The sequence below is a fragment of the Mucilaginibacter aureus genome (assembly GCF_053514885.1).
Window position 1 is genome coordinate 575,057 of sequence record NZ_CP170601.1, and the last position, 115,343, is coordinate 690,399.

The window sequence follows — 115,343 nt, forward strand, 5'->3', positions numbered from 1 at the left end:
CATTTTAAGAGCATCCCATACTGTTACCGCAATTTAAACACTTGTAGCAGGTACCCGATCGCAGCGTAGTATGGCCGCAGGTATTACAAGCCGGGGCATCGCTTTGTACACCCATGCTTAAATCAACCGAAAACTTTTTTTGGCTGCTGCTGCCACTATCAACTACTTGTTTTACCGCAACAGGCTCGTAAACGTTACTTACATCGGGGTTCATATCTTCATCGCCCATTTGCGGGTTGCCGGCAAAACCGTTTTGCTCGGTGATGATGTGCACCAGGTCGGTACGATTTTGATATTCGTAGCCCAGCATCCTGAAAATGTAATCGATGATCGATGTTGAGCTTTTAATATTAGGATGCCCTATCACCATACCTGCAGGCTCAAAACGGGTAAAGGTAAATTTATCCACGTATTCTTCCAGCGGAACGCCGTATTGTAAACCTACCGAAACGGCAATGGCAAAGCAGTTCATCAGCGAGCGGAAGGTAGCGCCCTCTTTATGGATATCTACGAAGATCTCACCCAGCGTTCCGTCCTCATATTCACCTGTACGCACAAAGATGGTTTGCCCATCGATGCTGGCCTTTTGGGTAAAACCACGACGTTTGTACGGCAAGCTCTTCTTTTGCACCACACGGCTAAGCTGGCGCATAAAACGGGTGTCTTTCGATTGCTCGATGATGGCCTTTGCTGCTTCGAGCACCTGGTCGGGCGTCAGGTCGCTTAGTTTTACATTGGCGGCCTCGCCTAAAACCTCGTCAACGGTTTCGAGAGTCTCATCAGCAACATCTTCTTTTTTGTCGGATTTGGTTGACAGCGGTTGCGACAGTTTACAGCCATCGCGGTAAAGCGCATTAGCCTTTAAGCCTAATGCCCACGACAGCTCGTAACAATCTTTGATCTCTTCAACCGTGGCCTCGTTTGGCAGGTTAATGGTTTTAGATATCGCTCCCGAAAGGAAGGGCTGTGCGGCGGCCATCATTTTGATGTGGCCATGCGCGTGGATATAACGCTCACCTTTAGCACCGCATTTATTGGCGCAATCAAATATCGGGTAATGCTCTTCTTTCAGATAAGGCGCGCCCTCAATGGTCATGGTACCACAGATGTATTCGTTGGCTTCTGCAATTTCCTGGCGGGTATAACCCAGGGCACGCAGCAGGTTAAAATCGGGCGCATTGTATTGTTCGGGCTTTAAGCCGATACGTTTCAGGCAATCTTCGCCCAGGGTCCAGATGTTAAATGCAAAGCCGATCTCGAAAGCAGAGATAACAGCTTTATCCAGTTTCTCCAGTTCAAGGTCGGTTAGCCCTTTTGCCTTAAGCGATTTGAGGTTGATATGCGGGGCGCCATCTAAAGTAGCGGTACCTTTGGCATAATCAATAATGGCTTTAACCTCGTGCTCCTGGTAACCTAAGTTTTGCAGCGCTTCGGGTACAGCCTGGTTGATAATTTTGAAATAGCCACCGCCGCTTAGTTTTTTGAATTTCACTAATGCAAAGTCGGGTTCAATACCTGTGGTATCGCAATCCATCACCAAACCAATAGTCCCGGTTGGGGCAATAACGGTGGTTTGCGCATTGCGGTAGCCGTATTTTTCGCCCATTTCAACAGCCTTATCCCAGGCGTTGCAAGCGGCAGAGAGTAAGTAATCAGGGCATTCTTTTTGGTCGATACCCGGAGGGTGAATTTCCAGTCCCTCAAAGTTTTCAACCGAATTGTAAGCCGCGTAGCGGTGGTTACGCATTACACGCAGCATGTGGTGCTTGTTTAGGCCATACATACGGAACGGCCCTAACTCGCGGGCCATCTCGGCCGAGGTGGCATAAGCAGTGCCGGTCATGATCGCAGTGATGGCACCGCCAATGGCGCGGGCTTTATCGCTGTCATAAGGGATGCCGTTCACCATCAGCGCCGAGCCTAAGTTGGCATAGCCTAAGCCCAGGGTGCGGTAATCGTATGATAATTGCGCTACATCTTTTGACGGGAATTGTGCCATCAGTACCGATATCTCCAATACGATGGTCCAAACGCGGCAGGTGTGTTCAAAGCCTTTTACATCAAAGGCACGGGTTTCTTTATCAAAAAAATGCGCCAGATTGATGGATGCCAGGTTACAGGCGGTATTATCCAAAAACATATACTCCGAACACGGGTTCGATGCATTGATGCGGCCGCCTTCGGGGCAGGTATGCCATTCGTTAATAGTGGTGTCATATTGTACTCCCGGATCAGCACAGGCCCAGGCAGCAAAAGTGATATCGTTCCACAGTTTTTCTGATGGGATAGATTTGATGGTACGGCCATTCATCCGGCTGGTCAAATTCCACTCGCGACCGGTTTTTAACGCGCTAAAAAAGCTGTTAGGTATGCGTACCGAATTGTTAGAGTTTTGGCCGGATACCGTACGGTATGCTTCGCCTTCATAATCCGAAGAATAACCGGCGGCTATTAGGGCGGCTACCTTTTTTTCTTCTTCCACCTTCCAGTTTACAAACCCTTCAATTTCGGGGTGGTCAAGGTCGAGGCAAACCATTTTAGCTGCACGGCGCGTTGTTCCACCCGATTTGATAGCTCCCGCTGCACGGTCGCCAATTTTGAGGAAGGACATCAGGCCCGAAGAATAACCACCACCGCTTAGCTTTTCACTTTCGCCGCGAATTTTGCTAAAGTTGGTACCCACGCCCGATCCGTATTTGAAGATCCGGGCCTCGCGCACCCAAAGGTCCATAATACCGCCTTCGTTCACCAGGTCGTCATCTACCGAAAGGATGAAACAGGCATGCGGCTGCGGGCGCTCATAAGCCGAGGTTGATTTTTCTAACTTCTCCGTTAAGGGGTTTACAAAATAATGCCCTTGTGGCTTACCGGTAATACCGTAGCTGTTATGTAAACCTGTATTGAACCATTGCGGCGAGTTTGGTGCCGCCAGTTGCCCAACCAGGGTGTAAACTAATTCATCATAAAATATGGAGGCATCTTTACCCGATGCAAAGTAGCCGTATTCGCGTCCCCAGTCTTTCCAGCAGTTGGCCATGCGGTGGGCAACCTGTTTAATACTGTTTTCTGACCCCGTTGATCCGTCGGCCAAAGGCACGCCCGCTTTACGGAAATACTTTTGCGCCAGGATATCGGTAGCCACCTGCGACCAGCTTGCCGGCACTTCCACATCGTTCATTTCAAACACCGCGTCGCCCGATGGGTTACGGATAACCGATGATCGTTTTTCGTACACAAACTGGTCGTACACATTAACACCTTCTTGGCTAAAGTACCTTTCGATCTTTAGTCCCTTGCCGGTTTTAACGGCAGCCTTCTTCGTCGGATTTTTGCTCATATCAGCTCAGTATTTAATTTGTGTGAAAGGGGAAGTAAAAAATACCAGGGGGTTTTTACTCAAATTTATTAGCGCGGGCCTTTCAATTCAATCCATAGTTTTCCACATGCTGTTAACTACGCCCTTTGAGCGAAGTAATTACAGTTAAACATTTAGTTTATAATAACTTAATGTGTTGATAATTGAAAGATATTATATTGAAAGAGACAGTAGGAACTTTTTTGGGGAGCGCGTTGCCTACGGCCGGGCTATCCGCTCATACTGCGCGAGGCCTTAGCCACAGGCCGGTATCCGCTGCTATCCCTAACGCGGACATCGGGATATCAATAGGATTTTCAATAATTGTTGAAATGACATTTAAATATTATATTTGTTTGCCAGTTAATAACCAAGCATGCTAAAACCTATAAGGTCACTCCTGATAGTGATTATGTTTTCAACCGTCTGTATCACCGGCATAAAAGCTCAGGGAACCAGCCAGCGTAAGCAACTATTCGATTATGACTGGAAGTTCTTTTTGGGCGACGCATCTGGTGCAGATAACCAAAATTTTGATGATGAAAGCTGGCGCACACTCGATCTGCCGCATGACTGGAGTATTGAAGGTACGATAGATAAAGGCAATTCCTCGGGTGGTGATGGCGGCTTTTTTCAGATGGGTATTGGCTGGTACCGTAAAACATTTACCGCTCCTGCGAAATGGAAAGGCAAGCGGGTGTCAATTTATTTTGAGGGCGTTTACATGAACTCTGAAGTTTTTATTAACGGCCGGTCACTTGGCGTACACCCGTATGGTTATACCACGTTTACGTATGATGTTACCCCGTATCTCAATCTTAACAGGCAAAATATAGTAGCAGTTAAGGTAGATAACTCCAAACAGAAGAACAGCCGCTGGTATAGCGGATCGGGCATTTACCGGCATGTATGGATCGTCGTTACCAATCCTGTGCACATAGCCAATTGGGGTACGGCGATAACTACGCCCGAGGTATCTGCCACAAAAGCAACCGTCCGGGTTAAAACGCTGATCAAAAACGAAACCGGTCTTGTTCAAAACATCGTACTTAAAACTGTGCTTGAGAAAGGTGAAAAAAAAGCAGGTGACGATCAGACTAAAATAACCCTGGCACCCAATAGCGAAAAAGAGTTAACCCAGATTATCACGGTATCAAATCCTACGCTCTGGGCACCCGAAACCCCGGGGCTTTATAAAGCACGGGTGCAAATACTGAAAGACAACCAAAGTGTTGATGAAACAAAAACGAACTTCGGTATACGCTCGCTTAAGTTTACTACCGAAAACGGTTTTCAGCTCAATGGGAAAACGGTAAAAATAAACGGTGGCTGCGTACATCATGATAATGGCTGTTTAGGTGCTGCCGCTTTTGACCGCGCCGAAGAGCGCCGCGTAGAAATATTGAAAGCAGCCGGGTTTAATGCCATCCGTACATCACACAACCCGCCTTCAGAAGCATTTTTAGCTGCATGCGATAGGCTGGGAATGCTGGTGATCGACGAAGCTTTTGATGGCTGGAGAACCTCCAAAAACAAGTACGATTACGCCCTATATTTTAACGACTGGTGGCAGCGCGACCTGGAAACTATGGTATTGCGCGACAGGAACCACCCATCGGTCATGATGTGGAGCATCGGTAACGAGATCATCGAGCGGAAGAGTCCGGAAGCGGTAGAAACCGCTAAGATGCTGGCCAACTGCGTACGAAAAATTGACCCTACCCGCCCGGTTACATCGGCTATGACCACCTGGGATAAAGATTGGGAAATATTCGACCCATTAATGGCGGCCCATGATGTAGCCGGATACAACTACGAGCTGCACCGCGCAGCTGCCGATCACGAAAGGGTGCCATCGCGGATCATCGTACAAACAGAATCGTACCCTAAAGATGCTTTCGCCAACTGGAAACTCGTTCAAAACAACAGCTATATCCTTGGTGATTTTGTGTGGACGGCGCTGGATTACCTTGGCGAATCGGGTATAGGGCGCTGGTATTATACCGGCGAATCTTCCGCGTTTCATGCCCGAACCGAATTGTTCCCTTATCATGGTGCCTATTGCGGCGATATCGATCTTACCGGCTGGCGCAAACCCATATCCCATTACCGCAGCATGTTATACAACAATAATGAGAAACTCTATATGGCCGTGCGCGAACCGGAGAAAACACCGGGGGATATCCACGTAACCGGCTGGGCCGTTTGGCCAACATGGGAAAGCTGGACCTGGCCGGGCTTTGAAGGTAAGGACATGCGGGTTGAAGTGTACGCAAAATACCCTAAAGTGCGCCTTTATCTGAATAATAAACTGATCGGCAAAAAAGAAACAACCGAAGCGGAGGAGTTTAAAGCTACATTTAGTGTTCCTTATGCTGCTGGTGAATTACGCGCTGTTGGGATAGTGAATGACAAGGAGGTTGAAAGCACTGTTTTAAAAACAGCCGGAAACGCAACGAAGATAAAACTGATGGCAGATCGCGGTACGATCATCGCTAACGGCGAGGATCTATCCTATATCACTGTCGAGATAACGGATAACAATGGCATTATGCAGCCCAATTCTGCAAACAACTTACAATTCAGTATTGAGGGGCCAGGCGTGATCGCTGGCGTAGATAATGCTGATCCAAAAGACCCCGATCCTTATTTTGCCACCGTCCGTAAAGTCTGGCATGGTCGCGCATTACTGGTGATCAGGAGCGACAAGAACGCAGGCAAGATCAAATTGACCACCAGCTCTCAAGGCCTGGCCACTGCAACCATAACAATCAACGCAAAACAACAATAGAATTATAAACAGATGAAACTTTCACTTCGTTTTTTATCACTCCTGCTGCTCACATCGGTATGTGTTTTTGCTCAGCCTAAGGTTAATGTCCCAAAAGAAAAGGACATGGGCGCTTACCTTATGGTTTATTTTAAAGATGCCGACCACAGCCTGCACTATGCGTTAAGCAAAGATGGTTACAGCTTTTCCGACCCTAACAACGGCAACCCCGTTATCAAAGGCGATACTATTGCCGAGCAAAAAGGTATCCGCGATCCGTATATCTATCGCGCACCCGATGGTACATTTTATATGGCTTTAACCGATCTGCACATTTATGCCCAGAAAGAAGGTTTTCGTAACACCTTATGGGAGCGCGAGGCCGACGCATACGGTTGGGGTAATAACAGAGGGTTGGTATTGATGAAATCGAAAGACCTGGTGCATTGGTCGCACACAGTACTGCGCGTTGACAAGGCTTTTCCCCAATTGGCCAACATTGGCTGCGCCTGGGCGCCCGAGCTGATCTATGACGACGCGAAGAAAAAGACGATGATGTACTTCACTATGCGTTTCGGCAAAGAAAAATGCAAAGTTTACTATACGTATATGAATAAGGACTTTACAGCGATGGAAACCTTGCCAAAGCCTATTTTTGAGCATCCAAACAACACCGAGTTTATTGATGCCGACATCACCAAAGTTGGCAACAAATACCACATGATGTATGCCCTGCACGATGGCAGCTCGCATATCGAACAAGCCGTATCCGATTCGCTCAATACCGGTTATGTTTCTGAGCCGAAACGGGTTGACGGCGAAAAGGTTGGTGATGAAGCGCCTACGGTTTATAAACTAATCGGGCAGGATAAATGGATACTGGTGTATGATATTTACCGCATCAACCCGCACAACTTCGGTTTTAGCGAAACTACCGATTTTGTGAATTTTACCAACCTGGGCCATTTTAACGAAGGTGTAATGAAAGCCACCAATTTTTCGATCCCAAAACATCCGGGTATCATCCAGATCACCAAAAAAGAAGCGCAACGCATTGCTGATAACTGGAAATTGGATATGAAGTTTTAAAGCGACGGTCATTTCACGTTGTTAGCACATGATCATACAACTGTTAAACTATGTTAAACGTATACGTAACATTAAACTGTGGCCGTTATCTAAACGTCAAAACGATACTAACAGCAAACAACTATGATAAACATGATCATCATTTTTTGGAACTATTACTTTGGCAGCCTCGACAGGTTGTTCCCAAAGCTTTGCATGGCACGTGTATATTAATACGGTCATCAATACCTTCTTCCTTTAATTAAAAAATTAAATCTGCTTTAAACTGCAAAAACAAAAGCCCGGTAGTATTAACTATCGGGCTTTGTTTATATTATTACTAAATGCTGCTTATTCCACTACGGTAACTTTCAGCATATTGGTTTTACCTTGTTTAGCGATAGGTATAGCGGCGGTGTTAATTACCACGTCGCCGGCCTCTATCAGGTTTTCAGTTTTTAATATACCATTTACATCGCTGATGGTTTTATCTGTACTTTCAAGCTTATCGTAATAAAAAGCTTTAACGCCCCAAACCAGGCTTAACGCGTTTAACAGGTTGCGGTTTGATGTAAAGATATAAGTTGATGCTTTAGGCCTGTGACTCGATATTTCAAAAGCGGTATACCCCGAAACGGTCATCGATACAATACCAACAGCGTTTGTTTGCTCAGATAAATATACGGCCGAGCTGCAAACCGCATCGCCTATAATATTAGCCGGGTGTGCCGATACATCTTTTGGCGAGTTGAACGGATAGCCCAGCTCTTCAACATTGTGTACAATTTTAGCCATTGTTTCAATAACGATCAGCGGAAACTCGCCTACCGAAGTCTCGCCACTCAGCATCACTGCATCGGCGCCATCTAATACCGAGTTAGCAACGTCGTTCACCTCGGCGCGGGTTGGGCGCGGCGTGGTGATCATCGACTCAAGCATCTGCGTAGCAATAATAACCGGTTTTGATGCATTACGGCATTTTTTAGCGATCATTTTTTGCAGCAAAGGCACTTCTTCCAATGGCATTTCAACACCCAAATCGCCACGGGCAACCATTACACCATCCGTAGCGGCAATAATGGCATCTATATTAGCAATGGCTTCGGGTTTTTCAATTTTTGCGATAACACGCGATGATTTACCGCTGCGGCTGATGATGCGTTTCAGTTCAACAATATCTTCTGCAGTACGTACAAATGATAAGCCTATCCATTCCACATCATTTTTTAAGGCAAAATCAAGGTTGATCAGGTCCTCTTCGGTTAAACTTGGTATAGATACTTTGGTATTAGGCAGGTTAACACCTTTACGGGATGTTAATATACCACCATGCACTACTTCGCAAACTACGGTGTCCTTACGGTTAGTTTCCACAACCTTCATTTGGATCTTTCCGTCATCCAGCAAAATAATTTCGTTGGCATGTACATCTTGCGGAAAGGTATCATAAGTAATATAGATCTGGTTATCGTCGCCAATACACTCCTGGGTGGTCATATTAATACGTGTACCATTAACCAAATGGATACCGCCATCCTTAACCAAACCAATACGGATCTTGGGGCCCTGTAAATCGGCCAGTATACCTACGTTAATTTTATATTTATCGTTGATCTCGCGGATAATGTCGATGGTTTTTTGGTGATCCTGGGGCCTTCCGTGCGAAAAATTAAGACGGCAAACATTAACGCCGGCTTTGATCATGGAGAGCAAAACATCTTTTTTTGCAGATGCAGGGCCCATTGTGGCAACTATTTTGGTGCGGTTATTTGATACTTTCATTTCAATGTTTTAGGTTATATGGTTTCATTTGGGCTATAGTGTACAAATTACACCATGTAAATCATGCCGCTAAAATAGCAGATTTTCTCGTGATTTTATTTTTTTTGGATCAACTTTTACTGCGGCAACAATTTCGGGTATACGGTTTAATCCCGTTATTAGTTTTTCAAGCTCATCGTTATCGTAATAGTTTTTGATCATTAGTAAATAATCAGTTTTATTCATCTCGGGTATCAGGTATCCTTCGCTGCCCTTGTTGGCTATAAAAAAGAAATCGGTATCCTCATCCACAACACTATGCCGGTAAATAGAAAAATAGGCAGGGTTATTACCATGCAGCGGATCGAGGTGCAGATCATCGCCCTTGGTAAAGTTAAATTTAAGTTCGCGGTTTACCAGGTAACATAACCGGTAATCCTTTAACGATGATGTAATGGCTATCAGCACAAAATCAAGGTCAATTTCAAACTTCAGTACTTTTTTATTCAAAACGTTGATAAATAATCCGGCCGTAAAAATACAAATCAAACCACGGCTTACAACTAAATATTTATGCTAAAAATGTTTAAATTGAGGACATTGCGGGTGTATATCCATTAAAAACAAATTCGGTGTAATTACTGTTATATGGGCACAAATTGCGTTATCAATTATCTAATGGATTTTAGATTTGATATTTGATATAATTTATTTTTCTTTGCACTGAATTATTAATCATTTAAACTATAAAGAGTATGTCTGATATCGCTTCAAGAGTAAAAGCTATTATCGTAGAAAAATTAGGTGTTGACGAAAGTGAAGTAACACCTGAAGCAAGTTTCACTAACGACCTTGGTGCAGACTCATTAGACACCGTGGAATTAATCATGGAGTTTGAAAAAGAGTTTAACGTGGCTATTCCTGACGATCAGGCTGAAACTATAGGTACAGTAGGTCAAGCAATTGCTTACCTTGAAAAAAACGTTAAATAATAAACTTCCACACTAAAAAATTAGATGGAGTTTAAAAGAGTTGTGGTAACTGGGCTTGGAGCGCTTACTCCAATTGGTAATACCGTCGCCGAATATTGGAACGGGTTGATCAATGGAGTTAGCGGCGCTGCCTTTATTAAAAGTTTTGATACTACCCATTTCAAAACCAAGTTTGCCTGCGAAGTAAAGAACTTTGATGCCGATGGGTTTTTAGGACGTAAAGACGCCCGTAAACTGGATCCGTTTGTACAATATGCTTTATTTTCGACAGAGGAAGCTGTTCGGGACGCTGGTCTGGATTTCTCAAAATTAGATACCAGCCGCATCGGTGTTATCTGGGGTTCGGGTATCGGCGGTTTAAAAACGTTTTTAGACGAGGTTGTCAATTTCGCCAAAGGCGATGGCACACCCAAATTTAATCCGTTCTTTATCCCTAAAATGATAGCCGATATTGCCCCTGGCCATATTTCTATCAAATACGGCTTACGCGGTCCGAATTTTACTACCGTTTCTGCATGTGCATCGTCCAACAACTCGTTGATCGATGCTTTTACCTACCTGCGTTTAGGCAAAGCCAACATGTTTATCACCGGTGGTTCTGAGGCTATTATTAACGAAGCCGGTATTGGTGGTTTTAACGCCATGCACGCCCTTTCAACCCGTAACGATGATCCGCAAACAGCTTCGCGCCCGTTTGATCTGGACCGTGATGGTTTTGTAGCAGGCGAAGGTGCAGGCACCATTATACTGGAAGAGTTAGAACATGCCAGGGCCCGTGGCGCTAAAATCTATGCCGAAATGATAGGCGGCGGCATGAGTGCCGATGCTTACCACATGACAGCCCCTCACCCCGAAGGATTAGGCGCTGCCCTGGTAATGAAAGCCGCTTTGGAAGATGCGGGATTACAGCCAACCGATATCGATTACGTAAACGTACACGGAACATCAACACCAATTGGCGACCCGCAGGAAATTAAAGCCATTATGGAAGCTTTTGGTGAGCATGCTTATAACATCAATATCAGTTCAACAAAATCAATGACGGGCCACCTGCTTGGTGCTGCCGGAGCTGTTGAGGCTATTGCTGCTATCCTGGCTTTGCAAAATGATATTGTACCACCAACCATCAATCACTTTACCGACGACCCGGTTTTTGATCCGCGTATAAATTTCACATTTAACAAGGCTCAAAAACGTGTGGTAAATATTGCGCAAAGCAACGGTTTTGGTTTTGGCGGTCACAATGCTTCGGTTATTTTCAAAAAATATCAGGATTAATCCTTCTTAATGCCAATCCTTCGGTTATATAAGCTACATTTTTCGCCCAACCGTCAATACGTAAAATCATTAAAAAATTTGCTCGGCTTCGTACCGGGCAATTTGTCGTTATACAGGCTGGCTTTCAGGCACAAGTCGGCTGCGCAAAGCATCAAAAAAGGTGTAAAAAACAGTAACGAACGCCTTGAGTTTTTAGGCGATGCCGTTTTGGGCAGTGTTGTAGCCGAAGTATTGTTTAAAATGTACCCTTATGAGGATGAAGGCTTTTTAACTGAACTACGCTCCAAAATTGTGAGCCGGGTAAATCTTAACATGCTGGCCCGCAAGCTGGGTTTTGAAAAACTGATCGAGTATGATAGCCGCATGGTGAATTCAACCCGCCAGGGATCGTTATTAGGTGACGCCTTTGAGGCTTTAGTTGGAGCCGTTTACCTGGATAAGGGTTACGATTTCACCAAAAACTTTTTGGTGAACCATATCATCAAATCGCATATCGATATCCATAAACTCGAGCAAACCGAAACCAACTTTAAAAGCAAGCTTATCGAGTGGTGCCAGCGCCACAGCAAAGATGTATCCTTCGAGGTTACCGAAAACCAGGAAGGCGAAAGCAATAAACTATTTACCGTACTGGCCAGTGTTGATGGCGAAGTTTTAGGTATGGGTAAAGAGTTTAACAAAAAGAACGCCGAAAAGCTTGCTGCTGAAAAAGCTTGTGAGGCGTTGGGTATTTAATTAAAAAGTCCTGTTTGATCTTATATTTAGCAAATGAAAAAATATAAGATCAAACTAATTATTGTATCAGCTTCCATTCTTGTTTACATTTTATATTTAAATGTATCCGGCGAGGTAAAAGAATTACCCATACCGGTTAAAAATGCAACAGCAGCAAATTGGGATAGAAATAGTTATTGGTATTATCCAATAAACCACTCAACACTACATTTGGGAATAGATATTTTTAGTCCTCAAAAAACTCCTGTGTTTAGTCCGGTAAATGGAATAGTATTATCTACCGGTTTTAGTAACAATGGAGGCAAATATATTTACATAATTGGCCCCAAGTCAAGAATTTATTACTTTGCTCATTTAAATAGCATTGATATTGAAAGGTTTAATTTAATTAAGAAACTCCAACAAATCGGCACAGTCGGTAACACAGGCAACGCAATCGATAAGCCTTATCACTTACATTTTTCAATATTTTCCATTTTTCCACTAATTAATAATTTCGATAGAAAAGCTCCTCAGGGATGGAAAAAAATGTTTTATTTGAACCCTGAAAAATCAATCATATTCTGATTCCATCCAATACTAAGCTATTTTGACAATGAAAGGTAAATATTCAGGGCTATTTTCTATATCCCTGATAGTTTTGGGAATATTAGTATCCGTTTACCTAGCAAGCAGGGCATTTGTATTCGGATATACTATTGGATTGCTTTTCTTACTCTTTATATACTATAAAGAGAAACTAAACCTCAAAAACATACTCGCTGTCTGCATTTCAGCCACTCTAACCTTATTCATTCTCGTTTATTTTATAAAGTATGATTCTTCACTTGGTAGAATTTTAATCTACAAAATATCCTGGAAAATATTCAAAGAGAATTGCTTTACAGGTATCGGCTTGGGTAACTTTAAAATTCAATATGGATTATACCAGGCTGAATACTTTAAGGCCGGCGCGTACACAATTAAAGAATTTCTGTTAGCCGATAATACTTACTATGCTTTTAATGATTATTGGGAATTCATAATTGAAGTAGGCATACCTGGGTTAATTTGCTTATTAGCGGGCTTTTACATAACCGTCAATCTGGCTACTGAAGCATTGAAGAAACAGGGTTCTTCGAACACTCTTCTAAATTTAGCATTGGCTCAATTAATTGCAATTTTAGTGGCAGCGCTATTTACGCATGTTTTTGAAAAAACCATAGTTCAAATCGCAACTATTGTTGCCATTTTTTTCCTTGTTATATACTCAAAACCTTTTAACTTAAATATAAACATCTACATGCTTGGCGGTGGAATGTTTATCCTGTTTTATTTTACAATTAAGTATTGCAATTATGTTAGGCACTACCAGGATTATGCAGAATTTAATAAGGGTAAAGAACTGTACAAATTTGGCTATATTACTGAGTCAATTAACATTTGTAAAAAAATATATCCCATCTTAAATAATGATGTTGAGTTTTTAGTATTCTATTGTGATGTACTTGAACTAAGTGAAAATAAAGAACAAACATCCAAACTGCTTTCCTACACTATAACTAAACGTACAAACAATATACTTTATTTAAAGCTTGCTGATAATTATTTTTTGAACGGAAATACTCAAAGGGCTGAACAAATTTATTTGCAAGCCATTGATATGGTACCCAACAGATTTGCCAGCCGATTTAAATTATATAATTTTTATTTAAAAACTCAACAAATTAAAAAAGCAAAAGCTGTAGCGCGGTATATGTTAAAAATGCCTGTAAAAATTCCTTCGAATAGTGTTGATCTGATAAGAAAAAATATCATAGATATAAAATAGTGTTATATTATAATATTTTATATCTTTACTTACATCAACCTAAACTATATGCGAAGAAAATTTAGTGTCAAAATTCTGTTATGCTGTATTACGTTAGTACTAATTATAGTTAGCGCCTGCAGAAAACAATATCAAGATGCAACATATACCGATGCATTATCAAACGATGTACAATGGGCCAAAGATTATTATACTAACACCTTACAACCAACACAAGGGAACGCGGTTGGCATTGATTCGAGTAAATTAGTTGCAAACAGCAAAGACCCATTGTCAGCTAAGATGAATATGAAATCGCTTTTTTGGCAAAAAGCAACTGCCGGCAATAGAGGCAATTATACTTTTGTAGAGATACCTATAAATATAGCCGAAAAATCGTTTCGGCCATTGATGCTAAAGTAAATGGCGTAAGCGTTATCGAACAGCCAACACCTGACGTAGTAAAAGCAAGTTTTGACAGGTTGATCATATACAAAGGTGCCAATGGTACAATATATCAAAAAATTATTAGTTATGTGCCTGACAAAGAGTACCTAAAAAAGCATAACGGTGATATAAGCAACAACATGCTCAATAAGCTGGATACAGATTTTAGCGGATACCTATTTCATAAACAGTGGAACGGAAAAATCATGTTTGTGCTGCGGATACAAAAAGGTAAAGTGGCAAAAATGTATAATTTTATAAAAAACAATAAGCCAAGGCAACTTAAAACGCAAACAATGGTTTGTGATGATTATGAGATTGACCAATGGTTTATAGATTGTGATTATTACGGTGATGATCCTACACCGCATAACTGTGGAGAACCATATTCGGAATTTGATCATATAGAAACTATATGTTACGATGATGGAAATATAGATTGCGGCGATCCTACCTATTTTGGGAACCCCTTATGCCAGACGCCACCTCCGCCTGATCCACCAGCCCCTCCTGCTCCTGACGTAAAAAATGATTTAACGGGATGTAATAAAGCTGTGGTTGATAAGCTTTTGGCACAAGGTTTCACAGGGGCCATTGCGGATATACTTCACCTCTTTAATTCATCGGATAAAATTAATATGCATTTTATTGAAAGTTCAAATACCAACGGAGGCCCTGCCTTAGCTTATATGACATCTCCTCCCGGAAGTAACGTAGTTAATATTGAGGTTAGAGTAAATACGTCAATATTACCAAATGGCGCATCACAAGAATACAAAGCCGCAGTACTCAGTCATGAAATTATACATGCTTATTTGGACTACAAAGGCATTGATCTGAGTAGCCAGCTAAAGCAACATACAGATATCGCCAATGATTATGTTGACGACATAGCTTCGATGCTTGAACAAGCATTTGGATTGGACACGAGAAATGCCGATGCTTTGTCGCTTGGTGGCTTAAATGATTTTGCTACTCAATATCCAACTGATTTTGCTCAACTATTAACTGATAGAAACCTTACAAAACATGATCAAGGACTTATTGTAGCAGCTAATAAGGACGGGGGGGTACCTGGGTACGGAACTCCTTGTCCACAATAAATAATCATTTATGAAAAAATCAATTTTTCTTGTTTCATTATTATTGCTAACGGCATCCTTGTTTGCACAATCATATACGAAAAGCGGCAATGGAAAGCCATATCTAAAGGAAATAGGCTTTTTAATAGCGCGTTATTACCATCCCAACGAAGATTCAGTAAAAAACACCTGTTGGGAAGGGTGTGTATTTATACGTTTTAACATCAATAGTAAAAATCAATTTACTAATATTGCTTACACGATTAGTACACCGCCATTTATAAAAAACGGGCTTGCCGATGCTTTTAATATGCTTAATCAACGACATTGGATTGGGGGTAAACTAAATAATTTGGAAGGTAAAACCTACATCCAGCCAATAATAATTGCTAATAACGATGGCTGTGGATTCATGACTGGTTGGGAAGATAGTGCTGAAAAAAGAGACGCTAAAAAGGAAGAAATGTATAAAAAGAAACAGGATAGATTTGACCAATCATTCACCTCGATCCAGAATATCACCAATTTTACCGATGGTAAAATTGGTGCGGTTGATTGTATTTTGCTACCAGTAGTGATAACAGGAATAAAGCAGAATTAAAATATTTTTTTATGCCTGATATCTTTATTGCTATAATCAAGCAGATTATTTAATTCTCATCCAGCTTAGGCAAAAATACCGGCGGCTTCTCCCCCAGATCAACAAATTCCTTATATGATTTCCGGATGTAATCTATCAGGTCGTAATCCGTCCATTTACGTATCTGCTCAATAGCGGGGCGATAGGTGGTCATAAACCATTGCAGTTTTACGCTGTCCTGTATGCCGCTCATCTTTTTTACAAAGGGCTTGTTAAAGCGGCGGTCAATTTCGGTCTGTTCATTCTCATTGGCTGCATATTTTTGAAAACGGCGCGCGTTCTTTGGTCCCGAACCAAACAGGTTGTATAAACCATTAACCGGGTTAAATATAGCACCCAGTGTACTGGATTTACCATTATTGTATATCCCCTGTTTGTTGTAGCCTTTCATTACGTCGGCCAGGTCCTGCTTTTTGGTTACGTCCTTAATGTCAACCTGCATTAGGGTGATGATCGGTACCATAAAAACAAACACCGCTACATCGGCAGTAACCACTATCTTTTGGTCGCTAAAATTACGGCAGTTAAATATCAGGGTATCGCCAATTGCTGCTTTGATCTCAAAGGCCCCTAAGTTATCGTTAATCACACTTGCGTGGGTAAAATCATTGGTGATCAATACGTTCGGCAATCTTACATTAATATTTTTACTGTATACAATACCCCTGATATTCAACTCTTTGCGCTGTGCAAACGCGGCTGAAACAAGGCATCCTAAAAATAACACCAGGAAGGTGAGGACAGACTTAAACGGAATTTGAGCAGTATATTTCAATACGCAAATTTATCCTTTTTGGCTGTAAAATTTGTTAAAAAGTTGTTAAATGTCAATCAAATAGCGCTTTTAAGGTGCTGAATAAATTTCTATCTTTGCGCATGATTAAATCCATGACAGGGTATGGACTTGCCACTCACGATTCGGGCAACACAAAGTATACCGTTGAGATCAAATCCCTGAACAGTAAATTTCTTGAATTATCCCTCAGGCTACCTAAGTCATTCTCCGACAAGGAGTTTCAACTGCGCACCGAATGTAGCAAGCAGATCGACCGCGGTAAGGTAAACCTGTCTATCACGGTTGAGCAAACCAGTAAAGCGGTTAAGGCCGCTGGTATTGATACCGACCTGCTAAAGCACTATTTTGCGCAGTTAAAGTCGGTAAGTGCCGATCTGAACGAACCTGCATCCAATCTTTTTCAGCTGGCTTTGGGTTTACCCGAAGTAGTGAAATACGATGAGGACACAGTATCAGACGATGAATGGAAAATAGTTGAGCAAACTTTTCAAAAAGCGTTAAAGGCTTTCCAAAAATTTCGCGATGACGAAGGTGCTGTTTTAGAACAGGATATGCGTGCGCGGATTGATATTATTACCGGCAATTTAACCAAAGTTGAAATTGAGGAGCCTAACCGTATCCCTGTTATCCGCGAACGGTTGAACCAGTTTTTAGCCGATAGCGTTGGCCGCGAAAACATCGACCAAAACCGCTTTGAGCAGGAACTGATCTATTATATCGACAAACTGGATATCACCGAAGAAAAGATCCGCCTGAAAACACACTGCGATTACTTTATCGAAACCCTGAAAAATGCCGATGCTAACGGTAAAAAATTAGGCTTTATATCGCAGGAAATTGGTCGCGAAATAAATACGCTGGGCTCAAAAGCTAACGATGCCAACATACAAAAACTGGTTGTTGGTATGAAAGAAGAGCTGGAAAAAATAAAAGAACAACTGTTAAACGTACTGTAAACTAAGGATGATGGGAAAGGTAAGATGGAAAATGTAAAAAACGCTTTCACTACATCTTCCATTTTACATCATCCATCTTCCATTTAAGTAACTATGTCCCGTCAAGGTAAACTCGTTATATTTTCTGCACCATCCGGAGCCGGTAAAACCACTATTGTGCGCCATTTACTAAGCAAACGGCCCGACCTTGAGTTTTCCATATCGGCAACTACACGTCCCCCGCGCGGCGATGAGCGCCATGGTATCGATTATTACTTTATCAGCAAAGAGGAATTTTTGCACCGTATTGCCAAAAAGCAGTTTGTAGAGTTTGAAGAGGTTTACTCGGGCACGTTTTACGGCACCTTACGCTCTGAGATCCAACGGATTTGGGACAAAGGCAAAAACGTGATATTTGACATCGATGTGGAAGGCGGGTTACACCTTAAACGCAAGTACGAAGAACATGCCCTGGCTATTTTTGTGCAGCCGCCATCGTTACTGGTTTTAATTGAACGTTTAACCGGCCGCGGTACAGATAGCCCGGAAAAACTGGAAGAACGTTTCGCGAAAGCAAAAAAAGAGTTGAATTACGCCCCGCAGTTTGATATTATCCTAAAAAATCACGATCTTGAAACGGCATGCAAAGAAGCAGAACTGCTTGTTGATAATTTTTTAATTTAATTGACCTCATTTTTTAACGCGGCATGAAGATCGGCTTACTATTCGGTTCGTTTAACCCTGTACATACCGGCCACCTCATCATAGCTAATTACATGGCTAACCACACCGACCTGGATAAAGTTTGGCTGGTGGTATCGCCGCAGAACCCGCTAAAAAAATACGGCGACCTGATCAACACTTACGACCGTTTAGAGATGGCCCGCCTGGCTACAGATCATGCTGATAACCTTGAGGTAAGCGATGTGGAATTGAAACTGCCGCAACCATCTTACACCATTGATACGCTCACCGTATTAAAAGAAAAATACCCGCAGCACGATTTTGCCATTATTATGGGATCGGACAACCTGGTTACCCTGCACAAATGGAAAAACTATAAGCTGATACTGCGCGATTACCAGATCTATGTTTACCCGCGCCCCGGCTACGAGAACACTGATCTGGCTACACATCCATCGGTACACATCACCATGACTCCGCTGATGGAGCTTTCGGCTACCTTCATCCGCAAAGCTATATCCGAAAAAAAGAATGTGCAATTTTTTGTTCCCGAACCGGTATTGAAATTTATTGAGAGCAAAGGGCTATATAGATAGTCCGAAGTCGAGAGTCATTAGTCTTAAGTCACTCAAAAATTTATTGACTATGGGGTCAAGACTACTTCTGATCCACTTTCTTTTCCCTTACGATCACAAAAACATCCTCGTTATCTTTTTTCATGAGGTACTTTTCACGGGCAAATTTTTCGAGCTTTTCGGGGTTGGTGGTTAACTCATCCAGGTCTTTGGTAACCTGCTGGGTTTGCTTTAAGCAATAGTCGCGTTCCTGCTGCAGTGCCTTTACATCCTTGTACGATTGATATTGCGAATACAGGTCGTTGGCATCAAAAAACACCATCCACACCACAAAAGCTAAAGTGATGAGGAAGTATTTGTTTTTAACTAAAGCGATGAGCCTTTTCATAACACTAAGTTAGTTTATTTTCGTTTAAAGTTATCGAGCCAATTTTAATTTCACAAGCCAGGTTTATTAACTTGTTAACATTCACTGTAAAACAAAATTGCCACCCGAAATGGAATGGCAATTTACAATAGTATTATTGGTAATTCTTAGTCTCTTCTTGCACGGCTTCTAAATTCGCCGTGCTTTTTAGGCGCACCGCCTTTGGTGCCACCGCCAAATCCGCGGCCACGTTTTGGCTTACTTGCGGCATCTTTACGCGAAGCAGCTGCAAGCGCGTTTTGCGATAAGGTAGGCGCCTTCATCGGGTAGGGCTGATCTTCAATAACCGGTATAGTTTTGCCTATCAATTTATGGATATCGCGTAAAAACTCACCTTCTTCTGCATCACAAAAGCTTAAAGCTACACCGCTTAAACCTGCGCGGCCGGTACGGCCAATACGGTGTACATAGGTTTCGGGAATATTAGGCAATTCAAAATTGATCACATGCGTCAACTCGTCCACATCAATACCGCGGGCGGCAATATCGGTAGCCACCAAAATGCGGGTTGTACGGGCTTTAAAGTTACTTAACGCACGCTGCCTTGCGTTTTGCGATTTATTACCGTGTATCGCTTCGGCGGTAATGCCGGCACGTGTCAAATCCCTCACTACCTTATCGGCACCGTGTTTGGTACGGGTAAATACTAAAGCAGTTTCAATGCTTTTATCTTTCAGGATATGGTTGAGCAACGATTTTTTATCGTTCTTTTCTACAAAGTAAACACTTTGCTGTATGGTATCGGCAGTTGATGATACCGGTGTAACTTCTACCTTTTCGGGATTAGTTAAAATGGTATTGGCCAAAGCTTGTATTTCTTTTGGCATGGTAGCCGAGAAGAACAGGGTTTGACGTTTTTGCGGCAATTTAGCGATCACCTTTTTAACATCGTGCACAAAGCCCATATCCAGCATACGGTCGGCTTCATCAAGAACCAGTATTTTGATATGCTCCAAATGCACAAACTTTTGATTTACCAGATCGAGTAAACGACCGGGTGTGGCAACTAAAATATCGACCCCTCTTTTTAAGGCCTCAACCTGGTGGTGTTGTGATACGCCGCCAAAAATAACCAGGTGCTTTAAGCCGGTATGTTTGCCATAAGCGGCAAAGCTCTCGTCGATCTGGATAGCCAGCTCGCGTGTCGGCGTTAATATCAGTGCCTTTATCGTTTTTTGCTCTTTGTGCTGCAGCCTGTCCTGGTGCAATATTTGCAAAATAGGGATAGCAAAAGCAGCTGTTTTACCGGTGCCTGTTTGGGCGCAGCCCAAAAGGTCCTGCCGATTTAGTACTATAGGGATGGCTTGCGCCTGTATAGGTGTAGGTGTAGTATAGCCCTCAGTTTTTAAGGCCTTGAGGATAGGCTCAATTAATTTTAAATTTTCGAATGACATGTAATAGTTAATGAATATATGTTAACCCGCGGGTATAAGCGGTATTGAAGAGTTTAAATGATCAGCGACCGGAAGACCCTACGGGTATTATGCCGCAAAGATACGCTTTTATTATGACTTCGACTTAACAAGGTAATTTTGACTTATAACACCTTTTTCACATCTGATTTGAAAGGGATAGCCGACACCTGATGTTCGTCTTCATACACTATATATCCTGGATTTTTGATTGTGACCACCTCAATCGTTAAATCGTATTTGGCAAGTATATCCTTAACCTCATACATCTTACCAATATCAATTTCTGCTGAGTGTTTGAACCAGGATAATGAGACAGACGCCGGATTTTTATTTTTGGCATTTGAAAAACGGTCGGGCTTTTTTAGATAAGTACTAAACCACTTGCGAATCTCTTTTAGCTTTATTACATCCTCATCCTGCGTTAAGCTATGATCTATTGCATAGTCTATCGCGTTGAAGATGCCATACTCGGTTTCGTTGTTCTCGTTGATGAACTGTGTTATAAAGCGAATATACATTGCCTACAAAATATTTGACCACACTTCAACAAAAAAGCTCGGCCGTTAGCCGAGCTTTCCTATTTTTCTAACCAAGGTTAATCCTTCTGCTCTTCCTCTTTCTTTTCTTCTTTTGGCTCGCCCTTGGTTTTTTTCAATTCGATGTTCGACGAGTGCTTACCTACAACCTTGATCTCTTCGGTCTCTTTGTCGTAGTCAACTTCCATCACATCGCCTTCAACCAGTTCGCCTTTCAATATCTCTTCTGCGATCGGGTCTTCCAGGTATTTCTGGATAGCGCGTTTTAACGGACGGGCGCCAAATTGCGAGTCGTAACCTTTGTCAGCTATTACCTCTTTGGCAGCTTCGGTCAGTTCAATTTTATAACCTAAACTGTGTACACGGCCGAATAATGAGGCCAGTTCGATATCGATAATTTTGAAGATCTCTTCTTTACCCAACGAGTTAAACACGATCACATCGTCTATACGGTTCAAAAACTCCGGTGCAAAGGCACGTTTTAAGGCGCTCTCTATCACACCACGCGAGTGAGCATCAGCCTGGTTAGTTTTGGCTGTGGTGGTAAAACCAACACCTTGTCCAAAATCTTTCAGCTGGCGTGCACCGATGTTTGATGTCATGATAATGATGGTATTTCTAAAATCCACCTTGCGGCCCAGCGAGTCTGTCAGTTGGCCTTCGTCCAACACCTGCAACAGGATATTGAATACATCCGGGTGAGCTTTTTCGATCTCATCAAGCAATACAACGCTGTATGGTTTGCGGCGTACTTTCTCGGTCAGCTGGCCACCTTCTTCGTAACCAACGTAGCCCGGAGGCGCACCCACCAAACGCGATACCGCGAATTTTTCCATGTACTCGCTCATGTCGATCTGTATCAGCGCATCCTGGGTATCGAACATAAAACGGGCAAGCTCTTTGGCCAGCTCTGTTTTACCAACACCTGTAGGGCCTAAGAAGATAAACGAACCTATCGGCTTTTTCGGATCTTTCAATCCGGCGCGGGTACGTTGTATGGCCTTGGTTAGTTTTTTGATGGCAACATCCTGACCGATGATCTTGGTGCCCACGGTTTCGCTCATGCTCAACAGCTTGGCGCTGTCGGCCTGGCCAACGCGTTGTACAGGTATGCCGGTCATCATTGATACCACTTCAGCAACGTTATCTTCGGTAACGGTATAACGTTTTGATTTGGTTTCGGCTTCCCATATTGCTTTAGCCTGTTCCAGCTCTTCCAGCAAGTGTTTTTCAGTATCGCGAAGTTTAGCGGCCTCTTCGTATTTCTGGCTGCGTACTACCTTGTTCTTTTCAATTTTGATCTGTTCGATCTTAGCTTCAACATCCAAGATGTTTTGAGGTACATGGATATTGGTTAAGTGAACACGTGAGCCCGACTCGTCTAAAGCGTCGATAGCTTTGTCCGGTAAAAACCTGTCGGTAATGTAACGTGCAGTTAAACTAACGCAAGCCAAAATAGCTTCGGGAGTATAGGTTACACCATGGTGCTCTTCGTATTTGTCTTTAATGCGGCTCAATATCTCAACCGTTTCATCAGGCGTGGCCGGTTCAACCATTACCTTTTGGAAACGGCGATCCAACGCGCCATCTTTTTCAATATACTGGCGGTACTCATCTAAAGTGGTTGCGCCAATGCATTGTATCTCGCCACGGGCCAAAGCAGGTTTAAACATGTTCGAGGCATCCAGCGAACCCGATGCGCCGCCCGCACCTACGATGGTATGTATCTCATCGATAAACAAAATCACATCCGGCGATTTTTCCAGTTCGTTCATTACGGCTTTCATCCGCTCTTCAAACTGGCCGCGATATTTGGTACCGGCCACTAATGATGCCAGATCTAGCGTAACCACGCGTTTGTTAAACAATACACGCGATACTTTACGCTGTACAATGCGTAATGCCAAACCTTCGGCTATAGCCGATTTGCCTACGCCCGGCTCACCTATTAAAATAGGGTTGTTCTTTTTACGACGGGATAAGATCTGCGATACACGTTCAATTTCTTTTTCACGGCCCACTATCGGGTCAAGCCTGCCATCTTCGGCAGCCTTGGTCAGGTCGCGGCCAAAATTATCCAGTACCGGTGTTTTTGATTTAATGTCCGAAACCTTTTTAGGCTGGCTGAACGATTCTTCCTCGCGGAAATCATCATCCCCACCGGTTGACGAACCCGGCATCTCATCTGTCACATCATTTTTATGCGATTCAACCTCGGCTTTAAACAGTTCGTAATTCACGTTAAACTGCATTAAGATCTGCGATGCGATGTTGTCTTCATCCCGTAAGATAGACAACAGCAGGTGCTCAGTACCTATCACATCGCTTTTAAATATCTTGGCTTCAAGGTAAGTTATCTTCAATACCTTTTCGGCTTGCTTGGTTAACGGGATGCTGCCTATGTTTACATTGGTGCCCGAGGTGCCTTTCACAGCATCTTCAATAGCACGGCGTAAACGCGCAGTATCAACGTTTAAGCTTCTTAACAATTTTATGGCTACTCCGTCCCCATCGCGGATAAGCCCTAACAAAAGATGTTCTGTCCCGATATAGTCATGCCCAAGGCGCAGGGCCTCTTCTCTGCTGTATGAGATCACATCTTTAACGCGGGGCGAAAATTTAGCTTCCATATATATACCTTTCAATAATTTTGAAACGCTCTAATCTAATAATTTGTTACTATCAAACGAACGTCTTTTACCTAACATATCAACAATATTGCCAACCTTTATCAAGTCCTAAAAACAGACATTATCATGATATAACATCAATTTGCCCTTAAATTAGTCAATTATTTACACAAAACCGTAAGCGCTTTGTAAATAATAACGGGGCTTGTTGCCATAGTTAATGTCCTGTTACAACAATAATTAACGTAAAAAGTGCTTCAACAGTTTAATTATTTATCAGGCGGCTGTAAATAAGTCACCACCCTGCCATAAAGACATACGTACCTGCGCGGTTAAAGGTTGCACCTGTTTACTGCAATACTAATTTATTTACATTGTAAATTATAGTAACAGGTAAAATTTTGGCGATTTTTTTATAAACAAATTTTCCACCAGATTGCCGATGCGCAAATGCTGTTTGCTGGAATGTTGTAAGGTTTTAAAAGTATCAGCGGTCATTCATTTTAGCAAGTGGCTGGGTGCTTGCGTATTTACTTGAATTTTGTCTTACTTCTTGGATCTTGACTCTTGCTTCTCCGAAGACATAGGTATTTATCGGTATTTTTAACAACTTTCCTCGCAAAAGCCTTATTTAAGTGGCTTAAAGCCACTTTTCAAATTTTTATACCCATCAAACACATAGGTATCTCATGGGTATTACATCGGTATACCCATGTTTGGTTCAGGGTTATACCTGCTTGTTAAAAGCCTTGCGCTTTCGGCTCCAAAACATATAAATATACGAATTATTTTCCACAAAAGCCGCTTAATATTACGGATACGGCATCAAAACAGCAATACAGGTACCTTCTCCCGCTTTCGATTCAATATTGACCTCGCCTCCAACTATTGCCGCTCTTTTTTGGATATTACGCAAACCCATCCCGGCACTACTTACAGATAAATCCGCTGTGTCAAATCCAATACCGTTATCAGCTATCTGCAATAGCAGCTTTCCTTCCGGATAGTCCAATTTAACTTCGATGCGTGTAGCTTTTGCATGTTTGATGATGTTGTTCAGTATCTCCTGCAATATCCGGAACAGGATCAGGTCGGTATCCGGATTGTTTTTGGCCGGCGTTTCATTTTCCTGATAATAAACGATCTCGTATTGCTCCGAACGCTCCAGCCAGTTCATCTGGTAACGGATAGCCTCGGGCAAACCCGATCCAACCAGTTGATCGCCTTGCAGCAACTTCCCAAGCAGGCGCATCTCCTTAATTGACTTTGCCATCAGGTCAATTGCTGCTTCGATTTTGGGTTTTGCTTTATGCGATCCTTCCAGTTCAACCGAATTCAACGTTAACGAGGTCAAACTGAGCAATTGACCTATATTATCATGCAGGTCGGCGCCAATGGTTTGCATGGTTTGTTCCCGGATTTCAAGCTGGGTTTTAATTAGCTCAGCTTCGAAAGTTAATTGCATCTGGGCTTTTTCTTCTATATGACGTTTTTTGCGCTGGTTGTAGATCAACACATAAACTAATAAAAAAGCAGGTGCCAATAAAAAAATAATCGTTGAGATTATTATCAGGGTTTTCAGGTCTTCGTTAGCCATTTTCTACAGATAAAAGAATAGCTCCAAAAAGCATACAATATTACATTTAAAGCCATATTGATGTAATAGGTTAACCTGTGGTGCTCTGTGATAATAATTGCTGATAACTTTCCGCGGAATATATTTACCATTGTGCTTCCAAAATAGAAGAATAGCGAGCCAATAATCCACCAAAAATCAAATGAATAAAGTAAATTAATATAGTTCTCATTACTAACTAATAAGTATAGATAAAAAAAGCATGCTATAATGATAAATACACATAGTATGTTGTAAGTAATTTCGTTAAAAAAAAGAATATTATGCCTTAGACTTTCGATTACAAATAGCACAACAAGTATAGTCAGCACTACATTTTTGTAGTGCTGACTATTAACATACGGGGTTATTATATTGGTTAATGCGGAGGTAAAATAAACAATTTGGGCCACTAATAATATGTTATATGGCCATTGGTTATTTTGGTGGTGAATTTTAAGGTGTACTCCAAATAGTTCGATGACACAAACTGCAACCAGATAACTTAACGTCCCTAATTGTTTTTTTTTATCCAGGCAAATTAGGGCTAATAAGAAACATAGTATTTCCGAAACAGTGACTCCGGTAAAGTATTGTGTTATCATGCAATAATTAATTGAATTAAGGGATTAACTCGCCATAGCAATTATCGGGGCAAAGCTCGCCGTTATCGAAACCGCCTGTAAGAGCAAACAAGAATAAATTTAATTCATCCAGTTCGGCCTTGTCTGCGCGTTTACTTGATCTGCTCAATTTCTGTTTTATTTCTTTCAGATTTTTCAAATATTCCTGACTAATAAAAGCATTTTTTTCCAATTTCAGGCCCTCCTTAAAATCAGGATATTTTTCTAAAAAATCATTCAGGATAGCAGAATTACAGACCGGGAAATCGCAATCAAAAGGCTCGTTATGATATTTTTTATTACTGTCTATTACAGTAGGTTCCACAACAAATGCATGTCTTAGTTTGTATATCGGATCGGTATTAGGCCGTTGCGCATAATAAATTCGAATACCGTCATATTTTGCGGCCGCTACTGCGTTTTGAAATAAACAAAGCGGAAACCATTCGCTATCTGTCGGTTTCGGGTCGGTTGCGCCAACACCCATTGGCGGTTTTTGTAAAAAACCAACCATAGCTTGGCCACGCCTGCGGGTTATATAATTACCTGTGGGAGTAACCGGGCAATCACAAGTGGTGCATGGTTGATGTAATAAAGCACCATAGGCATTTGTGGCAGTTGGCACATAGGATTCCCCTTGGATGTTAATCCCTAAAGCGGTAAGCGGATTAAAATATTGAGCATATTTTGGATGGTAAAAATAGTCGCGGTGGAGCATTGGCTGCGCGGCGCTGCTACTGTCTGTTGTTGACACGAGCATAACAGTATATTGACTTGGCGTTTTGCCGAAATAAATCCTTATGCCATCGACTTTGTGACCACCCGGAGAAACCACCGGTTCGGCAGCAATCATGTCCAACATAGCTTTAATTTCTCTAATATCAAACCAAACATTAGCGGCGGGCGGAAATACGTGGGCAAAATCACTTTTCATCGTCTGGGCCTCGCTAAACTTGTAGTTGTTTAAGCACAAGCCGTTTGGATCGGGGGATTGACCGAAACTAAAAATCGTAAGACAAATAAAACAAAGCGCTAATACTAACTTTTTCATAACATTTAGGGGTTTAAGTGTGAAAATAATAAATTAATTTGATACCACAATATTCCGCAATAACTCTCAAGTAATCAACGTATTTACACCCTTAATATACCGTAAAAATACCTTATTAAAAAAGGTAATAGTATGGTAATATATTTTTGCTTTCGTCCGGAAGTTTGATCCCAAAAACCGGGAAAGCCGAAAACGGATTTAGAGTAGGCATCAATTCTCAGATCATGAAAAAACTACTATTATTATCTGCCTTGCTATTTATAGTGAGATCCTCTTATGCGCAAGCAACAGATCTTGTTGGCGTAACATTCGGGTTTAGCGCAGGCTATAGTTACTCGTTTAATCAAATCTACGATTACAGTTTAACACCCGATGCCAATCACGCCTTAAAACTCCAACCGCTCAGTCAAAACTCATTTGTAATATCTTCTGCTGTTATGGTAAAACTGGGCAAAGTTGCTTATGATCAAACAAGCCATACCTTTATCAAACAAGCTGGTGTTACTAAATATAATAAGTCTTTTCTGGAAAAAAATTCCCCGCCCGCGTTAACAAAAAGCGATAGCGTTTCGTTTCTCGATCATCTATCTCTTAATTTATCCTTGGATCTCATCAATGTTAGCCAGGATGTTTCATTTAACAAACGGATTAGCGGCGGTATCGGCATTGGTTATTTCCTAACACATGACCTGCAAATTGCAGCTTTTTACGATATAACTCAAGTAAGACAAATGCGCGATTATATTGTAAAATCTTACGAAAATAACCCTATCCCAAACAGTGCTACAACTAACTATAATGCGCTCGACACAAAAGACAATACCTTGTTTTACGACAAAACAATAAGCGGCTTTTCCATAAAACTTATTCTCTCGCTGGCTAACAAAAAGCCAACTTCTTAAATTAAACTCTTTTTTCTTCGCCCCCCTTCATCTCGTCGGGGGGCTTTTTCATATATTTGCCATCCTCACATTATAACTTATGGCAGACGAAAAGATCATTTTTTCGATGGCCGGCGTAAATAAAATTTACCCGCCGCAAAAACAGGTTTTAAAAAATATTTACCTCAGCTTTTTTTACGGGGCAAAAATCGGCGTTATCGGTCTCAACGGATCGGGTAAATCGTCGGTGTTGAAGATCATAGCCGGCCTGGATAAATCATACCAGGGCGAGGTGGTTTTTTCGCCGGGTTATACTGTTGGTTACCTGGCCCAGGAGCCCGAGCTCGATCCCAACAAAACCGTACGCGAGGTGGTTGAAGAAGGTGTATCCGAAATTACCGCTATATTAAAAGAGTACGAAGACATCAACGAAAAATTTGGCCTGCCCGAAGTTTATGAGGATGCTGATGCCATGGATAAACTGATGGTTCGCCAGGGCGAACTGCAGGACCAGATTGACGCCGTTAACGCCTGGGAACTGGATACCAAATTGGAACGTGCTATGGATGCCCTGCGCTGCCCCGACCCGGATACCAAAATTTCTGTACTGTCGGGTGGTGAGCGCCGCCGGGTGGCTTTGTGCCGTTTATTATTAAAAGAACCCGATGTGCTGTTGCTCGATGAGCCTACCAACCACCTGGATGCCGAATCGATCGACTGGCTGGAGCAGCATCTCAAACAATATAAAGGTACCGTTATCGCCGTTACGCACGACAGGTACTTCCTCGATAACGTTGCCGGCTGGATCCTGGAGCTCGATCGCGGCGAGGGCATCCCATGGAAAGGCAATTACTCCTCATGGCTCGATCAGAAAGCCAAACGTTTGGCCCAGGAAGAAAAAACCGAGAGCAAACGTCAGAAAACCCTGGAGCGTGAGCTGGAATGGGTGCGCATGGCGCCCAAGGCCCGCCATGCCAAAGGCAAGGCCCGTTTATCAAACTACGAAAAACTGGCTGCCGAGGACGGCCGCGAACGCGAAGACAAACTGGAGCTCTTTATTCCACCAGGCCCGCGTTTAGGTAATGTGGTTATCGAGGCTACCAACGTTAGCAAAGCTTATGGTGATAAGGTCTTGTTCGATAACCTGAGCTTTTCATTGCCCCCGGCTGGCATCGTGGGTATTATCGGGCCGAACGGCGCGGGTAAAACCACCCTGTTCCGTTTAATTACCGGCCAGGAGCAGCCCGATGCCGGTACCTTCCGCGTCGGCGAAACCGTGGCTCTGGGCTATGTCGACCAGATGCATGACGACCTCGAAGCCGAAAAATCAGTTTGGGAAAACATTACCGGCGGCAACGAAAACATCTTATTAGGCAACCGCCCGTTAAACTCGCGAGCCTATGTATCCAAGTTTAACTTTAACGGTGCCGATCAGCAAAAAAAGATCAGCGTGCTTTCGGGCGGCGAGCGTAACCGGGTTCACTTAGCTATCACACTCAAAAAAGGTTCGAACGTGCTGCTGCTCGATGAGCCTACCAACGATATCGACGTAAACACCTTACGTGCTTTAGAGGAAGCTTTAGAAAACTTTGCAGGCTGCGCCGTGGTCATCAGTCACGATCGTTGGTTTTTAGATCGAATCTGTACCCACATCCTCGCTTTCGAAGGTGATTCGCAGGTTTACTTTTTTGAAGGTAACTACAGCGATTACGAAGAGAACCGCAAAAAACGCCTCGGCGATATCGCGCCTAAACGTATTAAATACAAAAAGCTGGCAGGATAATTCATGAAAATCAAAGAGATTATTAAGAAACTTGAATCTGAGGGCTGGGTTTTGGTCAGACAAAAAGGTAGTCATAAGCAATACAAAAACACTAATAAGCCTGACTTAATTACCGTTCCCGATCATGGGAGCAATAAAGAACCCTCAATCGGAGTTTTAAATGATATTAAAAAGAAAGCTGGTTGGAAATAATTACTTAAATTTACAGTATGGATTATTTAGTAGTTTTTGAAAAAGCCGACGATGGCAGCATATGGGCAAGGGTTCCTGACCTGCCTGGGTGTTATTCTTTTGGCGACACAATGGATGAAGCCAAATTCAATATTAAAGATGCAATCGAATTTCACATTGAAGGACTTAAAGAAGAAGGCTTAGAAGTGCCGGAACCAAGTTCATTTAGTGCAGAATTGATTCATGTTTAGTTATTATCGATAACTGCACAGAATATTAAAAAACAAAGGCTTATCAAAATGATGGGCCTTTGTTTTTTGTATCTGTAGTAAGTAATAAACTTACCCATGAGTTTCCGCAGCAACAGTTGGCACTATCGGCGCAACCGGCGTTGGTTCTACAGTTGTAACTGCGCTTTTAGGCATATTATCTACACCCGGCGAAATAACACCTGATGAAGCATCTTTAAACTCCTTAATCCCGCTTCCTAATCCCCTTGCCAATTCAGGTAATTTCTTCCCTCCGAACAGCAGCAGAGCTACTCCGAGTATCATGGCGATATCCATACCGCTCATAAATAATAATGTCATGTTCTTTAAATTTAGTATCAGATAAAACCGCAGGAAGCATGGATATCACACTTCCTTTGGTTAAAATTTATTACTTAACTCCTCTCCTCCGTTGTTGGTGTCATCACCAGCAACAAATATTACTTAACCCCAAAAGGCTGCACCAAAGGCAATACCTGTGTGTAAGTTAAAGGTTCATCAAAAGCTTCTGTGCAAACGCTGGCACTAAATTTGGCGCCGGTTACCGGGTTAATCAATGTTGATACATCTACCCCGCCCTGCATCGTATTATCTTCTGCAGCGTAGTTGGCGGCAATACCTGCAAAGCCGGTATCGTTAGCGCCAGTGATCCACGATTTTGGCGAAGTGCCATTACCCGCTTTACGACGAATGGTACGGATATGCGCTGCATGCCTTGCTTCAACTGAGTGGATGTTTAAAGCCGCTGTTAATACAGTTTGGTTACCGATAATATTCGGCGCCTGGCCCTTGTAAGCTCGTACACCGGTATCTTCAAAAGCATTGGCTACTATTAAAAAGGTAGCATAATCCTTAGTCGCAAAATAATTTGGTAAAGTGCCGCCAGCTGTCCAGTCGTACACACCCGCAGTGCCCTGCGATGTTTGCAATACCGCATCACCAGCCAAAACCGATTTCAAAAAAGCCACGTGTGCATTTTCATGCGAGGCGATGGTTTGAAAAGCAGCCAGATCGGCGGCTGGTATCAATCCCGGAGTATTGAGGGCCGTATTGTAAAATGCAGCCTCCAGGAACTCCAGTTTTAATGCAAAATTAAGTGATCCGGTAACATCGCCCACTTTGGTTTGCCCGTAAGCCTTTGTCAGTAAAGTACCCAAAGCAAATGGCAAGGCAGCAACGGCCACTTTCGAGCCAAAACTGGTTATATTTTTAATGACCGCGCGGCGCGGACTTATCCTGTCCTGAAACTCAGGATCAATTTTTCCTATTTCTTCTATAATGCCGAAAACATTCATGATCGTAATTTTTAAGGTAATTGGTTAGCGGTTATTGATGTAGTTAAATACACTGCTACAATGGGCAGTACTTCTGATGGCTTGCGCGACAGATCAAGCGCTGTAGTTGAGTTAACCACCGTCGAATCGGCAAAACTGCCATAACTGATCGTATCGCGGATAAAAGCCGCATGCCTTGCTTCAACCGAAACAATTTTACCTGCAAGCCCTAAATACGTTGGGTTGGTCATGATGTATCCCGCCCCGTTATAGGCCGATACACCGGTGTCTTCAAAAGCTTTAGCGGCACCCAGTACACTGGCACGGTCGTTAAAGTTGATCGAGCTAAAGTTTACGCCCAGCGCACCGATAGCGTTGGTACCCAACGCCGCTTTTAAAAATTCGCGGTGCAGTATCTCATGGTCGCGTATTTCGGTAAACGATGTCAGTTCGGCACTCGTCATCCCGCTAAATGGTGTTGCCACTACCTGGGTATAAAAAGCAGCTTCCAACTGTTCAAGTGCGTAAGCATAATTTAATACGCCAATATCGCCGCTGCCTACGTCAATGCCGGTAGGGCCATCATCGTGATGTTTTGAGCAGGCCGCCGCAGCAAGCACGCCCACAGCCGCAGCACCGGCCCCGGCGTATTTAAAAAACGACCGTCTCTGCATTTTCGAAGGCACAGAGGTTTCCTCTACGACGATTTCGTCGTTCTGTGTTAAGTTTTCCATAAGTTAGAATGATTTAAAAAATTTGGATGTTAGTAGTTGCTATTTAGGGTAACTACGTTTAGGATTGCCATCCGGTTTTCATAATATTTTCGTTTTGGTTAATTTACTTGCGTATTTTAGAGAAAATAATATCGAAATTTAATTTTAGTTAACACAATAGCTTACCTGATTAGCAATTGATTTAGGTTTATATACTTTTAACCGAAACGGTAATTGCCAGAGAAAAAAAAATCAAAAAAAATTTCAAAACTCGATTAGCCACAGGTAATTATTGTTTAAAACACAATAACTTGGGTGTATCGGGTACACTATATTTCATTTTTCAAAAAACTCTTTCCACTTGTATTATTTTTCCTAAATTTGCGGGCTAATTAACGCTCATTGAAATCGCTCAAAACATATTCAATACCGTTTACGGGGCTAAAACTGGGGAAACATCAGTTTGATTTCGAGATAACTGACGAGTTTTTTAACCAGTTTGAATACTCGCTGGTTAAAAAAGGCAAATTAAATTGCCGTATTGAACTGGAGAAGCAGGAGACCATGCTGATATTAAATTTTGATATCAGCGGCACTATCGACCTCTCTTGCGACCGTTGTTTAGCCGACTATCCGCAGCAGGTAAACATTACCGAGCAGCAGATAGCCAAGTTTAGCGACGAGGAGTTGAATGATAATGAAGAGATTGTCATCCTCACTAAAAATGATCACGAGATCAACGTAGCGGGGCTGATATATGAATATATTAACGTAGCGGTACCGTTTATTACGGTATGCAGCGAAGAAGGAAGAACAGAATATTGTGATAACGATATGCTTGAAAGGATTGACAAGCTATCCGGCAACGAAGAACAACAAAACAATGAGGAAGCAGACCCACGATGGGATGCACTCAAAAAATTAAACAAGTAATACCCACAAAGTTATGGCACATCCAAAACGGAAAATATCCAAATCAAGAAGAGACAAGCGTAGAACACACTACAAAGCTGAAGCTCCAACTTTAACCACCTGCAAAACCACTGGCGCAGTGCACTTACCGCACAGAGCTTACACTGTTGATGGTAACCTGTACTACAACGGTAAAATTTTGATCGAGCATACTGCTGTAGCCTAAGTTAATTTTCTGTAATGAAGATTGGCTTGGATATTATGGGCGGCGATTACGCACCAAAAGCAACTGTTTTAGGTGCTATTGACGCTTACAAAGAATTATCACCTACCGAACAATTGGTTTTGATAGGTGATAAAGACATTGCTGCCGGTATTCTGAAAGAAAACGATTTCAATCCCGATCACTTTGAGTTTGTACACACAACCGAAGTGATTGGCATGGGCGAACATCCCACAAAAGCGATAGTTCAAAAACCCGACTCGAGTATCAGTGTTGGGTTTAAGCTGCTTAAAGATAATGCTATCCAGGCATTCTCGTCGGCTGGCAATACCGGTGCTATGCTGGTTGGCTCCATGTTTAGCGTAAAAGCTATACCCGGCGTTATCCGCCCCGCCATGACGGCTATGGCCCCCAAACTAAAGGGAGGCTTTAACATTTTGCTCGATGTTGGCGCCAATGCTGATTGTAAACCCGATATACTGGTACAATTTGGTGTATTGGGCAGCCTGTTTGCCAATTCGGTATACAATATCGATAACCCACGCGTAGCCTTGATGAATATTGGCGAAGAGGAAGAAAAAGGTAATTTACTTTGCCAGGCTACCTACCCGCTGATGAAAGAGACCACCCTGTTTAATTTTGCAGGCAATGTAGAGGGCCGCGACCTGTTTAGTGATCTGAGCGATGTAATTGTTTGCGATGGCTTTACCGGGAACGTGGTACTTAAAATGGCCGAATCTTTTTATGTTGTTACCCTTAAAAAGGGCTTTAAAGACGAATTTTTCGACAGGTTTAATTATGAGCAATACGGTGGCAGCCCTATTTTAGGTGTCAATGCCCCGGTTGTTGTTGGCCACGGCATCTCGAGCCCAACGGCCATCAAAAATATGGTTCTTCTTTCGCGCAACATGGTCAACAGCGGCCTTGTTGATAAAATCAGACAGGCCTTTCAATAAAAAATAAATAGATGAGTAAAATTCATGCTGCTATAACGGCTGTTAACGGTTACGTACCAGACTATGTTTTAACGAACCAAGAGCTGGAAACTATGGTTGATACCAACGACGAATGGATAACCACCCGAACAGGCATTAAAGAGCGACGAATACAAAAAGGCGAAGGTCAGGCTACATCCGATCTGGCTGTACCTGCCGTACAGGGCCTTCTTAAAAAACGCGGCATCTCTGCCGAAGAAATTGAACTGATCATCTTCTGTACCTCAACACCCGATATGCCCTTCCCGGCAACGGCCAATATTTTAGCCGATAAAGTTGGTGCCATCAACGCATGGGGGTATGATTTGAACGCGGCCTGCTCGGGCTTTATATTTGGCCTGGCAACAGGTGCAAGCTTTATCGAGAGCGGCCGTCATAAAAAAGTACTGGTTGTTGGTGGCGATAAAATGTCGTCCATCATTAACTATCAAGACCGTGCTACCTGCATCATTTTTGGCGATGGCTGTGGCGTTGCCCTGCTTGAGCCGAATGAAGAAGGCAATGGCATTATCGATTCTATTTGTAAAAGCGATGGCTCCGGCCGCGAGTTTTTACATCAAAAAGCCGGTGGTTCTCTAAAACCAGCCTCGCACGAAACCGTCGACAACAAAGAACATTACGCTTACCAGGAAGGTAAAACCGTATTTAAATTTGCCGTAACCAACATGGCCGATGTTGCTGCCGATGTAATGGAGCGCAACAATTTAACTGCCGACGATATCGACTGGCTGGTACCGCACCAGGCTAACAAACGGATTATTGATGCTACCATATCCCGCACAGGCGTATCGCCCGAGCGTGTCATGGTTAACATTGAGCGTTACGGCAATACCACCAACGGTACTATCCCCCTTTGCTTATGGGAATGGGAAAGCAAACTAAAAAAGGGCGACAATTTAGTATTGGCAGCCTTTGGCGGTGGCTTTACCTGGGGGTCCATCTATTTAAAATGGGCATATTAATATGCAAATTGATCAATGTGCAGATATACAAATGATCTGAACATTATTAAAAATACATTGTTACATAATTAATTGTCAACCTTAACAAAATCATTTGCACATTTGCATATCTGCACATTGCACATTGAAAGATAATTTTATCCAAAACCACTACAAACCGAACTAATGGATATTAAACAAATTCAGGAACTGATCCGCTTCGTAGCCAAATCAGGTGTTAACGAAGTTGCTATTGAGCAAGAGGATTTTAAGATCACAATTAAAACAAACCAGGCGCCTACTTATGTAACGGCAACTGTACCTGCCGCTGCGCCAGTACACGCTGCCCCGGTAGCTGCTGCAACTGCCGAAGAAGCTCCTGCCGCACCGGTAGCTGCTGCCCCGGTAGCCGATACCTCAAAATATATCACGGTAAAATCGCCAATGATCGGTACTTTTTACCGCTCGGCAAGTCCCGAAAAGCCATTGTTTGTTAACGTTGGCGACGAAATAAAACCAGGCGATGTAGTTTGCATTATCGAAGCCATGAAACTGTTCAACGAGATCGAATCCGAAGTTTCGGGCCGCATCGTCAAAGTATTGGTTGACAATGCTTCGCCGGTTGAGTACGATCAGCCTTTGTTCCTGGTTGAACCTATTTAAATGTGCAGATGCGTGAATGTGCAGATGTGCAAATGCTCACATGCCATTTACTCATTAAAACATTAATTAATTTATAATTGCTAACTCTGTGTATATGTTCCTTGGGCAAATAAGTAAATCCACAATGATATTACAATCTGCACATCCGCACATCTGCACATTTGCACATTAAACAATGTTCAAAAAAATACTAATAGCTAACCGTGGTGAAATTGCCTTGCGAATTATTCGCACCTGCAAAGAGATGGGCATCAAAACAGTGGCTGTATATTCAACTGCCGACCGCGACAGTCTGCACGTGCGCTTTGCCGATGAGGCCGTATGTATCGGTCCGCCGCCCAGCCGCGATTCGTACCTCAACATACCCAACATTATTTCGGCTGCCGAAGTAACCAATGCCGATGCGATACACCCCGGCTATGGTTTCCTTTCTGAGAATGCCAAGTTCTCAGCCATCTGCGCCGAATACAATATTAAATTTATAGGCGCTACCGCCGATCAGATCAACAGCATGGGCGATAAGGCTTCGGCTAAAGCCACCATGAAAAAGGCCGGCGTACCCACCATTCCCGGTTCTGAAGGGTTGGTTGCCGATGTTAAAGAAGGCATCAGCATCGCTAACAAAATAGGCTACCCGGTTATCCTTAAAGCAACTGCCGGTGGCGGTGGCCGCGGCATGCGCGTAGTTTGGAAAGACGCAGAATTTGAGCCTGCCTGGGATTCGGCCCGTGCCGAATCTGGTGCAGCCTTTGGTAACGACGGTATTTACCTTGAAAAATACGTGGAAGACCCACGCCACATCGAAATACAGGTGGTAGGTGATCAGTACGGCAAAGTTTGCCATTTATCCGAAAGGGATTGCTCCATACAACGCCGCCATCAAAAACTGGTTGAAGAATCACCTTCGCCATTCATGACTGAAAAGCTGCGTAAAAAAATGGGCGATGCCGCCATTAAGGGCGCCAAAGCTGTAAAATATGAAGGTGCCGGTACCGTTGAGTTTTTGGTTGACAAGCACCGCAATTTTTACTTTATGGAGATGAACACCCGGATCCAGGTTGAACACCCGGTTACCGAAGAGGTGATCAACTTCGACCTCATTAAAGAGCAGATCAAAGTAGCTGCGGGTATTCCTATCTCGGGCAAAAACTACGAGCCGACCATGCACGCCATTGAGTGCCGTATCAATGCCGAAGATCCGTTTAATAATTTCCGTCCGTCGCCGGGTAAAATAACCAACTTCCACTCACCGGGTGGCCATGGTGTACGTATTGACACCCACGTATACACCGGTTATGTAATACCGCCAAACTATGATTCGATGGTGGCTAAGGTGATCACCGTTGCGCAAACCCGCGAAGAAGCCCTGGCCACAATGGAGCGGGCCCTAAGCGAATTTGTGATAGAAGGTGTAAAAACCACTATCCCATTCCATTTAAAACTTTTAAAAGATCCAAACTTCCGTGCAGGTAACTTTACCACCAAATTCATGGAAACGTTTGAATATTCAGAATAAATGAAACTGTAATAACAATTTACATCGTAAGTACCATTCTCCTGCTATAGAATGGTACTTTTGTTTTTAATATACATATGAGCGAAAACAGGTTGTTAAATGCGATAAGAAGTAAAGGAAAAAACCTCGAGGCCGAAATGTCGTTTTTCGACCACCTTGAAGTTTTAAGATGGCACCTCATCAGGGCTGCATCCGCCATTATAGTTTTTGCCTGTGTTGCCTTTTATTTTTTTGATGATATTTGGCAAAAGATCGTCATGGGGCCCAAGCATGGCAATTTTTTCACTTACCGTATGCTTTGCAAATTGGGCGAGCTACTCCATAGCCCCGGCATGTGCATCAGCAGCGATTTACCCGGTGAAATGCAAAACACCGAATTGGCGGGCCAGTTCTCACTGCAGATCAACTCGTCGATCATGCTCGGTATTACTTTGGGCTTCCCTTACCTGCTGTGGGAAATATGGCGCTTTGTAAAACCCGCCCTCGAAGAGCGCGAACAAAAAGCGGCCAGTGGCTTTGTATTTTTCGCATCATCTTTGTTTGCTATAGGCATATTGTTCGGTTATTACATCGTAGCGCCGTTGTCCCTGCACTTTTTAACCAACTACCAGATCAGTCCTGAGATCCATAATATCTTTACTATTGATTCATACCTCACATCTGTAGCCACCCTTACACTTGTTAGCGGTATTGTTTTCCAGTTACCTGTGATCGTTTATATCCTGGCTTCGCTCGGTATACTCACACCTAAGTTTATGCGCGAAAAGCGCCGTATCGCCATCATCATTATCATGATCATCGCTATGCTGGTTACCCCAACACCCGATGTAACAACCATGCTGGTGATCAGCTCGCCGCTGTTTTTATTATACGAACTCAGTATAGGCGTGGCGGCACGTGTGCAAAAACGCAAACTTAAAAAACAACAGGAATTTTTGAATTCGTAAATATGACCGACTTAAAGATCGCTATCGGCTCTGACCATGCCGGGTTTAATTATAAGCAACAATTATTAAAAACCTTAAAGGTTGCCGAGTTGAAAGACTTTGGTACTTTTAGCGCCGACTCTGTCGACTATCCCGACTTTGCCCACCCGGTTGCAAACGCAGTTGAGAGTGGTGAGTTTGACTTGGGTATCCTCATCTGCGGAAGCGCCAACGGTGTAGCCATTACCGCAAACAAGCACCAGGGCATCCGCGCCGCCATTTGCTGGAACGAAGAACTGGCAAGCCTGGCCCGCCAGCACAATAACGCCAATATCGTGTGCATCCCCGAAAGGTTTATCGATTTTGATACCGCCCAAAAGATCGTAGAAACATTTTTCGCCACACCTTTTGAAGGCGGCCGCCACGCTAACAGGGTAAATAAAATGGCTTGTTGATACAGTAAAAATAAATGCGTTAGCGATTGCAGCGGATACCGGCCAAGTGGCTAAGGCACGTGTAGTATGAGCGTAAAGCGCGGGCCGAAGGTAACGCCCAAATGATCTGCCAGATCAATCAATTTAATAAATACTGCTTCGCGCCTTCGCGAGAAACAGCCACTCACCCAATCCAACATAATCAACTCGATCAACCGTCCCACATCGTAACAAAAATGCTATTTAAGCAACCAAAATTTGTTGTTAACTTAGCTTATATAATTAACTGACTTTCATGAAAAAAATTTACATTCCAGCTATTGCGATGGCTTTTTCTGCGGGCTTGTACGCTCAAAGTCCCATTGCTGCAAAATACGCTAAGATCATTACTGCCGAAGACGCTAAAAAACATTTAAGCATTTTAGCATCCGACGAATACGAGGGCCGCGAAACGGCCAAACCAGGCGCCACCATGGCCGCCAATTACATTGCTGGTGAGTTTAAAAAATTAGGGCTGCAAGCTCCGGTTAATGGTTCTTATTTCCAGGATGTCCCTTTATTATCAACTACGGCTCAGGGAAAATCCTTAAGCATCAATGGCACTGCCTTTGCTCCGCGTAAAGATTTTAACATCGGATCGTACCTAACCGGCGAGACCAAAGATTACGACTTTAAAGCCAGCGAGGTTATTTACCTGGGTCATAAAGTTGGTGGCGATCCGGCTGCCGAGTTGGGCACAACCAATATTACCGGCAAAGCCGTTTTCCTGGTTAACGATGGCGAAAACCGCCAGAGTATTGCCAAACGCCTAACTTTTATCCAAAGTAAGCACCCTTCAATCATCATTACCTCAACATCGGGTAACGGCTTTGGCGGGCCGGGTGGCCAGCGTGGCGGACAGCGCGGCGGCGGCAATGGTGCACCACGCGCAAGCTTGAGCATTAAACCCGATAAACCTATCGTTGCTCCAGCACCGGTCATCAGCATTATGCCCGAAGCCGCCAATCAGCTGGTATCCAGCTCCGGCGAAACTTTCGAAACTTTTAAAGCATCGGGCGATGCCAACGGTATGCAGGCCAATCAAACAATCAAAGCTGATATCGCGCTCACCATCAGCACCACCTGCGAGCAAACTAAGGCAGCCGAAGTTTTAGGCTACATGCCCGGTACCGACCTTAAAGATGAAGTGCTGGTATTTTCGGCACATTATGATCACCTGGGCTTAACTACCAGCGGTACCGATAAAGTATATAACGGTGCCGATGACGATGGATCGGGCACTACCGGGATATTGGAAATAGCTACCGCTTTCGCGCAAGCTAAAAAAGAAGGCCATGGCCCGCGCCGCAGCATTTTGTTTTTAGGTAACGTAGGCGAAGAAAAAGGCTTGTTAGGCTCGGAGTATTATACCGATCACCCTATCTACCCGATGGCCAATACCATCACTGATCTGAACATTGATATGATCGGCCGTGTGGGTGAAGAATACGTTGGTAAACCCGACTCAGCTAACTATGTGTATGTTATCGGTTCGTCAATGTTAAGCAGCGATCTGCACAAAATTAACGACGAGGCCAACGCCAAATACACCAAACTCGATCTGGATTATAAGTACGATGACCTGAAGGATCCTAACCGTTACTATTATCGTTCGGACCATTACAACTTTGCCAAACACAACGTGCCTATTATATTTTATTTTAATGGCGTACACGCCGATTACCACCAGGCCACCGACGAAATAGGAAAAATTAACTTCCCGCTTTTAGCAAAACGTGCACAACTGGTATTTTATACCGGCTGGGAGCTGGCTAACCGCGATAAGCGCCCTGTTGTTGATGGTAATACAGGGAAACAGTAACTGATTTCGGATATCGGAATTTCAATTTCGGATTTATTATAGAATGTCATTTTCACTGGTGTGGAAATGACATTTTTTGTTGATAAAAACATCCGTCTAATCGCAACAAAATCGGTGCAATCATTATTATAATAGCTAATTTCGTAGATATGACAAGCATTGCCGAGGAGTTTTTAATTGCGTCTGAAAATAAGGTGTTTGACCGCGATCATCGCCGGATATTGAACCACAATATCGGCAAGTATGATGTGGCGGTTGAGCGTGGCTTATCAAAATTCGCCAACCTCGAAAATGCCAAGCGCAAGGCCCATGTCATCAAATGGAAGGTGATGGAAAACCTGGATAAGTTTTTACCCGAGTTTGAAGCCAATTTCCAGAAACGCGGCGGCAAAGTGATCTGGGCCAATGATGCCGAAGAAGCACAGCGCGAGATACTGCAGATCATGCAGCGGGCCAATGCCAAAACGGTTGTCAAATCAAAATCAATGGTAACCGAAGAGATTCATATCAATGAGTTTCTGGAAACACATGGCATCGAATCGCTTGAAACCGACCTGGGTGAATACATTGTACAATTGCTCGGCCAGCCACCGTACCACATCGTTACCCCGGCCATGCACCTCTCAAAGGATGATATTGCCAAACTGTTTAACGAGCGTTTTGGTACCCCGCTTGATGCTACGCCCGAACAGCTCACCCTAAAGGCCCGCGAATTATTACGCGATAAATATGTAAGCGCCGATGTAGGTATTACCGGGGCCAACTTTTTAATTGCCGATACCGGCAGCATAGCCATCAGCGAAAACGAAGGCAACGCGCGCTTGTGTACCACCTTCCCTAAAATACATATCGCTATTGTGGGGATCGAAAAGATCATCCCATCTATTGCCGATCTGGGCTTGTTCTGGCCAATGCTGTCAACCCACGGCACAGGTCAAAACCTTACGGTATACAACTCCATTTTAAGTGGTCCCCGCCAGGCTAACGAAACCGACGGCCCCGAAGAAATGTATGTGATACTGCTGGATAACGGCCGCACTAACCTGCTTGCACAAAAAGAACAGCGCCAGGGTTTATACTGCATCCGCTGCGGAGCCTGCCTTAACGCGTGCCCGGTTTATAAAAATGTGGGCGGCCATACTTATGATACACCATACAGCGGCCCGATAGGTTCGGTTATTACACCCCACATGCGTGGGATGGAAGATTTTAAGCACCTGAGCCATGCATCGAGCTTGTGCGGCAACTGTTCTGAAGTTTGCCCGGTGAAGATCGAGATCCACAAAATGTTGCTGGCTAACCGCCGCGATGCAGTAAAAGAAAACCTTATTCCAAAAAAAGAAAGGTGGGGCTGGGCCATCTGGAAAAAAGCCATGCTGAGCCGTAAGCTTACCGATTTTTTAAGCGGCAAGTCAAAGAACCGATTACTGCGGATCCTGTTCAAAAAAACATGGGGACATTTCAGGCAAATGCCCCAGGTTGCGCAAAAATCGTTCGCGGCTTTGTGGCAGGAGAAGAACAAGAACACAGAGCATTAAACCGATATCAAAACACCGTGCCCTCTGTGATAAAAAATCACTTCGCTATCCAAATCGCATCCGTAAACCAGTTCTTCGCATCAAATAAATAATTGGCCGGTATAAAGCCCGCATTTACCGCGATATCCCTGGTTTGCTGTATGGTAAATTTTTGCGATATCTCCATAAAAATATGCTCGTTTGCCTGGAAATTAATATTCTTATTGGCCGAACGGATATGCACATGCTGATCCGTAAGGCTGATCAAATAACTTTTACATGATCCGGTTTCAGGATCATAAGTAGGGTAATGCTCAAACTGGCTTGTTATAAAATCGGCATCCAGTTCGCGGTTAATGCGGTTAAGCAAATTAAGGTTAAAGTTTTTGGTGATGCCCCCCTTATCATTATAGGCTTCCAATATCGTCTTCGGATTCTTTTTCAGATCGAACCCGATCAAAGCCATATCTCCTGCCGATAAATTTCTGCGCAATTCATAACAAAACTTTTCGGCCTGGTCAACCGGCATATTACCGATGTTCGATCCTAAAAACAACACTACCTTACGGCGATCCGATATCGCCGCTGCTTTGTTCAGCATATCAAAATACTCGCCGTTAAGGCCATGAAAATTTAAGCCCGGGATATTTTTAGACAACTCATCATCCAGCAGTTCGATCACGTGCGATGAAATATCTATCGGCAGGTAGGTAAAATCTACACCTTTATTCACCAGATACTTTAACAAAAACGATGATTTAAGCGCATCGCCCGCGCCAAGTTCAATCAGGTCGAACGGTTCATCATTATCGGCACTAATAAAATTGGCCAGGGCACCGGTTTGCTCACTAAATATCTCTAACTCACAATTGGTGAGGTAATACTCGGGGCAATTCATAATGTCCTGAAAAAGGCCATCGCCAGTGGTATCATAAAAATACTTCGAGTCGAGCCGTTTCGGGGTCGCTGCCAGTCCCTGCAAAACATCTTCGGAAAACTGCTTTGCCGCCAGGTGCTTTGCCGAAGTGCCGTTTTGGTGAATGATGAGTGTTTCGATGTTCATAGGTTTGATGATATTTGTTGTCGGGCCAACCGTATACCGTTAAACAGCCAGCGTAAATTCGGATGAAAAAAATTGCGGTAAGTTATCCGGCTATGCCCGGGCGGCGTAGCATCGCTGCCACCCCTCAAAACTTTCTGACTCACCATAAACTTACCATTGTATTCGCCAATAGCTCCGGGTGCCTTGGTAAAGCCCGGATAAGGCAAATAAGCGCTCTCCGTCCACTCCCAGGCCTTACCCCATTTAAATTGCGTAGCGGCTACCTCCCATTCAAATTCGGTAGGCAGGCGCATACCTTTCCACATGGCGTAAGCATAAGCTTCGTAGTAGCTAATGTGTCCTACCGGTTCGTCAGGTTTTAAAGCCTGCAACCCCGTCAGGGTAAAATGGTGCCATTGCCCATCTATCAAATGCCAGTACAAGGGTGCTTCAATTTTATTAGCGTTTACCCAATCCCAGCCCTCGGCATGCCAAAACCTAAAATCGCGGTAGCCACCTGCGTTTATAAACTCCAGGTATCCGGCATTGGTTACCATTGTACTGCTTATCTCAAAGGCATTTAAATAAACCTTGTGGCGGTTCAACTCGTTATCAAAACAAAAACCGGCGCCGGTGTGCCCTACTTCGTAAACCCCTTCGGCAATACTGATCATTTTCTGCTCGCCCTGCTCAAATGCCGGCGCCTGATAATGTTTATCATACGACGGGAACAAAGGGTTATGTCCTAAAATATATTTAATGTCGTAGTATAACAATTCCTGGTGCTGCTCTTCATGATTAAAGCCCAACTCCAATAACTTTTTTACTTCCGTGGACGGCTCATGACATAAAAACTCCATCATGGCATTATCTACATATTCGCGGTAACGGTAAACATCGGCAACGGTTGGGCGGCTCAAATTACCACGGTCGGTACGGATAACCCGTGCGCCCACGGTTTCGTAATAGCTGTTAAACACGTAGTTATAGTCAGGGTCGTACTCCTGGTAACCCATAAAATTAGGCTTCAGGATAAAAGTTTCGAAAAACCAGGTAGTGTGTCCCAGGTGCCATTTAGGCGGACTGACATCTACAACAGGTTGCACCACATAGTCTTCGGTTTGCAGCGGACCGCAAATTTGCTCACTGTGTTGGCGCACTTTTATATAACGGTCGGCTATGCTCATTATTTATTGCTTTCCAAATATCGTTTCAGGTCCGAAATTGTTTTAATTTTTAGATTTTTCGCTTCACTTTTCCGCATCATTAAAGCATAGGTATTGTTAAAGCCTATGGGTTTCAACCATTGAATATCGTATTTAGTTTTAAACTCCTTGCTCACGTAATTGTAAACTTTATCTTTATCCAGCACCAGCGAATCCAATACTTTTGGCTTAACAGATAACATCACCAGCAAACCCGTGCCCGTGTACTCCGGGTAAACATCTATCTGGTCATTTTTTAGCGCCCCAAAACAAATTTGTGTACCGCCAAGGCCGGTTTTGGTGCTTACATCATAATCGGTATAACCTTTGATCAGCGAGGTATACATACTGGCTAAAATGTATTGCTCACCAAATATTTTTGATCCGATACGCACCACACCTGCATTACCGTTGCGCGGCTGTTTGTACAAACCTTTGGCACTTAAAAAATCGATGGCTACCTTTTCGGGACTCTGATGCAGGTAATCCACCTTGTAATTGAGGTTGGTCATGGTACTATCATCGATCTTCCCGGCAAGGAGATTCAATGTATTTTCCAACTGCGGGAATTTTTTTAGTGCTTCCGCGGATACGATAGGCGCTGCGTAATACGGCGGAAAGATATTTTTATCGTCCTGCAGAACCACCAGGCCGAAAGCTTTTAAACGGCCATCGGTCGAATAGCCGCTGATCACGTCCAGATGTTTTTGGTAAGCGGCCTTATACATCACCGCATCACTGATTACTACCGTATGGATCTTTAATTTGTATTTATCCCGCAGGCCCAGGTCGCCATCCCTGCGGCCCATAAACTCAGGTGTAAAACCGGCAGTCAACTTTCCGGCATAAGCCGAAGGAATAAAATAAAAGCCTGCTAAAAAGAGTAACCCAACAGGTATGACCTTAATGCCCGTGCGCACTTTTTTTAAATTAATATTTTGGACCTTAGACAGCAGAAAATCAAAAATGATGGCCAGCAAAGCCGCCGGTATGGCCCCGGCCAATATCATGTTGGTATTGTTAAGCGATATACCACCGAATATAAACTCGCCTAAGCCACCCGCCGCTATTAACGAGGCCAATGTAGCCACCCCCACGTTGATGACCGTAGCGGTACGGATACCGGCCAATATAACGGGCATAGCTAAAGGCAGTTCAACTTTGAGTAGTATCTGGCTGTAGCTCATGCCCATGCCGCGGGCAGCTTCTTTAATCGTTGCGTCAACACCGGTAATGCCCGTATAGGTATTGCGAATGATAGGCAGCAAAGCATACAACAGTAACGCAAAAATGGCCGGCTTTGCGCCTATGCCTAAAACCGGGATCAGAAACCCCAATAACGCAATACTCGGAATAGTTTGAAAAACACCGGCTACACCCAATACTGTGCCCGATAACTTGCGCTTATGGGCGATCAAAATACCCAAAGGTAAGCCAATAACTATCGCGATAAGCAAAGAGATAAAAGTTAGCCCGATATGCGTTAAGGTTTGCGATAATAGCTTGCCCGACTCCTGCCGCATAAAATCCAGTAAGGTTTGTTGTCCTTCGTTCATACGGCCTCGTTGTTTTGATATTGTTGAAACGTTGACATCAACTGCGCAAACGTAATGGTTTTGGTTTCGCCGTTTACCGGGTTAGTAGCCGCTACAGCGTTTTCCTTACGGGATGTAATGATCTCCAGGGTTTCCCAAACGGTACAATTACAATGGATAGCACCTGCTGTACTGCGGGTTTTAATACGGGGCAACAGGTCCCAAATATCGTTCAGTTTCACAGCCTTAAATTCAAGCTGCAAACGCTGTTCCTTTAAAAACTCCTTTACAAAATCGCCCGAAGGCTTAAATAATAATTCGGCAGGCGTACCCGCCTGTACAATTTTACCTTTATCCATCAAGCATATCCTGTCGCCCAGTTCAAAGGCCTCCTGCACATCATGGGTAACCATAATAATGGTCTTACGCTTCAGCTCATCCAGGTCGCGAAACTCTTTGCGGATATTAAAGCGTGTAACCGGGTCGAGCGCGCCAAAGGGCTCATCCATCAGCAATACTGGCGGGTCGGCCATTAAAGCCCGTGCCAAACCAACACGCTGCTGCTGCCCACCGCTCAATTGCTCCGGGAATACATTTAAATATTGATGATCGAGGTGCAGCTTATCCATCAATTCGCGGGTGCGATCATTGATCTGCTTTTTGTCCCACTTTAACAGTTGCGGCACAATAGCAATATTTTCGGCAACGGTATAATGCGGAAACAGTCCCGTGTTTTGCAAAACATAACCCATGCTGCGGCGCAGCTCTTCGGGTTGCTGATCATTAACATTTTTACCGTTTACGATGATCTTACCCTTAGTTGGCTCAATCAACCGGTTGATCATTTTTAAGGTTGTTGTTTTACCGCAGCCGCTGGTACCCAGCAAGATCAGGTTTTCGCCTTCTTTTACGTCGAAAGAAATGCCATCAACCGCTTTTATCTGTCCAAAATATTTGCTGAGGTTTTCAACTTCGATCATAAAACTGGTTAAGGTTCTAAGGCCATGAACAGATTATTCAACGATTCGGAATACGTGGGGTGCGCAAATACCATATAACGGATCTCCTCATAAGTTATCCCGCCAGCCATCGCCATCTGCAATACCGACATGATCTCGCCGCCCTCCTGCCCTAACACGGCCGCGCCCAGTATCTTTTTTGTTTTGGCATCAACAACAGCCTTCATAAAGCCGCGCGTGTCGCCGGTTTCAATGGCGCGGGCCACGTATTCCATGGGCAGCCTGGCCACCTTATAATTCAAACCTTGCTTTTTTGCATCGGCCTCGGATATGCCTACACGGCCCAATGGCGGATCGGTAAACATACAATAAGGCACCAGCCGGTTTTTGATGCTGAGATTAGCCTTCTCAACCAAATTACGGTAAACAATGGTGTAATCGTTATAGGCAATATGGGTAAACGCCGGCCCGCCTTTTACATCACCCAAAGCATAAATGCCTTTTACATTGGTTTCGAGTTTGGCATTTACCTTAACATAGCCACGCTCATCTGCTTTAACACCAGTGGCTTCTAAGTTTAAAGCATCCGTTTGCGGGATGCGGCCCGCGGCTACCAGCACATGCGAATATGTGAATACATGCTTTTTATTGCCCTCGGTAATTTCGGCTTCAATATGGTTACCCGCCTTTTTAAAACGGGTAGCTTTGGCGCCGGTATAAATCTTGATGTGCTCGGCTTCGAGTATTTTTATCATCTCTTTGGCCACGTCTTCATCTTCTTTTGGTAACACCCTTGCCGCCTGCTCAAGCATGGTTACTTTGCTGCCAAAGCGCCTGAACATTTGCCCGAATTCCATACTGATATAGCTTGCGCCGATGATCAGCAAATTTTCGGGAACGGTGGTCAGCTCAAGTATACTGGTTGAAGTGAGGTAATCTATGGTGTTCAGCCCCTCAATATCCGGGATGGCAGTTTTGGCACCGGCGTTAATAAATATCTTATCGGCAGTCATTTCCTGTGTGCCGCCATCGTTTAGCTTTACGCTGATGGTTTTCTTCCCTGTAAAGGTAGCCTCGCCCATAATCAGGTCGAGGTGCGGGGTACCTTTAATATTCTTTTCGGTACCGCCACGAAATTGCGCTACAACTTCGTCCTTACGTTTTTTGATGAGCGGCATATTAACCGCGTAATCTTTAATATCTACCCCCAGTTTGTGTGCATTTTGCGCAATATATATAGCCTTTGCCGAAGCAACCCAGGTTTTTGTAGGCGTACAGCCATCGTTGATGCAAGTGCCGCCAACCAGGCGCTTTTCAATAATGGCGGTCTTCATACCGGCATTGGCCAGCTTTTTAGCCAGGGGGTTACCCGCCTGGCCCGAACCTATAATGATAGCATCGTATTTTTTCATCGGATGATTTAAAATTGCCTGTTAACACTATCTGTAAGTAAATGATCGATTTTGCCCTGCAACAATGGCATCATTACGCCCGGCAATTACCCTATTGTTCCAAACTGTTTTCATAGGTCTGGTTTATGGCATGAATTTACGCATTGTGTTTCAATTAATTATCACCACGCTATTAACTAAGAAAAAACAGGGTGTTTTGTTTGAAAAATGCCATTTAAATGACTGTAATATGCATTACAGCAGTGATTTATGTGTGCTTTAAAAAAATTAACACATTAAATTTTAAATTTATTTTTAAAGCTATATCTTTGCAATCCCAAAATAAGGGTTGTTCTTTTTGACTTTATCAATAACAGCAGTTAAAATGCATCTTTAAACAATGTATTTTAATGAGCTAAAGCCATATCAATGGCCCGTTCGTCTAGGGGTTAGGACGTTAGATTTTCATTCTAGAAACAGGGGTTCGATTCCCCTACGGGCTACTATTTATAAGTCATCAGTTATTGGTCCAAAGTCTTGAGTCGGCTTTGGAAAATAACTTAAAACTATTGACTCAGAACTACTAAAGACTCAACATAAGGCCCGTTCGTCTAGGGGTTAGGACGTTAGATTTTCATTCTAGAAACAGGGGTTCGATTCCCCTACGGGCTACAAAAGCCGCTTTACGAAAGTAGAGCGGCTTTTTCATTAGGGATACTTTTAAACCGGGATGTTTAAACCATCCTTCTATTTATTAATCTTAATATAAAATCCAGCTTATGATTAACAAATTGATCCGGCTATTTACATTATTGGTTGTAATGTCAATCGCATTTACAGCAAACGCACAAACTTATACTACTTCCCGGGATGTTAATATTTTCGGTGATACCGTAATTACCTATCATGACCGAATAGGGGCAGTTGCTTATACGATTACAAACTCCAAAGATATTTTCGGGAATAAAGTCGAAAAAATTACCGATAAAAGTGGCAGAGAGGTCAGGTCTATAAAAAACACCACCGATATACTTGGCAACATTACTCAAACAGTAGTAGGTAACAATGGTTTAACCGAAGCCAGCATTAAAGTTTCGAAAGACATTTTCGGAAACGATCAAAAGGTGATATCTGACGGGCAAGGACGTACCATTGCAACTTTAAGAACAACTATAGATGTAATAGGGAATATAACGAAAGTGATTACCAACAATACTGGGAAGGATATTATAACTATCTATATATCTAAAGATATTTTTGGCAATGATGTGCGAAAAATTGATACGGAAATGGATTCAGAACCTGCAGACAGAATACTAAAACTTTCCGGTGAAATTTAATTGCTTAACCGGATAGAATTAAGTTTCAATATGTCAAAGTTCTTAAATCTTCTAAAAAGGGGTTCGAAAAGTTTCCCCTACGGGCTACCATAGGCTGAATGCCATAACACCTACCCGTTACAAATAAGAGTGCACTTCGATCCATACTCGTATCGTTGCATTTCTAAAATGAAACCACAATTCACTTCGCTTTTAGGCACGTATTATTTTAACCTCGTTAACTTAGCTAATTGACGAATTAAACTGATATAAACCCGTCATTACCACTGCTGTTAATTCCGAAATCAGGCATCTTAAATTTTGATCACCATGATTAGATACGACTCCTTTCCAATTATTCAAAGACTGGATGCATGGCAGATATCGATCGCATTATTTTTTCTGATGTTGTTTTGTATCTGGATAGGTTCGATTTTCGGAAAGCGGCGACTGAGGACGGAAAAATTTCAGGAAAACCCTGCTAATTCGACCATTTTTGGAGCCGTTTTTGGCCTGCTTGCTTTTCTTTTGGCGTTTACCTTTAGCATGAGCGGCAATCGTTACGATGCCAGGCAACAAGCGTCAATTGCGGAAGGGAACGATATCGGCACAGCCATTCTGAGAGCAGATCTTTTTCCGGATACAGATCGTATTGCTTTCAGAAGCGATTTTAAAAATTACCTTCAGGCGCGCATCGACAATATTACCGGGGGGATCGATGTGGATAAAGTGAATAAAGCGAATAGCCGGAGATCTGTTTATGCAGCAAAATTATGGAGCAGGGCGATGCGTTTTTCTAAACAACCCGGGGTGAGCATTGTGCCTTCAAACATGATGGTGCCGGCGCTTAATGCGATGTTTGACAGCGCTACCAAAAACACTTACAGCGAGTTGTTACGCGTCCCCCAGTCCATTGTCATCATGCTCTTTCTACTTTCGTTAGTTACTTCTTTTTTCGTCGGTTATATTTCGGTTGCCGAGGCACGTTTTGACTGGTTTATTGCTACAGGTTTTTGCTTTTTGAGCGCCCTGGTAATTTACACTACGCTTGATCTTGACCGGCCACGAAGAGGACTCATCCGGTTAAACATAAGCCACCAGGCAATCATTTCGCTGATGGATCAGTTCAAATGAAATGCAAGGGATAGAGACAATCTTCCTGCTATTTCCTGTTTATAACACTCCCCTTCAAAGCATACACCAATTCACAAAAACATTTTATTAAAGTACTTTGAGTCATCATTATATTTCCTGTTTATTTAAGCATAGTCGCAGATAGCAATATTGTATAAACCAGTTGCAAATAGAAATTTGAAACCCAATTCATTGGCTGATATTTTTTAAAGTAACTCTGGCCGAAGACCTTTATAGTACAATGTTTGATGGCCCCGATATTCGCCGGCGGACCACCTCATACAAATGGATCAATCATGAAAAGAGCAATGCTATCAATCCTGGTTTTGTTTACCGGATGGTTTATCCTGATCAATAGAACAATTGCTCAGGAAAAGATTGACACCGCTAAGGCGGGCACACCAATTGTACTCCCCCGTCCCGATTTCCATTTTAACGGAGAAGTAGGAAGAACATATCTTGAATCCTCATCTCCTCAATTTCCGCAGCCGGTAAAGGCTCCCAAAGGCGCCCCCAACATAGTGCTGATATTGATAGACGATGCCGGTTTCGGCCAGTTCAATACTTTCGGCGGCGGGGTACCTTCGCCCACAATGGACAAGCTGGCAGCCGAGGGTTTGCGGTTCAACCGTTTTCATACTACGGCGCTTTGCAGCCCTACACGGGCAGCGCTCATCACTGGTCGTAATCATCACTCCGTTTCTTTTGGCAGCATCAGTGAGGCCGCCACCGGTTACGATGGTTACGTGTGCATATTGCCTAAAACCTGCGGCACCGTTGCCGAAGTACTGAAGCAGAACGGCTATATGACCGCCTGGATAGGTAAAAACCATAACACCCCAACGTGGGAAACAAGCGCGGCCGGGCCCTTCGATCATTGGGCAAACGGCATGGGTTTCGATTATTTTTATGGTTTCAACAGCGGCGATATGAACCACTGGAACCCGATACTTTATGAGAACCATAACCTTGTGCCGGCGTCACCTAACCCCGATTATTATCTTACCGATGACCTTGCCGACCATGCCATCTCCTGGGTGCGCCAGGTAAAAAGCATCGCGCCCGATCGCCCTTTTTTCCTCTATGTAGCGCCCGGTGCAACCCACGCACCGCACCAGGCGCCTAAAGCGTGGATAGCAAAATTTAAAGGGCAGTTTGATATGGGCTGGGATAAATACCGGGAGATGACCTTTGAACGCCAGAAAAAACTGGGCGTGATACCCGCGAATACCAAATTAACGCCACGGCCCGCAGGCTTACCGGCATGGGAGTCACTCAACGCAGATCAAAAGCGCCTGTATGCCCACATGATGGAAATATTTGCAGCTTATGGTGCAGAATGCGATGCACAAATGGGTCGCATAGTTGATGCGGTGAAACAGCTGCCCGACGCCGATAATACGGTATTCATCTACATCGCCGGTGATAACGGCTCCAGTGCCGAAGGTGGCCTCGAAGGATCGCTTAGCGAGAACCTTTTCTTCAATGGCATAGTCGAAAAATGGCAGGATAATCTCAAAGCGATAGACGAACTTGGCGGACCTAAACACTTTAACCATTTTCCATCGGCATGGGCATGGGCCATGGATGCTCCCTTACAGTGGACGAAGCAGGTGGCAAGCCATTTCGGCGGAACACGCAACCCCCTGATCATTGACTGGCCCGCAGGTATTAAGGACAAAGGTGGCCTGCGCAGCCAGTTCTTACATGTGATAGATATCGTACCAACGCTTTACGAGATCACCGGCGTTACTCCCCCTGTCGAGCTTAATGGTGTTGTTCAAAAACCAATCGAAGGCATCAGCTTCGCCTATACATTTAACGCCGACAGCGCTAAAGCCAAAGGTCGCCGTACTACCCAATACTTTGAATTAGGTGTTAACCGGGGCATTTATCATGATGGATGGATGGCATCTGCATTATCGTTCGCTCCCTGGGTACCTAACCGCACCGGGTTTGATCCCGACAAGCAGAAATGGGAACTTTACAAAGTTGATGAAGATTTCTCACAGGCGAATGACCTGGCGCTGAAATATCCCGATAAACTGCGGCAATTGCAGGATCTGTGGTGGGTTGAGGCCTCAAAATACAATGTGCTGCCGCTTGACTGGCGGGCTGTAGAAAGGCTGAACAGCAAATTGATGGGCCGACCCAGCCTCACTGGTGATCGTACCCAATTCATTTATTACGCGGGCCAGATCGGTGTGCCCGATGCCGCTTCTCCGCGAATACTCAACCGGTCGTGGGGTATTACCGCCAACGTTACGATCCCCGATAATGGTGCCGAAGGGATGATCGTTACACAAGGCGGTCTGGAAGGCGGCTATGGCCTTTATATCCGAGATGGTAAACTCACCTTCGTTTATAATTTTCTGGGTAGGGAGCGCTATTCTTTTACAAGCGGGTCGGCACTGCCAAAGGGAAAAGCAGAGATCAAAATGGATCTTATTTACAAGGGAGCCGCGGGCGAAATGGGTAAAGGTGCTACGGTAACCCTAACGGTGAACGGCACACAAGAAGCCAGCGGCGAAATGCCCAAAACCATTCCTATCCAAATTTCATTAGGCGAAGGGTTGGATATCGGTATGGATGTAGGCTCGCCTGTGGATTTTAGCTACAAACTTCCCTTTAAGTTTACCGGAACCATTGACAAGGTAGTTGTTGATCTGAAGTAAGGTTGTTAGATGCCACAGCTTTGTCACCTTTAAGCAGGATATGGGAACCGGGAGATTTTGAGGAGGTTAAGAATTAAGTAAAGTGGCAAACCGATATGATTTTCAATTAAAAGATCGGATAAAAACCATAAACCGGCAACAGCCACTCCTTATTTAACAATATGAAATCAAATAAATATATTACGATAACCTGTATATTGGCGATATTGATTACCGGCAATTTATACGCACAGGAAAGCCAGGCATCCAAAGCAAATGCACAAGAGCTCGCCGATAAGTTATCCAACCCGGTAGCCAGTATGATCAGTGTTCCGTTTCAAAATAATACCGACTGGGGTATCGGGCCGGCAAATGGCTCAAAAAACACGCTGAATATTCAACCTGTTATTCCGATCAAGTTGAGCTCTGCCCTCAACCTCATCACCCGTTACATTTTGCCGATTGTTGATCAGCGCGATATATTGGGGCCAGATACGCATGAGTTTGGGTTAAGCGACATGACCGTAAGCGCATGGGTTGCCCCAGCTAAACCCAAAAATGGACTCATCTGGGGCGTGGGCCCGGCACTGCTGATCCCTATTGCCACCAATAATTACCTGGGTACTCAAAAATTCGGCATCGGCCCTACGGCACTGCTGTTAAAACAAGGTAACGGCCATACAATAGGTTTCCTGATAAACCAGTTATGGTCGGTTGCAGGGAGTGCCGACAGGGTAAACGTGAACCAGCTATTTTTCCAGCCTTTTTACGCACACAGCTTTGCAAGCGGAGCCAGTATGGGTGCGAATATGGAATTGACCGAGAATTGGCAGGGAAGCACCACCACCTTATTTTTAAATCCTACAATTTCAGCAATTACCAAGCTGGGCAAGCAGGCGGCACAAATAACCGTCGGGCCACGGATACCACTTACCGGGCCGGATACAACAGAACCGAAGTTTGGAATAAGGGCGGTTTTGACATTTGTATTTGCGCAATGATATTGATTGTACCTTATCAGCGGCTTTAGCCAGATATGTGATATCTGTGTTTTTATGGCGGGAGCAATGTATCTCCATGCATTAATTGCTAATTTTGTGAAATAAAATTCAACAATGTCCATATCTACCGAAAACGAAAGAATTGGAATGCAGCAGGCCAGTGATGCTGTGGCCCTTACTTTAAAGAAGATGCGCGAGTATGCCAAGCCAGGTATCTCTACAAAGCAATTGGACGAATTTGGTGGCGAATTACTGGCGCAAATGGGCGCACGCTCTGCGCCTAAGTTAACTTACAATTTCCCCGGTTATACGTGCATAAGCGTTAATGAAGAAGCTGCTCATGGCATACCAATGGCCGAAAAGATCCTCAAAGAAGGCGACCTGATCAATATTGACGTGTCGGCAGAGCTCAATGGCTATTGGGCCGATAATGGTGGCTCCTTTGTGCTGGGGCGGGATATTCACGGCCATGGTAAACTGGTAAATGCATCAAAAGAGATATTAAAAAAAGCCATCGGCAATATTAAAGGCGGCGCCAGGATATCGGATATCGGCAGATTGATAGAAACCGAAGCAAAAAAAGCCGGCTATACCGTGATCAAAAACCTGACAGGGCATGGCGTTGGCCGCAGCCTGCACGAAGAACCACATGAGATTGCCAACTATTGCGACAGGTTTAATACCACACGGTTTAAAAAGAATTCGGTAGTTGCGATAGAAACATTCATTTCCACACGGTCGACAATTGCCAATACGCAAGCTGATGGCTGGACTTTAAGTGGTAATAAGGGCGGTTTTGTTGCGCAGCACGAGCATACCATTATGGTAACCGGCGGACAGCCTGTGATATTTACAGCGCAGAACGGTATCTGGGATTGATCCTCCAAATGATATAGAGCGCATATTTCGTTTGTCATCGGGTTACTGGCTATTTAATCCTCTCATCCTCATTAAAAGCACCCGCGGTTACACCGCATAGCATGTCGTTTATCCTATTGCGGAATCCTTAAATTCATGATGTATTATTTTTTGTTCTTTTGGGATCAAATAATTGATATTATTATGAGTATTAGTATATTTATAAAGCAAACCAGGGCTAACGGAATCTCAAAAAACAGGATGGTGATATGTGATCATGTGATTCTGAAAAGAATAAATTAAATCATAAAAAATTAAACCTTCTAACCATGTCAATTTTTAAGTCGGATAGTGATCTGGTATTTAACCAGGCCAAATGGGAAAATGAATTAAGCCCGGTAAAAAGTTTTACTGCATCCAAATCAATAAGAGAATCGTTCGTAAACACCAGCATAGCCGACCCGAACCAATTTATATTGTTGCAGCTATCAGACGGCGATAAGCGGATATTAAACACCAGCGAGGTGGTACCGAAACTGGCCGGCAGCGATAAACCCGATATTAATATGTTACTCGATTTTGAGGGCTTTAAAATTGGGAGCAATGAGGATGTTGATAAGGATACCAAGGCTACATTACAATTACAGGTAGGACAGGAAGAAAAGATAGGCCCACTGGAAAAGCTTTTTTATTGTATCAATGGTGGGTTGGATCTGTATAATGAAATCAAGGGATCGAAAACCGAATCTAAAGACTTTAAAAAGAGCACAGACCAGGCTTTAGGAAACAAACCTATTTCGTTGCCGGGAGGAATAGGCCAAATATCGCTGAAAGTGGTGAAGCATGAAGAACAACAATGGTGGCAAAAAGTATTTTCGTTTGCAAAAAGTGATCAGGCAAAAGATCTGTTTTCGTTAATAGGCTTTCCCGGAATTACCGAAACAGCGGTTAACTGTGTTAGCGGCATGCTCGACAGTCTTTTTGACAAAGCGCCCGAAGTATTATTTCAAAGCCAACCTGTTAAGCTTGGTTTTACACAAACGGCTAAAGATGAACTTGGCGGTGGCCTTACCACTAATTTTGTAAGCTGTCTTAATCCGGGTTTCTGGCTAATGGCCCGCAAGGCCGATTACGACGAGATCATTAACTCAAAACCTGTTTATTATGGCGGCTATGGCATACTGGCGCCTGATGGCATGAGCGAGATAGATGCTTTAAGAGACAGCAGGAACAACCCGTTTTCGAAGATCACGTATGCCGTGATCAGGGCCAGGATGAAAGAAGTGGACCTGCAGCAGGGGATGTTTTAAAGCGCTTATTATTAATTACTTACTATGCAATATAAATACGACATATTTATAAGTTACAGAAGGGACGAAGAGGCAAAAAGATGGATAGATAATCACTTTTTTCCGCTTTTAAAGTTTAGCCTTCGAATGGCCTTAGGCAGAACACCCGAAATATACATTGATGATCAGTTAGAAGGTGGGGTAATATGGCCTAAAAAATTAGGAGAAGAGATTAGCTTTTCCCGGATACTGATCGTTTTATGGTCGGGCGATTATTTAAATAGCGAATGGTGCGTTAGCGAAATGTCTGCGATGCTTGAACGGGAAGTAAAAACGGGTTGCCGGCAAGGCCAAAGCACAACGGGATTGATATTTCCTTTTATTGTACATGACGGCGAAAACCTGCCTATTGAATTAAAAGTTATTCAGAATATCGATGTAAAGAAATATTTTAATCCAAGGATGAATATTTATAGCGAAAATGCTGAAAAGCTATCACAAGAAATAAGTAATGCCGCTGCCGGAATAGCGAACTTAATTAACAGTGTACCTCCATGGCAGGATAATTGGAAAGTGGATACGATCAATGACTTTTATCAAAGATATTACGATGGGGCAAAGACATCGCAAACAACGCTGCCTAAATTTACATCATGAGCATAATTACTTTCTATTCGTATAAAGGTGGCGTTGGCCGAAGCATGGCTTTAGCTAATATTGCTTTTGAATTATCAAAAAGAGGTAAACGGGTGCTCATGGTTGACTGGGACCTTGAAGCGCCCGGCCTCGAACGATACTTTAGCAATTTCAAAATAGAAAATGCGTCGGAAGGGTTATTGTCGTTGTTAATGGAGTATGAAAACGGAAACGAACCTGATTATAACAAATACCTGTGGACCATACACACCAATAACGACTTGCCACTATATCTGTTACATAGTGGAAGAGAGAACGACTCTGTTAAATATTCTGCCAACCTTGAAAAATTTGGCTGGCATGATTTTTTTCTAAAAAATAAAGGCGGCTATCATTTAGAGAATTTAAGAAAACAGTGGCTTAAGGATTTCGATATTGTATTAATTGATAGCCGTACTGGTTTAAGTGACGCAAGCGGAATCTGTACAATTATGCTTCCGGATATTGTTGTGCCGATGTTTACTGCAAATTACCAAAGCTTATTTGGAATTCGTGATATTGTAAAATACATACAGGCTGCACGGCAAAAACTGTCTACTCCCCGCATGGGTTTAACAATTTTGCCGGTGCCATCGCGTTTCGGTACAAAAGTTGAATTTAAGGAGTCGCAGGAATGGTTAAACAGGATAGCCGATATTTTAAAGGATTGTTTTAGTGACTGGCTACCCCAATGGATAGAGCCCCGGTATTTATTGGAACAGGTTAAGATACCACAGGTTGATTACTTTAGTTTTGGAGAAAAATTGGCGGTTGTTGAGCACGGCACCAGCGACCCGGAAGGAATGGGCTATATATATGCTAAACTTGCCAGCCTGCTGGCAAGTGATTTTGATGACCTGCAATCATTTATCGGGCATGAATACTATCAAAAAAGGAAAAGCGAGTACGAAGCAAACAATCCTGCACAAGTTTACAGTGAACCTGCGACTACCGATTTTACCTACGATGTGTTTATTAGCTGCCATCGAAATGGCTATCAATGGGTTAAGGAGTTACTTATGCCGGCATTAACAGAATATCTAACTGATGAATTAAAATACACTCCGAATATATTTTTTGAATTTGGCGAGGCACACCCTGACGACTCCTATAATCTCAACTTGCAAAATGCTATTCAAAAATCAAAAACAATAATCATTGTGTATTCGGCTGCGGAAGTTAAAAATCAGAATCTAACTTATGGATTAAGTTTTTTTGAGTCGCGCGAAAGTTTAAATAAAGTCAATTTGATTTTCCCGGTTATTTATAAAACCGACTATGACCTTGATCCTTTTTATCCTTTTAATAATAGAAATATTACTGACCTAAGTGCTTTCAACTTTGACGACACCATTAAAAGCACCAAACTAAGAGCATTATTTGGCCAGGAAATTGAAAAGCTTGCTATTAATATCGCTCAAAGTATCCATCGCACCACAAATAACCCCTCTACCAGCGATTCCGAAATTGATTACGCCTACCAGGAAATTGAGTTGCTTGCCGCTGAATATGAAACTTTAAGAAAAACCTTACCGAGTGGAAACAGCAGAACTATCTTGATGGAGAATGTGGTTTCGAAGATGAAAGATAAGGCGGATAAGGCAGAACCGTTTTTAGATGAATTTACAAGCAGCTCATCGCCGGGCAAAAAGCTTGCAGCCATTGCAACGCTGCACGTAAAACCAAATCTTAAGTACCTTGACTGGTTAGCAGGGCATGTTGGCAATGGCGAAAAGCCATTTATTGGATACCAGGCGTCTGTAGGATTATATATCGCTTCACGAAATTTTGGTACCAGTTATAGTAATGAAATTTTAAAAAATATTGATCTTGCTTTTGAAAACCTGAATAAGTATGATTATAAAGATCCCAACCAGATCTCTGTTTTAAATGCTGCAAAAAAAGCGTTGGATATGAAATAGTTTAATCCACGATATTACAGTTTTAACGATTCGACAAATGCTTTTTTTATTGATAGTATCCAGATACCTTCGTTAGCCTGGTATTTACCGGCTTTACCATTAAGCCGTAACATCTCTTCACTCCCGGCATGATGCAGGCCTATCAAATCCCATTGGCGGTTAAATACCGGGCTGCCAGAACTGCCCCCTTCGGTTGGCGTTCTGTAATGTATCTTAGGATCCTGATGATCCAGAAGAAAATTATCCTGAAATGATACCTGCAACGTTCCGCCGAAAGGGTGACCGATGATGTATATTTTTTGCGGTGAGTTTTCGTCTATTACCGGCAAATACCCTGATACAGGATAGATCTTGATGTCCTTTGTCAACTCCCCGATCCTGGCCTGGTCATCTTTGCTAAACCTGATGATGGCGGCATCAAGCTCTGTACTTGGTGAAGACCAGATGATCTCGCTTATCTTAAACTCCTCATCCCTGTTAAGCGCTTCAAAAATAACAACTGCTTCACCGGGGTTCAATGCTTTTTCAAGCGGATCATTACTTACAACATGCGTATTGGTAATCAATACCAATTCTTCGCCAAGTGATTCGTGCAGTGCGGATCCTTTTAACAAAAATCCGGTTCCGAAACCCTTTGTACTATCTCTTCCTATCCGGGCGACGGCCAGGCACCTGTCCGCACCTTTCATATACCATTTATAGGTTTCAAATGAATCGTCACCAAAAATTTTTTCTAATACTACTTTACCATCAGCAGCCGGAGCTGTCGTTTGTTTGACTAATGCCTCATATAGCTGGTTATTATCGCTTTCGGCTGCTTTTAAAGTTTTAAACTCGTCTGCACTGAGCACTAAATTCCCTCCCTGTTTATTTAATAATGCTGCCCGCAGCAACGGCAAAAGCAGCATGCCACATGGCGAGCTCATGTCCAGCCGCCAAACTTCTTCGAGTTGCCTTAATGTACTTGCTACTCCAAACGCATCGCAATCGGTCATCCTGATATAACCGCTCATCCATTCCAATGCTTCATTTTGCCTATTTAATGCTACGCAGGCCTCGGCCGCAGTCGCAAAGTCCCAATATTCGGCTTTGCCGGCATCGCACAGATCGCTTATTGTTTTTAATATCGCTTTTGCGAGCTCGTCCGCGGGTGGAAAACCCGGAAGTGATAAATTATCCGCCTGAGCGCGTTTAAGCAAAGCTACTGCATTTATGCCATGCCAGGTATGCAGTTGCGGCTCACTGATATATACATCAAGATAGGATTTGACCGCGTTTTTTAAAAAGCCAATGCTGTGCGCAGCCCGGGGATTACCGGCATTAATGTACATTTGTTTATACGACCGGCCCAACAAACCCCTGGCTTCAGCATTCTCTCCCTCCGCATTAGCTGTATCAATAACCAGTTCATTTAAAATATTGACGGCCGCTGTTAAAATATTTTGGTCAATAAGCGCCTGGGCATACTGTCGCCTGATCTTATAAGTATTTCTGCCTGTTTGTATTAATACATCTGCTACTTTTTGCATTAAGCCAAACATCCGTTTATTACGCAATTGCTGTATTATCTTTTCCGTATCCGCAATATTGAAACCCTCGGTTTTTGTGTAAAGGTCTGCGATCAGCTGATCGCAAAGCTCAGTAACTGTTTTGTAATCGAACGTTTCTAACGATGTACGAATGCATTTAAGATAGGTTTCGGAGGTCATATAATGAGTTTATTATAGATCTAACATTGATTTCAAAGCTTGTCTTAACTTCGGCTCACTAAAATACTGGGTTATATTGTGTCGCCAGGCACCCCAATTTTCTTCTTTAATTACTTGGATAACCTCATTGCCATTCTGTTTAAAATCGTTTGCGATATTTCCATCGAAACCGGTAACCGGGTCGAGCATATCATAAACATTGATCCATGGGCCATTAACCTTTGCCGGGTAACCATCTTCCCTGCTCCACTCAGGCGCCAGTTTATCCTGTACTTCATCAATACCCAAGGGACTGCCTATGGTCATCAATCCGTTTATCGGCGGGCAACCAGTAACTCTTTTTAAACAATCGTACATAATAACAGTACCCATACTATGGCTAACTACAATATGTTTGTCGGTATTTACTGCATTGAGTTTTTCGAGCGTCCGCCGGCGGATCTCGTCCTGCACATTATAGCTCACTCCGGGCCGCGGGCTATAGTTGGTATTAAACAGGTAATGATGTACATCTTTTAACAGCCAGGCCATTAATTTGCGTTTAACAAACCAGGGCAGCGGGATACGTTCGAGCGTGATCGCCATTTCTGCCTGGGTTGGCAGGGCCACATCGCTTACCAGGGTATCAACAGCTAATTTTGCTGCCAGTGCATCTACCATTGCTTTTTCTTCGCCGGTAAGGCCCTCGCGCCATGACATGTCGGCATCTACATTTGCAGACAAGGCAATACCCTCTGCATTTTCAAAATTGATAACACTTTCGGCAACTACCTCTTCAAGAGGTTTGTCGTATAAAACATCGGCCCAATAGATCATAGAGGTTGTAACTCCGGATGCGCCCAGATCAAGGCCATCGTCGTTGCCGAGCAAGTCGCCCGCCAAAGCGTCAAGCCATATTTTTACCAGTTTTTTTTCTTCGGGCTTATTGGCAATTCCGTGGATAAAGGTTACGTGTGGCATGGTTGATAACTGGGTTTAAGGTTTGGATCGTAAATGCTTTTTTGTATCTCCGGGAGCTCGCCGGTTTGACATCGTAATTTGTTTCAATTGATATATCAGTAATTATTATTAAAAAAGGATTAGCGAAGTATTGCCCTGTATAATGTTTTAAATAACAGAAACTTACCTCATAATTAACAATAATACCCAATTAAAGCCTGAATTACAACAGGTGTTTTAACGGTATTTTTAATAAAAATATTTATTAAGTTTAAAGATGGGATTGACTGTGTAGTTGCGAAAGCTGAAGATCTTTCTTGTCGCATACGGCCCCTTAAAATGTCTGATCGGCACCCCTGATATTGCTACTTTAAATTATAAATTTGGTTAGCAAACCAACCACACACATGAAAACTATATTTGATCAACCAACCCGCGACGAATTGATAGCCCGCATATGTACATTGAATAACAATAGTACTGCTCAATGGGGTAAAATGAATGTGTATCAAATGGTAAAACATTGCAGCCTTTGGGAACAAATGATACTGAACAATGCGCCTTACCCAAGGGTTTTTGCCGGCCGGATATTTGGTAGGATAGCCTTGAACGCCGTGTTAAAGAATGATGCACCGCTTAGACGTAACACACCTACTTTACCGGAGTTTAAAACTACCGGCCAGGACGATGTAGCTCCCTCGAAAGCTGAGTGGATAGCACTTATTCAAACTTATCCCGAAAAGGCACCGGCTGAATTTATGCACCCCTTTTTTGGAAAGATGACCAGGGACCAGGTGGGCCAGATGGCCTATAAACATATCGACCATCATTTAAGGCAGTTTAATAGTTAGCCATTAAAAAAGCCTTTTGCAAATTATTTAACAAAAAAGCCCCGTTAACCGGGGCTTTTTTGTTAAATAAATCAGGTGTTACCATTCTAAATTAACCGGTGTTCTTATTTTTTTATTTGCCAACTTCGATAACATGAAAGGTTCCGGGTACCTGTTTCGGGCGGCCACCTGCCGGGTTAGGCTCTGTTTGAGCCGCCGGTAAAAAAAGGTGATGCGTGGCCAGGTCAATACCAATTGTACGGGCGCTGGGTTCGGTTGGAATGTTTTCGATAAACTCAAATTTATCGGCGCTCAACTCTCTTACCGCGCTTATATTGCCTTCGCCGTTTGAGGCGTAGGCTATTTTCAGAGCCGGGTCAAACACAAGTCCGTCCGGGTCGCCTATCGGGAATTTGGCAACCGTTTTACCATTAGCGGCATCCATGATCACCATAGTTTTAGTATCACCGCAGGCAATAAACAAACGGTTGGTTTTACGGTCGATATCCAAACCACTTGGCGACTCACCGCCGTCGATCTTATGCCGGGTTATTTCTTTATACGTCGTGGCATCAAATACAATAATGGTACTTGTGGTTTCGCCGTTTACAAATATTTTGCCTTTACCGTCGGATACGGCGGTTTCGGGTTTATCGCCTAAAGGCACGGTAGCAACTACTTTTTCGGTAAAAGGATCGAAAACGGTTGCATCTTTACTGCGGGCGTTGCAGGTGATGATCTTTTTTGAAAAATCGTCATAAAAAATAGCATCGGGGCCGGTACCTACGGTAACCTGATTTAAAACTTTAAGCGTTTTCAAATCGAAGATCACAATAGCGTTTGCGCGGCCCGCGCTGATATATCCTTTGCCTAAAGCCTTAACCAGCGCAATACCGTGAACGCCAGGTGTATTGGGCACATAGCCAACAGAGTCGCCTGTGGCCTCGTTTAAAATATTGACCTGGTTACCGTGCGAAACATAGAGACGCTTGTCGGCACCATCAACCGTAATATAATCCCAGCCCCCGGAGCTGGCTATTTTATGTTTTTTGAGTACTTTAAAACCTGTTTTTTGCTGGGCAAAGGCCATGATACCCGAACTTAAAAGCAAGGTTAAGATCGCAACTTTTTTTACTGAATTCATACTTGGATTTTTTATGCTATTTAGCAAATAATTCTGTGTAAAATCTGTAGAAATTTAAATGGACTGTGCACTGTTAAAATAATTATTAGGGTCCCAGCGCTGTTTGGTAGCCTGTAGCCTGTTCAGGTTATCGCCAAAATATAATTGCAATGCTATTTGCTTATTATCGGTCGGCCCGTTCAGGTCGATATCCGGATAGTTGTAATAACAACCGTCAACGTTATCGGTTGGGTCTTGTGCCGGGTCGGGCACGCCGCCTGTGTACTGATAAACATTGGTATAAAAGCCACGGATCCAGTCTAAATGCTGCTGATCCTGATCAGCACTGCCCCAATAGGTTTGATATTGTAATTTAAATATCGACGAACGCTGCGGGATGGCGGTAGCATAAGGCACAACCTGGTTGATGGCGCCGCCATAAGTATCAACCTGCAGCAGACTTTGAGCCATATCGGCGGCGGTAAGTCCCGGCGGAATATAGTTTAGCCACTGGTAAATTGCGGCAACCTGGTCGGGCGGGAAGGGTTTACGCATGTATGCGGACTTGTATTTGCCGCGCTGGTTAGCGCCGGAACCGTTTAAAGTTTGTACCGCTTCATAAAATGTATAATCCAGCGTATCGGCAGCGTTTTGGAAGAAATGTCCCTGGTGCGCAAGCCCCGCCCTGGTCATCCGGCTAACGGGATAAATGCTATTGAGTTGTGCCAGCACCGGGTCGATGTATAGTTGAACGATCTCGTCCGGGTCTTCGCCGGCGCTCACTATGGTTTGTATAGTGAGGTGCATTTCGCCGTTGGCGGCATGGTTTAACGCGAACAGGCCAAACTGCCGCCAGTTATCGCTTCGTTGGGCAAAGCCAGCATACCAGGCCAGTAAATTGGCCAATACCTGCTCGGTAAGCTCGCTCGTCCATTGAAAGGCAACTGCGGTGATAAAAGCGGTTTGCGGTGCATCGGGCAGATTGGCAAAATAGTATTTGGTGATCACACCAAAGTTGCCGCCACCGCCGCCGCAGTGCGCCCAATACAGGTCGAGCTGATCGGGATCGGCAGAATCTACAGCCACATAAATGGGGTAAGCGCTGGCGTTGGCATTATCTTTAACCACAACCTCAACACCTGTGAGCCAATCAACGGTTAGTCCGTTTAAGCGGGATAGCAAGCCATAGCCGCCGCCGCAAATATGGCCGCCCAGCCCAACCGAATAGCATGAACCCGCGGGCAGTACTTTGCCATAATCGCGAAACAGTGCCTGGAACGCGCTCCAGTTGGTACCGCCCGACTCGAGATAATAGCCTTTTTGGTCATCAAAACCATATCCGGCCATAGGCGTAACATCAATAATGGCACCGGTACCATCGTTAAAAACAAAGTTTTCATAACAATGGCCGCCGCTTTTTATTTTGACATTATCGCCATACAGTGCGATGGCATCGTTTAATGACTGCGCCGTGCCGGCGGCAGTATAACATAAATAAACTGTTTGGCAGTTACCTGCAAACCAGCGGCGGTTAAAGCCCTGTAAAAAACTGGGGAAGCGGTTATCGCCGGCGGTGGTATCTATTTTGATATATCCGGCAGGGTTTGGGATGGTGGCAAGGCTCATTTTGGATTGGTTTAATATTTATTATAAAGATATCATTTTATCATACAAAAAACAGAACAATATAATCACTCCCCCAATATATCCACCTTAAAAACAGGCGGGCTGAAATTAAAATAGACGAGCCATTTAAATACAATAAAAGCATTTTTAGATAATTTAAGCCATTTTATCAAGTGCGTGATACAGTTTAAGCATTGCTGTAAAGGTCCGTGGTGGCAGTGTATTATTTTCCGTTAAAACACTATATAAATACCGTTAAAACACTGATATCATCATAATAATATATTTGGAATTTTACATCATTATAACCCTTTTAATTTCCCCCATTTATGACAGTACTTATAAATGTTACGGAATAGGCCGAAAATCCGATCAAAGAGTAGGCGTAAAAACAAATTAAAATGGCTAATTTAAATTCGATTAAGGTGACTTTTAAAAAAGAAGTTACCAGAACAGATCTGATCCACGCTTTAGACAAAATTTTAAACAGGTATGGCTGTGCTGCCTGCGGGTTAAACGGCCATGGGATTTCGTTTGTAGGCGAAGTTGTTGACCCGGAAAACATTGCGATCCAAAAAGCATTACCGGCTGAAATTAAAGCCATAACCAGGGTGGAGTTTGGTGTATAAAAGCAATACACTTCTTTAAGGCTAAAAGCAACAGTGAAAATTGCTTTTCACTGTTGCTTTCAATCCAAAAATATAAGACAATGAGATATGCCATTGGAACAACTTACGAGGGTAAAGACTTTGCCTATTTAAAAGAGATCATACCTTACGTTAAGCATATTGAAGTTTCGCCCGATTCGATTTCCGTTTTTAATGAGGGTAAAGCGATGGTTAATCAATCATCACTGCAACACCTGCAGTGGGTGCAGGACAATAGCGATGCCGATCTTCTACTCCACGGTGTTGGCCTATCAATAGGCTCGTACGATGGATATAGTGAAGATTACATTAATATTTTAAGTGAGTTATTTGAAAGTTTGGCTATTAAATGGCATAGCGAACATTTGGCATATACGATGGTTAATGGCGAAAACCTGGGCACTATGCTCACGTTACCGCATACTGATGAGGTAATTACCATGGTTTGCAGGCGGATCGATAAGATCCAAAAAAAATTCAAGGTGCCGTTTTTGATGGAGAACGTAATCAGTATGCTGCCAAATCCTGACGAGCAATATAACGAAGCACAGTTTTTAAATAAAATAACCCAGTTAACCGGCTGCGGCCTGATACTGGATGTTTACAACCTGCAATGCGATGAAAAGAATTTCGGGTTAAACCTGGACGGCTTTTTTGGAGAGCTTAATTTAGACCCGGTGCATGAGCTGCACCTTGCCGGCGGACTATATGATGCCGAATATGATTTCCAGATGGATATCCACGCGCACCTGACAGCTGACTCGACCATACGGTTAGCACAGATGATAACCCGGCAAAAACCTAAAAACCTGCAAAACATCACCTTTGAGCTGTTGGAAGAATTTGTACAACCGGTTGGCTCATCGGCTATAATAGCGCATTTAAAACTTTTGGATACCCTATTCAACTAAACATGACCTTATCCGAAATTCAAACAGGCCTTTGCGACATGATCAAATCGCGCCAGCAAAGCGACGGGGGTCTTGATGATTACTTTGTTAAGGTATCCCGATCGGACAATTTGCAATTGGTGAAAAAAATAGCACAATGGTGGCGCATGATACAAATTGAGGAGTTTAGTGTTTTAACCGGGAATTACCTGCGAGCGGTAAATATGTTGAGCACACACATCAGTAATTTTTTAGAGACAGAAAAATATTCTGCTTTCAGGAACGAGGTTGGTTTCCAGTTTTTAAATTACCTGATCAGAACAAAATACGATAACATGACGACCATGCTGGCCGAATTAGAGCTTAATTTAATTAAGCAACGATTAGGCAATGAGGTGTATTACAAAAAAATCTGGCCCATAGACCCTTACCAATTTATAGATCAATTAATACAGAATAACTATCATCCGGCTACCAGGCTACCGGAAGGTCGATATTTAGTCACCGTTTCATCCGGATTTAAAAAAGAGGTTTTTCGCGTAAAAAAGTTAGGTACCACTAAGGATGTAAAAATCAATCTGGCTAAAGCGTGAACGGGTTACAATACAGGCCAACCTGGTCTATCATATCTTAGATTCGGCGTACGCTTTAAATGAGTCAAGTACCGCCTGGCAAAAATCGCGCTGCATTTGGGCAGGTTCGGTAGTGGTGGGCTCAAAACACTCGGTTATGTTTACCGGGCCGGTTCCGGTAAAAGTAATAACAGTTCTGCGGCCATCAGTTAAGGTGTATGATAGGAGTTGATGTGGAACTACCTCATCATACAAACCCGTAAAATCAAAACTAAATTTACCGTTTTTTAAACCCATCTTAAACAAAAAGGCACCACCGGGGCGCATATCGTTTTCGGCATAGGTGGTGTGCCAGTTTTCGGACATGTTGTTCCACCGTACAATGTGCCGTGGAGTGATCCACAATTGCCAAACTTTATCGATGGACGTATTTACCTGCACCGTTACCGTTATGCTGTTATCTGCCGGAATGCTCATTTGTACTATTGTTTTATTATACAAATATAGCTTGCGGGTTATCTGCGGTAAGGGTGCGATAATGACAATTGTGGGTGGTGATGACGACAAAATCAGAAAATAAATAATGGAGCGGTTTGAATAGTGAACGTTGGGTTCATTACCTTTAATAGATGAAACACCGCATGATTAGCTTTGCAATAGTATTGGGCACCTGCCTCATCATGGCGTGCAATCAGGCCAACCAAAGCCTGGTTGTTGAGCAGCAGGCTAAAGTTAAAACGGCGGTGCAGCAGTTTGCCGATACCATTGCCACTAATATTACCAAAAGCGGCCCGATAGCCTGGCTAAAGTATTTTGACCATTCGGATACGTTTTTTATGGCGAGCGACGGGCAGCTGGTATTTCGCGACCATGAGGCAGCCGAGCAATTTATAACCGGTACACTGGTTAAAAGCATCAGTAAAATAAACTTGCAATGGAACAACCTGCGGGTTGACCCGCTTACGCCCGGTTTAGCGGTTATGGCCGCGGGGTTTCATGAAGATCTGACAGATAGCCAGGGAAATGTGACGGGGTACAATGGCTATTTTACCGCCGTAGCACAAAAAACCGACAAAGGCTGGCAATTACGCGATGCGCATTGGTCGATAAAACATTAAGCTAAATTGATAAACAGGTTTACTTTATTGAGCAGCTCGCCCAGGTCAAAAGGTTTAACAATATAATCATCGGCACCGCACTCCCTGTGTATTTTTTGGATATCACGGTTGCCCGAGATAAGGATAATAGGAATATGTTTCATATTAGGATGCTCTTTGAGCCATTTGCAAATGTCGCGGCGGTCGCGGCCGGAAAGACGGATATCCAATAAGATGAGGTGCGGATGTTCAAAGCCGGGCTCACTGAATATTTCGCCATCGGTTGAGCTGGCAACGTCAAATCCCTGTTCTTCTAATATCATGGTCATGGCCTCAACCACAAACTCGTCATCCTCAACCACCAATATCTTTTTACGATCCATATTTTTTCCGAACAGTTTAACGTACTAAGCAGGGAATAGTTGTGCAAGTTAAAAAATTCTTATAATAAAACAATTTTATTGTGAGTAGTTGGCTTTTGCTGGGATAAGCATATCGTTGGTGAGTATGCCGATGAGGGCACCAACATGGGAGAAAGGTCTTGCCTGGCAGAACAATCAATGATGGGTCAAAATCAGCTATCTGCAAAAGGTTAACCTTATATTAATAAATATCATATACATTAGTTGCTATATCATCGCTTATATGAAACGTATTTCTACCGTATTGACCTGTTCTTTTGTTTTTGTATTGTGCTGTTCGATGTCGCAATGTTTTAAAAATGACACTCCCGGACCGTCGACGACCGTGCACGGGATCGTTAAGGACTACCAAACCGGCGACCCGATCCCTGGCCTCAATTTAGAGATACAACGGAGCACAAGTAACGGTACTATACTTTTTCCATTGGGATCGCCGGGATCTACTACTACAGATTTTGATATTGTTACCACAAAAGCCGATGGTACTTATACCTTAACATTTACTCCAATAGGCTCGGGCACATTTTCTTTACTGATCAAAGATCAGCAAGGAACCACATTTGTATACAACTATAATCAAAACACATATAACGAACTCGACTTAGGTAAAGATAACAAGGTTGATTTTTTAGTGCAGAAATTAATTAATGCTACTATACATCTAAAAAATCTTTCGAACCAAAATAAATCAAATTTCAGGTTAACTGTTACTGGCTGCTGCAATAACCCATATTATACTTTTGGTACCTATTATGCCAGTCCGATAGTTATCGATACCATTATCCACACCAGATTTCCACAGGTTTATACCATGAACCTTAACAATATGTATTACAATGTAGTACCAAACGGGCGATTACTGACGATGAAAGATACGTCGAGTTTTAACAAGTCGTTTAAAACTAACAGGAACGACACCACTTTTAATCTGATCAATCCATAAAAAATTAGGCAAGGCAAAGTTTAGAAATGGAGCCAGATCCATTGCATTCTTTTTGTTTATCAGCTATAAAATGTGTATATTTAAGGTTAGTCCTCACACGAGGTCGGTACAGTTTAATTACGAATTTGAAAATGAGGTAGCGCCATCTTATTTAAAAATACCGAAGAATACCTATGTGTTTTTTAATGATTGAATGACTGAGTTTTGAATGATTGAATGGGATTTACTTTTTTAAAATACCCATAAATACCTATGTGTCTCATTTTTGGGGTTGCGGATCTGGTAATCGAATCGTTGGTGAGGACACCGACGATGGTGGGATGATCGGTTGAAGTAATTGCATGCCTGTAGCTTATTCAATATCTCCCATCCAAACCTTGTAACATATAAAGCAAAATAGCATTTGACAGTGTGCAAATTTTACCTATCTTTGCAGTCCCGAATTTTGGGGTAATTAATATAGTTTATATAATTTAAATTTAAGCAAGTGAATACGTTAAGTTACAAAACTGTCTCTGCCAATAGTAAAACCGTTAACAAAGAATGGGTTGTTGTTGACGCACAAGGCGAGATTTTGGGGCGCTTGTCTTCTAAGATCGCTATGATCATCAGAGGAAAACACAAGCCAGGTTTCACCCCGAACGTAGACTGCGGTGATAACGTGATCGTTATCAATGCAGACAAGGTAAAACTGACCGGAAACAAATTCGAAGAAAAAGAATATGTTTCATACACTGGTTATCCAGGTGGTCAGCGTTTCATTTCTCCTAAGGAGTTAATGGCAAAACATCCGGAGCGCGTAATTGAAAAAGCCGTTCGTGGTATGTTACCTAAAAATCGTTTGGGTAAGGCAATCTATGGCAACCTGCATGTTTACGCAGGCGCAACACACCCGCATGAGGCCCAATCACCAAAAACCATTAAACTTTAATCCGCAAGAGAAATGTCAACTACAAACACTTCAGGAAGAAGAAAAACAGCAGTTGCCCGCATTTATTTAACTGAGGGTAGCGGCCAACTTACCGTTAACGGTAAAGATTACAAAGAGTATTTCCCAACATTGCCATTGCAATACATCGCTACACAGTCTGTTGAAGTTTCTGGTTCGGCCGGAAAATTTGACGTTAAAGCTAACGTAGCCGGTGGCGGCGTTAAAGGACAGGCAGAAGCCGTTCGTTTAGCTATCGCTAAAGCAATTGTTGAACTTGATGCTGAAAAGAAACCAGCCTTGAGAGCTAAAGGTATTATGACCCGCGATGACCGTATGGTTGAGCGTAAGAAACCAGGTCGTAAAAAAGCCCGCAAGAGATTCCAATTCAGTAAACGTTAATCAACAAAGGAGAACAACACAATGGCAAGAACAACATATCAGGATTTATTGGATGCAGGTGTACACTTTGGTCACCTTACCCGCAAATGGGATCCGAAAATGGCTCAGTACATTTTCATGGAGCGCAATGGCATCCACATTATCGATTTAAATAAAACATTAACAAAAACAGAAGAAGCTGCTGCCGCTATTAAGCAAATAGTAAAATCGGGCCGCAAGGTATTGTTTGTTGCTACTAAAAAGCAAGCAAAAGATATCGTAGCCGATTATGCAAAAACAGTGAACATGCCTTACGTAACCGAGCGTTGGTTAGGTGGTATGTTAACCAACTTTGCTACTGTACGCAAGTCGATCAAAAAGATGTCTAACATCGATAAATTGACTAAAGACGGTACTTATGGTAACTTATCTAAAAAAGAGCGTTTGATGATACAGCGTGAGCGTATCAAATTAGAAACTTTGTTAGGTGGTATTGCCGATCTGAACCGCTTACCTGCAGCACTGTTTTTGATAGACGTTAAGAAAGAGCACATCGCTGTTGCTGAAGCTATGAAATTAAACATTCCTACCTTTGCAATGGTTGATACCAACTCTGATCCATCAAACATCGACTTCCCTATCCCGGCTAACGATGACGCTACAAAATCAATTTCATTGATCACCAGCATCATTATCAAAGCTATTGAGGAAGGTTTAGACGAGCGCAAACGCGAGAAAGAAGACGAAGCAGAAAAAGAAGCCGTAGCTGCTAAAGCAAAAGCTGATACTGCCGAGGCTCCTGCTGCTGCCGGTACTAAAGACGAAGCTGGTAAAAGAAACAGGAAAGTAACAGCTGAGGCTGAGAAAACTGAAGAATAACCCCCTAAATCCCCTGAAGGGGACTTTAAAATCGATTTTTAAATATACAAATTCTCAAGCCCCCTTTAGGGGGTTTGGGGGTTTTTAAAACAAGCAAATAAAATGTCTACAGTACAAATTTCTGCAGCAGACGTAAACAAACTGCGCCAGCAAACTGGTGCCGGTATGATGGATTGCAAAAAAGCTTTAACCGAAACTAATGGTGATTTTGAAGCTGCAATTGATTACTTAAGAAAAAAAGGTGCTAAAGTGGCAGCGAGCCGCCAGGACCGCGAAAGCAACGAAGGTGTGGTTATTGCCCGCTCATCGGCTGACGGTAAACGTGGTGTGATCATCGAGTTGAACTGCGAAACAGATTTCGTGGCTAAAAACGCTGAGTTTGTGGCTTTTGGTAACGCCATTGCAAACGCAGCTATCGAGGGTAATGTTACTTCGGTTGAAGAGCTTTATAACCTGGAGATCGACGGCGATGTAAACCGTATCAAAATCGGCGACGCTGTTATCGAAAAAACAGGCAAGATCGGCGAAAAGATCGGTGTATCTAAAATAGAAGTTGTGGAAGGTGCTAAAGTTGTTGCTTATATCCACGGTAACTTCCGTTTAGGTGTATTGGTAGCTTTAAGTGCCGATGCAGCCGGTGCTGACGAGGCAGGTAAAGACGTATCGATGCAAATTGCTGCCATGAACCCTGTAGCTATCGATAAAGACGGCGTTGATGCAACTACCGTTGAACGCGAACTGGAAATTGCTAAAGAGCAGATCCGTGCAGAAGGTAAACCGGAAGAAATGGTTGAAAAAATTGCCGCCGGTAAACTGAACAAATTTTACAAAGACTCTACTTTATTGAACCAGGAGTTTGTAAAAGATTCATCGAAAACTGTCGCCGCTTTCTTAAACGGCGTTGAAAAGGGTCTTACCGTAACCGCCTTTAAGCGAGTTGCTTTAGGAGCTTAATATCATTTTAAAATCCTCGCCAAAACGGCGGGGATTTTTTTTGCTTTATAATTTATAACTGGCTTCCCGATGATCGCATTACATCATTTAAAACTGATTTCAGGCGGACTTGTGTCTGACAACAAAGCTGTTTTGATTGAAGGCGAATACATTACGGATGTAATTGATGCCGGTACCATCCCGGCGCAGGCACAAAAGATCGACCTTAACGGCGATTATCTTTCGCCCGGTTTTATCGACCTGCAATTGTACGGCGCGGGCCAACCCTTATTCTTTGGCGGCGATCCATCCGCGCAAGCGTTACAACAAATGGAACAAGTGCTTTTACAACAAGGCACTACCGGCTTTTTAGCTACCATAGCCACCAATACCAGTCAAATTGTTGAGCAAGGCATACAGGCGGCTTTAGCTTATCGCGACAAGTGTATGGGGAACTTTTTAGGCTTACACCTGGAAGGTCCGTACCTTAACCCTAAACGCAGAGGCGCACATCCGGATAGCCTGATCAAGAAAGCGACATTGGCCGAAGTAAAACACTGGGTTGAAATGGCCGAGGGTACGATCAAAATGATGACAGTAGCACCTGAATTGCAAGACCGTGAAGTTTTGGAATACCTGCACGAGCAAGGCATTGTACTATCATCGGGCCATAGCGATGCTACTTATGCCGAGGCCAGGGGCTTTATCAATAATCCCGTAAAGGCAATAACGCATTTATATAATGCCATGCCGCCAATGCACCACCGGCAACCGGGCATTATTCCTGCAATATTTGAGGATAAGCCTTACACCAGTGTTGTTGCTGATGGTATTCATGTGGACTTTGTGATGATCAAACTGGCTAAGCGCGAATTGGGTGCTCAACTGTTTTTGATTACCGATGCGGTTGCCGAAAGCAAAAGCGGAGTTTATCAACACGTATTTAAAGGCGACCATTACACCATGCCCGACGGTACTTTATCGGGCTCAAGCCTGACGATGCTGAAAGCCGTACAAAACTGCGTAACCAAAGCAGATATAGATTTAGCCGAGGCTATTAATATGGCCACCTTATATCCGGCAAGGCTGATCGGAGCAGATGCTCAAACCGGCAAGATAGAGAAGAACTATGAGGCCAACTTAGCTGTTTTTAATAGTGAATTTGAGGTACAGGCAACTGTACTTAAAGGCAAGCTAACAAAAACGACATAAAATTTTAACACTAACTATATTTCAATAATTTTGACAAACCATTCTCTCACATGAAGTACAAAAGGATCCTTTTAAAACTCAGCGGCGAATCATTAATGGGCGATAAACAATACGGCATTGATAATAACCGTGTTATGCAATATGCCCATGAGATAAAAAATGTATTTGATGCCGGTATTGAGATTGCCATAGTTGTGGGTGGTGGTAATATATTCCGCGGACTTAGTGCCGAAAAATCGGGCATGGAACGTGCGCAGGCCGATTACATGGGTATGCTGGCAACGGTGATCAATTGTATGGCCCTGCAAAATGCACTGGAGAGCGTGGGTGTGGAAACGCGTTTACAATCGGCTATTAAAATGGAGCAAATTTGCGAACCTTACATCCGCAGGCGCGCTATGCACCATTTAGAAGTTGGTAAAATTGTAATCTTTGGCGCCGGTACCGGTAACCCTTACTTTACCACCGATACGGCCGCATCATTACGTGCCATCGAGATCAAGGCCGATGTGGTATTGAAAGGTACCCGCGTTGATGGTATTTACACTGCCGACCCCGAGAAAGACCCCAGCGCCACCCGTTACGAAGAGATCACCTTTCAACAGGTTTATGATAAAGGTTTAAGTGTAATGGATATGACCGCCATTACCCTTTGCCAGGAAAATAAACTGCCGATCGTCGTATTCGATATGAACAAACCGGGTAACTTTATGAAGATAGCCCAGGGCGAATCGATAGGTACGCTTGTGAGGTAGCAGTTGTGGTAGCAGCGACAGTAAATAATACAACTGCTACTATTCGTTCGAAAATCCAAAATCAGGGTAAATTCGAAATCGAAAATCAGAAGTCCGAAATCATAGATTTTATTATTTTTGTCAAAAAACCATTTACAATGAGCGAACTCATTAAAAAGCAATTGGCCGATGCCAAAGTAAGCATGGATAAGGCCATTGACCATACCGATGCCGAATTTTTAACCATCCGTGCGGGCAAAGCTTCGCCTGCTATGCTTGACAGCATTATGGTTGATTATTATGGCTCACCAACCCCATTATCGCAGGTTGCCAGCGTTAGCACGCCCGACCCACGTACCCTGACCATACAACCATGGGAAAAATCATTGCTATCGCCTATTGAGCGCGCTATTATGGAAGCCAACCTTGGGTTCAATCCGCAAAACGATGGCTTACTTATCCGGATAAACGTACCGCCGTTAACCGAAGAGCGCCGCCGCGACCTGGTTAAAAGGGTTAAGGCTGAAGCTGAGAACGGCAAGATCGCAGTCCGCAATATCCGTAAAGACACTAACGAAAAGATCAAAAAACTAAAATCAGACGGCGTATCAGACGATGAAATAAAAACCGGCGAAGGCGAGGTTCAAAAATTGACCGATGCCGCGATCGTCCGCATTGATAAACTGGCCGAGGTCAAAGAAAAAGACATCATGACGGTATAAAAGCCAACCAAATGTCAAATTAAAGGGAATGAGGGAATTAACTCATTCCCTTTTTTTATTTTTGGCTTACAACATATGAAAACACTCTTATCTTACTTAAAAAATTACAGAGGGGTCGTTGTCTTCGCCCTTTTTCTTGCCGCTATAAATCAGGGTTTTTCGCTGCTTGATCCTTTTTTCACCGGAAAACTGGTTGATCAGGCTATTGAAAAGCGCGACGTATTGACCCATGCCCAATATGTTTCGGTCATCCTCAAATGGGTAGGCCTGGCAATTGGTTCGGCTATGGTATCGCGTATCGCCAAAAACTTTCAGGATTACTATACCAGTATCATCGTGCAAAAAAGCGGCGCTAAAATGTATGCCGATGGTTTACAACATTCGCTTAAACTGCCTTACCAGGTTTTTGAGGACCAACGCAGCGGCGAAACATTGGGTATACTGCAAAAGGTACGCCTCGATTGCGAGAAATTTATCACCTCGTTCATCAGTGTATTGTTTGTTAGTATTATCGGCATGACCTTCGTTATCGTTTACTCGCTAAGCGTAAGCTACAAAGTGACCCTGGTATATTTTGCGGCAATACCGGTTATTACAATTGTTAGTGTGCTCCTAAGCCGGCGCATTAAAACCATTCAAAAAAGCATCGTTGCCGAAACAACCGCCTTAGCCGGATCAACAACCGAATCATTACGCAACATTGAGCTGGTGAAGAGCCTCGGTCTGGCCGACCAGGAAATTGACCGGCTAAATAAAACCACGTACAAAATATTAGGGCTGGAGCTACGCAAAGTAAAATTTGTACGCAGCATGAGCTTTGTACAGGGCACTACGGTCAATTTTGTGCGCAGTGTAATGATCGTTGTTCTGTTATTGCTCATTTTTGATAAAAGCATCTCACCTGGCCAATATTTCAGTTTCTTATTTTACTCTTTCTTTTTATTCAATCCTTTACAGGAATTGGGTAACGTGATCCTTTCATGGCGCGAGGCGCAGGTATCGTTGGGTAATTTCGAACGTATTTTAAATACTCCTATCGATGTTAAGCCTGAGAAACCGGTGCTCATCGAAAAAGTAAATAAGCTCACTTTTAGCGATGTAAGCTTCAAGCACTTAACCGCTACACGCAACGCACTAAACACCATTGGCTTTGAGGTAAATACCGGCGAAACTATTGCCTTTGTAGGCCCTTCGGGATCTGGTAAAACCACATTGGTTAAGCTTTTGGTAGGATTGTATCAGCCATTAGAAGGACAGGTATTGTACAACCATATCCCCGGAAACGCAATTGATCTGGACCAGCTGCGCGAAAAGATCGGCTTTGTAACCCAGGACACGCAGCTTTTCTCAGGCTCAATCCGCGAGAACCTGTTGTTCGTTCGCCCGGGCGCTACCGATGCCGAATGTTTGGATGTGCTGCAAAAAGCATCGTGCCAAACGCTGATGGCACGCGCCAGCAATGGTTTGGATACCGTAATAGGCGAAGGCGGCGTTAAAGTATCGGGCGGCGAAAAACAACGTTTGTCAATAGCCCGTGCCCTGCTGCGCAGACCAGATATTTTGGTGTTTGACGAAGCTACTTCATCGCTCGATTCGATAACCGAAGAAGAAATAACAGCGACCATCCGTGATGTATCGACACTTGACGACCACATCACCATATTGATAGCGCACCGTTTATCAACCATTATGCATGCCGACAGGATCTATGTTTTGGAAAAAGGCCATATCATTGAATCGGGCAAACATGTTGACCTGTTAGAGCAAAAAGGATTGTATTATGCCATGTGGCGTCAGCAGATCGGCGAGAAACATTCAACCGCCGATCTAAAAAATGTGTTACACAGCAACTAAATTGTTTTTTTGCTGTTTATAAGGTAATTAACAAATCTATTTAACCTTTAAACCTTATTCATTATGCATTTTATTTCCGAATTGATCAGCGGCATTTTCGGCCTTATCTTCTTTATTGCGTATGTCATCCTGTTTCTTTACGCCTTACTGGATATTTTTAAAAACCCCAATTTAAACCAAACAACCAAACTGCTTTGGGTACTAATCATCCTGGTGGCACCAATTTTGGGCTCGTTGATCTATATCTTTTGGGGCCGGAATCAGAGCTTTTTGTAGAAAGAACGATCGGAAGTTAAATTCCCAAAAAACTATGGTGTCATGAATAAAGCGGGCTTTCCACCACACCGTGGTTCGACAGGCCCACCATGATACCCGGCGCGCTTGTGTTTTAGTACGCTGCAAGATCATCTAAAAACATTTCTTTACTCGATCGGGGGAGGGGGCTGTCATCCTGAGCCTGTCGAAGGACGCGCAAGCCTGTACGCTATTGTTATTCCGAAGCTACCTCTTGTGGCTGGTGTATCTCTTCGAGTGTGAGTGGAACCAACTTCCTGGTTTTAAACCAGGTTGTGGTAACGATGATCATCGTCATGGTGCCGCCAAATAGTACCGATGGGATCGCGCCCATTAGTTTGGCCGCCACTCCCGACTCGACTTTCCCTATCTCATTTGATGAGCCGATGAACATAGAGTTTACTGCCGATACCCGCCCGCGCATTTTATCAGGTGTGAGCACTTGCATAATGGTCGAACGGATCAATACGCTGATGCTATCGAACGCACCCATTATAAAAAGAAAAACTAACGACCAGTAAAAGTTTTTTGATAGGCCGAAGCAAATGATCGAAAGGCCAAACCCAACCACGGCTATCAGCAGGTTACGCCACGGCTTGCCCATTGGCGAGAAACGGGTCATGGCCAGCATGGTCAACACGGCGCCGATCGAATCTATCGATGTCATCAACCCCAGCCCTTTAGAACCAACCTTTAAAACGTCTAAGGCAAAAATGGGTAGTGCTGCTACTACTCCGCCAAACAATACGGAGAAGAGATCGAGGCTGAGTGCCCACAGCATCATTTTTGTTTTAAATACAAAGCTTATTCCCTCTTTCAGGCTATCATATATGCTTTCTTTAGGCTCGTACTCGGCAGGGTGCCGGTTTAAAAAAGTGATCGCAAACAAGGCAATACTAACTAAAACCACTATCGCAACAAAGGTGGTGGTAACACCGGCATAGTATGTCAGCAAACCGCCTATCATTGGCCCTACTACGGCTGCGGTTTGATAAGCCGAGCTATTCCAGGTTGAAGAATTGGGATAAAGCTCACGCGGAATGATACGTGCCATTACCGAAAAAGCTGTCGGGCCGTAAAAGCCCCGCGCCAGTCCGATAAAAAATATCCCTATGTAGATTACTATTAGCACAACAGAGCTGCTGATGTACCGGCTGGCTTGTGGCAGGGTAACCAAAAGCATGACTACCGAACTAATCCACATTACTGTGAATATGCGCAGCAGTAAGCCTTTTTTCTCCGATTTATCGGCAACATAACCGCCATATAACGCAATGCCTATAGATGGGATAGCTTCAACAAGGCCGATTAAAGCTAATGCAAGTGGTTCGTGAGTTTGATGGTAAACATAATAGCCTACCAGGTAAGCCTGCATGGTATAGCCCAGGGTCAAAAAAAAGCGCATGGCCATATACCAGCGAAACTCAACAAAACGCAGCGCTGCGTAGGTGTCTTTTTTGATGATACTATCCGGTTCTCCGTCTTCCAAAGTGTGATGGTTTACTTGCAAAAGTACCTAATGCAATGTTTATTCCTTGTAAAAAACTTAAAAATTCAACCCATGCTGATCAACCAGGTACATCAGCGAGGCCATTGCCGCGGCTCCCAATTCCAATTCGCGCTTGTGTACGTTCTCAAAAACATCGTTTGGTGTATGGTGAATATCAAAGTAGCGCTGCGAATCGCCTTTAAAGCCAATTAGCACTGTAGCGGGCAGCTTAACGCGCAGTGGCTCTATATCGCTGCCGCCACCGCCATTGGTCAATTTATCGGCATCGTAAGGTTCTAAAAGATGTTTCCAGTTTTGATTCATGTCTTTTAAGGCCCCTGATCGCAAACCGGTAAAGCCAAAACCACGGGGTGTAAAACCGCCGCCGTCGGTTTCTATCGCGGCAATGTGCTCTTCTTTATTGGCTACAGCAAGTTCGGCATATTTATCGCCGCCACGGCCGCCGTTCTCTTCGTTCATAAAGAAAACCACACGGAGGCTGTTTTTAGGCTTGTAGTTCATCGCCTTTAAAATGCGTACCGCCTCCAAAGCCCCGGTTACACCGGTACCGTCATCGTGCGCACCTTCAGCCAGATCCCACGAGTCCAGGTGGCCTCCAACAATGATGAATTTATTTGGGTTTTCAGTACCGGTTAATTCACCAACCACGTTAAATGATGGCGCATCAGGCAACTGCTCGCAGCTCTGCTTAAAGTAAAATTTCACTTGCGGAAACTTTCTCATTTTCAGCATCGCACTCAGCTTATCAGCCGCCATGGTTGAGATAGCTGCCGCCGGTATTTTAACGCCGCCCTGCTCATACACGGTTGTGCCCGTATGCGGATAATTATCCAGGGCTTCAGTTAACGAACGTACAATCACCCCTACTGCACCAAATTTGGCGGCAGCCGCCGGACCGGCAAAGCGCTGATCACCGGCAGTGCCATAAGCCCTGCCCGTCTCAATAAAACGCGGATCGAACGGGCGGTTAAAGAAAACGATCTTCCCTTTGATCACGCTTTCGCCGAGGGTTTTTAACTCAGCCAGGCTGTGCACTTCTATTACATTGGCGGTTATTCCGTTTTTTGGTGTAGCTACCGACATACCCAGCGCTGCAATAGCAACCGGGATGCGTTTTTGCCCGTCGATGATAAAGCCTTGCTCCTTAGCTCCCCTAACCCAGTGCGGCACCATGCAGGGTTGTAAAAAAACCTTATCAAAGCCATAGCTTTCCATCAGCTTTTTGCTCCACTCAACCGCCTTTTGCGCATTGGTAGAGCCGCTTAAACGCTGCCCGATATTTTTACACAGGTAATGCAGGTTTTGGTAGCACTGGCCGTTAACCAGTCCTTCGTCATAAATTTTACGCAGCATCACCGAATCGGTATTTTGAGCTAAGGTTGCAGTTGAGAGTAAAAGAGAAGCAATGAGGGTCAGTTTTAGTTTCATACGGTCAGTTAAAAGGTTGTAATGTTTTAAAGTTAAAAAGTTTTTGCTACGCTTTTCAAACAAGGGGGGAAATTGTAAGAAATTTACGCCTGCTTTTTGCCTTTTATCGTTATGAGTGTTTTCATTTATACTCTTGAAGCGTCATTGCGAACGATAGTGAAGCAATCTTTACGTAAGCAATTCGATGTAGCAATTCGGACCTGTACAGCATAGAGATTGCTTCGTCCCTCGCAATGACGCGTCGTGAAAGACATAGGTATTCTTCGGCATTTTCAATTAGTGTAATTCGTTTTAATTCGTGATAATTAGTGTTCATCTCAAACCTAAATATACCAAAATCACTCTTTATATGCAAATAAAGTTCCCCCTTCAGGGGGTTAGGGGGCCTACGATATCTTATCCCAGCTCAACCCACCATTTGGCAGCACCGTTGGCTGGTTCAGTATCGCATTTTCGGGCAGGTGCAGTTGCGGGTCTTTTTCAAATATATCCTCCACACATCTGCGCGCCAGCATCAGCATTTGCTGATCGGTGGCCAGGTTGGCCAGTTTCAGGTCGAGCACACCGCTTTGCTGCGTACCCTCAATATTGCCGGGACCACGCAATTGCAGGTCAATCTCCGATATCTCGAACCCGTTATTGGTTTTCACCATCGTATCCAAACGTATCTTACCATCATGACTTAATTTATGGCTGCTCATTAGTATACAATAAGATTGCTCAGCCCCACGCCCAACCCTGCCGCGCAGCTGGTGCAATTGCGAGAGGCCGAACCGTTCAGAGTTTTCGATGATCATTACCGAGGCGTTAGGCACATTCACACCTACCTCTATCACTGTGGTAGCCACCATAATATGGGTTTCGCCGCGCACAAAGCGCTCCATTTCTACCTGCTTATCGGCAGCACTCATCTTACCATGCACAATACTAATGCGGTATTTCGGCAACGGAAACTCGGTCGACATCACCTCAATACCATCCTGCAGATTTTTCAGGTCGAGCTTTTCGCTTTCTTTGATCAGCGGGTAAACCACGTAGATCTGCCTGCCTTTATCCATTTCCTCACGCATCATACCAAACATGCGCAGGCGCTGGCTTTCAAAAAAATGCAGCGTTTCAATAGGCTTGCGCCCTTTGGGCAACTCATCAATTACCGATACATCCAGGTCGCCATAAAGTGTCATGGCCAGGGTACGGGGTATGGGCGTGGCGGTCATTACCAGTACATGCGGCGGCACGGTATTTTTGCGCCATAGCCTGGCCCGTTGCTCTACACCAAAGCGGTGCTGCTCGTCGATCACCACAAAGCCCAGGTTTTTAAAGATCACCTTATCTTCTATCAGCGCATGGGTGCCGATCAATATTTTCAGTTCGCCGTTCTCCAGTTTCTCGTGTATTACCCTGCGTTTTTTTGCCGAGGTTGAACCCGTCAGCAAAGCCACTTCCAAAAAACTGTCGTCTATCAAACTTTCTATCGAGGCATAGTGCTGCGTAGCTAAAATTTCGGTAGGCGCCATAATACAGGTCTGGAAACCGTTATCTATCGCCAGTAGCATGCTCATCAGCGCCACCACCGTTTTGCCACTGCCCACATCGCCCTGCAACAGGCGGTTCATTTGTATGCCGCGCTGGGTATCCTGTCGTATCTCTTTCAGTACCCGTTTTTGTGCGTTAGTAAGATCGAAGGGTAGTTTATTGTTATAAAAGTTATTAAAGTAATCGCCAACCTTGCCAAAAATATTGCCTTTAAACTTCAGGTTATGCTGTACTTTATTTTTCAGCATTTTAAACTGGATAAAGAACAGCTCTTCAAACTTCAGCCGGTTGGTGGCAGCGGCCAGAGTTGCGGCATCGGCCGGGAAATGAATATTAATATAGGCCTCGCGCCTGCTCATCAATTTAAATTGATTGATGATATGCTGCGGGATATTTTCGGTAATATCCTTACTGGTTTGCTCCAGTAAATTAGCCACCAGTTTCTGGATGCCCTTACTATCCAGCATATAAGCTTTGAGTTTTTCGGTAGAGCTATAGGCAGGCTGTAAAGTGAGATTGCCTTTTTCCTTCAGCGCATTGGGCGAGTACAGCTCCATCTCCGGGTGCGGCATTTGAGCCTTGTTGTTAAAAAAACCCGGCTTGCCAAAAACGATGTAGGCCTTCCCCACTTCGATCATTTTTTCCACCCACCTTACGCCCTGAAACCATACCAGCTCCAGCGTGCCGGTATCATCATAACTTTGCACCACTAAACGTTTGGTATGTTTTTCGCCCACAACCTCTTTGCTGCGCACACGTACAATCAGCTGCACGTGGGGCAACTCAGCATTAAGCTGGGCAACTTTGTAAAACCGCGTCCTGTCAATGTATTTGTATGGGTACAGTTTCAGCAGATCGGCAAAGGTACTTACCCCCAGCTCCTTTTGCAGCACGTCAGCACGCGATGCGCCAACGCCTTTTAAGTAAACTACCGGAGTGTGAAATATCTGCTGATTCAAACTAACTGTTATATTAATTAAACCGTCATTGCGAGCGATAGCGTGGCAATCCCCGACTTACAGAGCCGCTCTGTATATTTGGGATTGCTTCGTCCCTCGCAATGACGCGTGGAGAAATTGTATTTATAATGGTTACCAAGTTTGAGTGTTAAACGTTGTAGGCTTTATTCAATCATTCATACCTCCAATCATTCAATCATTATTATCAGGGCGTTGCCTTCGGCCGGGCTTTCCGCTCATACTCCTGCAGGCCTTAGCCACATGGCCGGTATCCGCTGCAATCCCTAACGCGGGCCGTCATGGTGAGCTTGTCGAACCATCGTGCGATTGGCCATCGTTCAAGTACTACTTCTACTCACTTCCGACTCAAGACTCCGGACTCCCGACTAAAAACTATCCCTTATACGCTGTTACCGATATCTCGATATTCACATTTCTAGGCAATACCGATACCTGTACCGTTTCGCGGGCCGGAAATTTATCCGACAGGTACGAACCGTAAACTGCGTTCACTTTGGCAAAATCATTCATATCCGATAAAAAGATGGTAGTTTTTACCACGTGGCTCAAATCCAGGCCGGCTTCGGCCAAAATAGCTTTGATGTTGCGCATTACCTGGTGCGTTTCGCTTTCAATATCGCCGGTTACCAGGTCGCCGGTTTCGGGGTTAATGGCTATCTGGCCCGATGCAAATAAAAAATCGCCTGCTATAATAGCCTGGTTGTACGGCCCTATCGGCGCCGGTGCTTTATCGGTTTTAATTACGCTTTTCATTAAATAAATTGATTTATAGTTTTAAGTAACGAAGCAATGCGGCAGTATACACCGGCTTCTATTTTTTAAGTATGTAGCTGTATATTAGCTTCCAGATAATGCCGGCCAAAAACATAACAATGGCAGTTACATTAATAATGTGCATCACCCTGAGGTTAAAGCTGGTTGGCCGGGTTGGATCTTTTTTCCTAAAGAAATACATAACTCAAATTTACATAAAATAAATATCCAATGCCAAAGCAAAGCGCCGGAATATTATTGTACCGCAAGAGCGATAGCAGAATTGAGTTTTTCCTGGTGCATCCCGGCGGCCCGTTCTTTAAAAATAAAGACGACGGCGCATGGAGCATCCCCAAAGGAGAATTTACCGACGATGAAGACGCTTTAACCGCCGCCAAACGTGAGTTTGAAGAGGAAACCGGCTTAGCCCTTAACGGTGATTTCATTCCGCTTACGCCGATCAAGCAAAAAGGCGGCAAAACGGTACAAGCCTGGGCCGTGGAAGGTAATATAGACGCCGCCAGCATCAAAAGCAATAACTTTGAAATAGAATGGCCGCCCAAATCAGGCAAAATGCAAACCTTCCCCGAGGTTGACCGTGCCGGGTGGTTTAGTTTTGATGAGGCTATTGTAAAAATCAATACGGCGCAGGCTGAATTAGTAGAACAGTTGTACGATATATTGAATAAGCAGTAAAAAACCAGACAATCCTTTTACCCCAAAGCTCGCGTTAGTGATCGCAGCGGATACCGGCCCTGTGGCTAATGCCTGTGCAGTATGAGCGTAGAGCACGGGCCGAAGGCAACGCCCAAATTAAGCTTGAAGCTCGAGCAAAGCATATACTTTTAGGCACAAGTTAGCCCACAACACAACCAGCCCTTAAACTTGCGCCAGTAAATGAATGTTTCTCACAAAGACACAAGTCGCAAAGTTTTCAAAACGTATTCTTAGCGTCTTTGCGCGAATTCAAACTTTATGTCCTCCCCAACCGCAACACCAACTTTACAAGCCATTAACATTCTCCCCAATAAAACCCGTATATTTGCTCCCCATATTATAACCACAATATCATCATGACTGCATCTGTGTTAGCGCAAAACCTCAGGGGATCTGAAATTATCAAGATTGCCGGCGAGGTTAATGAAATGAAACGACAAGGGCAAAACATCGCCAATTTAACCATCGGCGATTTTGATTCGAACATCTACCCTATCCCCGACGAACTGAAGCAAGGTATTATTGATGCTTATCACCAAAACCAAACCAATTATCCGCCTGCGGATGGCGTTTTAGCTTTGCGCGAATCGGTGTCGGATTTTTTAAAGGCTAACTACAAACTTGATTATAAGGCCAACCAGATCCTGATCTCGGGCGGCTCCCGTCCGCTCATCTATGCTACGTACCTGGCTCTGGTTGATCCGGGCGATAAAGTTGTTTTCCCGGCACCATCATGGAACAACAACCACTATTGCGATCTGCTCAAAGCTAATGGCGTTTCGGTTGATACCCAACCCGAAAATAACTTTATGCCAACTGCCGATGAGTTGCGTCCGCATGTAAAAGGCGCTACCTTGCTGGCACTTTGCTCGCCATTGAACCCAACCGGCACCATGTTTAGCAAACAAAATTTAGAAGAGATCTGCGACCTGGTTATCGAAGAAAACAAATCGCGTAAAGCAGGCGAAAAACCTTTATACCTGCTGTACGATCAGATCTATTCGCAACTCACCTTTGGCAGCTACCAGCATTTCGACCCGGTTACTTTACGCCCGGAGTTAAAAGATCTGGTTGTGTACATCGATGGTGCATCAAAATGCTTTGCCGCAACCGGCGTACGCGTGGGCTGGGGTTTTGGCCCTGCCGATATCATCAACAATATGAAAGCCATTGTCGGCCACATGGGCGCATGGTCGCCAAAAGCCGAGCAGGTTGCTATGGCTCAGTTTTTAAAAGACGATGCCGGTGTTACCACCTATTTAACCAAACTAAAAGGCAACGTACAAAAAAGCCTGCAAACCTTATACAATGGATTTAAAGAGCTAAAAGCCGAAGGTTTCGCCGTTGATGCGATAGAGCCGATGGGTGCAATATACCTCACCATCAAAATTGACTATACCGGTAAAACCACTCCGGATGGCGACCTGATCAAAGACTCGACAGATATGAACTTTTACCTGATCCGCGAAGCAGGCTGTGCCCTGGTACCCTTCTCGGCTTTTGGTACCGAAGAAAGTTTGAACTGGTTCCGTGTTTCGGTTGGTGCAACTACGCTGGCGGATATTGAATCGGTATTGCCGAGGATAAAGGCGGCGTTGAGCAAGTTGAAGTAAGTACTCAAAAGCGATGATCCTATTACAGGAAAATATATTAGGTGCGATGTTAATCGCTACTTTGTTATTAGGATCTATGGCAATAGGTATTATATGGATCACTGTCAGGCTATGTCTAAAGAGTTTTGACAGAAAGAAAGCAGTTGGCAATCTAACCATCAAGACTAAAATTACTTTAGTTCTTCTCAATTTGCTTTATTCGGTAGGTATAGTTGGCGGTGCCGGGATATTTGTTATTCTTTTACTAAGATCAGTAATCCAATAAGGCATCATGATAAGTCTGTCGGAATAGCAATCCAGAATTATAAATAAAACACAAAAAGCCCCGGCAAATGCCAGGGCTTCTTTATTAAAATTCTTTTTAAGCCCACCCCTTCAGGGGAGGGTTGGGAGGGGTTTAAAACGGCAGATCGTCGTCTTCACCCGGAGCAGCGCTCAGATTAACCGGAGCAGCATACTCTGGCGATGCAGCAGCTGCGCCACCGCTCAATACATTAACTTTCCACAATTGGAGCGAGTTAAAGTAAGTTTTTTTGCCTGTTTTATCAGTCCATGGGCGGCCTTTCAGGTTGAAGAATACTTCAACGTCATCACCGGTTTTTACATTATCCAGCAAAGCGCACCTGTCTTGTATCGCTTCAAACTTTAAATACTCAGGGTATTGTGGGTTTTCTATATATTCAAGTATTAATTCTCTCTTTTTTAACGACTCCGTAACCTGCGCGGTTGCCGAAACTTCGTGTACTTTGCCTTTTATTTCCATTGCTCTTAAAATTAAAATGTAAAGTTAAGCGATTGTAAATAAAATCGGCAGGTTTTAATCCGTAAATTCGCACAATATCATGCAAGTTTTCCACACTGAAAGTAAAATCATCCTAACCTGTAATAAAAGGTTATCATCTTATTTACGAGATGAAGTTGAAGCACTGGGCTTTAAGATAAAACGCGAGTTCTCTACCGGCATCGAGCTGATGGGTACCGTTAACGATTGTATCCGCCTAAACCTCAATCTGCGCTGTGTAAGCCAGGTATTATACTCGCTCGAAAGCTTTAAAGCTGCTGATCCGAAAGAGCTTTACGACAACCTGGTAAAAATAGAATGGGAACAACTCATCGACTTTGCCGGCTATTTTTCGGTAACGTCAAATGTTAATAACGAGCATATTTTAACGCCGCTTTTCGCGAATGTGAAGGTTAAGGATGCCATCGCCGACAGGATAAAAAGCATCAAGGGTATCCGCCCAAATTCGGGCCCCGATCTCAACAAAACCGTTATCCACCTGTACTGGCAGGATGAGGATGCCGAGATTTTCCTCGATACTTCGGGCGAAACCCTGGCCAAACACGGCTACCGCAAAATCCCCGGTAAGGCACCAATGCTGGAGGCCTTGGCAGCATCAACCATTATGGCAACCGGCTGGGATAAAAAGTCGCCGTTTGTAAACCCCATGTGCGGCTCGGGCACTTTAGCTATTGAAGCTGCACTTTTAGCTGCCGATAAAACTCCAGGTTTTTTTAGGATGAACTATGCCTTTATGCATATTTTAGGTTATGATGAGCAGGTATTTTTTACCGAGCGCCGCCAACTAAAAGACAAAGGCATCAAACAATTAGATTTTAAGATCGTTGCTACTGATATTTCGGAAGACGCGGTTGACATCGCACAAAAGAATGCCAGGACGGCTGGTGTTGACCACCTGATTGAGTTTGCGGTGTGCGATTTTGCCGATACCGAAATACCGGAGCAACCCGGCGTAATTATGTTTAACCCCGAGTATGGCGAGCGCCTTGGCACACATACCAAACTCGAGGCTACCTATAAGCGCATGGGCGATTTTATGAAAACCAATTGTAAGGGCTACAGGGGATATATTTTTACCGGTAACCCGGATCTGGCTAAAAAGATCGGCTTAAGGGCTTCGCGCCGGATTGAGTTTTATAACGGTAAGCTGGATTGCCGCCTTTTGGAGTACGAACTGTACGACGGCAGCAAACGCGAACCTAAATCAGAACAGTAAATGAAAAAAGTATTCATGCTGCTTGCCGCGATCACGATATCGGGCATGGCCATAGCGCAACAAAAAGAAACCCCAAAAAAAGAACTGCCACAACCATTTAAAGGCGGCAACGAGGCCTATATCCAGTTTTTTAAGGATAGTTTACAGGTTAGTCCGGAGATTATTAACGCCAGGGCATCGGGCACGGCGGTATTTAAATTTACTTCCGATGCCAAAGGCAACATCAGTAAAATAGTGGTTTACTATGCCGATGATTACCTGATAGCCCAACCTGCTATCGAAGCTTTGAAAAAAACAAACGGTAAATGGGTTATCCCTGCCGACTTAAAGTTTTATGATTTTGTGATACCGTTCACTATCAACTTTATCCCGTCAAACGCCAACCGCTTGCTTACGCAAAAAACCATGTATACTTATTACGCCGGCCGCAAACCTATTGTAGCTACCAACCAGATACCGCTTAATATTGCTACGCTTTTACCTACGGTGGTGGTTAATTACGAGCAATAACAGCAAATGGATACCGACCAAATAATAAACAGCACGGTTGATTTTGTACGCCGAACCCTGGCCGGTGCCGAGGCAGGGCACGACTGGTGGCACATTAACCGGGTGTGGAACAACGCCAAACTGATAGCCAAACACGAGCAGGCAGATGGATTTATTGTTGAGCTGGGGGCGTTACTGCATGATATTGCCGATGCCAAATTCCATGGCGGCGACGAAGAGATCGGCCCGCGTATGGCAGGTGATTTTTTAAAAAGCATGCAAGTTGATGATGCCGTTATCGAACACGTACAAAACATCATCCGGTATATTTCGTTCAAGGCAGGTATTGATAACACAGTTGCCTTTCATTCAACCGAGTTAGCCGTAGTGCAGGATGCCGACCGGCTGGATGCCATTGGCGCCATCGGTATTGCACGGGCATTTACTTACGGTGGATACAAAAACCGGGAAATGTATAACCCTGAGATCGGTCCAAATTTGAACATGAGCAAGGATGAGTACAAAAACTCATCGGCGCCAACCATTAACCATTTTTACGAAAAGCTGCTCCTGCTAAAAGACAAGATGAACACTCAAACAGGTAAAGCCATCGCGCAGCAGCGCCACCAGTTTATGGAGCAGTATCTTGAGCAATTTTATATTGAATGGGATGGTATTGAACGGGAGCAAAATCCCGAAAGGCAGTAATGGTTTGCTTACCTTATCACTTTAACACCTCATACACCACTTTAAATCCAATCTCTTCAATTTTATAATTCAGTTTTTTGGCATCATCATAAATGATCAGCGTCAGATTGGCATTACCGCCGGGGTAGTGACTTTTATAAGGCTTGCCCTCGTCGTCGTATTTCTGCTTCAGATCAAAGTCTTCCAATAATTTGTTCAGCAATTCGTCATCTTCAACCGATTCGACAGCATTGGTTAAACCTTTATTAGGCTCGTTACGATCGGCACCATTATAAGAAGCATTCCACGATTGCACCTGCAGGTCTATTTGCTGCGAAATGTTCTTCTCGTTTTTAGGTATCAGTTTTTGCTGGTTGCTGCGTGAGGTAAAATAATACAAGGTGTTATTGGCCGCTCTGATGATCGAATCGCCCGAATGACGGATGCCAAAATCAAAAGCTGCGTTAAGTTTATCGGGGTTATCGGCCTTTACTTTAATATGCGTAAAGGTGATATTCACGATCCTGTAATGGCGCCATGAATCTGTTGCCTGTTTTGATGATGTGATATCATCCAGCCTGAAATTTACCCGCCGGTAGGTGTTAAGGCTTTCGAGGATGTTTTGCCCATCCCTGTTTTTTTCGTCGCCGTCAATAACAGGTTTTGATTCGCGTACATCAATACTACCCATACCGGCCTGTTTGTTTACCAGCAGGTCAAATGCCAGTCGTTTAAACTGGCCCTTAAGTATGGTGTCAAACATTTTTTTATAGTCATCCTCGGTCATGTCTGCTTTATTCTTCCCCTCTAAAAACTTCTCAATATCCTCTAAAAGTTTTTGCAAGCCATGCTGTACGGGGTCTATCCTTTTTAAAAAGCGATACTGGTATGATTTGGTTAGGTAATAACATTCCATCATCAACAGGTCCCACGAATCCTGAACTATCCTTTTCAGTGAGATGCGGGTTGCCGGCTGTAAGCCATATTGAACTGATGTTACGAGCTGATCGCTCAAAACCGACCATTGTACCAAATTGCTGTTAATACGTTGTACACCATCGCTTATCTTTTGCTCTAAATGCAGCAATTTTTCTACCAGCGGCAGCTTTACTTTATTGATATCTGCAATTTTATTATTGATGGATTCAAACTCCTGTTTATACTTTGAGTTTTTGATGGCCTCCATCTTCTTTTGTACCGCCGGATCGTTCTCATCAAACTCAACCATCATTTTTTGAATACCCGAAGATATCCCTGTAATGCCCTCGGTTAAGCCCTTAATAACCTTACCAGCTGTTTCTATATTTTTTTCGCGCTTTTCTTTTTCGGCTTTACGGGTTTTAAGCTTATCGGCAAGGGTTTTCTTGTCGGTTTTAAGCTGAGCCAGCTTTTCTTCCAGCTTTTGTTTTTGCCCGGTAGTAATATCTTTTGCCGCTTTAACAGTTTGTTGTAATTCGTCAAGGCTGCCTACTATCTCTCCATAATCGTTTGAGCTTACATCGTTAATATTTGCATTTTGTACCAGCCGTATCTTCTCTCTCAATAAAGATATTTCCTGTTGGGTAAATTTATCGCCTAACGCTTTCTCCGCCTCACGCAACTCAGCCTCAGCGGTTTCTGTTTGGCCCGTAAAAGCATTCAATTCCTTCGTTCCCTTATCGATCTCTTTAGTTAGTGCCGAGTTAGCCGAGTTGCTGATCTTACTTTGGTTTTTTTCCATAAATCCACCAACCTCGCCCGATAGCTTGCCGGCAAAGCTCAAACCTTCTTTTACCGGGTTCTCAGCATCGATATCGATCTTTGATATCTGCTTCATGATCCCTCCGCCCAGTTGCCCCAGATAGGGCTGCCCTACGGGGATAAGTGAACAAACACCGGCAAGTATCTCAAACGAACCGGTAAACAACGCCTGTGCGCGGGCCTTATCTTCTATTTCGAGCAATATCTTCTTTTTAAGATCGCGCAGTTCTCTTAATCTGTCTGTTACCTGCCCTTCAACTGCATATATCTGATCTTTTACATCTTTAATATTTGCAAATGCCTCGGTAATATCTACCTGGGCTGTTTTTATTCCCTTTTTTAATTCTTTAACGGTCCAGTCGAGATCCTTAACCGTTAATTTGTTTGCGGTATCCTGTTTAAGCAAACGGTTTGCAAAATACAGCAGCTGCGCCAGTTCACGTCGTGATTCTACTATAATATTCAGGTTTGACAGGGCCGACAGTTTAGGGATCCAGCCCGGAGGGTAACCATAAAAATCAAGGTTTTGATCAAGCCGCCGCATATAAAGCCCTGTTTCCCTGATCAATGAGGCCATCCGCATATCTTGTTGTAAGCCTGCAGGCAATTGTTTGATCGCATTATTGTAATGATCGAGTATCCATTTTGCTTTTCGTCTTTCCCCGTTTCTGAAATTAGCCTTAGCGTATCCAAGCATCGTTTCAAGCAAAATAGGTTGCAGCCAGCTGTATTTAGTTTCAGGCAGGGTTTCCTGTCCGCCATCCGCTCCCTTTTGCCCGTCCGGGCCTTTAGCATCCTTGCCATCAACCGGGCGGAGTTCTTTATCTATGCTGCTTTTGGGTAGAAACTCCTTTTTAAAGTCAAGCAGCCTGACTGCCTCATATTCTAAACCGGTGTGGTATATCCTGATGGAAATATGATAATAGGTACTATCTTTCGCTTTTTTACCACCCTCAATTTTAATTGATTTACCTTCCTCCCCTCCTTTTGTTTCCCAGGAGACCTTTTTGCCTGTCGAATTGAATTTAAGAAAGCCGATCTTACCACCTGCACCGCCATTACCACCTGCACCCGAAGCTATAGCATCGGCCCCGCTGTCCTGGTTGGCCAGCTTGTCATCTCCGCACGAGTGTTTTTTGAAAGGCATACTATATACATAATTAATCGACTCAATTTTTGCGTAATATATTTTGTCTTTTTTATTTTGGTCAATATCGGGCCAATACCAGTTAGCGGTGGTGCCTTTTATCACATCAAACGACATAGCTGCTTTTTCAATATCGCTCCACGCAAGCGGATAGTCGTTTTTGGGCGATAATTTTTTAAGGGCGCCCATTTCACCGTTTTGCCCCTTCGCGCCGTTCAGTAAAAACACAGCATCGTTTGTGGCACGTTTATTTTCAATAGTATGGCATAGCAGGGTAATATTTCCCGCGGCCTCTCCGGCGGCGCCTGCTTTGCGGTTATCGCCGCCGTTACCTACAGCGTACGGTTGCGCGTTCTGCTCAGGTGTGGTGCTTAACGTACCCTGTTCATCTATGATCAAATGCCTGCATGAAATAGTAATATTAGCCTGCGGAAATGATAATTTATCATCAATAATGATCGTATCGGCATACAGGTACAGGTGCTCGATATCTGTCCGGCCCAATATCGCGTGCAGTTTGGACTCTGTTGTATCCTGCGAAAAGTTGAGCACCAAACCGGTAACCGTTACTTCTTTGGTTTCCTTGTCGGCTATGTTGTTAAAACTCACTTTTTGGCCGGGAAGCTTTTTTTCGGTTATTTCGATGGTGTCTTCCATGTTAAAGGAAGTATCCTGTAAAAGGTCATACCCCGGCACGATCTCCTGATCTGCCTCATCAATGATGTAGATTTTTTCGGAAGACATAAAATGATTATTTAGGTTGATTAAAATTACTAAATCATTAATAATAAATAATAACCGGATGGTATTATTATTAAAATAATCATAAGGCAAATCTGTAACTATAGTTCCCCAACAGCCTGCCGATAAACAAAAAAGCCCTTAACTTTCGTTAAGGGCTTCCTTTTATATAGGATCATTGTTTATTAAACCGACTTCCTGAGTTTGATCAGCCGCATCCAGTGCAGTACCTTAATAACCGGGTAAACCGGATCGAACTCGAACCATTTTTTTGCGAAGTTAGCGCTGTTAGGATGTTTGTGATGATTATTCTGAAACAGTTCGCCCAGCATTAAAAAATCAAATGGGGTGGTGTTTTTCGATTTATCGTTATTATCAAAATTAGCGTAACCATATTTATGCCCGCACCAGTTAACAATGGCGCCGTGGATAGGCCCCATTAAAAAGTGGATAGGTAATAATAAAAACATCCACCACTGGGTAGCAAAGGCTACATAAAACCAAATGTATAAACCACCAAAGATCAACCTGGAGGCTATGGTCGAACCGATCCTGTCGATCAACGGCCATTCGGGGTAGTGACCGCCAAATTTCGCATCGGGCTCCCTGGTGCGGCGTAAATGGTCAGAATAGGTGAGCACAGTTGCCCACATCATCCGGAACACATCGGTAAAAAAATGTGGCGAATGCGGATCCTTTTCGGTATCGCTGTATGCATGATGCTCGCGATGCATTATCGCATAAGCACGCGGATTTAAAAATGAGCTGCCAAGGCATATGTAATCCAGCAAATACAAAATGCGTTCAAATACTTTGCTGGTAGTGAACATTCTGTGTGAGGCATACCTGTGAAGGAAAAAGGTTTGGAAGAACAGCGACAAAAACCAATGTGCCAAAAAGAATATGAGAATATACATGTAATATATAACGGAAATGGGGTATGTAAAGTTTTCGGCTGCAAAATTATTAAATTTAGCTTAATACACTAATGTTTAATTGCCATATTAACAATTTATTGACCAAACACTTTAATGGGCACGCATAACCGGCATATTGGGTTCTATCCGCTTTAATTTAATGTTACTCACGGGCTTAACAACCAAAGGTATCTTTTCTATCCGGGTTTCGCTGGTATCCAGTCCAAAGGCTTTAGCGTCGGACATGGCTAACTTTTTTATAGCAAAATAGCTGTTCAAAATAAAGCTTTCGCCGGCGTTAAAAAGGTTATTGTACGACAGGAATTTTTCCATGATCACGAACCTGAAATCGGCGGCAAGCTTATACCTGCTCAATGATCTGTACTTACTGGTAATATCTATCTCGTTACGTTTTACCATATCTTCAACCACCTGGCGAAACAGTACATTTACCCGCGGCTGTATCCGGAAACCCAACCTGAATTCAACCCTGATCACTTTGCCTTTTTCGAGCTCCTCAACGCTGTATTCCATGGTATAAGGCTCGTCCATCTGCTCAATATGTAAAAACCAATAGGTATCGGCACGCTTTGGCATCCGGCTCATAATAGAGTAGATAATTTTTTGCTCTATTTGCTTGCTGTTGTTTGCCTTGGTGAGATAAATTAAATGTGTTGAGTATTTGGGTACCGATTCATCGGCACTCAATGCATCCAGCATCGGTATCTGGTCTTTCAGATCGATAAAATGCAGAAAACGATTATTGATCTTACGCGCCTTGTACCAGATGTACATGGTAAATATCAGGCCAAACTCAAACACCAGGAAGAATAGCCTTTTTACTATTTTAACGGCATTGGCCACGAAGAACGAGAACTCTACACACAAGAACACGCACAGGATAATGGTAACCAGCCAAACAGGCCAATGTTTAACGTACCGCATAAAGTAATACATTAAAATAGTGGTCATTAGCATGGCGATGGTGATAGAGAAGCCATAAGCAGCCGTCATGGCGGCTGATGTTCGGAAATACATAGATACCGCAATGCAGCCAAAACACAATATCCAGTTAATGCTGGGGATATAGATCTGCCCCCGGATGTTCGACGGATATTTAATGGTGATGCGCGGCCAAAAGTTCATACTCACGGCTTCGCTGATCAGTGTAAACGAGCCGCTGATGAGCGCCTGGCTGGCAATAATGGTAGCCAGGGTAGCCAAACCAACTGCGGGTATTAAAAACTGGTGCGGCACGATCTCGAAAAACGGGTTAACACCATTAAAATTAAAGCCTTGCGGGCGGGTTAAAACCCATGCTCCCTGACCAAGATAATTGAGCATAAGCGCTGTTTTAACAAATATCCAGCTTGCCTGGATGTTTTTACGGCCGCAATGCCCCAGGTCGGAATACAAAGCTTCGGCACCCGTGGTGCATAAAAATACCGCACCTAACAGCCAGAACCCTTTAGGATGATCCATGAGCAGTTTTGCGCCATAATAAGGGTTGAGTGCTTTAAAAATACCCGGATCGTGCAAGATCTGGCTCAGTCCTAAAACACCGATCATCAAAAACCATAGCAGCATTACCGGCCCGAATGCCGAACCAACCACTTTGGTGCCAAACTGCTGAAAAAAGAACAGCAGCAGCATAATGCTGATCACAATGATCAGTACGATGGCATTACCCGGCACAATATCTTTGGCAAAAGCCGGTACCAGGTTTAAACCTTCGATGGCCGATGTGACCGATATAGGCGGGGTAATAATGCCATCGGCCAGCAAAGTGCCCGCGCCAACAATGGCAGGTATGGCCAGCCATTTGCCATAGCGTCTTACCAATGCATAAAGCGAAAATATGCCTCCCTCTCCGCGGTTATCGGCCTGCAGGGTGATTACGATGTACTTAAACGTGGTTTGCAGGGTAAGTGTCCAAAAAATACAGGATATAGAACCTAATACCAACGCAGTATCAACTTTACCGCCTTCCTGCAAAAGGGTTTGAAAAACATAGAGCGGCGAAGTACCAATATCGCCAAAAATTATTCCGAGTGTGACTAAAAGACCGGCGAAGGAAACTTTCTTTAGATGAGGATTCATGTATATAGTTTGATCAGGGGCATTATTCAATTACATGTATTATTAATATGATAATCATGATAAAAAACGCTACGCCAATACAATGCCACGGATAAAATAGTCGCGACAATAGTTGCAAAACACTGTTTTACAACAAATTACAATAAGATTATGGAAAAAAGACATAGACACAAATCCTATCAAAATGATAATTAATTATCATTTTGATAGGATTTGACAGGAAAGTTTTAGTCGCGGTCGCGGCTTAGTTTGGCAAATACCAAGGGGTTTTCGGCCAGTTCTGCCGATTCCTTACGGTTCTTAACGATGTGTATAGCCGCGAACAATGCTTCGCGGAATGAGGTTTCGGACGCCTGGTCTTTACCGGCAATATCATATGCGGTGCCGTGATCGGGCGAGGTACGAACGATGTTTAAACCGGCGGTAAAGTTAACGCCCGATTCGAACGAGATCTGTTTAAATGGTATCAGGCCCTGATCGTGATACATAGCCAATACGGCATCAAATTGCTTGTATGCCCCGTTGGCAAAAAAGCCATCGGCAGCATACGGCCCCATAGCTAAAATTCCGGCAGCTTTTGCCTGCTCAATAGCCGGGATAATGGTCGCGATCTCTTCGCCGCCGATCAGCCCGTTATCACCTGCATGCGGATTGAGGCCCAGTACGGCAATTTTAGGTTTACGGATCCAGAAATCCTTCTTCAAACTCTCGTTCATTAATTTGAGTTTGGATATAATGCTGTCCTGAGTAACCTTTTGCGGGATATCGTTTACCGGGATATGGCCCGTAACCACGCCAACACGCAGGTCATCGCTCACTAAAAACATCAGCGAATCAGTTGCGCCCGCACGTTCCTGTAAATATTCGGTATGCCCTGCAAAATTAAAGGCATCGCTTTGTATGTTATGTTTATTGATGGGAGCAGTAACCAGGGCATCAATGCTACCCGCAACCAGGTCGTTAACGGCATGCTCAAGGGATTTGAAGGCATATTTACCACCGGTTTCGGTTGACTGGCCCATTTCTATTTTAACATCCTCTTCCCAGCAATTGATCATGTTGGCACGCTTGGCATTGGCCTGTGCAGCTTCAGTGATCACGTTGAACTGAAAATCGGTAATGTTTAATGCCTTACGGTGAAACGATGCAACCTTGGTATGCCCGTAAACAATAGGCGTACAATAATTTAATATGCGGCTATCAGCCAAAGTTTTAATAATTACCTCGAGACCTATGCCATTTACATCGCCTATGCTGATACCGATCTTTATTTTATCACTCATTATTATCATGATTTCACCGATGGGATTTGATTACACCGATGGGTTTACACGTTCTGTACCGACTAATTTACAACGGATTTAGAACAAAGCACAAATATGACGTTATTTGCGTTAATATTAAATTTTATAAATGAGTATAGTTAAGGCAAAAAAACATTTAGGTCAGCATTTTTTAACCGATAAAAACATTGCGGGTAAAATTGTAGACAGCCTGAAGCTATCAGACCAGTACAAGCAGGTGCTCGAAGTTGGCCCCGGCATGGGTATTTTATCCGATTTTTTACTGCAAAAAACCGAATATGAAACTTATTTCATCGATATCGATACCGAATCGTACCAGTTCCTCCAAAAAAAATATCCGCAATTGGGTAACAGGCTAATCAATGCCGATTTTTTAGAGATGGATTTTAAAACGGTGTTTGCGGGTAAATTTGCCATCATTGGTAACTTTCCGTACAACATTTCATCGCAAATACTTTTTAAAGTGCTTGATAACCGCCAGCAGGTAGTTGAGGTAGTGGGCATGTTTCAAAAAGAGGTTGCAGAGCGCTGTTCGGCCAAACCGGGCAGTAAAGAGTATGGTATTTTGAGCGTTTTTTTGCAGGCTTATTATAAAGTTGACTATTTATTTACCGTAAAGGCCGGGGTATTCAACCCGCCGCCAAAGGTACTTTCGGCTGTTATCCGCTTAACGCGAAACGAAACGGCGCAGTTGGATTGCGATGAAAAACTTTTCTGGCAATTGGTAAAAGCAGGCTTTAACCAGCGCCGAAAAACATTGCGCAATGCCATATCATCAGTTATCCCGAAAGATAAAATTACCGAAGATCCCTTACTGGATTTGCGCGCCGAGCGTTTAAGCGTTGCCGATTTTGTGAAGTTAACCAATATGGTAAGTGGGCAGCGTTAAAACTTAAAAACCACCTCGGTAAATTTTGGCGCTTTTAAATTACCCTGCCCCTGTGCCAGTTTACCTGGTGTATTACCGGTTGAATGCCCGTAAAACCTGGCAAAATAAGTCTGACTTTTTTTAAAAGCCGTATCTGGTTTAAAGGTGATGAGGCTATCGGTGATCTGGTAAACGCCAGGTTGCTCGTTTTGGTCATTCTTCATATCGGTGTCGGCAGGCATCCGGTAAACCGGGAACAAAGTTTTAAAAGCTTCCGGCGGGAGTGAATCCTTTTTCAGTTCTTGTAATACTGCATAATCCAGGCCGCTTACCACCACCATTTGCGAATCTTTGCTTAGCGCGATGCGACTTTTATCATGCTCCGTTACCGCTGCCGAATGGCAACCGAGGCACATCGCCACTAAAAAAACACAGTACCAATGCCGCATATTGTATTAATTATCAAAATGATTCACCTGTAGGAACGCAGCCGGCACTTATTTTTCGGCCAGCAGGTCATCGTTCAGTTTTTCAAACTCGTTAATAAATTCGGCGTAATAGTTACCTGTACCCGGGCCGCTAAAACCGGTATGTATTTTACGCACATCCCCTTTTTTATCGATAATAATGGTGGTGGGGAAAGCTATAAAATTAGCCAGCATAGGCAGGCTTTTGGCAGTCTCTTTTTTATCGAGCGTATAGCCTGTTATCAATATCGGGTAAGGTATGTTAAAACGCTTTTTTAGCTGCTCCAGGCTTTTTCTCGATCGGTCGTAATCGGTGCTGCGCTCATAGGCCAGCCCCACAACTTCAACGCCTTTGTGATGATACTTTTTGTAGAAATTAACCATATAGGCGGTTTCGTCCATACAGTTGGGGCACCACGATCCCATCATCTGCAAAATAACCACCTTGTTTTTAAAACGCTGATCGCTTAATGAAATCCTCTTGCCGCTCAGGTCGGTAAAAGTAAACTCGATCTTTTTGTAGCCCGGTTTTAATGCTGTTAACGAGTAAGCATCGGGCAGTTTGGCGTTTTCGTTTTTCATGGCCCACCATTCATCCTTACCCGAATAGCCGGAATAAAACAGGCCACCGTTTAAAATACTGGTGTTGTTATGATCAATAGCCGCTGTAAACAGGTAGGCGTGGCCACCATCAAAGCACGATAGGTAAAGGCTATCGTTGGTGGTAGTGCCCTCCAGGTAACGGTAATCGCCGGTGGTGGTTAAAAAGGTACCGGTTACTTTGCTGCCGGTTTGCTTAAACTCGGCAACGGTGGTATCGCCGCTGGCAAATATCGCGCTCCAGCGGCCCTGTACATTATAACCCGGTTTCGCTTCCTTACAAAAGCGGTAATCCCCCGGTTCGGCGGCAAATTCCATTGCCACATCTTTTTGCGGTAAATGTTTTATCCAGTTACCCTGTAGTTTACCATTAACCAGCTTAGCCTTAAACTCCGAATCGAACAAGGGCATGTGGATAAAAACCGAATCGCCAACCTGTTTAACATCGGGCACTTTAAAATGTTCGTCGCCGTTAATAATGGCTATCTGTTTTTTACCGAGAGTATCTTTAACCTCAAAAGTAAAAGGTATTTGTTTACCGATGGAGTTTGTAATAGCAGCATGCCAGGTGCCGTTTTGCCATTTGCTTTGTGCAAAAGCAAATGGCGATGTTAATACTATCGCGAATAATATGATGAATGCTTTTTTCAAGGGTGCCGATGATTTAGCATTGACAAATAATTACAAAATTCTGCTTGTTCTTTTGCAAGCTGCCTTAGGGGTTCAAGACTGGGCGGCTTAGGCCAGCGATCAAGGGTTTCCTTTTGCTGTTTTAAAAGCTTCTTCATTTTTTGTAGTTCGCCTTTAGAATGCTTTATCGGGCCCATAACACAAATATAACGAATCAATCTTTATTTTAATACCTCGCGCGATATCACAATTTTCTGTATTTCGGATGTCCCCTCGTAGATCTGCGTGATCTTGGCATCGCGCATTAAGCGCTCAACATGGTACTCTTTTACAAAGCCGTAACCACCGTGTATCTGCACCGCTTCAACAGTGGTTTTCATGGCCACTTCTGATGCAAAAAGCTTAGCCATTGAGCTGGCCTGTGCGTAAGGCTGGCCGTTATCTTTCAGCCAGGCGGCTTTTAAACAAAGCAAACGTGCAGCCTCAATTTCGGTGGCCATATCGGCCAGCTTAAATTGTATGCTTTGATGCTCGGCAATGGGTTTGCCAAAGGTTTTACGCTCTTTGCTATAAGCCAGTGCCAGTTCGTACGCACCCGATGCAATGCCCAATGCCTGCGAGGCAATACCGATGCGGCCGCCTTCCAATGTTTTCATGGCGAAAGTAAAGCCAAAGCCATCATCGCCTATGCGGTTTTCTTTAGGTACTTTAACATCAGTAAACATTAATGAGTGTGTATCCGAACCACGGATGCCCAGTTTATTTTCTTTAGGGCCAATGGTAAAACCGGGCATACCTTTTTCAACTATCAGGGCATTAATGCCTTTACTCTTCTTTTCGGGGTGCGTTTGTGCGATGACCAGGTAGGTTGACGCCGAACCGCCATTAGTGATCCAGTTTTTAGTGCCGTTTAACAGGTAATGATCGCCCATATCTACAGCCGTAGTATGCTGCGATGTCGCATCGGACCCTGCTTCGGGTTCCGAAAGGCAAAAAGCGCCTATCTTTTCGCCTTTGGCCAAAGGCACCAGGTATTTTTGCTTTTGCTCTTCGCTGGCGTAATGCTCCAAACCATAGCACACCAGCGAATTATTTACCGATACCACCACCGAAGCTGAAGCATCAATTTTTGACAATTCTTCCATTACCAGTACATAGGATACACTGTCCATGCCGCTGCCACCGTATGCGGGATCCACCATCATCCCTAAAAAGCCCAGCTCTCCGAGTTTTTTAACTTGTTCGGCCGGAAATTTCTGGTGCTCGTCGCGTTCAATAACTCCGGGCTTCAACTCGGTTTGGGCAAAGTCCCTGGCAGCCTGCCTGATCATCAGGTGCTCTTCTGATAAGTCGAAATACATAAATTTATAATGAATGGTTGTTAACTGCATCAAATATAATCATATGCATGCATAGTAAATAATCTTTCACAAAAAAAGAGAGCTCTTTTGAAGCTCCCTTTCCCCTAATTAATTTAAACTATTGATTAAACCCAAAACAAAGAACACAAATCACTCAGCTTGGGTGTCTGAGAATTCAAAAACAATTTTTCATTGGTAGATGTAAATGTCTTATATCTCCACAGAATGCTCTGTGTGCTTATTGTGAACAAAGGTATAGGCTAAGCAACCGACAAACAAATACGTATACGTCAGTAATTTTGATCTTTGTTCAATATTTTAACTCGTTTGAATACCCTACCATTAAAGAATAAGGCAATTTTTTTAATATATTATTTAAAACGAAGTGTTTATCTACGGTTTTTAGTATTAATAAAAATTTAATTTTTTACCTTTAGTTTTTCAACCCCAACACACCAAGCACAATGTTATTAACTGATTTTGAATATCTTAATACCTCCGAGATCGCCTTCAAAAAAAAGGTAGCGCTGCAAATTAAACGCCTCAGAAGACAAAATCAGGTAAGCCAGGAGAAATTTTACAGCGAAACCAATATCAATATCGCCCGCCTGGAGTCGGGCCGGGTTGATATCCGTTTGGATACCTTACGTAAGATATGCTATTACTTTGATGTATCCTTATCGGGCTTTTTCCAGGGGATATACTAATGCCTGACGCTTATGCAATTTACAAACGAAGTTGAAACCTGGTGGGCGGCGCAAAATAGTTTCGAGATTATTGCCTTTTTTACCGGTATGCTTTGCGTGTGGCTCGCTGCACGTAACAATATCTGGAACTGGCCACTCGCTATTATATGCACGGGCGTTTCTATATTCGTTTTTGCGGAAAAAAATTTATACGCCGATATGGGACAATATGTATACCTGTTTTTCAGCAACATATACGGATGGTATTATTGGAGCCGGCGTTCGCAAAATGAGAAACGTGTGCCAATTACCCTTATTTCAAAAAAACAAATTTTTATATCAATTATAGCCGTTGCTGTAATATCACCGGCATTAGGTTTAACGCTGGTAAAACTCGCGCCGGCATTACATTATCAACCAGCGGCTTTTCCGTATTTAGATAGCTTTTGTACAGTTTGCAGTTTGATTGCTCAATTATTTTTAGCCAGAAAGGTATTGGAGAATTGGTTGATCTGGATTTTTGTGGATCTGATTTATATTGGTGTGTACGCTATAAAGGGACTTGATTGGTTTGCTGTTTTGTTTTTGGTGTATACCGGCCTGGCAATATTTGGTTATTTCGACTGGCACAAAGAGTACCGTAAGCAGTTACAAACCGCAAATGGATAAGGGCATAATCAAAATAGCGATAGTCGGCGGCGAATCGACGGGTAAATCGACCATGTCTGCATACCTGGCCAAGTATTACCAAACCGTTTGGGTGCCCGAGTTTGCCCGCGGATATTGTGAAAAGCTAACCGCACCGCCCACCTGGCAGGATGAGATCAATATGTTTGAGGGACAGCTTGAGCTGGAAAAAAGCCTGCTGCCCAAAGCCAATAAAATACTGATCTGCGATACTACCTTCATCACTGTTAAGATCTGGAGCGATCATATATTCGGCCGGTCGCCGCAGCAGGTGGTTGACGAGCTGAGCCGCCACCCTTACGACTTTTATTTACTGCTCAACATCGATCTGCCCTGGCAGGATGACCCGCTGCGCGATTTCCCCGATAAGCGCGAACACTTTATGCAGGTTTGGCACGATGAGCTGAAAGCGCTTAATGCGGATTATGTGGTTATATCGGGTTTAGGCCACGATAGGTACGATAATGCCACACAGGCGATAGATACTTTTTTAACCAGGAATATTTAACGGCAGGCCGGTAATTAAGCGGCCTTGCCAACCAGTATGTCATCAATCTTTTTAACTTTTCTTTAACAAAAAGTAAACCTTTGGTGCAACGTTTTACAAAACGTTGTGTCATTTATATCGAAAGCTGTAAAAGAAACTTGGAAGCCGTTTATATCGACAAGCATTTTGACCTGGTGGTTGAATGTAAAAAGGGAAGCAAAAAGGCCCATTACGAGTTATATCAGCTATACTCAAAGGCGATGTTAAATACCGCCTTCAGGATAGTGAATAATTTGGATGAGGCTCAGGATGTATTGCAGGAGGCATTCCTGGACGCATTTGCCCGTATAAACGATTTCAGGCAGGAAACAACTTTTGGGTTATGGATAAAACAAATTGTGGTTCACCGGTCTATCAACCTGCTGCGCAAGCGCAAAATGGACCTGGTTAGTATTGATGACGAGCAAATTGAAAACCTGGCCGATGATGATTTTAATGATGATGACGAACTGCAGTACAAAGTGGCACAGGTAAAAGATGCCATGAAACTGCTACCCGAAGGTTACCGCGTGGTACTATCGCTTTACTTACTGGAAGGGTACGACCACGAAGAGATAGGGCAGGTTTTAAACATCAACGAAAACACATCAAGAACACAGTTTTTAAGAGCAAAAAGAAAATTAATTGAAATTTTGAAACAGAGAGGGATAACAGCATGAGCAAGCGATTAGAAAATTTCATCAAAAACAATAAAGAAGAATTTGATGAATTGGAGCCGGATTTTGAGCTATGGAATAAAATTGAAAAAGCGCTACCGCCAAAGGAAGTTATAACGCCAAAGCGCGAAGCAAAAACTTTTTCGTTGGGTTTTGTAATGCGTGTGGCAGCTATAGTATTTGTGGTAATGACAATAGGCTTTGTATTTTATGTAAAAAACCAAACGCCGCCAACACCAACCCTGGCACAAATTAACCCCGAGTATGCCCAGCAGCAAAAGCATTATGCAAGCCTGGTGGCCAACAAACGCCAGGAATTAAAAACACTGGCCAAAACCGACCCCGAACTATACACCGAATTTAGCGGTGAGATAGCCAAAATGGACTCTACCTACAAAAAACTGAATAATGATTTAGCAACCAGCCCTAATCAGGAAAGTGTTTTACGTGCAATGATCCGGAATTTGCAAATACAAACCGAGGTGCTTAATCAGCAATTACAGGTAATAGAACAGTTTAATGAAATGAAAAAAGAACAAAAAAATGAAATCAAAGATATTTAAGCCCCTACTAATTACTATAGCTATAGTAACCGGCATACATGGCATTGGTACAGCTCAAAGCATGACTGCCGAACAACAAAAGGATATGGAAACCCGCCTGAAGCAAATGGAGCTGAAGTTACAGAACATGCAGGTAAAGATGGATAGCATGAAAAAACACGATAGCTTACGATTGAAAGAAAGAGTAGCTGTTGGCTATGGCACATCCATTTATACATCGCCAAGAGCGATCAAAGTTACGCCGAGAACACCGGCCACGGCACGGACACCGATGACTATGGTAGTGCCGGCAGCACCGATGGCTCCTATGAAATCGCTGGCACCACTGGCGTTTGACAAAGATTTTGCGAAGGCATTCAGTAAACCGCTTAGTTTAAATTTCGACAGCAATGATAAAAAACTGGAAGAAAGAGTAAAAAGCGGCGAGGTTAAAGAAACGACCAAAGCTTATAGCAAAAGCTACAACATTGACCATGACGATAAAGTGGTGATCGATAACAAATGGGGTAAAGTAACCGTAAATACCTGGAACAAGAGCGAGGTTAAAGTTGAGGCACAGATACGGGCCGACGCCATGGAAACTGATGAGGCTCAAAAATTATTAGATGCCGTTAAAATAGACGACAGCAAGGATGGTTCTACTGTATCGTTCACAACTAAGGTTGAGCCTACCGATGGCAATAACTCATGGGGCTGGGGCACCAATAACGGCAAACCCTTTGTACGCAAGGTATACATCAGCTATACCATCTACATGCCGTCTAAAAACGCGTTGCAGATAACCAACCGTTTTGGTGGGGTAGAACTCCCCGATTTTGATGGTAAACTAACTGTAAACAGCACCTATGGCAACTTTACTGCTAAAAAGCTCAGCAATACCGCCAATGAGATAAGTTCGCGCAACGGCGCAACTAATATCGAAAGTTTGAACGGCGGCCAGCTAAAAGTACAATATGGCAGCCTTGACCTGGGTACGGTTGAGAACCTGAACGTAGATGCGAACGTTAGTGCAGTTAAGATCGGCAAGATCAAGTCCGGGGCAACGCTAAATGTAAAATATGGTCCGGGCGTGCAGATCAGCGATTTGGATAAAAACATCAAAAACTTATCGGTTACCACTTACATAGCGCCGCTTGAAGTAAACTTCAACAACAACCAAAATTTTGATTTTGATGTAACGGTACACAATAACAGCTTTGATTATGGCAACCACGATGTAACGGTGACCAGCCAATCGCCTGATGATACCCGCCGCTATAGTGCAACCAAAAACTATAAGGGCCATTTGGGCAAAGGCAATCCCGATAAGGTGATCACCGTCAAATCAAATTACGCACCGGTAAAATTTAATTTACAATAAGTTATCCCCATATATAGTTTTAAGTAGTTAAGGCTCCCGGCTGATCAGCCGCGGAGCCTTAAACATTTTTGCGTAATATGCGTTGCCAAGCTAACGTATATATGATGCCGCAAAAAGTAAGTATTTTTTGGTTTCGCCGCGATTTACGACTGGAGGATAATGCCGGTTTTTACCATGCTTTAAAGGGTGATTACCCCGTTCTCCCGCTGTTTATTTTTGATCCGGCCATACTTGATATACTTGAAGATAAAGACGATGCACGTGTAACCTTTATCTACCAAACGCTATCCGCGCTAAGCGCGCAACTGCGGCAGCACCATTCGGATATCCTGGTGAAATATGCCGATGTTAGCCATGCCTGGGATGAAGTGCTTAAAGCATATGATGTAACGGCGGTATACACCAACCACGATTATGAACCCTACGCAAAACAACGCGATGACGCCATCGGCGCAAAGCTAAAGCACAAAAACATACCGTTTAATACTTATAAGGACCAGGTAATTTTTGAAAAAGGCGAGGTAGTAAAAGACGATGGGAAGCCCTACACCGTATTTACACCCTACAAACGCAAATGGTATGAAAAGTTACGGCCGTTTTATTTAAAGACTTATCCCACTAATAAATACCTCCATAATTTGTTAAATACCAGGCAGTTTAAAATGCCATTGTTAAAACAAATAGGCTTTACGGAAAGCCGCGCGCAATTTCCCGGCAAGGCATACCAGAACATGATCAAAGATTATGCTGAGAAGCGCGATTATCCGGCCATAAAAGGCACATCGCATATTGGCTTGCATTTACGATTTGGCACCGTTAGCATACGACAGCTGGCTGCAGATGCTTACAATGCTGAAGAAAAGACCTGGCTGAACGAACTGATATGGCGCGAGTTTTATATGATGATCTTGCATCATTTCCCTGAAACGGCTACCCATGCTTTTAAGCCTGAATATGATCATATTGTTTGGCGCAATAACGAGCGTGAGTTTGAGGCATGGCGCAAGGGCCAAACCGGTTACCCGCTGGTTGACGCAGGTATGCGCGAGCTGAATGCCACCGGCTATATGCACAACCGGGTACGCATGGTGGCGGCCAGCTTTTTAAGTAAGCATTTATTGATCGACTGGCGTTGGGGCGAAGCATATTTTGCCCGAAAGCTATTAGATTATGAAATGGCGAGTAATGTGGGCGGCTGGCAATGGGCGGCCGGTAGCGGTACCGATGCCGCACCTTACTTCAGGGTTTTTAACCCGGAGATACAGCTAAAAAAGTTTGATCCTAAACTGGAATATATCAAAAAATGGGTTCCGGAGTATGCCGACTTCGGCAAATATCCAGAACCCATTGTTGAGCACGCGTTTGCACGCGACAGATGTTTGAAAGCGTTTAAAAATGCGCTTACCGAAAAGGGTTAATTACTAACATTTACAACTGTAACCTCGTATCGTAAACAGCTAAATGCAGGGATTGAATTACGTGAGTCGGCCCCATAACCTATTGTTGACGGCATGATGAAAGAAATTTGTCCGCCCGCGGTAGTTTTACTTAACGCTTCAGCAAAACCCGGAACCACATCATAAAGCGTGAACGATGTTGCCGCAGTTCCATCAGTAGTAACTTCGGTGTCAAACGCAGTACCATTAAGCAATGTACCGGTATACTGCACACCAACGGTTGAACTGATGCTGATAGGATCTGTTCCGGTGCCGTGCACTATTTCTTTATACCAAAGCCCCGAAGCTGTTTTTGTATAACCCGACAGGCTATTTGCAGCCATATATTTTTTGATGCTGACATCATCGTACGTAGCCTGGTTATCAACCAGACTTACCGTATAATCCAGACATTGGTTACCATTGATAGCGATAGAACCTGAAAAATACCCGTTAATGCCAAACGCCAGTCGCGATGGTATTAACAACCTTATTTTACCGCCTTTGCGTTTCAGTAAATTTTTAACGCCTATTTGTACAGCGGTAGGCGTGATATGGCCTACATAGGTGTGGGTATGATTAATAATGGTATCGGTAGTAGAATAGCCGCCATCAAAAGTATGGTACGCGTAGGCATAAGCTACCAGGTCGGGATAATCAACAACCGCGCCTGTACCCTGACTAATGATCTGGTAATAAATGCCGGTGGTATCGCCGCCGGTGGTGTCGCGTTTCATGCCGGTTAAACCGTTATCAGCAATATACTTTTGAATACTGTTTTCATCATACTGTTTTATCGTAACGTCGTTAGCGTTTTTTTTGCATGAGAACAATCCGAAAGCGATAAAACCTATGATGACGTAAAATGATCTTTTCATTAAAATAATTATTTTTTAGTAGCGGGTTTAATCCCGTTGTTTTGCCTGGTTACCCGGGTATGTATATATTAATTAGCTATATCGTAAAGTTTTATTGTAAAGTCGAGCACCGAATTGGCCGGTATTTTTAAATCTGGTTGATCATACGGCCCGTAAGCATACCCCGATGGCACAAACAACCGGATAACACCGCCCTTTTTAATATGCGGGATGCCGATCTGCCAACCCTGTATCACTCCGCCCAAAGCAAACGATGGATGAAAATTATTAGTTTGCGCAAAAAGAGTTGTGCTACCAAGCACGCTGCCTTTATAACCTACCGTTATCAATGTAGAGCTTGTAAATAGTACGTTGCCTGTTCCCAATGTATCAATAATATAATATTCGCCGGTGGCCTTATCTTTTATGGCAACATTGGTTAAACCGTTAGCTGCCAGGTAGTCTTTAATGATCACGGTATCTTTACCCAGTTGTATTTGCGCCAGCTCGGCGTCGGTAGTCTCTTTCTGACAAGCCGTTACCACAAAGCACAAAAACAAACCTATTAACAGCAACCTGTTCATAAACTATATAAAGGGCAAATTTATCCTTTTAAAATTCAAAAACAGAACCTTAACATATTTTAACACATTTTATTGTGATTTTTTTGCGATTTAGTGGTAGCAGCGCGTAGAACACACCCCTAACCTCCCGAAAAAGTTCGGGACAAGCTCTCTCGAGAGGGAAACGAAATTTTAACTAAAAAGGGCCGTCGCCCAAACGGGTAACGGCCCTGGATATATATTAATGGTCAGTTAATAACAATATTTATTGGCCTCTATCAGTTGTTTGGCAATGCGTTGCCTTGCATCCTTGATATTAAAAGGCTCTGTTTTGGTAAAGCGCTTCAATCCTACCATCATGGCGCGGTATTCATCACCTTCGGCAAATGAATTTAAAGCTTCTTTACCGGCAATATATGCATGGTCGGCAGCTTCGTGCAGGTATACCCGCATCATATCCAGCTGCCCTGCACAAGCTTCTTCGCCGCGTAGTTTAACCAATTTTTCAGTACGCAATATCGTCGACTCTGCAATATATACATAACCAATAATATCCGCAATATTCATTAAAATTTCCTGTTCCTTACCCAGGGTAGCCATCAGTTTTTGCACCGCGGCGCCGGCTATCATCAACCCTGTTTTTTTGAGGTTCTTTAATATCTTCTTTTCGTAAGCAAACGGCGTTTCATCGGGTTCGGCAAAATCAGGTATCGACATCAGCTCGGCCGAAACGGCCATTGCAGGCGTCATCAGGTCGATCTCGCCTTTCAGTGCACGCTTTAACAGCATATCCACAATCAGCATGCGGTTAATTTCGTTGGTGCCTTCAAATATGCGGTTGATGCGGCTATCGCGGTAAGCACGTTCCATTGGCGCCTCGGCGCTATAACCCATGCCACCATATACCTGCAAACCTTCGTCCACAACATAATCCAGCGCTTCCGAGCCCCAAACTTTCAGGATGGCGCACTCGACAGCAAACTGCTCAACCGATTTGAGCTTGGCTTTCGCCAGATCCATACCGCCGGTGTGCAAAGCTTCGTAAGCGTCGTCGATGTTTTGACCGGCACGATACGCCGCACTTTCTACAGCGTAGATGCGGGTAGCCATTTCGGCAAGTTTGTAGCGGATAGCACCGAATTTTGAGATGGGCAGTTTAAATTGGATACGCTCGTTTGAATAGTTCAATGCATGGTTAAACGCCATACGTGATGAGCCTATCGCGGCAGCGCCTAATTTGATACGACCAATGTTTAAGATGTTAACCGCTATTTTAAAGCCGTTCTGCCTTTCGGATAACAGGTTTTCAACGGGTACGGGGCAATCGTTAAAAAAGATCTGGCGGGTTGATGAGCCTTTGATACCCAGTTTATGTTCTTCGGGGTTCATGGTAATACCGCCGAAAGTTTTTTCGACAATAAACGCACTCAGGTTTTCATCATTATCGATCTTGGCGAATACAATAAACACATCGGCAAAGCCACCATTGGTGATCCACATTTTTTGCCCGGTGATCAAATAATGTTTACCATCCGGACTTAACACTGCTTTTGTATGACCAGAGTTGGCATCAGAGCCCGAATTTGGTTCGGTTAAGCAATAAGCCGCCTTCCACTCGCCGGTACCCAGTTTGGGGATGTATTTTTGCTTTTGCTCTTCGTTACCATAATACAATATCGGTAAGGTACCAATACCTGTATGGGCAGAGAGCGCCACCGCGAACGAGAAGCCCGCGCCAACAGCGTCGGCAACCAGCATACTGGTATTGAAGTTTTTGCCGAAGCCGCCGTATTCTTCGGGTATGGAAACGCCAAGCAAGCCAAGCTCACCGGCTTTGTCCATTAAGGTGGGCATCAGGCCTTCTTCCTGCGCGTCTATCCTATCCAGGATGGGCAAAACTTCGGCAGCCAAAAAATCCTCGCAGGTTTTTTTGATCATCTGCGATTCTTCGTCAAATTCTTCAGGAATGAAAATATCGTCGGCGAGTGTTTCCTTAATTACAAATTCTCCACCTTTAATTGTATGCTTCTCTACAGTATCCATAATTTTTTGGTCTTGACTTTTTTTAATCTTTATAGTATCTCGAAGACGCCTGCGGCCCCCTGACCAGTTCCCACACACATCGTTACGATGCCGTATTTTTGTTTGCGTTCTTTTAATTCGTTTATGATTTGCACGGTTAGCTTAGCTCCTGTACAACCCAATGGGTGACCTAAGGCTATCGCGCCGCCATTTACATTCAGTTTATTGGGGTCGATCCCCAACTCGCGGACAACCGCTAACGATTGCGATGCAAAAGCTTCGTTTAACTCGATCAGGTCGATCTGATCCAGTTTCATGCCGGCTTGCGCCAGTGCTTTCGGTACGGCGTATATCGGACCAATACCCATAATTCGTGGCGGTACGCCTGCTACGCCGTAGCTTACCAGGCGGGCCAATGGTTGTACGTTCAGTTCTTTCAATAGCTTTTCGGACACCACCAAAACAAAGGCAGCTCCATCCGATGTTTGGGATGAATTGCCTGCGGTTACTACGCCGTCGGCAGCAAAAACCGGTTTTAGTGTAGCCAGCTTGGCAATGCTGGTATCGGCACGCGGACCCTCGTCGGTATCAACCACATATTCGCGGGTTTTCTTTTTCAGGTTATCATCAAGGTAGGTTTCCTTTACAGTGATGGGCAGAATGCCTTGCTTCATCCGGCCATCGGCAATAGCTTTGATGGCTTTTTGGTGCGATTGGTAGGAGAACTCGTCCTGATCTTCGCGGCTCACTTTATACACTTTTGCTACCTCTTCGGCTGTCAAACCCATGTTCCAATACCAGTCGGGGTGGGTTACCGCGATATCCGGGTTAGGTACAATTTTCCATCCGCCCATCGGGATCATCGACATACTTTCGACACCACCGGCAATGATACAATCGGCCATGCCGGAGCGGATCTTGGCGGTAGCTGTCGCGATAGTTTCCAGCCCGGATGCGCAGTAACGGTTCATAATGACGCCCGGAACCTTATCGGTATCCAAACCCATCAGCGAAATCAAACGCGCCACGTTTAGCCCCTGTTCCGCTTCGGGCGAGGCATTACCTACGATCACATCGTCGATGCGCTCTTTATCCAGGCCCGGCACCGATGCTACCAGGTGACGGATCACTTCGGCGGCCAGGTCGTCCGGTCTCGTGAACCTGAATACGCCTCTTGGAGCCTTTCCTACAGCAGTACGATAACCAGCAATTATATAAGCTTCAGTCATTGTTTTATTGTTGTCGTCATTGCGAGGTACGAAGCAATCTCCATGCTATGCAGAGCGGCTCTGTAAGTCGGGGATTGCTTCGTCCCTCGCAATGACGTGGTGGTTAATTTCTTAGTGTTTTTCCTTTAGTCAATATGCTTTGTATCCGTTCCAATGTCTTTCTCTCTCCGCAAAGCGATAAAAATGCTTCGCGTTCCAGGTCGAGCAGGTATTGCTCGGTTACCAGGGTTGGTGATGAAAGGTCGCCGCCGCACATCACGTAGCCTAGTTTTTCGGAAATCTTTTTATCATGCTCGGATATGTAATGCCCCGAATACATGGAGTTTGCCCCGATGTAAACCATGCCTAACCCTGATTTACCTAATACTTTGATATCCTTACGGTGCGCGGGTTGCGTGTAGCCTGCATCGGCCAGTTCCAAAGCTTTTTCTTTGGCATCGGCAATGAGCCTGCTGCGGTTCATGCTGATGCTGTATTTATCTTTTAGCAGATAGCCCAGGTCGTAAGCTTCTGGTGCTGAGGTTGAAACTTTGGCCATGCCTATAGTAAGGAAGCGATCTTTCAGAACGTTCTGTTCTATCTGTCCTTCGGTAAAGGCATCCGATGCGCGTAGTGCAAACTCTTTGGTACCGCCACCACCGGGGATGAGGCCTACTCCAAATTCCACCAAACCCATATAAGTTTCGGCGTGCAGTTGTACGTGATCGGCGTGTAAGCAAAACTCGCAGCCACCGCCCAGAGCTAAATTGAACGGCGCAGCAACTACCGGTATCGACGAATAACGGATGCGCATGGATGTTTTTTGGAACATGCTGATGGCCATACTGATCTCGTCCCACTCCTGCTCAACAGCGGCCATAAAGATCATACCCACGTTGGCACCGGCCGAAAAATTGGCGCCATCGTTACCGATAACCAGGCCACGGTAATCTTTTTCGGCCAGGTCGATCGCCTTGTTAATACCCTGGATAACCTCGCCACCGATTGTATTCATTTTGGTATGGAACTCGAGGTTCAAGATACCATCGCCCAGATCGGTGATGGTGGTACCGGCGTTTTTCCAGACCGTCTTGCTGGCGCGGATATTATCTAAAATGATAAAGTTTTCCGTGCCCGGAATGGCTTTATAGGTTTTGGTCGGGATGTCGTAATACTTTTTAATACCATCTTCAACTTTGTAGAATGATTCGTTACCGCCATTCAGCATTTCGTGTACCCAGGCAGCGGCCTCGTTGCCTTTGGCTTTCATGGCGGCTACGGTATCCTTCGCACCTAAAGCATCCCAAACTTCGAAGGGGCCGAGCTCCCAACCAAAGCCGGCACGCAGGGCATCGTCTATACGGTACAGCTCGTCGGATATTTCGGGGATACGGTCGCTCACATACTCAAACAAACCATAAAAAGAGGTGCGGAAAAATTCGCCCGCTTTATCGCTGCCTTTGGCGTAAACTTTCATCCGCTCGCGCAGATTTTCAACAGGTTTAGTTGCTTCGAGCGTTGCCGATTTAACTTTGATCTGCGGTTTATATTCTAAGGTCTTCAGATCGAGCGCTAAGATCTCGCTCGAGCCGTCGGCATTTTTTACTTTTTTGTAGAAGCCTTGTTTGGTTTTGTCGCCCAGCCATTTGTTCTCGGCCATTTTTTTCACGTATTCGGGCAGCACAAACAGGTCGTGCGCCTTATCGTTGGGCAGGTTATTGTAGAGGCCGTTGGCTACGTTGATCATGGTATCCAAACCAACCACATCGCTGGTGCGGAAGGTAGCCGATTTTGGCCTGCCCAAAACCGGGCCGGTAAACTTGTCGACCTCTTCGACGGTCAGGTCCATTTTCTCAACCAGGTGCAGCAGCGCCATGATGGAGTAAACACCTACACGGTTGGCAATGAATGCCGGTGTATCTTTACATAGAACAGTGGTTTTACCTAAAAATTTATCGCCGTAGTGCATCACAAAATCAACAACCTCTTGAGATGTTGACGGTGTGGGTATGATCTCTAACAAACGCAGATAACGCGGCGGGTTAAAAAAGTGCGTTCCGCAGAAATGCGCCTTAAAATCGTCGCTCCGGCCTTCCGCCATCAAATGGATGGGTATGCCTGATGTATTTGAAGTGATTAAAGTGCCCGGCTTGCGGAATTTCTCCACCTGGTCGTACACCTTTTTTTTGATATCCAGGTTTTCGACAACCACTTCGATCGTCCAGTCGCAACCGGCAATATCCTTCATGTTATCATCAAAGTTGCCTGTGGTGATCCTGTTTAAAACCGATTTGGTAAATACAGGCGAAGGGTTTGATTTGGCAGCGGCATCTAAAGCGGCGTTTACAATGCGGTTTTTAACTTTTGGATTATTCAAAGCTAAACCTTTGGCTTGTTCATCGGGCGTTAATTCCTTCGGGGCAATATCGAGCAACAAAACTTCCACACCGATATTGGCAAAGTGGCACGCAATACGCGAGCCCATTACACCCGAACCTAAAACGGCAACTTTTTTAATTAATCTCTTCATCTGGTAAATATTTGCCTCTCTTAAATCCTCCCCCGAAGGGAGACCTTAAAGAGCTATTATTCGGGTTTATAATCGATTGTTAACTGGTTGATCTTTTTCAGCGTATCGGTTAGTTGTTGTTTTTCGACATCGCTGATATGCGCATCCAAATAATCATTAAACTTGCGTACAACTACACGGGCCAGGTGGCGTTTTTCTTTACCCAGATCGGTTAAACAAATTTTAACCGAACGCTTATCGCCTTTGTTTGATTCGCGGTAGATGAGTCCCATATCTTCGAGGTTGCTTAACATCCTCGATAAACTGGTTGATTTTAGTCCGAGCAAACCGGCAACTTCGGTAACGGTGGTACCCTCTTTATCATCAATATTGATGAGCAGGTAACCGATGGATTGCGTGATACCAAACTCGGCGGCCAATTGGTTATACCGGTTAGCAACCGTTTGCCATACTATCTTTAAAAAATAATCAGTAGTTTCCTGGTGTTTCATTAATTTACTATGCAAGCATAACAAATATATAGAGTTAAACTTTAGTATGCAAGCATAATTTTAAGAAAGTTTTTTAAGTCTGCGCATCTCATCCGTTTGTCAGATAACAACTTATTGATCAATTGCGTA

At 43.7% G+C, this 115,343-nt stretch carries 107 protein-coding genes and 2 tRNA genes; 66 read left to right on the top strand and 43 right to left on the bottom strand.

Features of this window, described 5'->3' with window-relative positions; all coding sequences use genetic code 11:
• Nucleotides 1-4: 4 nt before the first annotated feature.
• The gene (locus ACFGVR_RS02475; RefSeq protein ID WP_448700908.1) at nucleotides 5-3,337 is read right to left on the bottom strand and encodes a vitamin B12-dependent ribonucleotide reductase; all 3,333 of its coding nucleotides are present in this window, start codon (nucleotides 3,335-3,337) and stop codon (nucleotides 5-7) included.
• Between the two features lie 394 nt (nucleotides 3,338-3,731).
• On the opposite strand from ACFGVR_RS02475, the gene ACFGVR_RS02480 reads away from it, so the two are divergent.
• Both ACFGVR_RS02480 and ACFGVR_RS02485 read left to right on the top strand, forming a co-directional pair.
• On the top strand, nucleotides 3,732-6,146 hold the full coding sequence (locus ACFGVR_RS02480; protein ID WP_448700909.1) for a sugar-binding domain-containing protein: 2,415 nt from the start codon (nucleotides 3,732-3,734) through the stop codon (nucleotides 6,144-6,146).
• A 12-nt stretch (nucleotides 6,147-6,158) separates the two neighbouring features.
• Nucleotides 6,159-7,214, top strand: a complete 1,056-nt coding sequence (locus ACFGVR_RS02485; protein ID WP_448700910.1) for a glycoside hydrolase family 43 protein — start codon at nucleotides 6,159-6,161, stop codon at nucleotides 7,212-7,214.
• Between the two features lie 330 nt (nucleotides 7,215-7,544).
• Here ACFGVR_RS02485 and pyk read toward each other — a convergent pair whose 3' ends face one another.
• Both pyk and ACFGVR_RS02495 read right to left on the bottom strand, forming a co-directional pair.
• The gene (pyk, locus tag ACFGVR_RS02490) at nucleotides 7,545-8,975 is read right to left on the bottom strand and encodes a pyruvate kinase (protein ID WP_448700911.1); all 1,431 of its coding nucleotides are present in this window, start codon (nucleotides 8,973-8,975) and stop codon (nucleotides 7,545-7,547) included.
• A 69-nt stretch (nucleotides 8,976-9,044) separates the two neighbouring features.
• A complete protein-coding gene (locus ACFGVR_RS02495; RefSeq protein WP_448700912.1) occupies nucleotides 9,045-9,464 on the bottom strand; it encodes an IPExxxVDY family protein in 420 nt (139 codons plus the stop codon).
• Between the two features lie 245 nt (nucleotides 9,465-9,709).
• Here ACFGVR_RS02495 and ACFGVR_RS02500 point away from each other — a divergent pair, with 245 nt between their 5' ends.
• From ACFGVR_RS02500 to ACFGVR_RS02535, 8 genes are read left to right on the top strand one after another with little or no spacing between them, the layout of a single operon-like run.
• Complete coding sequence (locus ACFGVR_RS02500) at nucleotides 9,710-9,946, top strand: acyl carrier protein (protein ID WP_008508386.1); 237 nt, start codon at nucleotides 9,710-9,712, stop codon at nucleotides 9,944-9,946.
• Between the two features lie 24 nt (nucleotides 9,947-9,970).
• Nucleotides 9,971-11,224, top strand: coding sequence for a beta-ketoacyl-ACP synthase II (gene fabF / locus ACFGVR_RS02505; protein ID WP_448700913.1), 1,254 nt, complete (start codon nucleotides 9,971-9,973; stop codon nucleotides 11,222-11,224).
• 9 nt (nucleotides 11,225-11,233) lie between these two features.
• A complete protein-coding gene (gene rnc / locus ACFGVR_RS02510; protein WP_448700914.1) occupies nucleotides 11,234-11,959 on the top strand; it encodes a ribonuclease III in 726 nt (241 codons plus the stop codon).
• Nucleotides 11,960-11,992: 33 nt separating this feature from the next.
• Entirely contained in the window at nucleotides 11,993-12,526 is a 534-nt protein-coding gene (locus tag ACFGVR_RS02515) for a M23 family metallopeptidase (protein ID WP_448700915.1), read from the top strand.
• Between the two features lie 28 nt (nucleotides 12,527-12,554).
• Entirely contained in the window at nucleotides 12,555-13,769 is a 1,215-nt protein-coding gene (locus ACFGVR_RS02520) for an O-antigen ligase family protein (protein ID WP_448700916.1), read from the top strand.
• 48 nt (nucleotides 13,770-13,817) lie between these two features.
• Complete coding sequence (locus ACFGVR_RS02525; protein WP_448700917.1) at nucleotides 13,818-14,171, top strand: hypothetical protein; 354 nt, start codon at nucleotides 13,818-13,820, stop codon at nucleotides 14,169-14,171.
• A 59-nt stretch (nucleotides 14,172-14,230) separates the two neighbouring features.
• Nucleotides 14,231-15,298: a hypothetical protein gene (locus ACFGVR_RS02530; RefSeq protein WP_448700918.1), complete on the top strand. Its 1,068-nt coding sequence runs from the start codon at nucleotides 14,231-14,233 to the stop codon at nucleotides 15,296-15,298.
• A gap of 10 nt (nucleotides 15,299-15,308) precedes the next feature.
• Nucleotides 15,309-15,878 (top strand): hypothetical protein, encoded by a 570-nt coding sequence (locus ACFGVR_RS02535; RefSeq protein WP_448700919.1) that lies wholly within the window; start codon nucleotides 15,309-15,311, stop codon nucleotides 15,876-15,878.
• 49 nt (nucleotides 15,879-15,927) lie between these two features.
• On the opposite strand, the gene ACFGVR_RS02540 is transcribed toward ACFGVR_RS02535, so the two are convergent.
• Nucleotides 15,928-16,692, bottom strand: a complete 765-nt coding sequence (locus ACFGVR_RS02540; protein WP_448700920.1) for a hypothetical protein — start codon at nucleotides 16,690-16,692, stop codon at nucleotides 15,928-15,930.
• A gap of 113 nt (nucleotides 16,693-16,805) precedes the next feature.
• On the opposite strand from ACFGVR_RS02540, the gene ACFGVR_RS02545 reads away from it, so the two are divergent.
• The 3 genes from ACFGVR_RS02545 to nadD all read left to right on the top strand — a co-directional run bounded on the left by ACFGVR_RS02545 (nucleotide 16,806) and on the right by nadD (nucleotide 18,928).
• Entirely contained in the window at nucleotides 16,806-17,669 is an 864-nt protein-coding gene (locus tag ACFGVR_RS02545; protein WP_448700921.1) for a YicC/YloC family endoribonuclease, read from the top strand.
• A 93-nt stretch (nucleotides 17,670-17,762) separates the two neighbouring features.
• Entirely contained in the window at nucleotides 17,763-18,332 is a 570-nt protein-coding gene (gmk, locus tag ACFGVR_RS02550; RefSeq protein ID WP_448700922.1) for a guanylate kinase, read from the top strand.
• Nucleotides 18,333-18,355: 23 nt separating this feature from the next.
• Complete coding sequence (nadD, locus tag ACFGVR_RS02555; protein WP_448700923.1) at nucleotides 18,356-18,928, top strand: nicotinate (nicotinamide) nucleotide adenylyltransferase; 573 nt, start codon at nucleotides 18,356-18,358, stop codon at nucleotides 18,926-18,928.
• Nucleotides 18,929-18,989: 61 nt separating this feature from the next.
• On the opposite strand, the gene ACFGVR_RS02560 is transcribed toward nadD, so the two are convergent.
• The 6 genes from ACFGVR_RS02560 to ACFGVR_RS02585 form a co-directional block, all read right to left on the bottom strand.
• Nucleotides 18,990-19,295: an FtsB family cell division protein gene (locus ACFGVR_RS02560; RefSeq protein WP_448700925.1), complete on the bottom strand. Its 306-nt coding sequence runs from the start codon at nucleotides 19,293-19,295 to the stop codon at nucleotides 18,990-18,992.
• A 146-nt stretch (nucleotides 19,296-19,441) separates the two neighbouring features.
• Nucleotides 19,442-20,728, bottom strand: a complete 1,287-nt coding sequence (locus tag ACFGVR_RS02565) for a DEAD/DEAH box helicase (RefSeq protein WP_448700926.1) — start codon at nucleotides 20,726-20,728, stop codon at nucleotides 19,442-19,444.
• A 143-nt stretch (nucleotides 20,729-20,871) separates the two neighbouring features.
• Complete coding sequence (locus tag ACFGVR_RS02570; RefSeq protein WP_448700927.1) at nucleotides 20,872-21,267, bottom strand: hypothetical protein; 396 nt, start codon at nucleotides 21,265-21,267, stop codon at nucleotides 20,872-20,874.
• A 77-nt stretch (nucleotides 21,268-21,344) separates the two neighbouring features.
• Entirely contained in the window at nucleotides 21,345-23,915 is a 2,571-nt protein-coding gene (locus ACFGVR_RS02575) for an ATP-dependent Clp protease ATP-binding subunit (RefSeq protein WP_448700928.1), read from the bottom strand.
• A gap of 811 nt (nucleotides 23,916-24,726) precedes the next feature.
• Nucleotides 24,727-25,512: a sensor histidine kinase gene (locus ACFGVR_RS02580; RefSeq protein ID WP_448700929.1), complete on the bottom strand. Its 786-nt coding sequence runs from the start codon at nucleotides 25,510-25,512 to the stop codon at nucleotides 24,727-24,729.
• 639 nt (nucleotides 25,513-26,151) lie between these two features.
• Nucleotides 26,152-27,204, bottom strand: coding sequence for a hypothetical protein (locus ACFGVR_RS02585; protein ID WP_448700930.1), 1,053 nt, complete (start codon nucleotides 27,202-27,204; stop codon nucleotides 26,152-26,154).
• Nucleotides 27,205-27,428: 224 nt separating this feature from the next.
• Between ACFGVR_RS02585 and ACFGVR_RS02590 the strand changes: the two genes are divergently transcribed.
• From ACFGVR_RS02590 to ACFGVR_RS02605, 4 genes are all read left to right on the top strand, one after another.
• A complete protein-coding gene (locus tag ACFGVR_RS02590; protein ID WP_448700931.1) occupies nucleotides 27,429-28,106 on the top strand; it encodes a hypothetical protein in 678 nt (225 codons plus the stop codon).
• A 79-nt stretch (nucleotides 28,107-28,185) separates the two neighbouring features.
• A complete protein-coding gene (gene ettA, locus ACFGVR_RS02595) occupies nucleotides 28,186-29,868 on the top strand; it encodes an energy-dependent translational throttle protein EttA (RefSeq protein WP_448700932.1) in 1,683 nt (560 codons plus the stop codon).
• A gap of 3 nt (nucleotides 29,869-29,871) precedes the next feature.
• Nucleotides 29,872-30,060 (top strand): type II toxin-antitoxin system HicA family toxin, encoded by a 189-nt coding sequence (locus ACFGVR_RS02600; RefSeq protein WP_448700933.1) that lies wholly within the window; start codon nucleotides 29,872-29,874, stop codon nucleotides 30,058-30,060.
• Nucleotides 30,061-30,077: 17 nt separating this feature from the next.
• A complete protein-coding gene (locus ACFGVR_RS02605; RefSeq protein WP_448700934.1) occupies nucleotides 30,078-30,290 on the top strand; it encodes a type II toxin-antitoxin system HicB family antitoxin in 213 nt (70 codons plus the stop codon).
• 90 nt (nucleotides 30,291-30,380) lie between these two features.
• On the opposite strand, the gene ACFGVR_RS02610 is transcribed toward ACFGVR_RS02605, so the two are convergent.
• The 3 genes from ACFGVR_RS02610 to ACFGVR_RS02620 all read right to left on the bottom strand — a co-directional run bounded on the left by ACFGVR_RS02610 (nucleotide 30,381) and on the right by ACFGVR_RS02620 (nucleotide 32,316).
• Nucleotides 30,381-30,629, bottom strand: coding sequence for a Sec-independent protein translocase subunit TatA/TatB (locus tag ACFGVR_RS02610; protein ID WP_448700935.1), 249 nt, complete (start codon nucleotides 30,627-30,629; stop codon nucleotides 30,381-30,383).
• Between the two features lie 119 nt (nucleotides 30,630-30,748).
• Nucleotides 30,749-31,603: a ferritin-like domain-containing protein gene (locus ACFGVR_RS02615; RefSeq protein ID WP_448700936.1), complete on the bottom strand. Its 855-nt coding sequence runs from the start codon at nucleotides 31,601-31,603 to the stop codon at nucleotides 30,749-30,751.
• 11 nt (nucleotides 31,604-31,614) lie between these two features.
• On the bottom strand, nucleotides 31,615-32,316 hold the full coding sequence (locus tag ACFGVR_RS02620; protein ID WP_448700937.1) for a ferritin-like domain-containing protein: 702 nt from the start codon (nucleotides 32,314-32,316) through the stop codon (nucleotides 31,615-31,617).
• A 381-nt stretch (nucleotides 32,317-32,697) separates the two neighbouring features.
• On the opposite strand from ACFGVR_RS02620, the gene ACFGVR_RS02625 reads away from it, so the two are divergent.
• The 10 genes from ACFGVR_RS02625 (at nucleotide 32,698) to ACFGVR_RS02670 (ending at nucleotide 42,304) form a co-directional block, all read left to right on the top strand.
• Nucleotides 32,698-33,228, top strand: coding sequence for a YceD family protein (locus tag ACFGVR_RS02625; RefSeq protein WP_448700939.1), 531 nt, complete (start codon nucleotides 32,698-32,700; stop codon nucleotides 33,226-33,228).
• A 13-nt stretch (nucleotides 33,229-33,241) separates the two neighbouring features.
• On the top strand, nucleotides 33,242-33,433 hold the full coding sequence (rpmF, locus tag ACFGVR_RS02630; protein WP_448700940.1) for a 50S ribosomal protein L32: 192 nt from the start codon (nucleotides 33,242-33,244) through the stop codon (nucleotides 33,431-33,433).
• A gap of 14 nt (nucleotides 33,434-33,447) precedes the next feature.
• Entirely contained in the window at nucleotides 33,448-34,386 is a 939-nt protein-coding gene (gene plsX / locus ACFGVR_RS02635; protein WP_448700941.1) for a phosphate acyltransferase PlsX, read from the top strand.
• An 11-nt stretch (nucleotides 34,387-34,397) separates the two neighbouring features.
• Nucleotides 34,398-35,387 (top strand): beta-ketoacyl-ACP synthase III, encoded by a 990-nt coding sequence (locus tag ACFGVR_RS02640; protein WP_448700943.1) that lies wholly within the window; start codon nucleotides 34,398-34,400, stop codon nucleotides 35,385-35,387.
• 165 nt (nucleotides 35,388-35,552) lie between these two features.
• Nucleotides 35,553-36,029, top strand: coding sequence for an acetyl-CoA carboxylase biotin carboxyl carrier protein (accB, locus tag ACFGVR_RS02645; RefSeq protein WP_448700945.1), 477 nt, complete (start codon nucleotides 35,553-35,555; stop codon nucleotides 36,027-36,029).
• A gap of 175 nt (nucleotides 36,030-36,204) precedes the next feature.
• Nucleotides 36,205-37,545, top strand: a complete 1,341-nt coding sequence (gene accC, locus ACFGVR_RS02650) for an acetyl-CoA carboxylase biotin carboxylase subunit (protein ID WP_448700946.1) — start codon at nucleotides 36,205-36,207, stop codon at nucleotides 37,543-37,545.
• Between the two features lie 77 nt (nucleotides 37,546-37,622).
• Complete coding sequence (gene tatC, locus ACFGVR_RS02655; RefSeq protein WP_448700948.1) at nucleotides 37,623-38,492, top strand: twin-arginine translocase subunit TatC; 870 nt, start codon at nucleotides 37,623-37,625, stop codon at nucleotides 38,490-38,492.
• 2 nt (nucleotides 38,493-38,494) lie between these two features.
• Nucleotides 38,495-38,926 carry a ribose 5-phosphate isomerase B gene (rpiB, locus tag ACFGVR_RS02660; RefSeq protein WP_448700949.1) on the top strand — a complete coding sequence of 144 codons (432 nt, stop codon included), beginning with the start codon at nucleotides 38,495-38,497 and terminating at the stop codon, nucleotides 38,924-38,926.
• Nucleotides 38,927-39,200: 274 nt separating this feature from the next.
• Nucleotides 39,201-40,766: a M28 family peptidase gene (locus ACFGVR_RS02665; protein ID WP_448700951.1), complete on the top strand. Its 1,566-nt coding sequence runs from the start codon at nucleotides 39,201-39,203 to the stop codon at nucleotides 40,764-40,766.
• A gap of 149 nt (nucleotides 40,767-40,915) precedes the next feature.
• Entirely contained in the window at nucleotides 40,916-42,304 is a 1,389-nt protein-coding gene (locus ACFGVR_RS02670; protein ID WP_448700953.1) for a LutB/LldF family L-lactate oxidation iron-sulfur protein, read from the top strand.
• 37 nt (nucleotides 42,305-42,341) lie between these two features.
• On the opposite strand, the gene ACFGVR_RS02675 is transcribed toward ACFGVR_RS02670, so the two are convergent.
• The 5 genes from ACFGVR_RS02675 to ACFGVR_RS02695 are packed head-to-tail and all read right to left on the bottom strand — an operon-like array spanning nucleotide 42,342 to nucleotide 48,436.
• Complete coding sequence (locus tag ACFGVR_RS02675) at nucleotides 42,342-43,346, bottom strand: L-histidine N(alpha)-methyltransferase (RefSeq protein ID WP_448700954.1); 1,005 nt, start codon at nucleotides 43,344-43,346, stop codon at nucleotides 42,342-42,344.
• Nucleotides 43,343-44,512, bottom strand: a complete 1,170-nt coding sequence (gene egtB, locus ACFGVR_RS02680; protein WP_448700956.1) for an ergothioneine biosynthesis protein EgtB — start codon at nucleotides 44,510-44,512, stop codon at nucleotides 43,343-43,345. Before egtB ends, ACFGVR_RS02675 begins: the two co-directional genes overlap by 4 nt.
• Complete coding sequence (locus tag ACFGVR_RS02685; RefSeq protein WP_448700958.1) at nucleotides 44,512-46,086, bottom strand: ABC transporter permease/substrate-binding protein; 1,575 nt, start codon at nucleotides 46,084-46,086, stop codon at nucleotides 44,512-44,514. Before ACFGVR_RS02685 ends, egtB begins: the two co-directional genes overlap by 1 nt.
• The gene (locus ACFGVR_RS02690; protein ID WP_448700960.1) at nucleotides 46,083-47,045 is read right to left on the bottom strand and encodes an ABC transporter ATP-binding protein; all 963 of its coding nucleotides are present in this window, start codon (nucleotides 47,043-47,045) and stop codon (nucleotides 46,083-46,085) included. Before ACFGVR_RS02690 ends, ACFGVR_RS02685 begins: the two co-directional genes overlap by 4 nt.
• 8 nt (nucleotides 47,046-47,053) lie before the next feature.
• A complete protein-coding gene (locus ACFGVR_RS02695) occupies nucleotides 47,054-48,436 on the bottom strand; it encodes a mercuric reductase (RefSeq protein WP_448700961.1) in 1,383 nt (460 codons plus the stop codon).
• 64 nt (nucleotides 48,437-48,500) lie between these two features.
• On the opposite strand from ACFGVR_RS02695, the gene ACFGVR_RS02700 reads away from it, so the two are divergent.
• The 11 genes from ACFGVR_RS02700 (at nucleotide 48,501) to ACFGVR_RS02750 (ending at nucleotide 59,267) form a co-directional block, all read left to right on the top strand.
• Complete coding sequence (locus ACFGVR_RS02700) at nucleotides 48,501-48,698, top strand: hypothetical protein (protein WP_448700963.1); 198 nt, start codon at nucleotides 48,501-48,503, stop codon at nucleotides 48,696-48,698.
• 148 nt (nucleotides 48,699-48,846) lie between these two features.
• Nucleotides 48,847-48,918 (top strand) — tRNA-Glu (locus ACFGVR_RS02705).
• 97 nt (nucleotides 48,919-49,015) lie between these two features.
• Nucleotides 49,016-49,087 (top strand) — tRNA-Glu (locus ACFGVR_RS02710).
• Between the two features lie 149 nt (nucleotides 49,088-49,236).
• Nucleotides 49,237-49,755 (top strand): hypothetical protein, encoded by a 519-nt coding sequence (locus ACFGVR_RS02715; RefSeq protein WP_448700964.1) that lies wholly within the window; start codon nucleotides 49,237-49,239, stop codon nucleotides 49,753-49,755.
• A gap of 309 nt (nucleotides 49,756-50,064) precedes the next feature.
• Nucleotides 50,065-50,868, top strand: coding sequence for a bestrophin-like domain (locus ACFGVR_RS02720; RefSeq protein WP_448700966.1), 804 nt, complete (start codon nucleotides 50,065-50,067; stop codon nucleotides 50,866-50,868).
• A gap of 296 nt (nucleotides 50,869-51,164) precedes the next feature.
• Complete coding sequence (locus ACFGVR_RS02725; protein ID WP_448700968.1) at nucleotides 51,165-53,543, top strand: arylsulfatase; 2,379 nt, start codon at nucleotides 51,165-51,167, stop codon at nucleotides 53,541-53,543.
• Nucleotides 53,544-53,704: 161 nt separating this feature from the next.
• Nucleotides 53,705-54,523 carry a hypothetical protein gene (locus tag ACFGVR_RS02730; protein WP_448700970.1) on the top strand — a complete coding sequence of 273 codons (819 nt, stop codon included), beginning with the start codon at nucleotides 53,705-53,707 and terminating at the stop codon, nucleotides 54,521-54,523.
• Nucleotides 54,524-54,637: 114 nt separating this feature from the next.
• Entirely contained in the window at nucleotides 54,638-55,402 is a 765-nt protein-coding gene (gene map / locus ACFGVR_RS02735) for a type I methionyl aminopeptidase (protein WP_448700971.1), read from the top strand.
• A gap of 308 nt (nucleotides 55,403-55,710) precedes the next feature.
• On the top strand, nucleotides 55,711-56,691 hold the full coding sequence (locus ACFGVR_RS02740; protein WP_448700972.1) for a hypothetical protein: 981 nt from the start codon (nucleotides 55,711-55,713) through the stop codon (nucleotides 56,689-56,691).
• A 24-nt stretch (nucleotides 56,692-56,715) separates the two neighbouring features.
• Nucleotides 56,716-57,327 (top strand): TIR domain-containing protein, encoded by a 612-nt coding sequence (locus tag ACFGVR_RS02745; RefSeq protein WP_448700973.1) that lies wholly within the window; start codon nucleotides 56,716-56,718, stop codon nucleotides 57,325-57,327.
• Entirely contained in the window at nucleotides 57,324-59,267 is a 1,944-nt protein-coding gene (locus ACFGVR_RS02750) for a tyrosine-protein kinase family protein (protein WP_448700974.1), read from the top strand. The genes ACFGVR_RS02745 and ACFGVR_RS02750 overlap by 4 nt, the downstream gene beginning before the upstream one ends.
• Nucleotides 59,268-59,281: 14 nt before the next feature.
• Here ACFGVR_RS02750 and ACFGVR_RS02755 read toward each other — a convergent pair whose 3' ends face one another.
• Both ACFGVR_RS02755 and ACFGVR_RS02760 read right to left on the bottom strand, forming a co-directional pair.
• Nucleotides 59,282-60,976, bottom strand: coding sequence for a trypsin-like peptidase domain-containing protein (locus ACFGVR_RS02755; RefSeq protein WP_448700975.1), 1,695 nt, complete (start codon nucleotides 60,974-60,976; stop codon nucleotides 59,282-59,284).
• A gap of 12 nt (nucleotides 60,977-60,988) precedes the next feature.
• Complete coding sequence (locus ACFGVR_RS02760; RefSeq protein WP_448700977.1) at nucleotides 60,989-61,936, bottom strand: hypothetical protein; 948 nt, start codon at nucleotides 61,934-61,936, stop codon at nucleotides 60,989-60,991.
• Between the two features lie 386 nt (nucleotides 61,937-62,322).
• Between ACFGVR_RS02760 and ACFGVR_RS02765 the strand changes: the two genes are divergently transcribed.
• Nucleotides 62,323-62,766, top strand: a complete 444-nt coding sequence (locus tag ACFGVR_RS02765) for a DUF1569 domain-containing protein (RefSeq protein ID WP_448700979.1) — start codon at nucleotides 62,323-62,325, stop codon at nucleotides 62,764-62,766.
• 112 nt (nucleotides 62,767-62,878) lie between these two features.
• On the opposite strand, the gene ACFGVR_RS02770 is transcribed toward ACFGVR_RS02765, so the two are convergent.
• Both ACFGVR_RS02770 and ACFGVR_RS02775 read right to left on the bottom strand, forming a co-directional pair.
• The gene (locus ACFGVR_RS02770) at nucleotides 62,879-63,889 is read right to left on the bottom strand and encodes a YncE family protein (RefSeq protein ID WP_448700981.1); all 1,011 of its coding nucleotides are present in this window, start codon (nucleotides 63,887-63,889) and stop codon (nucleotides 62,879-62,881) included.
• A gap of 54 nt (nucleotides 63,890-63,943) precedes the next feature.
• The gene (locus tag ACFGVR_RS02775) at nucleotides 63,944-65,494 is read right to left on the bottom strand and encodes a BBE domain-containing protein (protein WP_448700982.1); all 1,551 of its coding nucleotides are present in this window, start codon (nucleotides 65,492-65,494) and stop codon (nucleotides 63,944-63,946) included.
• Nucleotides 65,495-65,895: 401 nt separating this feature from the next.
• Here ACFGVR_RS02775 and ACFGVR_RS02780 point away from each other — a divergent pair, with 401 nt between their 5' ends.
• The 3 genes from ACFGVR_RS02780 to ACFGVR_RS02790 all read left to right on the top strand — a co-directional run bounded on the left by ACFGVR_RS02780 (nucleotide 65,896) and on the right by ACFGVR_RS02790 (nucleotide 67,624).
• Nucleotides 65,896-66,123 (top strand): hypothetical protein, encoded by a 228-nt coding sequence (locus ACFGVR_RS02780; protein ID WP_448700983.1) that lies wholly within the window; start codon nucleotides 65,896-65,898, stop codon nucleotides 66,121-66,123.
• Between the two features lie 80 nt (nucleotides 66,124-66,203).
• Nucleotides 66,204-67,052 carry a multinuclear nonheme iron-dependent oxidase gene (locus ACFGVR_RS02785; RefSeq protein WP_448700984.1) on the top strand — a complete coding sequence of 283 codons (849 nt, stop codon included), beginning with the start codon at nucleotides 66,204-66,206 and terminating at the stop codon, nucleotides 67,050-67,052.
• A 2-nt stretch (nucleotides 67,053-67,054) separates the two neighbouring features.
• Nucleotides 67,055-67,624, top strand: coding sequence for a hypothetical protein (locus tag ACFGVR_RS02790; protein ID WP_448700985.1), 570 nt, complete (start codon nucleotides 67,055-67,057; stop codon nucleotides 67,622-67,624).
• A gap of 30 nt (nucleotides 67,625-67,654) precedes the next feature.
• On the opposite strand, the gene ACFGVR_RS02795 is transcribed toward ACFGVR_RS02790, so the two are convergent.
• Complete coding sequence (locus ACFGVR_RS02795; RefSeq protein ID WP_448700987.1) at nucleotides 67,655-68,080, bottom strand: SRPBCC domain-containing protein; 426 nt, start codon at nucleotides 68,078-68,080, stop codon at nucleotides 67,655-67,657.
• A 152-nt stretch (nucleotides 68,081-68,232) separates the two neighbouring features.
• On the opposite strand from ACFGVR_RS02795, the gene ACFGVR_RS02800 reads away from it, so the two are divergent.
• The gene (locus ACFGVR_RS02800) at nucleotides 68,233-68,721 is read left to right on the top strand and encodes a hypothetical protein (protein WP_448700988.1); all 489 of its coding nucleotides are present in this window, start codon (nucleotides 68,233-68,235) and stop codon (nucleotides 68,719-68,721) included.
• Here the strand turns inward: ACFGVR_RS02800 and ACFGVR_RS02805 are convergent.
• Nucleotides 68,718-69,083, bottom strand: a complete 366-nt coding sequence (locus ACFGVR_RS02805) for a response regulator (RefSeq protein WP_448700989.1) — start codon at nucleotides 69,081-69,083, stop codon at nucleotides 68,718-68,720. The genes ACFGVR_RS02800 and ACFGVR_RS02805 overlap by 4 nt on opposite strands.
• Nucleotides 69,084-69,345: 262 nt before the next feature.
• On the opposite strand from ACFGVR_RS02805, the gene ACFGVR_RS02810 reads away from it, so the two are divergent.
• The 10 genes from ACFGVR_RS02810 (at nucleotide 69,346) to ACFGVR_RS02855 (ending at nucleotide 77,984) form a co-directional block, all read left to right on the top strand.
• Complete coding sequence (locus tag ACFGVR_RS02810; RefSeq protein ID WP_448700990.1) at nucleotides 69,346-70,065, top strand: carboxypeptidase-like regulatory domain-containing protein; 720 nt, start codon at nucleotides 69,346-69,348, stop codon at nucleotides 70,063-70,065.
• A gap of 487 nt (nucleotides 70,066-70,552) precedes the next feature.
• Nucleotides 70,553-70,996, top strand: a complete 444-nt coding sequence (rplM, locus tag ACFGVR_RS02815; RefSeq protein ID WP_448700991.1) for a 50S ribosomal protein L13 — start codon at nucleotides 70,553-70,555, stop codon at nucleotides 70,994-70,996.
• Between the two features lie 12 nt (nucleotides 70,997-71,008).
• On the top strand, nucleotides 71,009-71,395 hold the full coding sequence (rpsI, locus tag ACFGVR_RS02820; protein WP_448700993.1) for a 30S ribosomal protein S9: 387 nt from the start codon (nucleotides 71,009-71,011) through the stop codon (nucleotides 71,393-71,395).
• Nucleotides 71,396-71,416: 21 nt separating this feature from the next.
• Complete coding sequence (rpsB, locus tag ACFGVR_RS02825) at nucleotides 71,417-72,253, top strand: 30S ribosomal protein S2 (protein WP_448700995.1); 837 nt, start codon at nucleotides 71,417-71,419, stop codon at nucleotides 72,251-72,253.
• A 102-nt stretch (nucleotides 72,254-72,355) separates the two neighbouring features.
• Entirely contained in the window at nucleotides 72,356-73,207 is an 852-nt protein-coding gene (gene tsf, locus ACFGVR_RS02830) for a translation elongation factor Ts (RefSeq protein ID WP_448700997.1), read from the top strand.
• Between the two features lie 69 nt (nucleotides 73,208-73,276).
• A complete protein-coding gene (gene nagA, locus ACFGVR_RS02835) occupies nucleotides 73,277-74,398 on the top strand; it encodes an N-acetylglucosamine-6-phosphate deacetylase (protein ID WP_448700999.1) in 1,122 nt (373 codons plus the stop codon).
• A gap of 50 nt (nucleotides 74,399-74,448) precedes the next feature.
• On the top strand, nucleotides 74,449-75,153 hold the full coding sequence (pyrH, locus tag ACFGVR_RS02840; RefSeq protein WP_448701000.1) for a UMP kinase: 705 nt from the start codon (nucleotides 74,449-74,451) through the stop codon (nucleotides 75,151-75,153).
• A 137-nt stretch (nucleotides 75,154-75,290) separates the two neighbouring features.
• On the top strand, nucleotides 75,291-75,854 hold the full coding sequence (gene frr / locus ACFGVR_RS02845; RefSeq protein WP_448701001.1) for a ribosome recycling factor: 564 nt from the start codon (nucleotides 75,291-75,293) through the stop codon (nucleotides 75,852-75,854).
• Nucleotides 75,855-75,929: 75 nt separating this feature from the next.
• Nucleotides 75,930-77,708 (top strand): ABC transporter ATP-binding protein, encoded by a 1,779-nt coding sequence (locus tag ACFGVR_RS02850; protein WP_448701002.1) that lies wholly within the window; start codon nucleotides 75,930-75,932, stop codon nucleotides 77,706-77,708.
• A gap of 63 nt (nucleotides 77,709-77,771) precedes the next feature.
• Nucleotides 77,772-77,984 carry a PLDc N-terminal domain-containing protein gene (locus ACFGVR_RS02855; protein ID WP_448701003.1) on the top strand — a complete coding sequence of 71 codons (213 nt, stop codon included), beginning with the start codon at nucleotides 77,772-77,774 and terminating at the stop codon, nucleotides 77,982-77,984.
• A 214-nt stretch (nucleotides 77,985-78,198) separates the two neighbouring features.
• Here ACFGVR_RS02855 and ACFGVR_RS02860 read toward each other — a convergent pair whose 3' ends face one another.
• The 5 genes from ACFGVR_RS02860 to ACFGVR_RS02880 all read right to left on the bottom strand — a co-directional run bounded on the left by ACFGVR_RS02860 (nucleotide 78,199) and on the right by ACFGVR_RS02880 (nucleotide 84,411).
• Nucleotides 78,199-79,491 (bottom strand): MFS transporter, encoded by a 1,293-nt coding sequence (locus ACFGVR_RS02860; protein WP_448701004.1) that lies wholly within the window; start codon nucleotides 79,489-79,491, stop codon nucleotides 78,199-78,201.
• A 57-nt stretch (nucleotides 79,492-79,548) separates the two neighbouring features.
• A complete protein-coding gene (locus ACFGVR_RS02865) occupies nucleotides 79,549-80,940 on the bottom strand; it encodes a M20/M25/M40 family metallo-hydrolase (protein WP_448701005.1) in 1,392 nt (463 codons plus the stop codon).
• Nucleotides 80,941-81,326: 386 nt separating this feature from the next.
• Entirely contained in the window at nucleotides 81,327-83,435 is a 2,109-nt protein-coding gene (recG, locus tag ACFGVR_RS02870; protein ID WP_448701006.1) for an ATP-dependent DNA helicase RecG, read from the bottom strand.
• Between the two features lie 393 nt (nucleotides 83,436-83,828).
• A complete protein-coding gene (locus ACFGVR_RS02875; RefSeq protein WP_448701007.1) occupies nucleotides 83,829-84,209 on the bottom strand; it encodes a RidA family protein in 381 nt (126 codons plus the stop codon).
• Nucleotides 84,210-84,267: 58 nt separating this feature from the next.
• Complete coding sequence (locus tag ACFGVR_RS02880; protein WP_448701008.1) at nucleotides 84,268-84,411, bottom strand: DUF6728 family protein; 144 nt, start codon at nucleotides 84,409-84,411, stop codon at nucleotides 84,268-84,270.
• 29 nt (nucleotides 84,412-84,440) lie between these two features.
• On the opposite strand from ACFGVR_RS02880, the gene ACFGVR_RS02885 reads away from it, so the two are divergent.
• Both ACFGVR_RS02885 and ACFGVR_RS02890 read left to right on the top strand, forming a co-directional pair.
• Nucleotides 84,441-84,905 (top strand): NUDIX domain-containing protein, encoded by a 465-nt coding sequence (locus tag ACFGVR_RS02885; protein ID WP_448701009.1) that lies wholly within the window; start codon nucleotides 84,441-84,443, stop codon nucleotides 84,903-84,905.
• Between the two features lie 377 nt (nucleotides 84,906-85,282).
• Nucleotides 85,283-86,539 (top strand): pyridoxal phosphate-dependent aminotransferase, encoded by a 1,257-nt coding sequence (locus tag ACFGVR_RS02890; protein WP_448701011.1) that lies wholly within the window; start codon nucleotides 85,283-85,285, stop codon nucleotides 86,537-86,539.
• 397 nt (nucleotides 86,540-86,936) lie between these two features.
• On the opposite strand, the gene ACFGVR_RS02895 is transcribed toward ACFGVR_RS02890, so the two are convergent.
• Nucleotides 86,937-87,302, bottom strand: a complete 366-nt coding sequence (locus ACFGVR_RS02895) for a DUF3127 domain-containing protein (protein WP_448701012.1) — start codon at nucleotides 87,300-87,302, stop codon at nucleotides 86,937-86,939.
• A 79-nt stretch (nucleotides 87,303-87,381) separates the two neighbouring features.
• Between ACFGVR_RS02895 and ACFGVR_RS02900 the strand changes: the two genes are divergently transcribed.
• The 3 genes from ACFGVR_RS02900 to ACFGVR_RS02910 are packed head-to-tail and all read left to right on the top strand — an operon-like array spanning nucleotide 87,382 to nucleotide 89,754.
• A complete protein-coding gene (locus tag ACFGVR_RS02900) occupies nucleotides 87,382-88,557 on the top strand; it encodes a THUMP domain-containing class I SAM-dependent RNA methyltransferase (RefSeq protein WP_448701013.1) in 1,176 nt (391 codons plus the stop codon).
• Nucleotides 88,558-89,067 carry a hypothetical protein gene (locus tag ACFGVR_RS02905; protein WP_448701014.1) on the top strand — a complete coding sequence of 170 codons (510 nt, stop codon included), beginning with the start codon at nucleotides 88,558-88,560 and terminating at the stop codon, nucleotides 89,065-89,067. It begins immediately after the preceding gene.
• A 6-nt stretch (nucleotides 89,068-89,073) separates the two neighbouring features.
• On the top strand, nucleotides 89,074-89,754 hold the full coding sequence (locus tag ACFGVR_RS02910) for an HD domain-containing protein (RefSeq protein WP_448701015.1): 681 nt from the start codon (nucleotides 89,074-89,076) through the stop codon (nucleotides 89,752-89,754).
• Between the two features lie 16 nt (nucleotides 89,755-89,770).
• Here ACFGVR_RS02910 and ACFGVR_RS02915 read toward each other — a convergent pair whose 3' ends face one another.
• From ACFGVR_RS02915 to pdxA, 4 genes are all read right to left on the bottom strand, one after another.
• Nucleotides 89,771-93,364, bottom strand: a complete 3,594-nt coding sequence (locus ACFGVR_RS02915; RefSeq protein ID WP_448701016.1) for a hypothetical protein — start codon at nucleotides 93,362-93,364, stop codon at nucleotides 89,771-89,773.
• Between the two features lie 182 nt (nucleotides 93,365-93,546).
• Nucleotides 93,547-94,278 (bottom strand): acyl-CoA desaturase, encoded by a 732-nt coding sequence (locus ACFGVR_RS02920; protein ID WP_448701017.1) that lies wholly within the window; start codon nucleotides 94,276-94,278, stop codon nucleotides 93,547-93,549.
• A gap of 111 nt (nucleotides 94,279-94,389) precedes the next feature.
• On the bottom strand, nucleotides 94,390-96,378 hold the full coding sequence (locus ACFGVR_RS02925; protein ID WP_448701018.1) for a KUP/HAK/KT family potassium transporter: 1,989 nt from the start codon (nucleotides 96,376-96,378) through the stop codon (nucleotides 94,390-94,392).
• A gap of 227 nt (nucleotides 96,379-96,605) precedes the next feature.
• Nucleotides 96,606-97,661 (bottom strand): 4-hydroxythreonine-4-phosphate dehydrogenase PdxA, encoded by a 1,056-nt coding sequence (gene pdxA / locus ACFGVR_RS02930; protein ID WP_448701020.1) that lies wholly within the window; start codon nucleotides 97,659-97,661, stop codon nucleotides 96,606-96,608.
• Between the two features lie 130 nt (nucleotides 97,662-97,791).
• Between pdxA and rsmA the strand changes: the two genes are divergently transcribed.
• Nucleotides 97,792-98,571: a 16S rRNA (adenine(1518)-N(6)/adenine(1519)-N(6))-dimethyltransferase RsmA gene (gene rsmA, locus ACFGVR_RS02935; protein ID WP_448701021.1), complete on the top strand. Its 780-nt coding sequence runs from the start codon at nucleotides 97,792-97,794 to the stop codon at nucleotides 98,569-98,571.
• Here the strand turns inward: rsmA and ACFGVR_RS02940 are convergent.
• The 3 genes from ACFGVR_RS02940 to ACFGVR_RS02950 all read right to left on the bottom strand — a co-directional run bounded on the left by ACFGVR_RS02940 (nucleotide 98,568) and on the right by ACFGVR_RS02950 (nucleotide 101,608).
• A complete protein-coding gene (locus ACFGVR_RS02940) occupies nucleotides 98,568-98,966 on the bottom strand; it encodes a hypothetical protein (RefSeq protein ID WP_448701022.1) in 399 nt (132 codons plus the stop codon). The two genes, rsmA and ACFGVR_RS02940, sit on opposite strands and share 4 nt — an antisense overlap.
• 81 nt (nucleotides 98,967-99,047) lie before the next feature.
• Nucleotides 99,048-100,268 carry a TlpA disulfide reductase family protein gene (locus ACFGVR_RS02945; protein WP_448701023.1) on the bottom strand — a complete coding sequence of 407 codons (1,221 nt, stop codon included), beginning with the start codon at nucleotides 100,266-100,268 and terminating at the stop codon, nucleotides 99,048-99,050.
• Between the two features lie 200 nt (nucleotides 100,269-100,468).
• On the bottom strand, nucleotides 100,469-101,608 hold the full coding sequence (locus tag ACFGVR_RS02950) for an acyl-CoA dehydrogenase (RefSeq protein WP_448701024.1): 1,140 nt from the start codon (nucleotides 101,606-101,608) through the stop codon (nucleotides 100,469-100,471).
• 464 nt (nucleotides 101,609-102,072) lie between these two features.
• Here ACFGVR_RS02950 and ACFGVR_RS02955 point away from each other — a divergent pair, with 464 nt between their 5' ends.
• The 7 genes from ACFGVR_RS02955 to ACFGVR_RS02985 all read left to right on the top strand — a co-directional run bounded on the left by ACFGVR_RS02955 (nucleotide 102,073) and on the right by ACFGVR_RS02985 (nucleotide 107,525).
• Nucleotides 102,073-102,315, top strand: coding sequence for a helix-turn-helix domain-containing protein (locus tag ACFGVR_RS02955; RefSeq protein ID WP_066006697.1), 243 nt, complete (start codon nucleotides 102,073-102,075; stop codon nucleotides 102,313-102,315).
• A 12-nt stretch (nucleotides 102,316-102,327) separates the two neighbouring features.
• Nucleotides 102,328-102,963: a nicotinamide riboside transporter PnuC gene (gene pnuC / locus ACFGVR_RS02960; protein ID WP_448701025.1), complete on the top strand. Its 636-nt coding sequence runs from the start codon at nucleotides 102,328-102,330 to the stop codon at nucleotides 102,961-102,963.
• Nucleotides 102,956-103,489, top strand: a complete 534-nt coding sequence (locus ACFGVR_RS02965; protein WP_448701026.1) for an AAA family ATPase — start codon at nucleotides 102,956-102,958, stop codon at nucleotides 103,487-103,489. Before pnuC ends, ACFGVR_RS02965 begins: the two co-directional genes overlap by 8 nt.
• Before the next feature lie 137 nt (nucleotides 103,490-103,626).
• Nucleotides 103,627-104,187 (top strand): RNA polymerase sigma factor, encoded by a 561-nt coding sequence (locus ACFGVR_RS02970; protein WP_448701027.1) that lies wholly within the window; start codon nucleotides 103,627-103,629, stop codon nucleotides 104,185-104,187.
• Nucleotides 104,184-104,747 carry a hypothetical protein gene (locus tag ACFGVR_RS02975; protein WP_448701028.1) on the top strand — a complete coding sequence of 188 codons (564 nt, stop codon included), beginning with the start codon at nucleotides 104,184-104,186 and terminating at the stop codon, nucleotides 104,745-104,747. The genes ACFGVR_RS02970 and ACFGVR_RS02975 overlap by 4 nt, the downstream gene beginning before the upstream one ends.
• Nucleotides 104,728-106,107, top strand: a complete 1,380-nt coding sequence (locus ACFGVR_RS02980) for a hypothetical protein (RefSeq protein ID WP_448701029.1) — start codon at nucleotides 104,728-104,730, stop codon at nucleotides 106,105-106,107. Before ACFGVR_RS02975 ends, ACFGVR_RS02980 begins: the two co-directional genes overlap by 20 nt.
• Before the next feature lie 77 nt (nucleotides 106,108-106,184).
• Nucleotides 106,185-107,525, top strand: coding sequence for a cryptochrome/photolyase family protein (locus ACFGVR_RS02985; protein WP_448701030.1), 1,341 nt, complete (start codon nucleotides 106,185-106,187; stop codon nucleotides 107,523-107,525).
• Here ACFGVR_RS02985 and ACFGVR_RS02990 read toward each other — a convergent pair.
• The 6 genes from ACFGVR_RS02990 to ACFGVR_RS03015 form a co-directional block, all read right to left on the bottom strand.
• Nucleotides 107,522-108,421, bottom strand: a complete 900-nt coding sequence (locus ACFGVR_RS02990; RefSeq protein ID WP_448701031.1) for an FKBP-type peptidyl-prolyl cis-trans isomerase — start codon at nucleotides 108,419-108,421, stop codon at nucleotides 107,522-107,524. The genes ACFGVR_RS02985 and ACFGVR_RS02990 overlap by 4 nt on opposite strands.
• A 68-nt stretch (nucleotides 108,422-108,489) precedes the next feature.
• The gene (locus ACFGVR_RS02995; protein WP_448701032.1) at nucleotides 108,490-108,984 is read right to left on the bottom strand and encodes an FKBP-type peptidyl-prolyl cis-trans isomerase; all 495 of its coding nucleotides are present in this window, start codon (nucleotides 108,982-108,984) and stop codon (nucleotides 108,490-108,492) included.
• A 231-nt stretch (nucleotides 108,985-109,215) separates the two neighbouring features.
• Nucleotides 109,216-111,006 carry an acyl-CoA dehydrogenase family protein gene (locus ACFGVR_RS03000; RefSeq protein ID WP_448701033.1) on the bottom strand — a complete coding sequence of 597 codons (1,791 nt, stop codon included), beginning with the start codon at nucleotides 111,004-111,006 and terminating at the stop codon, nucleotides 109,216-109,218.
• A 29-nt stretch (nucleotides 111,007-111,035) separates the two neighbouring features.
• The gene (locus ACFGVR_RS03005) at nucleotides 111,036-112,214 is read right to left on the bottom strand and encodes an acetyl-CoA C-acyltransferase (RefSeq protein ID WP_448701034.1); all 1,179 of its coding nucleotides are present in this window, start codon (nucleotides 112,212-112,214) and stop codon (nucleotides 111,036-111,038) included.
• Between the two features lie 103 nt (nucleotides 112,215-112,317).
• On the bottom strand, nucleotides 112,318-114,723 hold the full coding sequence (locus tag ACFGVR_RS03010) for a 3-hydroxyacyl-CoA dehydrogenase/enoyl-CoA hydratase family protein (RefSeq protein ID WP_448701035.1): 2,406 nt from the start codon (nucleotides 114,721-114,723) through the stop codon (nucleotides 112,318-112,320).
• A 56-nt stretch (nucleotides 114,724-114,779) separates the two neighbouring features.
• Entirely contained in the window at nucleotides 114,780-115,214 is a 435-nt protein-coding gene (locus tag ACFGVR_RS03015) for a MarR family winged helix-turn-helix transcriptional regulator (RefSeq protein WP_448701037.1), read from the bottom strand.
• Nucleotides 115,215-115,343 lie beyond the last annotated feature (129 nt).

Bases quoted from the DNA above. Each gene is read 5' to 3' on its own strand.
- ACFGVR_RS02755 (WP_448700975.1), bottom strand. From the start codon at position 60,976: ATGACCTCCGAAACCTATCTTAAATGCATTCGTACATCGTTAGAAACG.
- gmk (WP_448700922.1), top strand. From the start codon at position 17,763: ATGTCCCGTCAAGGTAAACTCGTTATATTTTCTGCACCATCCGGAGCC.
- ACFGVR_RS02990 (WP_448701031.1), bottom strand. From the start codon at position 108,421: ATGAAAAGATCATTTTACGTCATCATAGGTTTTATCGCTTTCGGATTG.
- ACFGVR_RS02640 (WP_448700943.1), top strand. From the start codon at position 34,398: ATGAGTAAAATTCATGCTGCTATAACGGCTGTTAACGGTTACGTACCA.
- ACFGVR_RS02615 (WP_448700936.1), bottom strand. From the start codon at position 31,603: ATGAATGTTTTCGGCATTATAGAAGAAATAGGAAAAATTGATCCTGAG.
- accC (WP_448700946.1), top strand. From the start codon at position 36,205: ATGTTCAAAAAAATACTAATAGCTAACCGTGGTGAAATTGCCTTGCGA.
- ACFGVR_RS02965 (WP_448701026.1), top strand. From the start codon at position 102,956: ATGGATAAGGGCATAATCAAAATAGCGATAGTCGGCGGCGAATCGACG.
- ACFGVR_RS02875 (WP_448701007.1), bottom strand. From the start codon at position 84,209: ATGAAAAGCGTAATTAAAACCGATAAAGCACCGGCGCCGATAGGGCCG.
- ACFGVR_RS02600 (WP_448700933.1), top strand. From the start codon at position 29,872: ATGAAAATCAAAGAGATTATTAAGAAACTTGAATCTGAGGGCTGGGTT.
- rsmA (WP_448701021.1), top strand. From the start codon at position 97,792: ATGAGTATAGTTAAGGCAAAAAAACATTTAGGTCAGCATTTTTTAACC.
- ACFGVR_RS02545 (WP_448700921.1), top strand. From the start codon at position 16,806: ATGACAGGGTATGGACTTGCCACTCACGATTCGGGCAACACAAAGTAT.
- ACFGVR_RS02725 (WP_448700968.1), top strand. From the start codon at position 51,165: ATGAAAAGAGCAATGCTATCAATCCTGGTTTTGTTTACCGGATGGTTT.
- ACFGVR_RS02520 (WP_448700916.1), top strand. From the start codon at position 12,555: ATGAAAGGTAAATATTCAGGGCTATTTTCTATATCCCTGATAGTTTTG.
- ACFGVR_RS02770 (WP_448700981.1), bottom strand. From the start codon at position 63,889: ATGAATTCAGTAAAAAAAGTTGCGATCTTAACCTTGCTTTTAAGTTCG.
- ACFGVR_RS02910 (WP_448701015.1), top strand. From the start codon at position 89,074: ATGGATACCGACCAAATAATAAACAGCACGGTTGATTTTGTACGCCGA.
- rpiB (WP_448700949.1), top strand. From the start codon at position 38,495: ATGACCGACTTAAAGATCGCTATCGGCTCTGACCATGCCGGGTTTAAT.
- ACFGVR_RS02590 (WP_448700931.1), top strand. From the start codon at position 27,429: ATGAAAAAACTACTATTATTATCTGCCTTGCTATTTATAGTGAGATCC.
- ettA (WP_448700932.1), top strand. From the start codon at position 28,186: ATGGCAGACGAAAAGATCATTTTTTCGATGGCCGGCGTAAATAAAATT.
- ACFGVR_RS02865 (WP_448701005.1), bottom strand. From the start codon at position 80,940: ATGAAACTAAAACTGACCCTCATTGCTTCTCTTTTACTCTCAACTGCA.
- ACFGVR_RS03005 (WP_448701034.1), bottom strand. From the start codon at position 112,214: ATGACTGAAGCTTATATAATTGCTGGTTATCGTACTGCTGTAGGAAAG.
- ACFGVR_RS02570 (WP_448700927.1), bottom strand. From the start codon at position 21,267: ATGTATATTCGCTTTATAACACAGTTCATCAACGAGAACAACGAAACC.
- ACFGVR_RS02895 (WP_448701012.1), bottom strand. From the start codon at position 87,302: ATGGAAATAAAAGGCAAAGTACACGAAGTTTCGGCAACCGCGCAGGTT.
- ACFGVR_RS02620 (WP_448700937.1), bottom strand. From the start codon at position 32,316: ATGGAAAACTTAACACAGAACGACGAAATCGTCGTAGAGGAAACCTCT.
- ACFGVR_RS02480 (WP_448700909.1), top strand. From the start codon at position 3,732: ATGCTAAAACCTATAAGGTCACTCCTGATAGTGATTATGTTTTCAACC.
- ACFGVR_RS02980 (WP_448701029.1), top strand. From the start codon at position 104,728: ATGAAATCAAAGATATTTAAGCCCCTACTAATTACTATAGCTATAGTA.
- ACFGVR_RS02610 (WP_448700935.1), bottom strand. From the start codon at position 30,629: ATGACATTATTATTTATGAGCGGTATGGATATCGCCATGATACTCGGA.
- ACFGVR_RS02565 (WP_448700926.1), bottom strand. From the start codon at position 20,728: ATGTCATTCGAAAATTTAAAATTAATTGAGCCTATCCTCAAGGCCTTA.
- ACFGVR_RS02685 (WP_448700958.1), bottom strand. From the start codon at position 46,086: ATGAACGAAGGACAACAAACCTTACTGGATTTTATGCGGCAGGAGTCG.
- tatC (WP_448700948.1), top strand. From the start codon at position 37,623: ATGAGCGAAAACAGGTTGTTAAATGCGATAAGAAGTAAAGGAAAAAAC.
- ACFGVR_RS02675 (WP_448700954.1), bottom strand. From the start codon at position 43,346: ATGAACATCGAAACACTCATCATTCACCAAAACGGCACTTCGGCAAAG.
- ACFGVR_RS02885 (WP_448701009.1), top strand. From the start codon at position 84,441: ATGCCAAAGCAAAGCGCCGGAATATTATTGTACCGCAAGAGCGATAGC.
- rnc (WP_448700914.1), top strand. From the start codon at position 11,234: ATGCCAATCCTTCGGTTATATAAGCTACATTTTTCGCCCAACCGTCAA.
- ACFGVR_RS02915 (WP_448701016.1), bottom strand. From the start codon at position 93,364: ATGTCTTCCGAAAAAATCTACATCATTGATGAGGCAGATCAGGAGATC.
- ACFGVR_RS02775 (WP_448700982.1), bottom strand. From the start codon at position 65,494: ATGAGCCTTGCCACCATCCCAAACCCTGCCGGATATATCAAAATAGAT.
- ACFGVR_RS02750 (WP_448700974.1), top strand. From the start codon at position 57,324: ATGAGCATAATTACTTTCTATTCGTATAAAGGTGGCGTTGGCCGAAGC.
- ACFGVR_RS02690 (WP_448700960.1), bottom strand. From the start codon at position 47,045: ATGATCGAAGTTGAAAACCTCAGCAAATATTTTGGACAGATAAAAGCG.
- ACFGVR_RS02920 (WP_448701017.1), bottom strand. From the start codon at position 94,278: ATGTATATTCTCATATTCTTTTTGGCACATTGGTTTTTGTCGCTGTTC.
- map (WP_448700971.1), top strand. From the start codon at position 54,638: ATGTCCATATCTACCGAAAACGAAAGAATTGGAATGCAGCAGGCCAGT.
- ACFGVR_RS02850 (WP_448701002.1), top strand. From the start codon at position 75,930: ATGAAAACACTCTTATCTTACTTAAAAAATTACAGAGGGGTCGTTGTC.
- ACFGVR_RS02905 (WP_448701014.1), top strand. From the start codon at position 88,558: ATGAAAAAAGTATTCATGCTGCTTGCCGCGATCACGATATCGGGCATG.
- ACFGVR_RS02880 (WP_448701008.1), bottom strand. From the start codon at position 84,411: ATGTATTTCTTTAGGAAAAAAGATCCAACCCGGCCAACCAGCTTTAAC.
- egtB (WP_448700956.1), bottom strand. From the start codon at position 44,512: ATGAGCATAGCCGACCGTTATATAAAAGTGCGCCAACACAGTGAGCAA.
- ACFGVR_RS02695 (WP_448700961.1), bottom strand. From the start codon at position 48,436: ATGAAAAAATACGATGCTATCATTATAGGTTCGGGCCAGGCGGGTAAC.
- ACFGVR_RS02670 (WP_448700953.1), top strand. From the start codon at position 40,916: ATGACAAGCATTGCCGAGGAGTTTTTAATTGCGTCTGAAAATAAGGTG.
- rpsB (WP_448700995.1), top strand. From the start codon at position 71,417: ATGGCAAGAACAACATATCAGGATTTATTGGATGCAGGTGTACACTTT.
- ACFGVR_RS02785 (WP_448700984.1), top strand. From the start codon at position 66,204: ATGAGATATGCCATTGGAACAACTTACGAGGGTAAAGACTTTGCCTAT.
- ACFGVR_RS02560 (WP_448700925.1), bottom strand. From the start codon at position 19,295: ATGAAAAGGCTCATCGCTTTAGTTAAAAACAAATACTTCCTCATCACT.
- pyrH (WP_448701000.1), top strand. From the start codon at position 74,449: ATGAAGTACAAAAGGATCCTTTTAAAACTCAGCGGCGAATCATTAATG.
- ACFGVR_RS02525 (WP_448700917.1), top strand. From the start codon at position 13,818: ATGCGAAGAAAATTTAGTGTCAAAATTCTGTTATGCTGTATTACGTTA.
- plsX (WP_448700941.1), top strand. From the start codon at position 33,448: ATGAAGATTGGCTTGGATATTATGGGCGGCGATTACGCACCAAAAGCA.
- ACFGVR_RS02585 (WP_448700930.1), bottom strand. From the start codon at position 27,204: ATGAAAAAGTTAGTATTAGCGCTTTGTTTTATTTGTCTTACGATTTTT.
- ACFGVR_RS02485 (WP_448700910.1), top strand. From the start codon at position 6,159: ATGAAACTTTCACTTCGTTTTTTATCACTCCTGCTGCTCACATCGGTA.
- ACFGVR_RS02790 (WP_448700985.1), top strand. From the start codon at position 67,055: ATGACCTTATCCGAAATTCAAACAGGCCTTTGCGACATGATCAAATCG.
- ACFGVR_RS02665 (WP_448700951.1), top strand. From the start codon at position 39,201: ATGAAAAAAATTTACATTCCAGCTATTGCGATGGCTTTTTCTGCGGGC.
- ACFGVR_RS02715 (WP_448700964.1), top strand. From the start codon at position 49,237: ATGTCAATCGCATTTACAGCAAACGCACAAACTTATACTACTTCCCGG.
- ACFGVR_RS02765 (WP_448700979.1), top strand. From the start codon at position 62,323: ATGAAAACTATATTTGATCAACCAACCCGCGACGAATTGATAGCCCGC.
- ACFGVR_RS02580 (WP_448700929.1), bottom strand. From the start codon at position 25,512: ATGGCTAACGAAGACCTGAAAACCCTGATAATAATCTCAACGATTATT.
- ACFGVR_RS03000 (WP_448701033.1), bottom strand. From the start codon at position 111,006: ATGGATACTGTAGAGAAGCATACAATTAAAGGTGGAGAATTTGTAATT.
- ACFGVR_RS02740 (WP_448700972.1), top strand. From the start codon at position 55,711: ATGTCAATTTTTAAGTCGGATAGTGATCTGGTATTTAACCAGGCCAAA.
- fabF (WP_448700913.1), top strand. From the start codon at position 9,971: ATGGAGTTTAAAAGAGTTGTGGTAACTGGGCTTGGAGCGCTTACTCCA.
- ACFGVR_RS02975 (WP_448701028.1), top strand. From the start codon at position 104,184: ATGAGCAAGCGATTAGAAAATTTCATCAAAAACAATAAAGAAGAATTT.
- ACFGVR_RS02700 (WP_448700963.1), top strand. From the start codon at position 48,501: ATGGCATCATTACGCCCGGCAATTACCCTATTGTTCCAAACTGTTTTC.
- pdxA (WP_448701020.1), bottom strand. From the start codon at position 97,661: ATGAGTGATAAAATAAAGATCGGTATCAGCATAGGCGATGTAAATGGC.
- ACFGVR_RS02805 (WP_448700989.1), bottom strand. From the start codon at position 69,083: ATGGATCGTAAAAAGATATTGGTGGTTGAGGATGACGAGTTTGTGGTT.
- ACFGVR_RS02925 (WP_448701018.1), bottom strand. From the start codon at position 96,378: ATGAATCCTCATCTAAAGAAAGTTTCCTTCGCCGGTCTTTTAGTCACA.
- ACFGVR_RS02475 (WP_448700908.1), bottom strand. From the start codon at position 3,337: ATGAGCAAAAATCCGACGAAGAAGGCTGCCGTTAAAACCGGCAAGGGA.
- ACFGVR_RS02800 (WP_448700988.1), top strand. From the start codon at position 68,233: ATGAAACACCGCATGATTAGCTTTGCAATAGTATTGGGCACCTGCCTC.
- ACFGVR_RS02795 (WP_448700987.1), bottom strand. From the start codon at position 68,080: ATGAGCATTCCGGCAGATAACAGCATAACGGTAACGGTGCAGGTAAAT.
- ACFGVR_RS02745 (WP_448700973.1), top strand. From the start codon at position 56,716: ATGCAATATAAATACGACATATTTATAAGTTACAGAAGGGACGAAGAG.
- ACFGVR_RS02940 (WP_448701022.1), bottom strand. From the start codon at position 98,966: ATGTGCCTCGGTTGCCATTCGGCAGCGGTAACGGAGCATGATAAAAGT.
- ACFGVR_RS02890 (WP_448701011.1), top strand. From the start codon at position 85,283: ATGACTGCATCTGTGTTAGCGCAAAACCTCAGGGGATCTGAAATTATC.
- rpsI (WP_448700993.1), top strand. From the start codon at position 71,009: ATGTCAACTACAAACACTTCAGGAAGAAGAAAAACAGCAGTTGCCCGC.
- ACFGVR_RS02760 (WP_448700977.1), bottom strand. From the start codon at position 61,936: ATGCCACACGTAACCTTTATCCACGGAATTGCCAATAAGCCCGAAGAA.
- rpmF (WP_448700940.1), top strand. From the start codon at position 33,242: ATGGCACATCCAAAACGGAAAATATCCAAATCAAGAAGAGACAAGCGT.
- tsf (WP_448700997.1), top strand. From the start codon at position 72,356: ATGTCTACAGTACAAATTTCTGCAGCAGACGTAAACAAACTGCGCCAG.
- pyk (WP_448700911.1), bottom strand. From the start codon at position 8,975: ATGAAAGTATCAAATAACCGCACCAAAATAGTTGCCACAATGGGCCCT.
- ACFGVR_RS02535 (WP_448700919.1), top strand. From the start codon at position 15,309: ATGAAAAAATCAATTTTTCTTGTTTCATTATTATTGCTAACGGCATCC.
- frr (WP_448701001.1), top strand. From the start codon at position 75,291: ATGAGCGAACTCATTAAAAAGCAATTGGCCGATGCCAAAGTAAGCATG.
- ACFGVR_RS02995 (WP_448701032.1), bottom strand. From the start codon at position 108,984: ATGAACAGGTTGCTGTTAATAGGTTTGTTTTTGTGCTTTGTGGTAACG.
- ACFGVR_RS02780 (WP_448700983.1), top strand. From the start codon at position 65,896: ATGGCTAATTTAAATTCGATTAAGGTGACTTTTAAAAAAGAAGTTACC.
- accB (WP_448700945.1), top strand. From the start codon at position 35,553: ATGGATATTAAACAAATTCAGGAACTGATCCGCTTCGTAGCCAAATCA.
- ACFGVR_RS02730 (WP_448700970.1), top strand. From the start codon at position 53,705: ATGAAATCAAATAAATATATTACGATAACCTGTATATTGGCGATATTG.
- ACFGVR_RS02855 (WP_448701003.1), top strand. From the start codon at position 77,772: ATGCATTTTATTTCCGAATTGATCAGCGGCATTTTCGGCCTTATCTTC.
- ACFGVR_RS02605 (WP_448700934.1), top strand. From the start codon at position 30,078: ATGGATTATTTAGTAGTTTTTGAAAAAGCCGACGATGGCAGCATATGG.
- ACFGVR_RS03010 (WP_448701035.1), bottom strand. From the start codon at position 114,723: ATGAAGAGATTAATTAAAAAAGTTGCCGTTTTAGGTTCGGGTGTAATG.
- ACFGVR_RS02900 (WP_448701013.1), top strand. From the start codon at position 87,382: ATGCAAGTTTTCCACACTGAAAGTAAAATCATCCTAACCTGTAATAAA.
- ACFGVR_RS02950 (WP_448701024.1), bottom strand. From the start codon at position 101,608: ATGTATTTCGACTTATCAGAAGAGCACCTGATGATCAGGCAGGCTGCC.
- ACFGVR_RS02500 (WP_008508386.1), top strand. From the start codon at position 9,710: ATGTCTGATATCGCTTCAAGAGTAAAAGCTATTATCGTAGAAAAATTA.
- pnuC (WP_448701025.1), top strand. From the start codon at position 102,328: ATGCAATTTACAAACGAAGTTGAAACCTGGTGGGCGGCGCAAAATAGT.
- ACFGVR_RS02810 (WP_448700990.1), top strand. From the start codon at position 69,346: ATGAAACGTATTTCTACCGTATTGACCTGTTCTTTTGTTTTTGTATTG.
- ACFGVR_RS03015 (WP_448701037.1), bottom strand. From the start codon at position 115,214: ATGAAACACCAGGAAACTACTGATTATTTTTTAAAGATAGTATGGCAA.
- nadD (WP_448700923.1), top strand. From the start codon at position 18,356: ATGAAGATCGGCTTACTATTCGGTTCGTTTAACCCTGTACATACCGGC.
- ACFGVR_RS02515 (WP_448700915.1), top strand. From the start codon at position 11,993: ATGAAAAAATATAAGATCAAACTAATTATTGTATCAGCTTCCATTCTT.
- nagA (WP_448700999.1), top strand. From the start codon at position 73,277: ATGATCGCATTACATCATTTAAAACTGATTTCAGGCGGACTTGTGTCT.
- ACFGVR_RS02575 (WP_448700928.1), bottom strand. From the start codon at position 23,915: ATGGAAGCTAAATTTTCGCCCCGCGTTAAAGATGTGATCTCATACAGC.
- ACFGVR_RS02985 (WP_448701030.1), top strand. From the start codon at position 106,185: ATGCGTTGCCAAGCTAACGTATATATGATGCCGCAAAAAGTAAGTATT.
- ACFGVR_RS02720 (WP_448700966.1), top strand. From the start codon at position 50,065: ATGATTAGATACGACTCCTTTCCAATTATTCAAAGACTGGATGCATGG.
- ACFGVR_RS02955 (WP_066006697.1), top strand. From the start codon at position 102,073: ATGTTATTAACTGATTTTGAATATCTTAATACCTCCGAGATCGCCTTC.